Annotated in this window: 106 protein-coding genes, 1 other RNA gene, 5 pseudogenes and 1 other annotated feature (2 of these 113 cut by a window edge); of the genes and pseudogenes, 59 read left to right on the top strand and 53 right to left on the bottom strand. The window is 53.1% G+C overall.

Annotated elements, in window-relative coordinates; translation table 11 throughout:
- The 4 genes from phoR to malZ all read left to right on the top strand — a co-directional run.
- On the top strand, positions 1 to 860 hold the 3' portion of the coding sequence (gene phoR / locus AC3G3F_RS15585; protein WP_488395290.1) for a phosphate regulon sensor histidine kinase PhoR. Its footprint begins 424 nt before the window's first position; 860 of the gene's 1,284 nt are visible here — the last part of the coding sequence; its start codon lies off the left edge, out of view; the stop codon is at positions 858 to 860.
- Positions 861 to 1,268: 408 nt separating this feature from the next.
- Positions 1,269 to 2,588, top strand: a complete 1,320-nt coding sequence (gene brnQ / locus AC3G3F_RS15580; RefSeq protein WP_023246144.1) for a branched-chain amino acid transporter carrier protein BrnQ — start codon at positions 1,269 to 1,271, stop codon at positions 2,586 to 2,588.
- A 74-nt stretch (positions 2,589 to 2,662) separates the two neighbouring features.
- Entirely contained in the window at positions 2,663 to 4,033 is a 1,371-nt protein-coding gene (gene proY, locus AC3G3F_RS15575) for a proline-specific permease ProY (protein WP_023246145.1), read from the top strand.
- A 161-nt stretch (positions 4,034 to 4,194) separates the two neighbouring features.
- Positions 4,195 to 6,012 (top strand): maltodextrin glucosidase, encoded by a 1,818-nt coding sequence (gene malZ / locus AC3G3F_RS15570; protein ID WP_488395288.1) that lies wholly within the window; start codon positions 4,195 to 4,197, stop codon positions 6,010 to 6,012.
- Between the two features lie 71 nt (positions 6,013 to 6,083).
- On the opposite strand, the pseudogene AC3G3F_RS15565 reads toward malZ, so the two are convergent.
- Both AC3G3F_RS15565 and acpH read right to left on the bottom strand, forming a co-directional pair.
- Positions 6,084 to 6,685 (bottom strand): annotated as a pseudogene (locus AC3G3F_RS15565) (peroxiredoxin C).
- 209 nt (positions 6,686 to 6,894) lie between these two features.
- Positions 6,895 to 7,476: an ACP phosphodiesterase gene (gene acpH / locus AC3G3F_RS15560; protein ID WP_001009858.1), complete on the bottom strand. Its 582-nt coding sequence runs from the start codon at positions 7,474 to 7,476 to the stop codon at positions 6,895 to 6,897.
- 93 nt (positions 7,477 to 7,569) lie between these two features.
- On the opposite strand from acpH, the gene queA reads away from it, so the two are divergent.
- The 6 genes from queA to yajD all read left to right on the top strand — a co-directional run bounded on the left by queA (position 7,570) and on the right by yajD (position 13,685).
- A complete protein-coding gene (gene queA, locus AC3G3F_RS15555; protein WP_488395287.1) occupies positions 7,570 to 8,634 on the top strand; it encodes a tRNA preQ1(34) S-adenosylmethionine ribosyltransferase-isomerase QueA in 1,065 nt (354 codons plus the stop codon).
- A 196-nt stretch (positions 8,635 to 8,830) separates the two neighbouring features.
- A complete protein-coding gene (tgt, locus tag AC3G3F_RS15550; RefSeq protein ID WP_000667308.1) occupies positions 8,831 to 9,958 on the top strand; it encodes a tRNA guanosine(34) transglycosylase Tgt in 1,128 nt (375 codons plus the stop codon).
- Between the two features lie 22 nt (positions 9,959 to 9,980).
- Positions 9,981 to 10,313: a preprotein translocase subunit YajC gene (yajC, locus tag AC3G3F_RS15545; RefSeq protein WP_000007628.1), complete on the top strand. Its 333-nt coding sequence runs from the start codon at positions 9,981 to 9,983 to the stop codon at positions 10,311 to 10,313.
- A 27-nt stretch (positions 10,314 to 10,340) separates the two neighbouring features.
- Positions 10,341 to 12,188, top strand: coding sequence for a protein translocase subunit SecD (secD, locus tag AC3G3F_RS15540; RefSeq protein WP_000934813.1), 1,848 nt, complete (start codon positions 10,341 to 10,343; stop codon positions 12,186 to 12,188).
- A gap of 10 nt (positions 12,189 to 12,198) precedes the next feature.
- Positions 12,199 to 13,170 (top strand): protein translocase subunit SecF, encoded by a 972-nt coding sequence (gene secF, locus AC3G3F_RS15535; RefSeq protein ID WP_000046648.1) that lies wholly within the window; start codon positions 12,199 to 12,201, stop codon positions 13,168 to 13,170.
- Between the two features lie 167 nt (positions 13,171 to 13,337).
- Complete coding sequence (gene yajD / locus AC3G3F_RS15530; protein ID WP_023246149.1) at positions 13,338 to 13,685, top strand: HNH nuclease YajD; 348 nt, start codon at positions 13,338 to 13,340, stop codon at positions 13,683 to 13,685.
- Between the two features lie 76 nt (positions 13,686 to 13,761).
- Here the strand turns inward: yajD and AC3G3F_RS15525 are convergent, their stop codons facing one another.
- Positions 13,762 to 14,625, bottom strand: coding sequence for a nucleoside-specific channel-forming protein Tsx (locus AC3G3F_RS15525; RefSeq protein WP_023246150.1), 864 nt, complete (start codon positions 14,623 to 14,625; stop codon positions 13,762 to 13,764).
- A gap of 298 nt (positions 14,626 to 14,923) precedes the next feature.
- Positions 14,924 to 15,463, bottom strand: a complete 540-nt coding sequence (locus AC3G3F_RS15520; RefSeq protein WP_053529232.1) for a SadB/YajI family lipoprotein — start codon at positions 15,461 to 15,463, stop codon at positions 14,924 to 14,926.
- A gap of 151 nt (positions 15,464 to 15,614) precedes the next feature.
- On the opposite strand from AC3G3F_RS15520, the gene nrdR reads away from it, so the two are divergent.
- The 6 genes from nrdR to pgpA all read left to right on the top strand — a co-directional run bounded on the left by nrdR (position 15,615) and on the right by pgpA (position 19,719).
- Positions 15,615 to 16,064, top strand: a complete 450-nt coding sequence (gene nrdR, locus AC3G3F_RS15515) for a transcriptional regulator NrdR (RefSeq protein ID WP_000543533.1) — start codon at positions 15,615 to 15,617, stop codon at positions 16,062 to 16,064.
- A 3-nt stretch (positions 16,065 to 16,067) separates the two neighbouring features.
- Complete coding sequence (ribD, locus tag AC3G3F_RS15510) at positions 16,068 to 17,171, top strand: bifunctional diaminohydroxyphosphoribosylaminopyrimidine deaminase/5-amino-6-(5-phosphoribosylamino)uracil reductase RibD (protein WP_023246152.1); 1,104 nt, start codon at positions 16,068 to 16,070, stop codon at positions 17,169 to 17,171.
- 88 nt (positions 17,172 to 17,259) lie between these two features.
- Positions 17,260 to 17,730, top strand: a complete 471-nt coding sequence (gene ribH, locus AC3G3F_RS15505; protein ID WP_023246153.1) for a 6,7-dimethyl-8-ribityllumazine synthase — start codon at positions 17,260 to 17,262, stop codon at positions 17,728 to 17,730.
- 20 nt (positions 17,731 to 17,750) lie between these two features.
- Positions 17,751 to 18,170, top strand: coding sequence for a transcription antitermination factor NusB (gene nusB / locus AC3G3F_RS15500; RefSeq protein WP_000801129.1), 420 nt, complete (start codon positions 17,751 to 17,753; stop codon positions 18,168 to 18,170).
- 78 nt (positions 18,171 to 18,248) lie between these two features.
- Positions 18,249 to 19,226: a thiamine-phosphate kinase gene (thiL, locus tag AC3G3F_RS15495; RefSeq protein WP_023246154.1), complete on the top strand. Its 978-nt coding sequence runs from the start codon at positions 18,249 to 18,251 to the stop codon at positions 19,224 to 19,226.
- Positions 19,204 to 19,719, top strand: coding sequence for a phosphatidylglycerophosphatase A (gene pgpA, locus AC3G3F_RS15490; RefSeq protein ID WP_488395283.1), 516 nt, complete (start codon positions 19,204 to 19,206; stop codon positions 19,717 to 19,719). Before thiL ends, pgpA begins: the two co-directional genes overlap by 23 nt.
- 72 nt (positions 19,720 to 19,791) lie before the next feature.
- Here pgpA and AC3G3F_RS15485 read toward each other — a convergent pair whose 3' ends face one another.
- The 4 genes from AC3G3F_RS15485 to xseB are packed head-to-tail and all read right to left on the bottom strand — an operon-like array spanning position 19,792 to position 23,851.
- Complete coding sequence (locus tag AC3G3F_RS15485) at positions 19,792 to 20,766, bottom strand: aldo/keto reductase (RefSeq protein WP_488395281.1); 975 nt, start codon at positions 20,764 to 20,766, stop codon at positions 19,792 to 19,794.
- Between the two features lie 56 nt (positions 20,767 to 20,822).
- Positions 20,823 to 22,685, bottom strand: a complete 1,863-nt coding sequence (gene dxs, locus AC3G3F_RS15480) for a 1-deoxy-D-xylulose-5-phosphate synthase (RefSeq protein WP_023246157.1) — start codon at positions 22,683 to 22,685, stop codon at positions 20,823 to 20,825.
- A 23-nt stretch (positions 22,686 to 22,708) separates the two neighbouring features.
- On the bottom strand, positions 22,709 to 23,608 hold the full coding sequence (gene ispA, locus AC3G3F_RS15475) for a (2E,6E)-farnesyl diphosphate synthase (protein ID WP_023246158.1): 900 nt from the start codon (positions 23,606 to 23,608) through the stop codon (positions 22,709 to 22,711).
- Positions 23,609 to 23,851: an exodeoxyribonuclease VII small subunit gene (gene xseB / locus AC3G3F_RS15470; protein WP_023246159.1), complete on the bottom strand. Its 243-nt coding sequence runs from the start codon at positions 23,849 to 23,851 to the stop codon at positions 23,609 to 23,611.
- 209 nt (positions 23,852 to 24,060) lie between these two features.
- Between xseB and thiI the strand changes: the two genes are divergently transcribed.
- On the top strand, positions 24,061 to 25,509 hold the full coding sequence (gene thiI, locus AC3G3F_RS15465) for a tRNA uracil 4-sulfurtransferase ThiI (RefSeq protein WP_023246160.1): 1,449 nt from the start codon (positions 24,061 to 24,063) through the stop codon (positions 25,507 to 25,509).
- Between the two features lie 47 nt (positions 25,510 to 25,556).
- Here thiI and AC3G3F_RS15460 read toward each other — a convergent pair whose 3' ends face one another.
- From AC3G3F_RS15460 to panE, 3 genes and pseudogenes are all read right to left on the bottom strand, one after another.
- Entirely contained in the window at positions 25,557 to 26,132 is a 576-nt protein-coding gene (locus AC3G3F_RS15460) for a hypothetical protein (RefSeq protein WP_267286342.1), read from the bottom strand.
- Between the two features lie 48 nt (positions 26,133 to 26,180).
- Positions 26,181 to 26,771 carry a protein deglycase YajL gene (yajL, locus tag AC3G3F_RS15455; RefSeq protein WP_121767851.1) on the bottom strand — a complete coding sequence of 197 codons (591 nt, stop codon included), beginning with the start codon at positions 26,769 to 26,771 and terminating at the stop codon, positions 26,181 to 26,183.
- Positions 26,734 to 27,645 (bottom strand): annotated as a pseudogene (gene panE / locus AC3G3F_RS15450) (2-dehydropantoate 2-reductase). Before panE ends, yajL begins: the two are co-directional and overlap by 38 nt.
- Positions 27,646 to 27,770: 125 nt before the next feature.
- Between panE and AC3G3F_RS15445 the strand changes: the two are divergent.
- The gene (locus AC3G3F_RS15445; RefSeq protein ID WP_001138913.1) at positions 27,771 to 28,262 is read left to right on the top strand and encodes a YajQ family cyclic di-GMP-binding protein; all 492 of its coding nucleotides are present in this window, start codon (positions 27,771 to 27,773) and stop codon (positions 28,260 to 28,262) included.
- 46 nt (positions 28,263 to 28,308) lie between these two features.
- Here the strand turns inward: AC3G3F_RS15445 and AC3G3F_RS15440 are convergent, their stop codons facing one another.
- The 9 genes from AC3G3F_RS15440 to AC3G3F_RS15400 form a co-directional block, all read right to left on the bottom strand.
- Positions 28,309 to 29,673: an MFS transporter gene (locus tag AC3G3F_RS15440; protein ID WP_121767850.1), complete on the bottom strand. Its 1,365-nt coding sequence runs from the start codon at positions 29,671 to 29,673 to the stop codon at positions 28,309 to 28,311.
- Positions 29,674 to 29,993: 320 nt separating this feature from the next.
- A complete protein-coding gene (locus tag AC3G3F_RS15435) occupies positions 29,994 to 31,052 on the bottom strand; it encodes a peptidase inhibitor family I36 protein (protein ID WP_053529237.1) in 1,059 nt (352 codons plus the stop codon).
- A gap of 331 nt (positions 31,053 to 31,383) precedes the next feature.
- Entirely contained in the window at positions 31,384 to 32,274 is an 891-nt protein-coding gene (gene cyoE, locus AC3G3F_RS15430) for a heme o synthase (protein ID WP_000971352.1), read from the bottom strand.
- Positions 32,275 to 32,285: 11 nt separating this feature from the next.
- A complete protein-coding gene (locus AC3G3F_RS15425; protein WP_000019878.1) occupies positions 32,286 to 32,615 on the bottom strand; it encodes a cytochrome o ubiquinol oxidase subunit IV in 330 nt (109 codons plus the stop codon).
- The gene (locus AC3G3F_RS15420) at positions 32,615 to 33,229 is read right to left on the bottom strand and encodes a cytochrome o ubiquinol oxidase subunit III (protein ID WP_023246682.1); all 615 of its coding nucleotides are present in this window, start codon (positions 33,227 to 33,229) and stop codon (positions 32,615 to 32,617) included. The genes AC3G3F_RS15425 and AC3G3F_RS15420 overlap by 1 nt, the downstream gene beginning before the upstream one ends.
- Positions 33,219 to 35,210: a cytochrome o ubiquinol oxidase subunit I gene (cyoB, locus tag AC3G3F_RS15415; RefSeq protein WP_000467156.1), complete on the bottom strand. Its 1,992-nt coding sequence runs from the start codon at positions 35,208 to 35,210 to the stop codon at positions 33,219 to 33,221. Before cyoB ends, AC3G3F_RS15420 begins: the two co-directional genes overlap by 11 nt.
- Before the next feature lie 10 nt (positions 35,211 to 35,220).
- Entirely contained in the window at positions 35,221 to 36,177 is a 957-nt protein-coding gene (gene cyoA, locus AC3G3F_RS15410) for a cytochrome o ubiquinol oxidase subunit II (protein WP_023246683.1), read from the bottom strand.
- Positions 36,178 to 36,628: 451 nt separating this feature from the next.
- Positions 36,629 to 38,104: a muropeptide MFS transporter AmpG gene (ampG, locus tag AC3G3F_RS15405; RefSeq protein ID WP_053508554.1), complete on the bottom strand. Its 1,476-nt coding sequence runs from the start codon at positions 38,102 to 38,104 to the stop codon at positions 36,629 to 36,631.
- Positions 38,105 to 38,147: 43 nt separating this feature from the next.
- The gene (locus tag AC3G3F_RS15400; RefSeq protein ID WP_023182804.1) at positions 38,148 to 38,726 is read right to left on the bottom strand and encodes a lipoprotein; all 579 of its coding nucleotides are present in this window, start codon (positions 38,724 to 38,726) and stop codon (positions 38,148 to 38,150) included.
- A gap of 303 nt (positions 38,727 to 39,029) precedes the next feature.
- On the opposite strand from AC3G3F_RS15400, the gene bolA reads away from it, so the two are divergent.
- The 9 genes from bolA to fadM all read left to right on the top strand — a co-directional run bounded on the left by bolA (position 39,030) and on the right by fadM (position 49,469).
- A complete protein-coding gene (gene bolA, locus AC3G3F_RS15395; protein ID WP_000973433.1) occupies positions 39,030 to 39,347 on the top strand; it encodes a transcriptional regulator BolA in 318 nt (105 codons plus the stop codon).
- 346 nt (positions 39,348 to 39,693) lie between these two features.
- Positions 39,694 to 40,992 (top strand): trigger factor, encoded by a 1,299-nt coding sequence (gene tig, locus AC3G3F_RS15390; protein WP_488395278.1) that lies wholly within the window; start codon positions 39,694 to 39,696, stop codon positions 40,990 to 40,992.
- A gap of 246 nt (positions 40,993 to 41,238) precedes the next feature.
- Positions 41,239 to 41,862, top strand: a complete 624-nt coding sequence (clpP, locus tag AC3G3F_RS15385; protein ID WP_000122251.1) for an ATP-dependent Clp endopeptidase proteolytic subunit ClpP — start codon at positions 41,239 to 41,241, stop codon at positions 41,860 to 41,862.
- A gap of 126 nt (positions 41,863 to 41,988) precedes the next feature.
- On the top strand, positions 41,989 to 43,260 hold the full coding sequence (gene clpX, locus AC3G3F_RS15380) for an ATP-dependent protease ATP-binding subunit ClpX (RefSeq protein ID WP_023178539.1): 1,272 nt from the start codon (positions 41,989 to 41,991) through the stop codon (positions 43,258 to 43,260).
- Positions 43,261 to 43,445: 185 nt separating this feature from the next.
- Positions 43,446 to 45,800: an endopeptidase La gene (gene lon / locus AC3G3F_RS15375; RefSeq protein ID WP_001067727.1), complete on the top strand. Its 2,355-nt coding sequence runs from the start codon at positions 43,446 to 43,448 to the stop codon at positions 45,798 to 45,800.
- Between the two features lie 190 nt (positions 45,801 to 45,990).
- Positions 45,991 to 46,281 (top strand): nucleoid-associated protein HU-beta, encoded by a 291-nt coding sequence (gene hupB / locus AC3G3F_RS15370; RefSeq protein ID WP_254888479.1) that lies wholly within the window; start codon positions 45,991 to 45,993, stop codon positions 46,279 to 46,281.
- Between the two features lie 290 nt (positions 46,282 to 46,571).
- Positions 46,572 to 48,443, top strand: a complete 1,872-nt coding sequence (gene ppiD, locus AC3G3F_RS15365; protein WP_053529239.1) for a peptidylprolyl isomerase — start codon at positions 46,572 to 46,574, stop codon at positions 48,441 to 48,443.
- A 149-nt stretch (positions 48,444 to 48,592) separates the two neighbouring features.
- Positions 48,593 to 48,967, top strand: coding sequence for a helix-hairpin-helix domain-containing protein (locus tag AC3G3F_RS15360; RefSeq protein WP_023246687.1), 375 nt, complete (start codon positions 48,593 to 48,595; stop codon positions 48,965 to 48,967).
- A gap of 103 nt (positions 48,968 to 49,070) precedes the next feature.
- Positions 49,071 to 49,469 (top strand): long-chain acyl-CoA thioesterase FadM, encoded by a 399-nt coding sequence (gene fadM / locus AC3G3F_RS15355; RefSeq protein ID WP_001194543.1) that lies wholly within the window; start codon positions 49,071 to 49,073, stop codon positions 49,467 to 49,469.
- Positions 49,470 to 49,577: 108 nt separating this feature from the next.
- Here the strand turns inward: fadM and queC are convergent, their stop codons facing one another.
- Complete coding sequence (gene queC / locus AC3G3F_RS15350; RefSeq protein WP_488395277.1) at positions 49,578 to 50,273, bottom strand: 7-cyano-7-deazaguanine synthase QueC; 696 nt, start codon at positions 50,271 to 50,273, stop codon at positions 49,578 to 49,580.
- Positions 50,274 to 50,337: 64 nt separating this feature from the next.
- Entirely contained in the window at positions 50,338 to 52,038 is a 1,701-nt protein-coding gene (locus AC3G3F_RS15345) for an SgrR family transcriptional regulator (RefSeq protein WP_053508547.1), read from the bottom strand.
- Positions 52,039 to 52,138: 100 nt separating this feature from the next.
- Between AC3G3F_RS15345 and cof the strand changes: the two genes are divergently transcribed.
- A complete protein-coding gene (cof, locus tag AC3G3F_RS15340; protein WP_023246690.1) occupies positions 52,139 to 52,957 on the top strand; it encodes an HMP-PP phosphatase in 819 nt (272 codons plus the stop codon).
- A gap of 50 nt (positions 52,958 to 53,007) precedes the next feature.
- Here cof and cdsH read toward each other — a convergent pair whose 3' ends face one another.
- Complete coding sequence (gene cdsH, locus AC3G3F_RS15335; protein WP_079817254.1) at positions 53,008 to 54,063, bottom strand: cysteine desulfhydrase; 1,056 nt, start codon at positions 54,061 to 54,063, stop codon at positions 53,008 to 53,010.
- Positions 54,064 to 54,175: 112 nt separating this feature from the next.
- Here cdsH and decR point away from each other — a divergent pair, with 112 nt between their 5' ends.
- From decR to amtB, 5 genes are all read left to right on the top strand, one after another.
- Positions 54,176 to 54,634 (top strand): DNA-binding transcriptional regulator DecR, encoded by a 459-nt coding sequence (gene decR, locus AC3G3F_RS15330; protein WP_023246692.1) that lies wholly within the window; start codon positions 54,176 to 54,178, stop codon positions 54,632 to 54,634.
- 40 nt (positions 54,635 to 54,674) lie between these two features.
- Positions 54,675 to 56,447, top strand: coding sequence for a SmdA family multidrug ABC transporter permease/ATP-binding protein (locus AC3G3F_RS15325; RefSeq protein ID WP_088734266.1), 1,773 nt, complete (start codon positions 54,675 to 54,677; stop codon positions 56,445 to 56,447).
- Positions 56,440 to 58,221 carry a SmdB family multidrug efflux ABC transporter permease/ATP-binding protein gene (locus AC3G3F_RS15320; RefSeq protein ID WP_023246694.1) on the top strand — a complete coding sequence of 594 codons (1,782 nt, stop codon included), beginning with the start codon at positions 56,440 to 56,442 and terminating at the stop codon, positions 58,219 to 58,221. Before AC3G3F_RS15325 ends, AC3G3F_RS15320 begins: the two co-directional genes overlap by 8 nt.
- Before the next feature lie 203 nt (positions 58,222 to 58,424).
- Entirely contained in the window at positions 58,425 to 58,763 is a 339-nt protein-coding gene (gene glnK, locus AC3G3F_RS15315; protein ID WP_023246695.1) for a P-II family nitrogen regulator, read from the top strand.
- Positions 58,764 to 58,794: 31 nt separating this feature from the next.
- Complete coding sequence (gene amtB / locus AC3G3F_RS15310; RefSeq protein ID WP_488395275.1) at positions 58,795 to 60,081, top strand: ammonium transporter AmtB; 1,287 nt, start codon at positions 58,795 to 58,797, stop codon at positions 60,079 to 60,081.
- A 106-nt stretch (positions 60,082 to 60,187) separates the two neighbouring features.
- On the opposite strand, the gene tesB is transcribed toward amtB, so the two are convergent.
- Positions 60,188 to 61,048, bottom strand: coding sequence for an acyl-CoA thioesterase II (tesB, locus tag AC3G3F_RS15305; protein ID WP_023246697.1), 861 nt, complete (start codon positions 61,046 to 61,048; stop codon positions 60,188 to 60,190).
- A gap of 214 nt (positions 61,049 to 61,262) precedes the next feature.
- Here tesB and AC3G3F_RS15300 point away from each other — a divergent pair, with 214 nt between their 5' ends.
- On the top strand, positions 61,263 to 61,832 hold the full coding sequence (locus AC3G3F_RS15300) for a YbaY family lipoprotein (RefSeq protein WP_000779808.1): 570 nt from the start codon (positions 61,263 to 61,265) through the stop codon (positions 61,830 to 61,832).
- Positions 61,833 to 61,864: 32 nt separating this feature from the next.
- Here the strand turns inward: AC3G3F_RS15300 and AC3G3F_RS15295 are convergent, their stop codons facing one another.
- On the bottom strand, positions 61,865 to 62,254 hold the full coding sequence (locus AC3G3F_RS15295) for an MGMT family protein (RefSeq protein WP_023246698.1): 390 nt from the start codon (positions 62,252 to 62,254) through the stop codon (positions 61,865 to 61,867).
- A gap of 84 nt (positions 62,255 to 62,338) precedes the next feature.
- Here AC3G3F_RS15295 and ffs point away from each other — a divergent pair.
- An RNA gene (gene ffs, locus AC3G3F_RS15290) (signal recognition particle sRNA small type) lies at positions 62,339 to 62,435 on the top strand.
- A gap of 49 nt (positions 62,436 to 62,484) precedes the next feature.
- Here the strand turns inward: ffs and AC3G3F_RS15285 are convergent.
- A complete protein-coding gene (locus AC3G3F_RS15285; RefSeq protein WP_053508537.1) occupies positions 62,485 to 64,035 on the bottom strand; it encodes an EAL domain-containing protein in 1,551 nt (516 codons plus the stop codon).
- A 224-nt stretch (positions 64,036 to 64,259) separates the two neighbouring features.
- Between AC3G3F_RS15285 and AC3G3F_RS15280 the strand changes: the two genes are divergently transcribed.
- Both AC3G3F_RS15280 and ykgO read left to right on the top strand, forming a co-directional pair.
- A complete protein-coding gene (locus tag AC3G3F_RS15280; RefSeq protein ID WP_023182818.1) occupies positions 64,260 to 64,520 on the top strand; it encodes a type B 50S ribosomal protein L31 in 261 nt (86 codons plus the stop codon).
- A gap of 5 nt (positions 64,521 to 64,525) precedes the next feature.
- The gene (gene ykgO, locus AC3G3F_RS15275) at positions 64,526 to 64,666 is read left to right on the top strand and encodes a type B 50S ribosomal protein L36 (RefSeq protein ID WP_001197749.1); all 141 of its coding nucleotides are present in this window, start codon (positions 64,526 to 64,528) and stop codon (positions 64,664 to 64,666) included.
- A 54-nt stretch (positions 64,667 to 64,720) separates the two neighbouring features.
- Here the strand turns inward: ykgO and AC3G3F_RS15270 are convergent, their stop codons facing one another.
- The 6 genes from AC3G3F_RS15270 to acrA all read right to left on the bottom strand — a co-directional run bounded on the left by AC3G3F_RS15270 (position 64,721) and on the right by acrA (position 71,522).
- On the bottom strand, positions 64,721 to 65,191 hold the full coding sequence (locus AC3G3F_RS15270) for a YlaC family protein (protein WP_023246700.1): 471 nt from the start codon (positions 65,189 to 65,191) through the stop codon (positions 64,721 to 64,723).
- A gap of 116 nt (positions 65,192 to 65,307) precedes the next feature.
- Complete coding sequence (gene maa, locus AC3G3F_RS15265; protein WP_053508533.1) at positions 65,308 to 65,859, bottom strand: maltose O-acetyltransferase; 552 nt, start codon at positions 65,857 to 65,859, stop codon at positions 65,308 to 65,310.
- Positions 65,860 to 66,038: 179 nt separating this feature from the next.
- Positions 66,039 to 66,257 (bottom strand): HHA domain-containing protein, encoded by a 219-nt coding sequence (locus AC3G3F_RS15260; protein ID WP_001280991.1) that lies wholly within the window; start codon positions 66,255 to 66,257, stop codon positions 66,039 to 66,041.
- Positions 66,258 to 66,284: 27 nt separating this feature from the next.
- A complete protein-coding gene (tomB, locus tag AC3G3F_RS15255; RefSeq protein WP_000344807.1) occupies positions 66,285 to 66,659 on the bottom strand; it encodes an Hha toxicity modulator TomB in 375 nt (124 codons plus the stop codon).
- Positions 66,660 to 67,156: 497 nt separating this feature from the next.
- A complete protein-coding gene (acrB, locus tag AC3G3F_RS15250) occupies positions 67,157 to 70,306 on the bottom strand; it encodes an efflux RND transporter permease AcrB (protein ID WP_023246702.1) in 3,150 nt (1,049 codons plus the stop codon).
- Between the two features lie 22 nt (positions 70,307 to 70,328).
- Positions 70,329 to 71,522 (bottom strand): multidrug efflux RND transporter periplasmic adaptor subunit AcrA, encoded by a 1,194-nt coding sequence (acrA, locus tag AC3G3F_RS15245; RefSeq protein WP_023246703.1) that lies wholly within the window; start codon positions 71,520 to 71,522, stop codon positions 70,329 to 70,331.
- 141 nt (positions 71,523 to 71,663) lie between these two features.
- Here acrA and acrR point away from each other — a divergent pair, with 141 nt between their 5' ends.
- Both acrR and mscK read left to right on the top strand, forming a co-directional pair.
- Complete coding sequence (gene acrR / locus AC3G3F_RS15240; RefSeq protein ID WP_023246704.1) at positions 71,664 to 72,317, top strand: multidrug efflux transporter transcriptional repressor AcrR; 654 nt, start codon at positions 71,664 to 71,666, stop codon at positions 72,315 to 72,317.
- 118 nt (positions 72,318 to 72,435) lie between these two features.
- Positions 72,436 to 75,798, top strand: a complete 3,363-nt coding sequence (mscK, locus tag AC3G3F_RS15235) for a mechanosensitive channel MscK (RefSeq protein ID WP_053508530.1) — start codon at positions 72,436 to 72,438, stop codon at positions 75,796 to 75,798.
- A gap of 41 nt (positions 75,799 to 75,839) precedes the next feature.
- On the opposite strand, the pseudogene AC3G3F_RS15230 reads toward mscK, so the two are convergent.
- The 4 genes and pseudogenes from AC3G3F_RS15230 to priC all read right to left on the bottom strand — a co-directional run.
- Positions 75,840 to 76,340: pseudogene (locus tag AC3G3F_RS15230) on the bottom strand (Rpn family recombination-promoting nuclease/putative transposase); the annotation flags it as partial.
- A gap of 116 nt (positions 76,341 to 76,456) precedes the next feature.
- A pseudogene (locus tag AC3G3F_RS15225) lies at positions 76,457 to 76,900 on the bottom strand (Rpn family recombination-promoting nuclease/putative transposase); the annotation flags it as partial.
- Positions 76,901 to 76,969: 69 nt separating this feature from the next.
- Positions 76,970 to 77,137, bottom strand: coding sequence for a pleiotropic regulatory protein RsmS (gene rsmS, locus AC3G3F_RS15220; protein ID WP_023246708.1), 168 nt, complete (start codon positions 77,135 to 77,137; stop codon positions 76,970 to 76,972).
- A 13-nt stretch (positions 77,138 to 77,150) separates the two neighbouring features.
- On the bottom strand, positions 77,151 to 77,678 hold the full coding sequence (priC, locus tag AC3G3F_RS15215; RefSeq protein WP_023246709.1) for a primosomal replication protein N'': 528 nt from the start codon (positions 77,676 to 77,678) through the stop codon (positions 77,151 to 77,153).
- 68 nt (positions 77,679 to 77,746) lie between these two features.
- On the opposite strand from priC, the gene AC3G3F_RS15210 reads away from it, so the two are divergent.
- The 8 genes from AC3G3F_RS15210 to hemH all read left to right on the top strand — a co-directional run bounded on the left by AC3G3F_RS15210 (position 77,747) and on the right by hemH (position 85,862).
- Positions 77,747 to 78,124, top strand: a complete 378-nt coding sequence (locus AC3G3F_RS15210) for a DUF454 family protein (RefSeq protein WP_023178567.1) — start codon at positions 77,747 to 77,749, stop codon at positions 78,122 to 78,124.
- A gap of 152 nt (positions 78,125 to 78,276) precedes the next feature.
- A complete protein-coding gene (gene apt, locus AC3G3F_RS15205; protein ID WP_023246710.1) occupies positions 78,277 to 78,828 on the top strand; it encodes an adenine phosphoribosyltransferase in 552 nt (183 codons plus the stop codon).
- A 113-nt stretch (positions 78,829 to 78,941) separates the two neighbouring features.
- Positions 78,942 to 80,870, top strand: coding sequence for a DNA polymerase III subunit gamma/tau (gene dnaX / locus AC3G3F_RS15200; RefSeq protein ID WP_023246711.1), 1,929 nt, complete (start codon positions 78,942 to 78,944; stop codon positions 80,868 to 80,870).
- Positions 80,203 to 80,267 (top strand) — a sequence feature (DnaX frameshifting element). It overlaps the preceding gene by 65 nt.
- A gap of 45 nt (positions 80,871 to 80,915) precedes the next feature.
- Positions 80,916 to 81,245 (top strand): YbaB/EbfC family nucleoid-associated protein, encoded by a 330-nt coding sequence (locus AC3G3F_RS15195; RefSeq protein WP_000467098.1) that lies wholly within the window; start codon positions 80,916 to 80,918, stop codon positions 81,243 to 81,245.
- Positions 81,245 to 81,850 carry a recombination mediator RecR gene (gene recR, locus AC3G3F_RS15190; RefSeq protein WP_001195019.1) on the top strand — a complete coding sequence of 202 codons (606 nt, stop codon included), beginning with the start codon at positions 81,245 to 81,247 and terminating at the stop codon, positions 81,848 to 81,850. The genes AC3G3F_RS15195 and recR overlap by 1 nt, the downstream gene beginning before the upstream one ends.
- 110 nt (positions 81,851 to 81,960) lie before the next feature.
- Entirely contained in the window at positions 81,961 to 83,835 is a 1,875-nt protein-coding gene (htpG, locus tag AC3G3F_RS15185) for a molecular chaperone HtpG (protein ID WP_053508520.1), read from the top strand.
- Positions 83,836 to 84,067: 232 nt separating this feature from the next.
- A complete protein-coding gene (adk, locus tag AC3G3F_RS15180; RefSeq protein WP_023246713.1) occupies positions 84,068 to 84,712 on the top strand; it encodes an adenylate kinase in 645 nt (214 codons plus the stop codon).
- 187 nt (positions 84,713 to 84,899) lie between these two features.
- A complete protein-coding gene (gene hemH, locus AC3G3F_RS15175; RefSeq protein WP_488395271.1) occupies positions 84,900 to 85,862 on the top strand; it encodes a ferrochelatase in 963 nt (320 codons plus the stop codon).
- Here the strand turns inward: hemH and aes are convergent.
- Positions 85,859 to 86,830 (bottom strand): acetyl esterase, encoded by a 972-nt coding sequence (aes, locus tag AC3G3F_RS15170; RefSeq protein ID WP_488395270.1) that lies wholly within the window; start codon positions 86,828 to 86,830, stop codon positions 85,859 to 85,861. The genes hemH and aes overlap by 4 nt on opposite strands.
- A 152-nt stretch (positions 86,831 to 86,982) precedes the next feature.
- Here aes and gsk point away from each other — a divergent pair, with 152 nt between their 5' ends.
- Positions 86,983 to 88,287 carry an inosine/guanosine kinase gene (gene gsk / locus AC3G3F_RS15165; RefSeq protein ID WP_023246716.1) on the top strand — a complete coding sequence of 435 codons (1,305 nt, stop codon included), beginning with the start codon at positions 86,983 to 86,985 and terminating at the stop codon, positions 88,285 to 88,287.
- 122 nt (positions 88,288 to 88,409) lie between these two features.
- On the opposite strand, the gene ybaL is transcribed toward gsk, so the two are convergent.
- Both ybaL and AC3G3F_RS15155 read right to left on the bottom strand, forming a co-directional pair.
- Positions 88,410 to 90,086 (bottom strand): YbaL family putative K(+) efflux transporter, encoded by a 1,677-nt coding sequence (gene ybaL, locus AC3G3F_RS15160; protein ID WP_053508516.1) that lies wholly within the window; start codon positions 90,084 to 90,086, stop codon positions 88,410 to 88,412.
- Positions 90,087 to 90,300: 214 nt separating this feature from the next.
- Complete coding sequence (locus AC3G3F_RS15155; protein ID WP_023246718.1) at positions 90,301 to 91,521, bottom strand: MFS transporter; 1,221 nt, start codon at positions 91,519 to 91,521, stop codon at positions 90,301 to 90,303.
- 172 nt (positions 91,522 to 91,693) lie between these two features.
- Here AC3G3F_RS15155 and ushA point away from each other — a divergent pair, with 172 nt between their 5' ends.
- Positions 91,694 to 93,346, top strand: a complete 1,653-nt coding sequence (ushA, locus tag AC3G3F_RS15150; protein WP_488395267.1) for a bifunctional UDP-sugar hydrolase/5'-nucleotidase UshA — start codon at positions 91,694 to 91,696, stop codon at positions 93,344 to 93,346.
- 117 nt (positions 93,347 to 93,463) lie between these two features.
- Here ushA and ybaK read toward each other — a convergent pair whose 3' ends face one another.
- The 3 genes from ybaK to copA form a co-directional block, all read right to left on the bottom strand.
- Positions 93,464 to 93,943, bottom strand: a complete 480-nt coding sequence (gene ybaK / locus AC3G3F_RS15145; protein WP_000186618.1) for a Cys-tRNA(Pro)/Cys-tRNA(Cys) deacylase YbaK — start codon at positions 93,941 to 93,943, stop codon at positions 93,464 to 93,466.
- A 201-nt stretch (positions 93,944 to 94,144) separates the two neighbouring features.
- Positions 94,145 to 94,939 (bottom strand): TraB/GumN family protein, encoded by a 795-nt coding sequence (locus AC3G3F_RS15140; protein WP_023246720.1) that lies wholly within the window; start codon positions 94,937 to 94,939, stop codon positions 94,145 to 94,147.
- 138 nt (positions 94,940 to 95,077) lie between these two features.
- Positions 95,078 to 97,579, bottom strand: coding sequence for a copper-exporting P-type ATPase CopA (gene copA, locus AC3G3F_RS15135; RefSeq protein ID WP_488395265.1), 2,502 nt, complete (start codon positions 97,577 to 97,579; stop codon positions 95,078 to 95,080).
- 109 nt (positions 97,580 to 97,688) lie between these two features.
- On the opposite strand from copA, the gene cueR reads away from it, so the two are divergent.
- Entirely contained in the window at positions 97,689 to 98,105 is a 417-nt protein-coding gene (gene cueR / locus AC3G3F_RS15130; RefSeq protein ID WP_001026761.1) for a Cu(I)-responsive transcriptional regulator, read from the top strand.
- Here the strand turns inward: cueR and AC3G3F_RS15125 are convergent, their stop codons facing one another.
- Both AC3G3F_RS15125 and AC3G3F_RS15120 read right to left on the bottom strand, forming a co-directional pair.
- On the bottom strand, positions 98,106 to 98,558 hold the full coding sequence (locus tag AC3G3F_RS15125) for an NfeD family protein (protein ID WP_000561177.1): 453 nt from the start codon (positions 98,556 to 98,558) through the stop codon (positions 98,106 to 98,108). It abuts the gene before it with no gap.
- The gene (locus AC3G3F_RS15120) at positions 98,555 to 99,472 is read right to left on the bottom strand and encodes an SPFH domain-containing protein (RefSeq protein WP_000906147.1); all 918 of its coding nucleotides are present in this window, start codon (positions 99,470 to 99,472) and stop codon (positions 98,555 to 98,557) included. Before AC3G3F_RS15120 ends, AC3G3F_RS15125 begins: the two co-directional genes overlap by 4 nt.
- Positions 99,473 to 99,618: 146 nt before the next feature.
- On the opposite strand from AC3G3F_RS15120, the gene fetA reads away from it, so the two are divergent.
- Both fetA and fetB read left to right on the top strand, forming a co-directional pair.
- Entirely contained in the window at positions 99,619 to 100,296 is a 678-nt protein-coding gene (gene fetA, locus AC3G3F_RS15115) for an iron efflux ABC transporter ATP-binding subunit FetA (RefSeq protein ID WP_053508512.1), read from the top strand.
- Complete coding sequence (gene fetB, locus AC3G3F_RS15110) at positions 100,283 to 101,062, top strand: iron efflux ABC transporter permease subunit FetB (RefSeq protein ID WP_001002127.1); 780 nt, start codon at positions 100,283 to 100,285, stop codon at positions 101,060 to 101,062. The genes fetA and fetB overlap by 14 nt, the downstream gene beginning before the upstream one ends.
- Before the next feature lie 2 nt (positions 101,063 to 101,064).
- Here the strand turns inward: fetB and AC3G3F_RS15105 are convergent.
- The 4 genes and pseudogenes from AC3G3F_RS15105 to tesA form a co-directional block, all read right to left on the bottom strand.
- Positions 101,065 to 101,146 (bottom strand): annotated as a pseudogene (locus tag AC3G3F_RS15105) (hypothetical protein); the annotation flags it as partial.
- 4 nt (positions 101,147 to 101,150) lie between these two features.
- The gene (gene cnoX / locus AC3G3F_RS15100) at positions 101,151 to 102,005 is read right to left on the bottom strand and encodes a chaperedoxin (RefSeq protein WP_023246724.1); all 855 of its coding nucleotides are present in this window, start codon (positions 102,003 to 102,005) and stop codon (positions 101,151 to 101,153) included.
- 59 nt (positions 102,006 to 102,064) lie between these two features.
- The gene (locus AC3G3F_RS15095) at positions 102,065 to 102,835 is read right to left on the bottom strand and encodes an SDR family oxidoreductase (RefSeq protein ID WP_023246725.1); all 771 of its coding nucleotides are present in this window, start codon (positions 102,833 to 102,835) and stop codon (positions 102,065 to 102,067) included.
- Positions 102,836 to 102,989: 154 nt separating this feature from the next.
- Positions 102,990 to 103,604 (bottom strand): multifunctional acyl-CoA thioesterase I/protease I/lysophospholipase L1, encoded by a 615-nt coding sequence (gene tesA, locus AC3G3F_RS15090; RefSeq protein WP_121768012.1) that lies wholly within the window; start codon positions 103,602 to 103,604, stop codon positions 102,990 to 102,992.
- Here tesA and ybbA point away from each other — a divergent pair.
- The 6 genes from ybbA to AC3G3F_RS15060 all read left to right on the top strand — a co-directional run bounded on the left by ybbA (position 103,575) and on the right by AC3G3F_RS15060 (position 110,784).
- Positions 103,575 to 104,261, top strand: coding sequence for a putative ABC transporter ATP-binding protein YbbA (gene ybbA / locus AC3G3F_RS15085; RefSeq protein ID WP_023182848.1), 687 nt, complete (start codon positions 103,575 to 103,577; stop codon positions 104,259 to 104,261). The two genes, tesA and ybbA, sit on opposite strands and share 30 nt — an antisense overlap.
- A complete protein-coding gene (ybbP, locus tag AC3G3F_RS15080) occupies positions 104,258 to 106,672 on the top strand; it encodes a putative ABC transporter permease subunit YbbP (RefSeq protein ID WP_079813407.1) in 2,415 nt (804 codons plus the stop codon). Before ybbA ends, ybbP begins: the two co-directional genes overlap by 4 nt.
- 185 nt (positions 106,673 to 106,857) lie before the next feature.
- A complete protein-coding gene (locus AC3G3F_RS15075) occupies positions 106,858 to 107,991 on the top strand; it encodes a porin (RefSeq protein WP_063390219.1) in 1,134 nt (377 codons plus the stop codon).
- A gap of 257 nt (positions 107,992 to 108,248) precedes the next feature.
- A complete protein-coding gene (locus tag AC3G3F_RS15070; protein ID WP_023246729.1) occupies positions 108,249 to 109,079 on the top strand; it encodes a MetQ/NlpA family ABC transporter substrate-binding protein in 831 nt (276 codons plus the stop codon).
- Between the two features lie 36 nt (positions 109,080 to 109,115).
- Positions 109,116 to 110,132 carry a virulence-associated ABC transporter ATP-binding protein SfbB gene (gene sfbB, locus AC3G3F_RS15065; RefSeq protein WP_053529255.1) on the top strand — a complete coding sequence of 339 codons (1,017 nt, stop codon included), beginning with the start codon at positions 109,116 to 109,118 and terminating at the stop codon, positions 110,130 to 110,132.
- Entirely contained in the window at positions 110,125 to 110,784 is a 660-nt protein-coding gene (locus AC3G3F_RS15060) for a methionine ABC transporter permease (RefSeq protein WP_000342247.1), read from the top strand. The genes sfbB and AC3G3F_RS15060 overlap by 8 nt, the downstream gene beginning before the upstream one ends.
- Before the next feature lie 38 nt (positions 110,785 to 110,822).
- Here AC3G3F_RS15060 and mnmH read toward each other — a convergent pair whose 3' ends face one another.
- The 5 genes from mnmH to ppiB all read right to left on the bottom strand — a co-directional run bounded on the left by mnmH (position 110,823) and on the right by ppiB (position 114,914).
- A complete protein-coding gene (mnmH, locus tag AC3G3F_RS15055) occupies positions 110,823 to 111,908 on the bottom strand; it encodes a tRNA 2-selenouridine(34) synthase MnmH (protein ID WP_023246731.1) in 1,086 nt (361 codons plus the stop codon).
- A gap of 95 nt (positions 111,909 to 112,003) precedes the next feature.
- Complete coding sequence (purK, locus tag AC3G3F_RS15050) at positions 112,004 to 113,071, bottom strand: 5-(carboxyamino)imidazole ribonucleotide synthase (protein WP_053508502.1); 1,068 nt, start codon at positions 113,069 to 113,071, stop codon at positions 112,004 to 112,006.
- Positions 113,068 to 113,577 (bottom strand): 5-(carboxyamino)imidazole ribonucleotide mutase, encoded by a 510-nt coding sequence (gene purE / locus AC3G3F_RS15045; protein ID WP_488395260.1) that lies wholly within the window; start codon positions 113,575 to 113,577, stop codon positions 113,068 to 113,070. Before purE ends, purK begins: the two co-directional genes overlap by 4 nt.
- A gap of 117 nt (positions 113,578 to 113,694) precedes the next feature.
- Complete coding sequence (gene lpxH / locus AC3G3F_RS15040) at positions 113,695 to 114,417, bottom strand: UDP-2,3-diacylglucosamine diphosphatase (protein WP_023246734.1); 723 nt, start codon at positions 114,415 to 114,417, stop codon at positions 113,695 to 113,697.
- A gap of 2 nt (positions 114,418 to 114,419) precedes the next feature.
- Positions 114,420 to 114,914 carry a peptidylprolyl isomerase B gene (gene ppiB, locus AC3G3F_RS15035; protein WP_023246735.1) on the bottom strand — a complete coding sequence of 165 codons (495 nt, stop codon included), beginning with the start codon at positions 114,912 to 114,914 and terminating at the stop codon, positions 114,420 to 114,422.
- A 172-nt stretch (positions 114,915 to 115,086) separates the two neighbouring features.
- On the opposite strand from ppiB, the gene cysS reads away from it, so the two are divergent.
- A protein-coding gene (gene cysS / locus AC3G3F_RS15030) for a cysteine--tRNA ligase (protein WP_488395258.1) crosses the window boundary here: on the top strand, positions 115,087 to 115,343 show its start. Its footprint extends 1,129 nt past the window's final position; only the first 257 of its 1,386 coding nucleotides appear in the window; it begins with the start codon at positions 115,087 to 115,089; the stop codon falls past the right edge of the window.

The raw sequence follows: 115,343 nt of genomic DNA, 5'->3' as shown, positions 1-115,343 counted from the left end.
ATATTCTCAATCTGCTGCGTTACCCGGAGTTTACCCAGTATTTAAAAACGCGTGATTTCACCCGTCCGCTTCATCTGGTGCTGAATACCGGGCGGCACCTGGAGATCCGTGTCATGCCTTATACCGATAAACAACTCCTGATGGTGGCGCGCGATGTGACGCAAATGCATCAGCTTGAAGGCGCCAGGCGTAACTTTTTCGCCAACGTTAGCCATGAGTTGCGTACGCCATTGACGGTATTGCAAGGCTATCTGGAAATGATGCAGGAGGGGGCGACGCGAGAGAAAGCGCTGCATACGATGCGCGAGCAAACGTATCGTATGGAAGGGCTGGTAAAACAATTGCTTACGTTGTCTAAAATTGAGGCGGCCCCGGCGCTGTTATTAAATGAAAAAGTGGATGTACCGATGATGCTGCGGATCGTGGAGCGTGAAGCGCAGACGCTCAGCCAGCAGAAGCATACCTTTACGTTTGAGGTCGACGATAGTCTTAGCGTTCTGGGCAACGAAGAGCAGCTACGCAGCGCGATCTCAAACCTGGTGTATAACGCGGTAAACCATACGCCGGCGGGAACGCATATTACGGTGAGCTGGCGACATGTCGCGCATGGCGCTGAGTTTTGCATACAAGATAACGGTCCGGGGATTGCCGCTGAGCATATTCCTCGTCTGACCGAACGCTTCTACCGTGTCGATAAAGCGCGTTCGCGTCAAACGGGCGGCAGCGGCCTGGGGTTGGCGATTGTGAAACATGCGCTGAATCACCATGAAAGCCGCCTTGAAGTCGACAGTTTGCCTGGTAAAGGAACGCGATTTAGCTTTGTTCTGCCGGAACGTTTAATTGCCAAAAATAGCGTCTAATTACCTTTCGTAAGTATAACTTTCCATAAGCCAGCGGATGCTGGCTTATTTTCTTTGCAGTTAATGCGGGGGCGCTGAAACTTTCAACGTCTGGTGGTTTTTTGTTCGCATGATTAGCCATAACTTTTTCATGAGAATGGTGTTTTATTCTGGTTGTAAATTTCATATCGCTATATTCATCTGGTTTTTAGATCCCACCTTGCTTTAAAACGTTATAAGCGTTTAAATTGCGCTCCAGGTGCTGTCATTACGGCTGCATTTGCGCGGTAAATCGAAAAACAATTCTTCGCCGCATCGGTCCGGGAGTTTTTCCCGCTGAAATTGATAAAAAACGCCGCTTTATAATCCTCCGGGAAAGGCAAAAATTTTAATGTTTACAACATCACCATCCACAGGCAGTAAGACTTTATGACCCATCAGTTAAAATCGCGCGATATCATCGCCCTGGGCTTTATGACATTTGCGCTGTTCGTTGGCGCAGGCAATATTATTTTTCCTCCTATGGTCGGTTTGCAGGCGGGTGAACACGTCTGGACAGCCGCTATTGGCTTTCTGATTACCGCCGTGGGTCTACCGGTTCTTACCGTTGTGGCGCTGGCGAAAGTCGGCGGCGGCGTAGACAGCCTCAGTACGCCGATTGGTAAAGTGGCGGGCCTCCTGCTGGCGACCGTTTGTTATCTGGCCGTCGGGCCGTTATTTGCGACGCCGCGTACCGCGACGGTGTCGTTTGAGGTCGGTATCGCTCCGTTGACCGGCGATTCTGCAATGCCGTTGCTGATTTACAGCGTGGTCTATTTCGCTATCGTTATTCTGGTTTCCCTCTATCCGGGTAAGCTGCTGGATACGGTAGGGAATTTCCTGGCGCCGTTGAAAATTATTGCGCTGGTCATCCTTTCCGTTGCGGCTATCGTTTGGCCTGCCGGTCCAATCAGCAACGCCCTGGACGCTTATCAGAATGCGGCCTTTTCTAACGGATTTGTGAACGGCTATCTGACGATGGATACGCTGGGCGCGATGGTGTTTGGTATCGTTATTGTGAACGCGGCGCGTTCTCGCGGCGTTACCGAAGCGCGCCTGTTGACGCGTTACACGGTCTGGGCCGGCCTGATGGCGGGCGTGGGGCTGACGCTGCTTTACCTTGCCTTGTTCCGCTTAGGCTCTGACAGCGCGACGTTGGTCGATCAGTCAGCGAACGGCGCGGCGATTCTTCATGCCTACGTTCAGCATACCTTTGGCGGCGCGGGAAGCTTCCTGTTGGCGGCGCTAATCTTTATCGCCTGTCTGGTGACGGCGGTGGGGCTGACCTGCGCCTGCGCTGAGTTCTTCGCGCAGTATATTCCGCTGTCTTACCGGACGCTGGTCTTTATCCTCGGCGGCTTCTCTATGGTGGTGTCAAACCTCGGACTGAGCCATCTGATTCAAATCTCCATTCCGGTGCTGACGGCTATCTATCCGCCGTGTATCGCACTGGTTGTATTAAGTTTTACCCGCTCATGGTGGCATAATTCCACCCGCATCATCGCACCGGCAATGTTTATCAGCCTGCTTTTTGGTATCCTTGACGGCATCAAAGCATCTGCCTTTGGCGATGTGTTGCCAGCCTGGAGCCAGCGTTTGCCGCTGGCGGAACAAGGACTGGCGTGGTTGATGCCAACGGTGGTGATGGTGATCCTGGCGATTATCTGGGATCGCGCGGCGGGTCGACAGGTGGCCTCCAGCGCTCACTAAAATCGCTGACATATGTGTACACCACGGGGCTTAACGCCCCGTGGTTTTTTATTGTGTTGATAGGTCAGAAATTGATGGAAAGCAATAATAAGCTAAAGCGTGGGCTGAGTACCCGGCACATTCGCTTTATGGCATTAGGTTCGGCAATCGGCACCGGCCTGTTTTACGGCTCGGCGGACGCCATCAAAATGGCGGGGCCGAGCGTGCTGTTGGCCTATATTATTGGCGGGGTCGCGGCATATATCATTATGCGCGCATTGGGGGAAATGTCCGTTCACAACCCTGCCGCCAGCTCATTTTCGCGCTATGCGCAGGAAAACCTCGGCCCGCTGGCGGGCTATATCACCGGCTGGACCTACTGTTTTGAGATCCTGATCGTCGCCATTGCCGACGTGACCGCGTTCGGCATATACATGGGCGTCTGGTTCCCCGCCGTGCCGCACTGGATTTGGGTTCTTAGCGTGGTGCTGATCATTTGCGCCATCAACCTGATGAGCGTCAAGGTGTTTGGCGAGCTGGAGTTTTGGTTCTCCTTCTTCAAAGTCGCCACCATTATTATCATGATTGTCGCGGGTATCGGTATCATTGTGTGGGGAATTGGCAACGGCGGGCAGCCCACCGGCATTCATAACCTGTGGAGCAACGGCGGGTTCTTCAGCAATGGCTGGCTGGGAATGATCATGTCGCTGCAAATGGTGATGTTCGCTTACGGCGGGATTGAGATTATCGGTATCACCGCCGGGGAAGCGAAAGACCCGGAGAAATCCATTCCGCGGGCCATTAACTCGGTACCGATGCGTATCCTGGTATTTTATGTCGGCACGTTGTTCGTCATTATGTCTATCTATCCGTGGAATCAGGTCGGCACGGACGGTAGCCCATTTGTGCTGACGTTTCAGCATATGGGGATTACCTTTGCCGCCAGCATTCTGAACTTTGTGGTATTGACTGCCTCGCTTTCCGCTATCAACTCCGATGTGTTTGGCGTAGGCCGTATGCTGCATGGTATGGCGGAGCAGGGGAGCGCGCCGAAAATCTTTGCCAAAACGTCACGCCGTGGTATTCCGTGGGTCACTGTGCTGGTGATGACGATTGCGCTGCTGTTTGCGGTTTATCTGAACTACATCATGCCGGAAAACGTTTTCCTGGTGATTGCCTCCCTGGCGACGTTTGCGACAGTATGGGTGTGGATTATGATCCTGCTGTCGCAAATCGCCTTCCGTCGTCGTTTACCGCCGGAAGAGGTAAAAGCGCTGAAGTTTAAGGTGCCGGGCGGTGTCGTAACGACGATAGTGGGTCTGATTTTCCTGGTCTTCATTATTGCGCTTATCGGCTATCATCCGGATACCCGCATCTCACTATATGTGGGCTTCGCCTGGATAGTTCTGCTGTTGATTGGCTGGATGTTTAAACGCCGTCGCGACCGTCAGTTGGCGCAGGCGTAGTCGTTTTTCTCTGCCTTATCCGGTCTGCAGGCAACTGTAGGCCGGATAAGCGGAGCCGCTTCTCCTCCTTGCGTCTCCTCCCCTAATAAACCCTCGGATGATGAGTTATCCTTTAAATCCCTGTGGCAAGGTGACCCCATTTTCAGTAGAGGGGATACGAGATGTTGAATGCCTGGCACCTACCGGTTGCCCCATTTGTGAAGCAACATAACGATAAATTAATCATTACGTTGTGGCTGAGCGGAGAAAATCCGCCTTCTCGCGTGACGTTGCGCTCAGAATTCGATAATGAAGAAATCTCGCTGGCGATGCGCAAACAGCGCCGCCAGCCGCAGCCGGGCGTGACGGCGTGGCGAGCGACGCTCGATATCGCGTTAGGGCAGCCCCGTCGCCGTTACAGCTTTAAATTGCTTTGGCATGACCGTCAGCGATGGTTTACGCCGCAGGGATTTAGCCGTTTTCCGCCTGCGCGTCTGGAACAATTTGCGGTTGATGCGCCGGATAGCGGCCCACAGTGGGTCGCCGATCAAATTTTTTATCAGATCTTCCCGGATCGTTTTGCCCGCAGCGAGACGCGTGAAGCAGATCAGGACCGAGTGTATTACCATCATGCCGCGGGGCAGGAGATTGTGCTGCGTGACTGGGACGATCCTTTAACCATCCAGGCGGGCGGTTCCACCTTTTACGGCGGCTGTCTGAATGGCATTTGCGAGAAGCTACCGTATCTGAAAAAACTGGGCGTCACAGCGCTATATCTGAACCCGGTATTTACCGCGCCGAGCGTCCATAAGTATGACACGGAAGATTATCGCCATGTCGATCCGCAATTTGGCGGCGATCGGGCGCTGCTACGCCTGCGGCGTGAAACGCATTCGCAGGGTATGCGACTGGTGCTGGATGGCGTGTTTAACCATAGCGGCGACTCGCACGCGTGGTTTGACAGGCATAACCGCAGCACTGGCGGCGCGTGCCATCATCCGCACTCGCCGTGGCGCGACTGGTACTCCTTTTCACCACAAGGCGTGGCGCTGGACTGGCTGGGTTATCCGAGCCTGCCGAAATTCGATTATCAATCAGAAACGCTGGTGGATGAGATCTATCATGGTGAGGACAGTATTGTTCGTCACTGGCTAAAGGCACCGTGGAATATGGACGGCTGGCGGCTGGATGTCGTACATATGCTGGGCGAGGCGGGTGGGGCGCGCAACAATTTGCAGCATGTCGCCGGCATTACCCGGGCGGCAAAAGAGGTGCAGCCCGAAGCCTATATTGTGGGAGAACATTTCGGCGATGCGCGGCAGTGGCTACAGGCCGACGTGGAAGATGCCGCCATGAATTATCGCGGTTTTACCTTCCCGCTGTGGGGATTTCTCGCCAAAACTGATATCGCTTACGAGCCGCAGCATATCGATGCCCGGACCTGTATCGCGTGGATGGATAACTACCGCGCCGGATTATCGCACCAGCAACAACTGCGCATGTTTAATCAACTCGACAGCCATGATACCGCGCGCTTTAAGACCCTGCTGGGTAAAGACAAGGCGCGCCTGCCGCTGGCAGTGGTCTGGCTGTTTACCTGGCCCGGCGTGCCATGTATCTATTATGGCGATGAAGTCGGCGTAGACGGCGCGAATGATCCGCTGTGCCGCAAACCGTTCCCGTGGGACGAACGCAAGCAGGACGGTAACTTGCTGGCGCTGTACCAGCGTATGGCGAAACTGCGCCAGCGCAGTCTGGCGCTGCGTCGTGGCGGATGCCAGGCGCTGTATGCCGAAGGTGATGTAGTGGTGTTCGTGCGGGTTTATCAGCAGCAGCGGGCGCTGGTGGCGATTAACCGGGGCGAGGCCTGTGAAGTGGCGCTGGAAGCGTCGCCGTTGCTGAACGTGGCCGGATGGCAATGTAAAACGGGAAGCGGTGACATCCGCGAGGGGAGGCTTACTTTACCCGCGATTTCCGCGACGGTATGGATGAATCGTTGAGGCGAAGTGGTTCGTAAAACCTCACGCATAAAAAAGGCTCGCGATAGCGAGCCTTTTGTCAATGCACTGACTTACAGGCTGGCAATATTCTCAGCCAGGTATTTAGCCACGCCGTCCGGAGAGGCGTTCATGCCTTCTTTTCCTTTTTCCCACTGCGCCGGGCAGACATCGCCGTGCTCTTCGTGGAATTGCAGCGCGTCGACCATACGCAGCATTTCGTCAATATTACGACCCAGCGGCAGATCGTTTACAACCTGGTGGCGAACAATACCGTTAGCGTCAATCAGGAAAGAGCCGCGCAGCGCAACGCCTTCGTCCGGATGTTCGATACCGTAAGCTTTCTGAATTTCACGCTTCACGTCGGCGACCATTGCGTATTTCACTGGGCCAATGCCGCCTTTATCGACAGGGGTGTTACGCCATGCGTTGTGGACAAACTCAGAGTCGAAAGAAACGCCGACCACTTCAACGCCGCGCTTCTGGAATTCTTCATAACGTTTATCGAAGGCGATCAGCTCAGACGGGCAAACAAAAGTGAAGTCCATCGGCCAGAAGACAGAACGGTCGTTTTACCATTGGTGTGCTGTTTGAAGTTGAATTTATCAACAATCTCACCGCTACCCAGTACCGCCGCAGCGGTGAAATCCGGGGCCTGACGAGTAACCAGTACCATAATAATTCTCCTGCAATATTAAGGGTTTTAGAACGCAACGCGGGCAGTATAGGGAGGGCGAAGCGACAAAACAATGCGGTCTTGACAATCAATGAGACAGCTTTTGCCTATCGATCGGATCATTATAAATCGTAATGATGACCCCTTTATGACAACGGACGATCTTTTTGCCAACGGCGCATCTGACGCGCGCCCTCGCTATCAGGCGGTCAAAGCGCTTTGCGGGCGGCCTGTGCCATCATACGCGGATAAAAATGCCAGAAGCGTTCTTCTAACGCGTCGTAGTGCGCGTCCAGATCGTACCAGGAATCACGCAAAGCATCCAGCCGGGGACGGCGATTCGCCATGCCATTCAGCACGTTTTGAATGAAATCCATATCGCGATAACGCTCTAACCATTTTTCTGACCAAAGATAATCATTCAGGTTGACAAAGCGCGGCGGGGAGTCGGGCAAAATAGTCGCGACCTGCGCATGGGCATAGCCGACAAACGCCTGAAGTGGAAAATCGGGAGAGATTTGCGTCCAGTGGCGCGATAAAAAATGATCCCACATGACGTCCAGCGTAATGGGCGCCACACGCCTCGTTTCATGGCGGAACCACTCTCGCGCCTCACGAACTTCCGGCAGGTTGTCGGTCATGACGTCAATACGCCGATGCATATAAATACCCTCTACGACGTCAGGAGGATAATGCGTTGCCGGGTTTCCCCGGACAAAATCGGCCAGAAGATTACCGGAAAGCGAGCTGTCGGCAAGGTGCGCCAGATGCAGGTGAGCAAGAAAATTCATTATTGATTCTCTGTCCAAAACGCGGGTAACGGTTGCAGCGGGAACGCCCCGGCACTAGACTACCCGCCTCTTATTTTAGTCTGAGTCAGAGTCATGCGCGTTACCGATTTTTCCTTTGAACTACCCGAATCCCTGATTGCCCACTACCCACAGCCGGAGCGCAGTCGCTGCCGTTTGCTGTCATTAGAGGGGCCGACGGGCGCGCTGACGCACGGTACTTTCACCGATCTGCTCGATAAGCTCAACCCTGGCGATTTGCTGGTCTTTAACAATACCCGCGTGATCCCGGCGCGGCTCTTTGGCCGTAAAGCCAGCGGCGGCAAGATTGAGGTGCTGGTCGAGCGTATGCTTGATGATAAACGCATCCTGGCGCATATTCGCGCCTCTAAAGCGCCAAAACCGGGTACGGAACTGCTACTGGGCGATGACGAAAGCATTCACGCGACCATGACCGCGCGTCACGGCGCTCTGTTTGAAGTTGAGTTTAATGACCAGCGTCCGGTGCTGGATATTCTCAACGCCATCGGCCATATGCCGCTGCCGCCGTATATCGACCGTCCGGACGAAGACGCCGACCGCGAACTGTACCAGACGGTCTACAGTGAAAAACCGGGCGCTGTTGCTGCGCCGACTGCCGGGCTGCACTTTGATGAGCCACTGCTGGCGGCGCTTCGGGAAAAAGGTATCGAAATGGCGTTTGTCACGCTACACGTAGGCGCGGGCACTTTCCAGCCGGTGCGTGTCGATACAATCGAAGATCACATCATGCATTCCGAATATGCGGAAGTGCCGCAGGAGGTGGTCGACGCGGTGCTGGCGGCAAAAGCGCGCGGCAACCGGGTTATCGCCGTGGGCACGACCTCGGTACGCTCACTGGAGAGCGCGGCGCAGGCGGCAAAAAGCGATTTGATAGAGCCGTTCTTTGGCGATACGCAAATCTTTATTTATCCAGGTTATCAATACAAAGTGATTGATGCGCTGGTCACCAACTTCCACCTGCCGGAATCTACGTTGATTATGCTGGTTTCCGCGTTTGCCGGTTATGAGCACACCATGAATGCTTATAAGGCTGCGGTGGAACAAAAATATCGCTTTTTTAGCTACGGGGACGCGATGTTTATCACGTACAATCCGCAGGCTATTTTTGAGCGTCCGTAAGAAGGCTATCTCACTTGCCATTTTGACGCCGGGCAGTGCTCGCCATCCTCACGTACTGCGTGTACGCTCCGGTGGCTGTGTGCTGGCCGACCCCAAACTGGCTGCGCCGATGACGCCTTCGGGAATTTATTAGCTATGGAATAATTCCGTAGCGAGTCGTTAAACGTCAGACTGTTTTTCTGACGCAGGAGTGATAATGAAATTTGAGTTAGATACCACCGATGGTCGCGCGCGTCGCGGTCGTCTGGTGTTTGATCGTGGCGTAGTGGAAACGCCTGCTTTTATGCCCGTTGGGACTTACGGTACGGTAAAAGGCATGACGCCGGAAGAAGTGGAAGCGACCGGCGCGCAAATCATTCTCGGTAATACTTTCCACCTGTGGCTGCGTCCGGGTCAGGAGATCATGAAGCTGCATGGCGATCTGCACGATTTTATGCAGTGGAAAGGGCCGATCCTCACCGATTCCGGCGGCTTCCAGGTCTTCAGCCTTGGAGATATTCGTAAGATTACCGAGCAGGGCGTACATTTCCGTAACCCGATCAACGGCGATCCGATTTTCCTCGATCCGGAAAAGTCGATGGAGATCCAGTACGATCTCGGTTCCGATATCGTGATGATCTTTGATGAATGTACGCCGTACCCGGCAGACTGGGACTATGCTAAACGCTCGATGGAGATGTCGTTGCGTTGGGCGAAGCGTAGTCGCGACCGTTTTGATAGCCTTGGCAATAAAAATGCGCTTTTTGGCATCATTCAGGGCAGCGTTTACGAAGATTTACGCGATATCTCGGTGAAAGGTCTGGTAGAGATTGGCTTTGATGGCTACGCTGTCGGCGGTTTGGCTGTCGGTGAGCCGAAAGAAGATATGCACCGCATTCTGGAGCACGTCTGTCCGCAGATCCCGGCTGACAAACCGCGTTACCTGATGGGCGTTGGTAAACCGGAAGATTTGGTGGAAGGCGTGCGTCGCGGTATTGATATGTTTGACTGTGTCATGCCAACGCGAAATGCCCGTAATGGTCATCTGTTTGTGACCGACGGCGTGGTGAAGATTCGTAATGCGAAGCATAAAAGCGACACCAGCCCGCTTGACGCCGAGTGCGATTGCTACACCTGTCGCAATTATTCACGCGCTTACTTGCATCATCTTGACCGTTGCAACGAAATATTAGGCGCGCGTCTCAATACCATTCATAACTTGCGTTACTACCAGCGTTTGATGGCGGGTTTACGCAAGGCTATTGAAGAGGGTAAATTAGAGAGCTTCGTAACCGAGTTTTACCAACGTCAGGGGCGACCCGTTCCACCTTTGAACGTTGATTAATTTTAATAATGAGGGAATTTGAATGAGCTTTTTTATTTCTGATGCGGTAGCGGCAACAGGTGCTCCGGCGCAGGGCAGCCCGATGTCTCTGATTTTAATGCTGGTGGTGTTTGGTCTGATTTTCTATTTCATGATCCTGCGCCCGCAGCAGAAGCGCACCAAAGAGCACAAAAAGCTGATGGACTCCATTGCGAAAGGTGATGAAGTTCTGACGAATGGCGGTCTGGTCGGTCGAGTGACTAAAGTAGCGGAAGCTGGCTACATTGCCATCGCGCTGAATGACACCACGGAAGTGGTTATCAAACGTGACTTCGTAGCTGCCGTTCTGCCGAAAGGCACCATGAAGGCGCTGTAATATTCCGTTTTCCCAAAGGGAACTGCCGTGTTAAACCGTTATCCTTTGTGGAAGTACATTATGCTGGTCGTCGTGATTGTCGTCGGCCTGCTTTACGCACTTCCCAACCTGTATGGTGAGGATCCGGCTGTTCAAATCACTGGCGTGCGCGGCGTCGCCGCCAGTGAGCAAACGCTGATCCAGGTCCAGAAAACGTTACAAGAAGAAAAAATTCCCGCTAAGTCTGTGGCACTGGAAGAGGGCGCTATTCTTGCGCGCTTCGACACCACCGATACCCAGCTACGCGCCCGCGAAGCGCTGATGAGCGTGCTGGGGGATAAATATGTCGTGGCGCTTAACCTTGCGCCGGCTACGCCGCGCTGGTTGGCGGCTATTCACGCCGATCCGATGAAGCTTGGTCTTGACCTGCGCGGCGGCGTTCACTTCCTGATGGAAGTGGATATGGATACCGCGTTGGGTAAACTCCAGGAACAAAATATCGATAGCCTGCGCAGCGATCTGCGTGAAAAAGGCATTCCTTATACCACTGTTCGTAAAGAAGATAATTATGGGCTGAGCATCACGTTCCGTGACAGCAAAGCGCGTGATGAGGCGATTGCCTATCTGACGCCGCGTCATCGTGACCTGGTGATTTCCAGCCAGAGCGGCAATCAGCTTCGCGCGGTAATGACCGATGCGCGTCTGAGCGAAGCGCGCGAATACGCCGTTCAGCAGAACATTAATATTCTGCGTAACCGTGTTAACCAACTGGGCGTCGCGGAGCCTGTCGTACAACGTCAGGGCGCGGACCGTATTGTGGTTGAGCTGCCGGGCATTCAGGATACCGCCCGTGCGAAAGAAATTCTGGGCGCGACAGCAACGCTGGAATTCCGTCTGGTGAATACCAACGTTGACCAGGCCGCCGCTGCCGCCGGGCGCGTACCGGGTGATTCCGAAGTGAAGCAGACCCGCGAAGGTCAGCCGGTTGTATTGTACAAACGCGTGATCCTCACCGGCGACCATATCACCGACTCTACGTCCAGCCAGGATGAGTACAACCAGCCACAGGTTAACATCTCGCTGGATAGCGCAGGCGGCAATATCATGTCTAACTTCACTAAGGACAACATCGGCAAACCGATGGCGACTCTGTTTGTGGAGTATAAAGACAGCGGTAAGAAAGATGCTAACGGTCGCGCCGTACTGGTGAAACAGGAAGAGGTGATTAACATCGCCAACATCCAGTCTCGCCTGGGTAACAGCTTCCGTATTACCGGCATTAGCAATCCAAACGAAGCGCGCCAGCTCTCGCTGTTGCTGCGCGCGGGCGCCCTGATTGCGCCGATTCAGATCGTTGAAGAGCGCACCATTGGCCCGACCCTGGGTATGCAGAACATTAAGCAAGGTCTGGAAGCGTGTCTGGCCGGTCTGGTGGTCTCCATTCTGTTCATGATCTTCTTCTATAAGAAGTTTGGTCTGATTGCGACCAGCGCGTTAGTGGCTAACCTGGTGTTGATTGTCGGTATCATGTCGCTGTTGCCGGGAGCAACGCTCAGTATGCCGGGGATTGCGGGTATCGTGTTAACCCTTGCGGTCGCGGTTGACGCCAACGTTCTGATTAATGAACGTATCAAAGAAGAGTTGAGTAATGGCCGCACGGTACAGCAGGCGATCAACGAAGGCTATGCCGGCGCGTTCAGTTCCATCTTCGATGCGAACATCACGACGCTGATTAAAGTCATCATTCTGTATGCCGTCGGTACCGGGGCAATTAAAGGGTTCGCGATTACGACTGGTATCGGTGTGGCGACGTCGATGTTCACCGCGATTATCGGTACGCGTGCTATCGTAAACCTGCTATATGGCGGCAAGCGCGTCACTAAGCTGTCAATCTGAGGAGTGCGATGTGGCACAGGAATACACTGTTGAACAACTAAACCACGGCCGTAAAGTCTATGACTTTATGCGCTGGGACTACTGGGCATTCGGCATCTCCGGACTGTTGCTGATCGCGGCTATTGTCATTATGGGCGTGCGCGGGTTTAACTGGGGGCTGGATTTCACCGGTGGCACGGTGATTGAAATCACGCTGGAAAAACCGGCTGAAATGGACGTGATGCGTGAAGCGCTGCAAAAAGCAGGCTTCGAAGAGCCGCAGTTGCAGAACTTTGGCAGCAGCCACGACATTATGGTGCGTATGCCGCCAACCGAAGGCGAAACCGGCGGTCAGGTACTGGGCAGCAAAGTAGTGACGATCATTAATGAAGCCACCAACCAGAATGCGGCCGTGAAGCGTATTGAATTCGTGGGGCCAAGCGTGGGCGCCGATCTGGCGCAAACCGGCGCCATGGCACTGCTGGTGGCGTTGATCTCTATCCTCGTTTATGTCGGTTTCCGCTTTGAGTGGCGACTGGCGGCAGGGGTGGTTATCGCGCTGGCGCATGACGTGATCATTACGCTGGGAATACTGTCGCTTTTCCATATCGAGATTGACTTGACCATTGTGGCATCGTTGATGTCGGTGATCGGTTACTCGCTGAACGATAGTATCGTGGTCTCTGACCGTATTCGTGAAAACTTCCGCAAAATCCGTCGCGGAACGCCTTACGAAATCTTTAACGTGTCGCTAACCCAGACGTTACACCGTACGTTGATTACCTCCGGTACGACGTTAGTGGTGATTCTGATGCTGTACCTCTTCGGTGGTCCGGTACTGGAAGGCTTCTCGTTGACAATGCTGATCGGCGTTTCTATCGGTACGGCATCTTCTATCTATGTCGCATCGGCGCTGGCGCTGAAACTCGGTATGAAGCGCGAGCATATGCTGCAGCAGAAAGTCGAAAAAGAAGGGGCGGATCAGCCGTCTATTCTGCCGTAAACAGGCTTTGATGCCACACTCTACATCCCGGTCAGAATGGCCGGGATTTTTTCTATATGCCTCCAGCACGAAAAGATGACGTAACTGTCTCTTCTTTTCGGGGATTGCCAAAAACCCGGCTTCGCGGGAAACTGCGTATAACCCTTTCTATTATCCAGGTATCTGACATGGCGATTATCCCTAGAAATTATGCGCGGCTGGAAAGCGGCTATCGTGAAAAGGCGTTGAAACTGTTCCCGTGGGTGTGTGGACGTTGTTCCCGTGAGTTTGTGTATTCAAATCTGCGTGAATTAACGGTGCATCATATCGATCACGACCATACCAATAATCCGGAAGACGGCAGTAACTGGGAACTGCTGTGCCTCTACTGCCACGATCATGAACATTCCAAATATACCGAAGCCGATCAGTACGGTTCGACGGTCATTGCCGGGGAAGATGCGCAAAAAGATGTCGGTGAGGCGACCTGGAACCCGTTTGCCGATCTGAAGGCGATGATGAATAAGAAGAAGTGAGAACAAAGATGCCGGAGCGCAGTCTGTCCGGCATGTTATGGTTAATACGCCGGAGATTTCCGGCGTATTACGCGAATCAGAAGTTGTAACCCACGACCAGGTAGCCGCCCCAGCCGGTAGATTTCGCGCTGAAATCGCCGTCGCCCCAGTTCAGTTTTGCGCCATTCTGCCACTGTCCGCCGTTATGGAAGTAACGCGCGACGACCGAGTAATGCCAGTGATCGTAGTTCAGCGCCAGGATATGGCTGGAAGCGATCGAGTTGCTGGTACGGTTCGGATCGTCGCCTAAATCAGATCCCCAGTCAAAGTTGGTAAAGCCGATATAGCTCAGTTTACCGCCCCACAGATCGGTGATGGGGACGAAGTATTTCACTTTGAAACGGTAGCCGTCCCATTCGTTTTCATTGGAAGCGCCGTAGTTTTGCCACTGATATTTTGCATACACGTTCAGCGACAGGCCCATCGGCAGACCGGTGTCGATATCGGTCCCCAGCCCCATATACCACGTGCTCTGACGACCGGCTTTGTTATCGCCCATATCGTAGATGTAGTTGTTGGCGAAATACCACTCTTTAAACGGGCCGAAACCCAGGTTGACGCCGGTCAGTTTATCAATCGAGAAACGCGGTTCGATCTCCATGAACATCGGGGAGCCGTCATCCCATGCGCCTTTATCGTTGCCGTTGCCCCAATCGAAGGTTTTGGGAATATCGATATAGCCGTAGAAATCAAACCAGTCTTTTTTGGCAAAAGCTTCATATTCCAGATAGACGTCGTTGTTCAGCTTCGGCGAGAAGCGGGTATGGTAGCTGCCTACTACGTTTACGCTCTGATGCCACCAGTCGGAAAGATACTGCGGCTGATCGTTTTCTGCTGCGTTAACAGTAAAAGATGAGGTGAGCGCCAGCGCTGCGCTGGCTGCGAGTAAAGTTTTTTTCATATGTATGCCACTGTTTGAAATCCCTTACGGGAGTGAAAAAAGCGCAATTTGCGTTTCTAAATATTTCGTGTTTCTGCGGACCCTATTATAAAAATCATTGCTCACAAAAATATGTCTTGTTTCACATATCTATCATTTACGTAATCGATTGCGTTCACGTTTGCGCATTTTAGGCGCGATAAGGGTAGTGGCTTTCATAAATATTTACAATACGTGCTATAAATGCCGAAAATGTCAGAAGGACAACAAAAGAGCGTGAAGCGTGTTGCGGAACGCACAAAACGCTCCGCCAGAACGTTTATTGATTAACAGGCTGAATGTCATGGATGCGAATAAAACCTAACCGCGCCGGTGTGATTCCCTTCAACTGTAACGGAATATTGACATCACTGGGCGCCAGCAAGCTGGCAGGCGCATTTACCAGAAGGCTCTGCGCATTCACCTCTTGATAGTTCTCCGTAGTGCCCTGAATCTGCCCATACTCTACGGTAGCGCTGAATGCCGGAAGCGGATCGTGGGACTCGCCCTGAATGCGTAACGTTGCCAGGGCACCGTCAGTGACAGGCGTAACTTCCAGCAATGTCATACGTAGCGTACCGATCTGACTCTCCAGCCGGGCAGGCGTATTGGCGCCAGGCAACAGATAGACGCCGCGGGTTGAATCTGCATTCAGCTTATTTTGTTGGGTAATTTTTACCGTTTCCTGATTCAGTTGGTTCATCTCTTTATTCAGAGTGCTAATGCTATGATGCATCTGGCGAACCTCGCTCTGCGGCGCGCAGGCGGTCAGGCTCAAGAGACTTCCCACCAGGAGAACTCTTAGGTAACGTCTTGTCATGTCGATCATTTCCTTCATGGTCCGATAGCGTAATGGTAGTGTGCTATACGAACAAAGGCACCGATCCTTTATCTCAAAAGCGCTCTGCCTTTGTTGTCGCGCCAGTTCAGGGTAAAATAGCGTTTTCTAAGTCACCTGGTCAGGACGCCGTATGCATTGCCCATTTTGTTTCGCCGTAGATACCAAAGTCATTGACTCTCGTCTTGTAGGCGAGGGCTCGTCCGTACGCCGCCGTCGGCAGTGCCTGGTTTGTAATGAACGCTTTACGACCTTTGAAGTGGCTGAACTGGTCATGCCGCGCGTGATAAAAAGTAACGATGTGCGCGAACCCTTTAATGAGGATAAGCTGCGCAGCGGCATGTTGAGAGCGCTGGAAAAAAGGCCCGTCAGCGCGGATGATGTTGAAATGGCGTTGAACCATATTAAGTCACAATTACGCGCCACTGGGGAGCGTGAAGTTCCCAGCAAGATGATTGGCAATCTGGTCATGGAGCAGCTGAAAAAACTCGATAAAGTCGCGTATATTCGCTTTGCCTCCGTCTATCGCAGTTTCGAAGATATCAAAGACTTTGGCGAAGAAATCGCTCGCCTACAGGACTAAGCCATGCAGGATGAGTTTTACATGGCGCGAGCGCTAAAACTGGCGCAGCGTGGACGTTTCACCACTCACCCGAACCCTAATGTCGGCTGCGTCATTGTTAACAATGGCGACATCGTCGGCGAAGGTTATCACCAGCGCGCCGGAGAGCCGCACGCCGAGGTACATGCGCTGCGGATGGCGGGCGCAAAAGCCAAAGGCGCAACCGCCTATGTCACGCTTGAACCCTGTAGCCATCACGGACGAACGCCGCCATGCTGCGATGCGCTGATTGCGGCCGGCGTCGCGCGCGTTGTCGCCGCGATGCAGGACCCGAACCCACAGGTCGCCGGACGCGGGCTGTATCGCCTGCAACAGGCGGGTATTGCGGTCAGCCACGGTTTAATGATGAGTGAAGCGGAGGCGCTCAATAAAGGCTTCCTCAAGCGGATGCGTACCGGATTCCCTTATCTTCAGCTTAAACTGGGCGCCTCCGTGGACGGACGGACGGCGATGGCCAGCGGCGAGAGCCAGTGGATCACCTCGCCGCAGGCCCGGCGTGATGTTCAGCGCTTGCGTGCGCAAAGCCACGCTATCTTAACCAGTAGCGCGACGGTATTGGCTGACGATCCGGCCTTGACGGTGCGTTGGGCGGAGTTAGACGCATCTACGCAGGCTTCTTACCCACAGGAAAATCTGCGCCAGCCGGTGCGAATTGTTATCGACAGCCAAAACCGGGTAACGCCTGCGCATCGTATTGTGCAACAACCTGGCGAAACGTGGATTGCGCGTACCCAGGAAGATAGCCGCGCGTGGCCCGATTCGGTTCGTACTATCAGCGTGCCGGTGCACAACGGACATTTGGATCTGGTTGTGTTGATGATGCAGTTAGGCAGGCAGCAGATTAATAGTATTTGGGTTGAAGCCGGACCGGGGCTGGCGGGCGCGTTGTTGCAAGCCGGGCTGGTGGATGAACTGATTGTCTATGTCGCGCCTAAATTGTTGGGAACCCAGGCGCGGGGATTATGTGAATTACCGGGGCTTGAGAAGCTCGCCGACGCGCCGCAATTTACCTTCAGCGAAATACGTCATGTCGGCCCGGATGTTTGCCTGCATATGGTGAGCGCATGAGTTCTCCCGTCGAAAGGGGAGCAGCGCTCAAATTATTATGATAAAATCCGCCCCCCTGCGGGGCCAAATGAACCCTGGAAGAGAGAATATGAACATTATTAAAGCTAACGTTGCAGCCCCTGACGCTCGCGTCGCCATCACTATTGCGCGTTTCAATCAGTTTATCAACGACAGCCTGCTGGATGGCGCGGTTGATGCCCTGACGCGTATTGGTCAGGTAAAAGATGATAATATTACCGTAGTGTGGGTGCCAGGCGCTTATGAACTGCCGCTGGCGACCGAAGCGCTGGCGAAAAGCGGTAAATACGACGCCGTGGTTGCGCTGGGAACCGTGATTCGCGGGGGGACTGCGCACTTTGAATATGTGGCAGGCGGCGCCAGTAATGGCCTGGCAAGCGTTGCCCAGGAGAGCGGCGTGCCGGTAGCCTTTGGTGTTCTGACCACCGAGAGTATTGAACAAGCCATCGAACGTGCTGGTACAAAAGCCGGTAATAAAGGCGCAGAAGCTGCGCTGACCGCGCTTGAAATGATTAATGTATTGAAAGCCATTAAGGCCTGATTTTTTGTAAGGGGAATTCCGTGAAACCTGCTGCTCGTCGCCGCGCCCGTGAGTGTGCCGTCCAGGCGCTTTACTCCTGGCAGTTGTCCCAGAACGACATCGCTGATGTTGAATACCAGTTCCTGGCGGAACAGGACGTAAAAGACGTCGACGTTCTCTATTTCCGTGAACTGCTATCCGGGGTGGCGACTAACAGCGCGTACCTGGATGGTTTAATGAAACCGTATCTGTCCCGCCTGCTTGAAGAGCTGGGACAGGTTGAAAAAGCCGTGTTGCGTATTGCGCTGTTTGAGCTGTCAAAACGCAGCGATGTGCCTTATAAAGTGGCCATCAACGAAGCGATTGAACTGGCGAAAACCTTTGGCGCTGAAGACAGCCACAAATTTGTCAACGGCGTGCTGGATAAAGCAGCTCCTGTGATTCGTCCCAACAAAAAGTGATTCACAGGCCGGAAAGATAGCGGGCGATCGATACCCGTCGTCTCCGGCCTTTTCTTTTTTTCTGCTGAGGCATAACGTATGGCATGTGGCGAGTTTTCCCTGATTGCCCGTTATTTTGACCGTGTAAGAAGCTCTCGTCTTGATGTTGAAACCGGTATTGGCGACGATTGCGCGCTCCTGAATATTCCTGAAAAGCAGACCCTGGCGATCAGTACCGATACGCTGGTGGCGGGCAACCACTTCCTCCCTGATATCGATCCTGCCGATCTGGCTTATAAAGCGTTGGCGGTGAATTTAAGCGATCTGGCCGCGATGGGGGCCGACCCGGCCTGGTTAACTCTGGCGTTAACATTGCCGGAAGTGGATGAGCCGTGGCTGGAGGCTTTTAGCGACAGTCTGTTTGAGCTATTGAATTACTACGATATGCAGCTCATTGGCGGTGACACCACGCGTGGACCGCTGTCGATGACGCTGGGTATCCATGGTTATATCCCGGCAGGGCGCGCGCTCAAGCGATCTGGCGCGAAGCCAGGTGACTGGATTTATATCACCGGTACGCCGGGCGACAGCGCTGCCGGGCTGGCGGTTTTGCAAAACCGGCTCCAGGTATCGGAGGAGACAGACGCTCACTATTTTATTAAACGTCATTTACGCCCGACGCCGCGTATTTTACACGGCCAGGCGCTGCGTGATATCGCCAGCGCGGCTATCGATCTTTCCGACGGCCTGATTTCCGATCTGGGGCATATCGTCAAGGCCAGCGGTTGTGGGGCAAGAGTAGATGTTGATGCGCTCCCCAAATCCGACGCGATGATGCGCCATGTTGATGCCGGGCAGGCGCTACGCTGGGCGCTTTCTGGCGGCGAAGACTATGAGCTGTGTTTTACTGTGCCGGAACTGAACCGCGGCGCGCTGGATGTCGCCATCGGTCAACTGGGTGTTCCCTTTACCTGCATAGGTCAAATGAGCGCAGATATTGAAGGGATGAATTTTGTACGTGACGGAATGCCTGTCACCTTCGACTGGAAAGGATATGACCATTTTGCCACGCCATAAAGATGTTGCGAAAAGCCGCCTGAATTTGCGCAATCCGTGGCATCTGCTCGCTACCGGCTTTGGCAGCGGGCTGAGCCCCGTGGTGCCGGGCACGATGGGCTCGCTGGCGGCGATCCCCTTCTGGTATCTGATGACGTTTCTGCCGTGGCAGCTTTATTCGCTGGTCGTGATGTTTGGGATCTGTATTGGCGTTTATCTTTGCCATCAGACGGCGAAAGATATGGGGGTACATGACCACGGCAGTATTGTCTGGGATGAATTTATCGGTATGTGGATAACGCTGATGGCGTTGCCGACGACTGCCTGGCAGTGGGTAGCTGCCGGGTTCGTTATCTTTCGCATTCTGGATATGTGGAAACCCTGGCCGATCCGTTGGTTTGATCGCAACGTGCACGGCGGCATGGGGATCATGATCGATGATATCGTCGCCGGCGTGATATCCGCCGGAATACTGTATTTTGTCGGTCATCACTGGCCGCTCGGTATCATTTAAAGGGGTTGTCGGATGGCGGCGTAAACGCCTTATCCGGCCTATAACAGAGCGTAGTGCCATCGGATACCACTTTTATTTAAATCCGACCACCGGATGCTGCTTATACGGTGTTTCGAGTTCGGCAATCTGCTCCGGTTTGAGCGTTAAATCAACGGCATTCAGCAATTCATCTAACTGCTCTTCACGCGAAGCGCCGATAATCGGCGCGGCGACGCCTCGTTTGCTGAGCAGCCAGGCCAGCGCAACCTGCGCTCGCGTCGCGCCAAGCGCCTCGCTGACGCCAGCCAGCCGTTCCGCTATTTGCGCATCATTTTTATCGCTTTCGTCGTATAAATCTTTGCCCACGTCATCAGAGACCAGCCGGGCCGTGGTTTCTCCCCAGGGGCGAGTTAAGCGCCCGCGCGCCAGTGGACTCCACGGAATCACGGCGACGCCTTCCTGCCAGCATAGCGGCAGCATCTCACGCTCTTCCTCGCGGTAGATCAGGTTATAGTGATCCTGCATGGTGACAAACGGCGCCCAGCCGTGTTGTTTTTGTAGCGCCAGCGCCTGGGCAAATTGTGAGGCGTGCATTGAGGAGGCGCCGATATAGCGGGCTTTACCCGCCTTCACCACTTCATTTAGCGCGTCCAGCGTTTCTTCTATCGGCGTGGTGTAATCCCAGCGGTGGATTTGCAGGATATCGACATATTCCATTCCCAGACGGGCGAGGCTATCGTCAATGGAGCGCAGGATTTGCGTGCGGGACAAACCTTCCGGCAGATCGCCAACGCGATGAAAGACTTTCGTCGCCACCACCACCTCGTCGCGCCGGGCAAAATCACGCAACGCGCGACCGACAATCTCTTCGCTGCTGCCGTCGGAATAGCTGTTAGCGGTATCAAAAAAGTTAATGCCGCCCTCAAGGGCGCGCTTGATGATGGGACGGCTGCTCTCTTCGGGAAGCGTCCAGGCGTGATTGCCGCGACTCGGCTCGCCGAATGTCATACAGCCCAGACAAAGGCGGGAAACCTGAAGATCCGTATTTCCTAAGGTGTTGTATTGCATTACTCCGCTCCTGTTATACCCGTCACTCTTTAAGCATAGCAGGAGCGAAGAGGGGATTATGCCAGCCAGGCCTTGATTTTGGCTTCAATGCCTGCGGCGTCGAGCCCCAGTTCCGCGCGGGCTTCTTCCTGCGTTCCTTGCGGGATAAAGAAATCCGGAAGGCCGATATTCAGCACAGGTACAGGTTTACGATGGGCCATTAGCACTTCGTTTACGCCGCTGCCAGCGCCGCCCATAATAGCGTTTTCTTCCAGCGTCACCAGCGCTTCATGCTGCGCGGCCATCTCCAGAATTAACGTGTCGTCCAGCGGTTTAACAAAGCGCATGTCGACCAGCGTGGCGTTCAGCGCTTCGGCGACTTTCGCCGCCTCAGGCATTAAGGTGCCAAAGTTCAGAATCGCCAGTTTTTCGCCAAGACGCTTCACAAGGCCTTTACCAATAGGCAGTTTTTCCAGCGGGGTTAGCGCCACGCCCTGTGCATTACCGCGTGGATAACGTACTGCCGTCGGGCCGTCGTTATAGTGATACCCGGTAAATAACATCTGGCGACATTCGTTCTCGTCGCTTGGCGTCATGATCACCATATCCGGGATGCAGCGCAGATAGGAGAGATCGAACGCGCCCTGGTGCGTTTGTCCATCCGCGCCAACGATACCGGCGCGATCGATGGCGAACATAACCGGCAGTTTCTGGATAGCGACGTCATGGATGACCTGGTCGTAGGCGCGTTGCAGGAAAGTAGAGTAGATCGCCACGACGGGCTTATAGCCGCCAATCGCCAGACCTGCGGCGAAGGTGACGGCATGCTGCTCGGCGATGGCGACGTCAAAATAGCGATCCGGGAATTTACGTGAAAATTCCACCATGCCGGAGCCTTCGCGCATTGCCGGGGTGATCGCCATCAGCTTGCTGTCTTTGGCGGCAGTTTCACACAGCCAGTCACCGAAGATTTTTGAATAACCTGGCAGACCGCCGCTACTTTTCGGCAAACATCCGCTGGAAGGATCAAATTTAGGCACCGCATGGAAAGTGATCGGATCTTTTTCCGCGGGCTCATAGCCGCGGCCTTTTTTGGTCATGATATGCAGGAATTGCGGGCCTTTCAGGTCGCGCATATTCTTCAGCGTGCTGATAAGCCCCATTACATCGTGACCATCGACCGGCCCGATGTAGTTAAAGCCGAGTTCTTCGAACAATGTTCCCGGCACAACCATACCTTTAATATGTTCTTCGGTACGCTTGAGCAGTTCTTTGATCGGCGGTACGCCCGAGAAGACCTTTTTTCCGCCTTCGCGCAGGGAAGAGTAAAGCTTACCGGAAAGTAGCTGCGCCAGATGGTTGTTGAGCGCGCCGACGTTTTCCGAAATCGACATTTCATTGTCGTTCAGAATGACCAGCATGTCGGGCCGGATATCGCCTGCATGATTCATCGCTTCAAACGCCATACCGGCAGTGATTGCGCCGTCGCCAATCACGCAGACGGTGCGGCGATCTTTGCCTTCTTTCTCCGCCGCCACGGCAATACCGATACCGGCGCTGATGGAGGTGGAGGAATGCCCAACGCTCAGTACGTCGTATTCGCTTTCGGCGCGCCACGGGAACGGGTGCAGACCGCCTTTCTGGCGAATGGTGCCGATTTTGTCGCGACGGCCGGTAAGGATTTTATGCGGATAAGCCTGGTGACCGACATCCCAGATCAACTGGTCAAACGGGGTGTTGTAGACATAATGCAGCGCCACGGTAAGTTCTACCGTGCCCAGCCCGGAAGCGAAGTGCCCGCTGGAACGGCTTACGCTGTCGAGTAAGTAGCGGCGTAGCTCGTCGCAGAGTTTCGGCAGACTCTCTTTCGGTAACAGTCGTAACTCCTGAGTGGAGTCGACCAATGCCAGGGTAGGGTATTTGGCTATATCAAAACTCATCGCAAGCTCATTGGATATGGGGTTTATTTATCACGCTGGATTATGTAATTCGCTAGCGCTTCCAGTGCCGAGGTGTCCAGTGATTGTGCGGCCAGTTGATTTAACGACTGACGGGCGTCCTCTATCAGGTCCCGGGCTTTATTCCGGGCTTGCTCAAGACCCAGAAGTGCAGGATAGGTACTTTTGCCAAGCTGCTGGTCTGCGCCCTGACGTTTACCTAACGTTGCAGTATCGCCCACCACATCCAGAATGTCATCCTGAACCTGGAAGGCAAGGCCGATACTCTCTGCGTAGCGGTCAAGTATCGGCAGAGTATTCCGTCCTTTATCGCCCGCACTCAACGCGCCAAGTCTAACGGCGGCGCGAATGAGCGCGCCAGTCTTATGGCGATGAATGCGTTCCAGCGCGTCCAGAGTTATCTGTTGGCCTTCTGCCGCCAGATCCAATGCCTGACCGCCGCACATTCCGGCGATACCGCTGGCGTTAGCCAGTTCGGCGATCATCGCGATACGATCGCGATCGGCGACTTCCGGCATCGGCGCGTCACTGATAATGGCAAAGGCCAGAGTTTGCAGCGCATCTCCCGCCAGGATGGCGTTGGCTTCGCCAAATTTAATATGGCAAGTCGGCAGGCCGCGGCGCAAATCGTCATCGTCCATTGCCGGCAAGTCATCATGGATCAACGAATATGCATGGATGCATTCGACCGCTGCGGCTGGCGCATCCAGCGTTGCCGTACTGACGCCAAACATTTGACCGGTGGCGTAAACCAGAAACGGCCGCAGGCGCTTACCGCCTAATAATGCGCCATACTGCATAGCTTCGACCACGGGAGTGTTCTGAAAGGGCAGTGGCGCGATAAAACGGCTCAGCGCCTGATTCGCTTGCGCTACGCAAGCCTGTAGCTGCTGCGTAAAGTCCATTTACTCATTATCCGCGATAAAAGGCTCAGGTGAAGCCCCTTCATTATCAGACAGCAAAATTTGCACGCGCTGTTCCGCTTGCTGCAGTTTTGCCTGCCCCTGACGCGCCAGTTGTACGCCGCGCTCAAATTCATTCAGCGCGTCTTCCAGCGGCAAATCGCCGCTTTCCAGGCGGGTAACGATATGTTCCAGCTCGCTCAGCGCAGTTTCAAAGCTGGCGGGCGCCTCATTTTTCTTCGGCATAATGACTGTTTGACTCTCTGTAATGGCAGCACAAGTCTATGGTAACGGACTCACACTGATAAGCAAATAACGCGCAATGGTAAGGGGAAATGCGCAAGATGTCCGTGATAGTGATATACTTCCGCGCCTGGATGCAGCCGTAGGTATGGGCTGCTGTACTATTTCTCCACGACAAGCCTTAGATAGCTTGCTAAAGAACCATTGCCGCCATGAAGTTTATCATTAAATTGTTCCCGGAAATCACTATCAAAAGCCAATCTGTGCGTTTGCGCTTTATAAAAATTTTAACCGGGAACATCCGTAACGTTTTAAAGCACTATGATGAGACCCTCGCAGTTGTCCGTCACTGGGATAACATTGAAGTTCGTGCCAAAGATGAAAACCAGCGTCTGGCGATTCGTGACGCGCTGACCCGCATTCCGGGGATTCACCATATTCTTGAAGTCGAAGATGTGCCGTTCACTGATATGCACGATATTTTCGAGAAAGCGTTGGCGCAGTATCGCGAGCAGCTTGAAGGCAAAACCTTCTGCGTGCGCGTAAAACGTCGCGGCAAACATGAGTTTAGTTCCATTGAGGTGGAGCGCTATGTGGGCGGCGGATTAAATCAGCATATTGAATCGGCGCGCGTGAAGCTCACTAACCCGGATGTGACAGTACATCTGGAAGTGGAAGATGACCGCCTGCTACTGATCAAAGGGCGTTATGAAGGTATTGGCGGTTTCCCGATTGGCACCCAGGAAGATGTGTTGTCGCTGATCTCTGGCGGTTTCGACTCCGGGGTCTCCAGCTATATGCTGATGCGTCGCGGCTGTCGCGTACACTACTGCTTCTTTAACCTTGGCGGCGCGGCGCATGAAATCGGCGTTCGTCAGGTGGCGCATTACCTGTGGAACCGCTTTGGCAGCTCCCATCGCGTGCGTTTTGTGGCGATTAACTTCGAGCCGGTAGTCGGCGAGATTCTGGAGAAAGTCGATGACGGTCAGATGGGCGTCGTACTCAAGCGCATGATGGTGCGCGCGGCGTCGAAAGTGGCGGAACGTTACGGCGTACAGGCGCTGGTGACCGGCGAAGCGCTGGGCCAGGTGTCCAGCCAGACGCTAACCAACTTGCGCTTGATCGATAACGTGTCTGACACGCTGATCCTGCGTCCACTGATCTCTTACGATAAAGAGCATATTATTAATCTCGCCCGTCAGATCGGCACCGAAGATTTTGCCCGCACCATGCCGGAATACTGTGGCGTGATTTCAAAAAGTCCGACGGTGAAAGCCATTAAAGCGAAAATTGAAGCCGAAGAAGAAAATTTCGACTTCAGTATTCTCGATAAGGTGGTAGAAGAAGCGAACAACGTCGATATCCGTGACATCGCCCAGCAGACCCAGCAGGAGGTGGTGGAAGTAGAAACCGTTAGCGGTTTTGGCGCCAACGATGTGATTCTGGATATCCGTTCTGTCGATGAGCAGGATGATAAGCCGCTGAAAGTGGAAGGCGTAGACGTCGTTTCTCTGCCGTTCTACAAGCTGAGCACTAAATTCGGCGACCTCGACCAGAGCAAAACCTGGCTGCTGTGGTGCGAACGCGGCGTAATGAGCCGGCTACAGGCGCTCTATCTGCGCGAGCAGGGGTTTGCGAATGTGAAGGTGTATCGCCCGTAACGGCCGTTTGTCCCGGACCAGTGCGTGCCGGGGCAAAGCGCATTCCGTTAATGTAGCGGGGCGAGCGCGTGTAGTAACTGGCTGGCGATGTGTGGAATGGCTTCTGCGCTAAAAAATCCCATTGTCACCGCAATCGCAATTAACTTCTCTTTATTATCCAGAAGCGGGCAGGCAATAAACTGCGCGCCAGAGATCCCTTGCGTTGGAGGGTAGCGAACCGCATAACCCTCCATTCTCGCCTGGTTAATCGGCTCTGCTCGTGCTTCGTCTTGCGCCTCAACATCGGTAAAACTCATCAACACTTGTCCTGCACCGCTGGCATGGATCGGAACCGGCGTATTGGGAAGAAAATCGATATCATGTTCCGGGTGCCGACGCGACAATCCCGTTACTCTGGTGGCAATTATGCGCCAGCCTCTGTGTGGCGGTATAGGATGATTCGCGTTTGCGCTACGGTACGCATAGTTGAGTGTGAGGCGCTTTCGTTGTGACCAGTGAGCTGGCGGGAAGAATGCTGTTTTATAGCAATGTGATGAGCGGAGCGCCGTGGTTCTAATTAGCACGGAGACCGGATAGAGCTCGCCCGGTGGCGCTACGCTTACCGGGCCTACAGAACCAAGCATGTTGCAGGCCGGATAAGGCGCGTCAGCGCCGCCATCCGGCAATCATTCTTATTCGTAGTAGTTATAAATCCCCGCCGCCATCACCAGTTGCGAAGCCACTTCATGCGCTTTTTCACGACCAGCCAACAGGTCGATGATTTTCAAACCAAAATCGATAGCGGTACCCGGTCCCTGGCTGGTTAATAATTTTACCCGCGCATCCCACACCACACGCTTATCCAGCCACTGTTCGGCGGGGATCTTATCTTTCAGCGCCGGAAAACCGGTCATATTGCCGATAGGGAAGATATCGTGCGGCACAAGCACTGTGGCGGCTGCGGCGCAAATGGCTGCGACAATGCGCCCGGAGCGGTGAAACTGTTTTACGGTTTCGACCAGCAGCGGGCTGTCGCGAAAGCACTCGGCGCCCTTAAGACCGCCGGGCAACACGATGATGTCATAATCGCCGTCGGCAACTTCAACCAGCGGCGCATCCGCCAGTAGCTTTACACCGCGCGAGCAGACAATCGTCAGGTTGCCATCGCTGGCGACGCTGGCGGTAGTGACGTGGATTCCGCCGCGAACCAGCAGATCGATAGTGGTGACCGCTTCGGTCTCTTCACTACCAGGGGCGAGGCATACCAGTGCCTGAGCGCTCATACTCACTCTCCTTTCGCTTTACCATTTCAAACAGGCGGCTATTTTCCGGAACGGCGAGACCATGCACACGGGCGCGCTTGAGTAAATAACCGGTGATGTAGTCAATTTCGGTATGGCGCATGGCACGCACGTCCTGCAACATGGATGAGATGTTTTCTGCCGTACTGTCAATCACTTGCTCAACATAATAGCGTAAATCGTCTGCCGATGTGTGGTAGCCTTCACGTTCAATCACGGCGGCGACCTCTTCTCAAATTGCGTTAATTTCATCAGTATGATGGCGCAGCTCGCCGTTCGGGCAGTTCCAAAGCGCGGTGAGCGGGTTGATAACACAGTTGACCGCCAGTTTGCGCCACATCTCTGCGCGGATATTGTTATGCCAGGCGACATCGGGCAGTACCCCCTGCAGGATATCGGCGAGATAACTGTAATCGCCGTCTTGCTCGCGCGCCGGGCCAATATGCGTAGTACCGTTAGCGACATGAATAATGATATTACCGTCGCGGCGCGCAGCATGGGTGATAGTCCCCATCAACATCGGCTGTTGGATATTTTGCAGTTCTTCTATGGTTCCCATTCCATTATGAATGAGCAGAATAGGCGACGTCACCGGTAGGGTTGACGCCAGGGTTCGTACTGCGTCGGAAACCTGCCACGCTTTCAGCGTGACTAACAACAGTTCGCTCTTCGCCAAAAAATCCGGATCGTTTGCCGTCAGTGATTCGTTGAAAAAGGAACCATCGGTATCGATCAGATTTACGCTGCAATAAGGTTGTGGCACCCGTAGCCAGCCCTGTACGTCATGTCCATGTTTGCACAGTGCCGAAAGCCAAAGTTGTCCTAAGGCTCCGCATCCCAGTACAGTAATTTTCATTGTTCCTCCTCACCTGCAACAGCGCCAGGTGTTATGGCGCTAATTATAGCGTCATCAGCTAAGCTTCTCGTTAAGCCTCGTTGCAGGTATTATGCAACGCAACGAAAATGAAGGGAGAAGAAAAGATGCCATCTTTCGATATTGTTTCTGAAGTTGATCTGCAGGAAGCGCGTAACGGCGTGGATAACGCGGTTCGCGAGGTTGAGTCTCGTTTTGACTTTCGTGGCGTAGAGGCGACTATTGAACTGAACGATGCCAATAAAACCATCAAGGTGCTGAGCGAGTCCGATTTCCAGGTCAATCAGTTGCTCGATATTCTGCGCGCCAAGCTGCTTAAACGCGGTATTGAAGGCGCTTCGCTGGATGTACCGGACGAGTTCGTGCATAGCGGTAAAACCTGGTATGTGGAAGCGAAGCTGAAGCAGGGCATTGAAAGCGCCGTGCAGAAGAAAATCGTCAAGCTGATTAAAGACAGCAAACTGAAGGTGCAGGCGCAAATTCAGGGGGAAGAGATTCGCGTGACGGGCAAATCACGTGACGATCTGCAATCGGTAATGGCGCTGGTTCGCGGCGGCGATTTGGGCCAGCCGTTCCAGTTCAAAAACTTCCGCGATTAAGTTGTTATGCCGGATAGAGCCTCGCCGCCATCCGGCAATGCAGCATTCATCCTTTGCTGATAAGCTGTTCAACTTCAAAGCGATTGGTCACTTTGCTGTCGATTTTGACGTAAGCGGAATGCTCTTCCGCCACGATCAGCGCTTCGCTTACGCCTTTCATTGCCAACAGTCGCTGTTTTAGCCTGTCGTCAGCAACGATATCCGCTGGAATTTCCACGCGCAGGCTGCTGACATAGGGCGGCTCTTTCATGGTACTTGCCACCGCCAGCCATACCATCGCCAGTACGGCCCCGGCAAGGAAAACGGTTTGCCCATCAAACGTGCCGTCTATCCAGCCGCCCAGCGAGCCGCCAAGCGCCACGCCAAGAAACTGACTGGTAGAATAGACGCCCATCGCCGTTCCTTTATACCCCGCGGGCGACTCTTTGCTAATAAGCGAAGGCAGCAGCGCCTCCATCAGATTAAAGGCGAGGAAAAAGAGTTGTACGCCAATCACCAGCTCCCACAAATGCTGGCCCGCTCCCCACAACACGATTTCTGCGACGATAATGAGCCCCACGCAGAACAGGAATACCTGCTTCATCCGCCGTTTGACTTCAGCATAGATGATAAAAGGCACGACGGCGGCAAAGGCGATCACCATGGTTGCCAGATACACCTTCCAGTGTTCGGCGGCAGGGAAACCGGCATCGGCAAGCTGGCCGGGCAGGGCGACAAAGGTGGACATCAATAAAATATGCAGACACATAATGCCGAAATTGAGCTTGAGCAGCCTCGGCTCCGCCAGCACTTTACTGAAGCTGCCTTTGACCATCCCGGATTCGCGATTCAGCACATGGTTGGTACTGTTGGGAACCACCCAGATTGTCAGAAGAATGCCCAGAGTGGCGAGGGCGGCGATCATCCAGAACAACGCGTTCAATCCCAGACTATGGGTAACGATCGGCCCTAATACCATCGCAATCGCGAAAGTGATACCAAAGCTGACGCCGATAAACGCCATCGCTTTGGTGCGGTTTTGCTCGCGGGTGAGGTCAGACAGTAGTGCCATGACGGCGGCGGCAATAGCGCCGGACCCCTGTAGTGCGCGCCCCAGAATAATGCCCCAGATTGAGTGGGAGAGAGCGGCAATGACGCTACCCGCGACAAATACAGCCAGTCCGCCGACAATTAGCGGCTTACGGCCAATGCGGTCGGAAAGCAGTCCAAAGGGAATTTGAAAGATAGCCTGCGCCAGACCGTAAATGCCGATCGCAATACCGATTAATGCTTCGCTGGCGCCCTGTAGCGCCATGCCGTATGTGGTCAGAACCGGCAGGACCATAAACATGCCCAGCATACGCAACGAAAAGACGGTCCCTAAACCCCAGGTGGCGCGCAACTCCCCAGGCGTCATTTTGTAATCGTTCATTCCCACCTCTGTATAAAATTCGCACCTAGTGTAAAGCGCTACGTTGGTTGGGTAAATATGCGCTTTATTAACAAATGTTGTGGTGGTGAGGGGAGGCGAAGGAAGACGAAAATGCCGGATGGCGATACTCACGTATCTTATCCGGCCTACAAAAGCACGTTACCTGTAGGCCGGATAAGCGTAAGCCGCCATCCGGCATAAAAGGTGGGACGATTTACTGCGAATATAAGCAAATATTCACTTCAACATATATCTTAACTTTGTTTAGGCACTTTCACCCGAAAAGGTGAAAGTGCCTGTATTGACGAGTAAGCAGATGATTAACCTTTCTGCATCAGTCGCAGATTTTTCAGCGTCTGATAATCAGTAGATTGGTTTGGATAGATAATTTGAATATCCAGTTCAATATCTTTCTCTGGAGCGATAACGTGGCCTGGTTCACTATCCAGATAGACGTTGCCATTGACTGATTTTTCGGTATTTAACTGAACCCAACTGCTTTCAGTTTCTAACCATTCAGGGGATACTTCAGCCCCCTCAGGCAATAAGAAAGACAGCTCCCATTTATCAACTTCAGTATCAGCAGAGCTGAGAATAAGTTTATAACTATAAATATAATTTGTGCTGGGCCAGGTATCGGCCCAATCCCCGGCGAAGGATTGAGTCACTTGTAATGCGCGAGTTTCGCTTACGGTAACAGTGGTTTGTGTCATATTGTTGCCACTGTTAATAATACCCAAAGGCATTGTAAGCTGGCAGGTTAGCGTTGCTTTTCCCTGACCTTTACCCTCTACAGGAATACGTACATTGACCGTTTCATTGCCCGGAATATTCAGAGTTTGTGAATAAAATTCGGCAGAAAAAACGGCGGAGTTACTGGAAGATGCTGAGACAGTCACCCCTTCCACAGCTTCACTGGTATTGTTATGGATTTGCAGTAGTGCAGAATATTCTTCTCCCTCCTCCAGAACAATTTCACTTTCGATACTCATGCTTAAATCAACGTTGCGGGTGCCTGCGGAAACAACGGAGTTCACCTCATCGTTCCAGTTTCCTGTCGCCAAAGGAAAATCAATAAGAGAGGATATGCGGAGCCCCGGCGAAACGGTCAAAGTAGCTCCGTCAAGGTACAAACCGGAAACCAGCGTGGCGTCTTGATCCATATTATTAACAACGGAAGAAACACCATCATGTTCACCCACGATAAAACCATAACCTTCCAGGTCTTGTTTAGTAAGAGCAACATTCGGTGAGATAATTAAGATGTCACCCATTTCCCCCCCGTTAAAATCGACATTGGTATAAAGTGCCAGTTTGCCTGATGGGCATTTATCGGCACCGGATTCGTTTTTAATTAAATAGACATCTTGCTCGCTCATAAGAGACTCCTGTTTATCAAATTGAAATTGTATGGGTTGTTAATTAACGGAGAGAGTAACTCTGCCGTGGAATTACTTTATCTTCATTTCATCGATATACAGGAATCATTTGAGATAAATATATATAACAGCGTATATAAGCTAATTAATTTTATTTTTATCACATCTAAAATTAACAGTGATAAGCAGATAAAATTTATAAATTGTTTTATTTTTAAACGAAAAATGCCGGATGGCGATACTCACGTCTCTTATCCGGCCTACAGTAACGTGCTTTGTAGGCCGGATAAGGCGTCAGCCGCCATCCGGCATAGAAGGTGTGACGATTAGCTTACCAAACGTAAGTCAGCAGATTCTGTGAATTCGGCACCATAAAATCAACGGACATCATGATGCTCAGCGCGGTAATGGCAATGATAGAGAAGCCGAACAGCTTGCGCGCCCAGACTTTATCATCTTCCACTTTGTAACCGCGCAGCGCCATGCCGAGCCACCAGACGCTGACCGCCGCGGCGACCACCAGGTATTTGTAACCGGCATAGCCACCCAGGGTCAGCATTAGCGTAGCAACCGCAAACGCGATGATATACAGCGTGATGTGGTTTTTAGCGACTGAGATCCCTTTTACCACCGGCAGAACCGGAATATTGGCCGCCTGATAGTCCTTAAAGCGGAAAATGGCGATGGCATAAGAGTGCGGCATCTGCCAGAGGCTGAAAATTGCCAACAGGATCGCCGCGCCGCTGTCGAAGTCGCCCGTTACGGCGCAGTAGCCAATCACCGGCGGCGCTGCGCCGGAGAGAGAACCAATCAGCGTTCCGTAGACGGAGTGCCGTTTCATGTACAAGCTGTACACGCCAACGTAGACCACGAAGCCCATTACCCCCAGCCAACAGGCCAGAGGATTGGCGCCAAACCACAGCAGCATAAAGCCAGCAATACCCAGCAGGGTGGCGTATACCAGCGAGACGCCAGGAGAAATCAGGCCTTTGACCAGCACCCGATTCTTGGTCCTTTCCATCTTCCTGTCGATATCCCTGTCGATGTAGTTGTTAAATACACAACCCGACGCCACAACCAGTGACACCCCGACCAACGTGTAGATAAACAGGGGATAGTCAATGCTGCCCTTTGAGGCCAGCAGAAATCCCCCGATCACTGAGATCAGGTTGCCAAAGATGATGCCTGGTTTCGTTACTTGCAGGTATTGCTTAAACATCATACTCGCCGCTCTTAGTGCATCATCATGTTGTAGTTGAGGTTCCACATAATCCAGATGGAGCCAACAACCAGGATGGCGATGATCAGCACGGTAAAGATAAAGGCCGTCATGTTCCAGCCTTCATCAGATTTGGTGTTCATGTGCAGGAAACACACCAGATGCACCAGAATCTGTACCACTGCCATTGCCAGGATAGATCCCAGAATAACGGCCGGAGAGGCAGCGCCAGTCATTACCATCCAGAATGGGATAACCGTCAGGATGACCGACAGAATGAAGCCGGTCATGTACGTTTTTACGCTGCCGTGGGATGCGCCGCCGCTCTCGGTAGAATGACTCATTACATCGCCCCCATCAGATAAACAACAGTGAACACGCAAATCCAAATCACATCCAGGAAGTGCCAGAACAGGCTCAGGCACATGATGCGGGTACGGTTAGTGCTGGTCAGACCGCGACGGGCGACTTGCACCATCAGCACCGCCATCCAGATAAGACCGGAAGTGACGTGCAGACCGTGAGTACCGACCAGCGCGAAGAAGGCCGACAAGAAGCCGCTGCGATCCGGGCCCATACCGTTAACAATCAGGTGATGGAATTCATAGAGTTCCATCCCGATGAATCCGGCGCCAAACAAGAAGGTCAACGCCAGCCAGGAGATAACCTGGCTCTTGTTGTTCTTGTGCATGGCGATCGCCGCCATGCCGTAGGTGATGGAGCTAAACAACAGCAGGAAGGTTTCGACCAGAACGAACGGCAGTTCGAAAATGTCCTTACCTGTCGGGCCACCAGCGGTGCCGTTCACCAGAACGGCATAGGTTGCGAACAGAATAGAGAACAGAATGCAGTCGCTCATCAGGTAGATCCAAAATCCGAAGATTTTGTTCTGGCCTGCGTCATGGTGCCCGTGTTCGTGCGCGTGGGCAGTCGCGTGCGTTAAAGTATCAGTTGCCATTTTTCAGCCCTGCCTTAGTAATCTCATCGAAATGCTGGTTTTCCAGTTTTTCGACGTCGCGAACCGGCACGTAGTAGTCCACATCTTCATCAAAGCTTTTTACAATCCAGCTGATGATCATGCCTGCGAAACCCACTATCGCCAGCCACCAGATATGCCAGATCATGGCGAAGCCAAATACCGTCGCGAAGGCGGCGATAACAATACCGGCACCGCTATTTTTCGGCATATGGATCTCTTCATACTGTCCAGGCTGTTGGTACGCTTCGCCTTTTTCTTTCATTTCCCAGAAGGCGTCACGTTCGTGAACGTGCGGCACAACGGCAAAGTTATAGAACGGCGGCGGAGAAGAGGTTGACCACTCCAGCGTACGCCCCCCCCATGGGTCGCCGGTCAGATCGCGGTTCTGATCGCGGTCGCGAATAGAAACGAAGATCTGAATCAGTTGGCACAGGATACCCAGCGCAATCAGCGCGGCGCCGGCGGCGGCAACCATCAGCATCGTATGGAACTGCGGATCAATTTGCTGGCTCAGGCGACGGGTCATGCCCATGAAGCCCAGTACGTACAGCGGCATAAAGGCCACAAAGAAACCGATAATCCAGAACCAGAAGGCGCGTTTACCCCAGGTTTCGTTCAGTTTGAAGCCAAACGCCTTCGGCCACCAGTACGTCATACCCGCGAAGCAGCCAAACACCACGCCGCCGATGATCACGTTATGGAAGTGCGCAATCAGGAACAGACTGTTGTGCAGGACGAAGTCCGCGCCCGGTACCGCCAGCAGAACGCCGGTCATACCGCCGACCGAGAAGGTCACGATAAAGCCGATGGTCCACAGCATTGCGGAATGGAAGACGATACGGCCCTGATACATGGTGAACAACCAGTTGAAGATCTTCACCCCGGTCGGGATGGCGATAATCATGGTCGTGATACCGAAGAAGGCGTTAACGTTCGCGCCCGCGCCCATCGTGAAGAAGTGGTGCAGCCAAACGATAAACGACAGTACGGTAATACAGACGGTCGCCCAAACCAGCGAGGTATAGCCGAACAGACGTTTACGCGAGAAGGTCGCTGCGATTTCGGAGAATACCCCGAAGACCGGCAGAATCAGAATGTACACTTCCGGATGGCCCCAGGCCCAAATCAGGTTGATGTACATCATCATGTTGCCGCCCATATCGTTGGTAAAGAAATGGGTGCCCAGATAGCGATCCAGGGTCAGCAAAGCGACGGTAACCGTCAGAATCGGGAAAGAGGCGATGATCAGTACGTTGGCGCACAAAGAGGCCCAGGTAAAGACCGGCATCTTGAACATTGTCATACCCGGTGCACGCATCTTCAGGATCGTCACGAAGAAGTTGATACCGGTTAACGTCGTACCAATACCCGAGAGTTGCAACGCCCATATCCAGTAATCGACCCCGACGCTGGGACTGTACTCTATTCCCGATAGCGGCGGATAAGCCAGCCACCCCGTCTGCGCGAATTCACCCACGCCCAGCGAGAGGTTAACCAGGATAACGCCGACAACGGTGAACCAGAAGCTCAGGTTGTTCAGGAAAGGGAAAGCAACGTCGCGCGCGCCGATCTGCAGCGGAACCACCAGGTTCATCAGACCGATAACGAAGGGCATTGCCACGAAGAAGATCATGATTACGCCGTGAGCGGTAAAGATCTGATCGTAGTGGTGCGGCGGTAGAAAACCCGCTTCGCCTGCGGAGGCAAGCGCCTGCTGGCTACGCATCATGATGGCATCGGCGAAACCACGTAACAGCATTACAATCGCAACGATGATATACATGATGCCGAGGCGTTTATGGTCAACCGACGTTAACCACTCTTTCCATAGGTAGGTCCACTTACCGAAGTAAGTAATCGCTGCCAGTATCGCCAGTCCCCCGACGATAATTGCAGCGATCGTTACCATGACGATGGGTTCATGGAACGGTACTGCATCCAGTGATAATTTTCCGAACATCTTATCTTCCTCAACCCTTGGAGTTGGCGGATTCCGCGTGGCTCATGTCCATGCCTTCCATCCCTTCATGCGAGCTGTGCTCACCTTCAGGTTGGGTCATGTCCATACTCTTACCGTGGTCCATGAATTTGTTAATAACATCCTTGAACAAATCCGGTTTCACGCTGGAGAAATATTCCACCTTGTTGTACTCGCTTGGCATAGCCACTTTCTCGAACGCCGCCATATCATTCATGGTGTTCGGAGACTGCTTCGCTTTTGCGACCCATTGGTCGAACTCTGCGCGGTCTCTGGTGGCGATAGCTTTAAACTTCATACCAGAGAAGCCCGGGCCGCTATAGCTGGCGGAAATGCCATCGTAGCTTCCGGGTTCGTTGGCGATCAGATGCAAACGCGTTTGCATACCGGCCATGGCATAAATCTGGCTACCCAGACGCGGGATAAAGAAGGAATTCATCACGGAGTTGGAGGTCACTTTGAAATAAACCGGCGTGTTCGCCGGGAAGGCGATCTCGTTGACGGTGGCGATACCCTGCTCCGGATAGATGAAGAACCATTTCCAGTCCATGGAAACCACTTCGATGGTGATCGGTTTTTCGTCATGCACCAGCGGCTTGCTTGGTTCAAGCGCGTGCGTGGTTTTCCAGGTCAGTACGGCAAGGAAAATGATGATTAAGATAGGCACCGTCCAGACCACAGCTTCCACTTTATTGGAGTGTGACCAGTTCGGGCTATACTTCGCATCTTTATTACTCGCACGATACTTCCAGGCGAAACCAACAGCCATCAAGATGGCGGGAATAACGACGATCAACATCAGGCCAAATGCCGTCAGTATCAGCGAACGTTGCTCCAGTCCAATCTGTCCTTTGGGATCCAGCAGCGCAGAATTACAGCCACTGAGTAATGCAGTGCCTGCAATTAATGACAACCATCCCAAACTTTTATTGTATTTCCTGAGTCTCATTTAACGACCTCAATTCCACGGGACCTGGTGGCGTTTAAAGTGTAGGGGCATTTTACGGTAAGGTTACATTACTGTAAACATGATTGGTTCTGTGTTACCAAGTTCTGCCGTGCGTGTCACATATGTTGCCAAGTGTGTCGAAATAACTTTAAGACACTGTTGAAACTTTGCGTTATAACGGATGAGGTCTGTAAGAGGGGGGTTGAGGGGTAATTGGTATAACCAATGCAAAAATAAAACAATTACTTAACAACTTATTATCAATAAAAAGACAATCAACGGTGGAAATTTAAATACAACGGGCTGAATCGTGTAAAGAAAATAGATAGCATAGAAATTACCAATAATTTCCAAAATTCTGTTGCGCACAAAAAGACAAATATATTTTTATCAATTGATGTTTATTTAGCCGTTATAATTCCGGGTCGTTATTACAACGGCTAATAATGTTTTAGATCAGGCGTGTTTTTCGTAGCGCCAGGTAGTCCAGCAACCCGCCAAAGACAATGCCGCCTACGGCAACCGCTACCGCAGTCTCAAGCAATCCGGGCAGGAATGAGAAGTTAGTGTAATCCACCGCATTCATGGTCAGCAGGAGTATCCAGACTGCCAGTAAAGCGACGCCTGCAAGCAGGATTGAAAGCGCGAGGTTGTAGGCGCTACGGTATTCCGTACGGGGAATGAAACGCTCGCTCTGCCAGCTATATTCCAGCGTTTGCCGACAGACCAACAACAGCACGAGTCCGGGAACGGCGGCGACAACCGAGAAGAGGTAGAATGTCGGCCAACCGTGCGTTTCAACGAACCAGCCCGCCACAGGACCAACGTAAACGCGGCCTACCGCGGAGAGGGCTGACAGTAGGGCAAACTGCGTTGCGGAAAACGACTTATTACATAGCGTCATTAATAAGGCGACAAAGGCGGCAGTACCCATCCCCCCGCACAGATTTTCGAAAAAGACCGCCGCGCCCATGCTGAACATGTTTTTATCGGTAATGGAGAGTAACCAGTAACCGGCGTTGGACGCGCCTTGTAAAATGCCGAAAATCAGCAGCGCGCGGAACAGCGAAAGACGCTGCATTAACATGCCGCCGTATAACGCGCCGACGATCGTCGCCAGCAGGCCCAGCGTTTTATTGACCACGCCGACTTCGCCTGCGTCAAACCCGACGCCGCGAATCAAAAAGGTGGTGGTCAGGCTCATGGCGAAGGCGTCGCCCAATTTATAAAGCACAATGAGCAGTAAAATCAGCCAGGCGTTATTGCGGCCAAAGAAATCGCGTAGCGGCGCGACGACCGCCTGTTCCAGCGATTTCGGGGCCGGGATGGTATCGGTCGGTTCCGGCGCCAGTAAGGTGGCGATAATGCAGGGGATCAGCAATGCCGCCATCAGCCAGTACATGCCCTGCCAGCCGAGCCAGCGATCGGCCAGCCACAGCGCCAGGCCGCCGGAAACCAGCATCCCCAACCGGTAGCCAAGCACGCTGATTGCCGCGCCGGCGCCGCGTTCTTCTGCGGGTAAAACATCGGTTTTCCAGGCGTCGAACACGATATCCTGCGAGGCGGAGCAAAAAGCAATCACCACCGCCAGCGCCGCCATCCAGCGTAGCTGCGTGCCGGGTTCAAGAAAGCCCATCGCCGCAATTGCCGCCAGTAATAACAGTTGTGTGGCGAGTAGCCAACCGCGACGACGGCCTAAAAAAGGCGGCGTGTAGCGGTCCATTAGTGGGGACCAGAGAAACTTAAACACATAGGCCTGACCGACCAGCGAGAAGAAGCCAATCGTTTTAAGATCGATATTCTCGACGGTCATCCACGCCTGTAGCGTACCGGAGGTGAGCGCCAGCGGGAGACCGGAGGCAAAACCTAATATCAGCAGAATGGCTGAGCGCGGTTGCTGGAAAATGCGTAAATATTGACTTGACATAGGCATCTACAGGCCCGGCTTCCGCCAGGCCTTGCTGTTGCTATTAACGGGCGTTTTGCTTGATAAAATCGTGAATGCTGGTGTCCTGAGACATATCAGCAATGGTATCAGTCAGAACGCTGTTCACCGCGTCGGCAATATTCTGGTTAGAGGCCTGGAACGCCCCTTCAATAGAGTAACTGGCGCGATAGTTTTTGGTCATCTTGTTGCCATTTGCCGCAGTCGCAATAATTGCGATATCCGCTTTGGTTGCGATGTTGTAGCGCACGCTGCCCTGAGAAACATCAGCATACAGTTGGTTAACAATAATCTGCAGATTAACCGCGCCGTTAGGCCCGATCATATAGCCCCGCGCCGTCATCTGTTTTTCCAGTACTTCTTGTAACAGGAAGCGTAAATCGCGGGAGGCAGTTAACGTTACCAGTTGGTTGTTACGCGTGACCTTCGCTAACGCCTGATCCTGGCGTTGGTCCGCGCCGTTAATGCTAACGGTAACGCCCATCAGGCTCGGGTCCTGCTGTGGTAAGGTGATCTTCGGCGCGACGTCGATGGTCGTCGGCGGCGTGGCGCATCCTGCCAGCATAAACAGAGCGACTAACGGAAAGAGAAGTTTTTTTAACATATTCAGGCTCTCAATGACGCTTAAAACGTGATAGGTAAAAATTCCCGCCATCATAACACCGCTAACGGCGAGGGGAAGTGGTCAACGCAGGTAAATTCGTCGTAATGTCCGATTTGTTATTGATAACGGCGCGAGCGGAGATTTTGACCGCTAAGCGAATGATTAAGTCAGTAAACTTCATACGTTTGGTTGAAATAATCAGACGAAAGCTAAATTTTTGTTGTCATGCTGTAATGGAAACGGTAAAAGCGGCTAGTATTTAAAGGGATGGGTGACATCACAGCGTTGTCGGAGGAGATTTTCATGATGATACGTGAGCAAATAGAAGAAAAATTAAGGACAGCGTTCGACCCCGTGTTTCTCGAAGTTGTGGATGAAAGCTATCGTCACAATGTTCCAGCAGGATCGGAAAGTCATTTTAAGGTCGTGCTGGTGAGCGATCGTTTTACAGGCGAGCGTTTTCTTAATCGTCATCGGATGATTTACGGTACGTTAACGGCGGAACTCTCCACAACCGTACATGCGCTGGCACTGCATACTTATACCCTTAAAGAGTGGGAAGGATTGCAGGATACTATCTTCGCGTCGCCTCCTTGTCGCGGCGCGGGAAGCATCGCGTAGCAAAACGGATTTGCAACTACCTCCGCTTTTCCAGTATGTTGCTACAGAATTATGTGAAAACGGCCTGCGGGCCGTTTTGTTTTGTCTGAATTTTGAGCGTGTCGTACAGTATTCAGACAAAAATTAGCCGGGAATTGTGAAAACCGCCGCAGCATCGCGCAATCACCGTTCTCGACTCACAAAAGTGATGCCGCTATAATGCGCCGTCTTATATATGAACGTCTTCGGGATGATTCTGACAACAGGGAATGTGATTGATTATGAGAACATCCCGGTTCCGCGAAGCAAATAGCACGTGCTTGCGGAGTAGAGTTGACCGAGCACTGTGATTTTTTGAGGTAACAAGATGCAAGTTTCAGTTGAAACCACTCAGGGCCTTGGCCGCCGTGTAACGATTACAATCGCTGCTGACAGCATCGAGACCGCTGTAAAAAGCGAGCTGGTCAACGTAGCGAAAAAAGTACGTATTGACGGCTTCCGTAAAGGCAAAGTACCGATGAATATCGTCGCTCAGCGTTATGGCGCTTCTGTTCGCCAGGACGTGCTGGGCGATCTGATGAGCCGCAACTTCGTTGACGCGATCATCAAAGAAAAAATTAACCCGGCAGGCGCGCCGAACTATGTTCCGGGCGAATACAAAGTGGGTGAAGACTTTACTTACTCCGTCGAGTTTGAAGTCTATCCGGAGGTTGAGCTGACCGGTCTGGAGTCCATTGAAGTTGAAAAACCGGTTGTTGAAGTCACCGATGCTGACGTTGATGTAATGCTGGACACCCTGCGTAAGCAGCAGGCGACCTGGAAAGAAAAAGACGGCGCTGCTGATGCGGAAGACCGCGTGACCATCGACTTCACCGGCTCTGTAGACGGCGAAGAGTTCGAAGGCGGTAAAGCGAACGATTTCGTTCTGGCGATGGGCCAGGGCCGTATGATTCCGGGCTTTGAAGACGGCGTCAAAGGCCACAAAGCCGGCGAAGAGTTCACCATCGACGTAACTTTCCCGGAAGAGTACCACGCTGAAAACCTGAAAGGTAAAGCCGCTAAATTTGTCATCAACCTGAAAAAAGTTGAAGAGCGCAAACTGCCGGAGCTGACCGAAGAATTCATCAAACGTTTCGGCGTTGAAGATGGTTCCGTTGCGGGTCTGCGTGCTGAAGTGCGTAAAAACATGGAGCGCGAGCTGAAAGGCGCCGTGCGTAACCGCGTTAAGTCTCAGGCGATTGACGGTCTGGTAAAAGCGAATGACATCGACGTTCCGGCTGCGCTGATCGACAGCGAAATCGACGTCCTGCGCCGTCAGGCTGCTCAACGTTTCGGTGGCAACGAGAAACAGGCTCTGGAGCTGCCGCGCGAACTGTTCGAAGAACAGGCTAAGCGTCGCGTTGTTGTTGGTCTGCTGCTGGGCGAAGTCATTCGTACCAACGAGCTGAAAGCGGACGAAGAACGCGTTAAAGGCCTGATCGAAGAGATGGCGTCTGCTTACGAAGATCCGAAAGAAGTGATCGAGTTCTACAGCAAAAATAAAGAGCTGATGGACAATATGCGTAACGTCGCTCTGGAAGAACAGGCTGTTGAAGCGGTTCTGGCGAAAGCGAAAGTGACTGAAAAAGCCACTTCCTTCAATGAGCTGATGAATCAGCAGGCGTAATTCGCCGCGTTAAAAGTACGAAATTCGCACAAAAACCCGTCACCTTCCAGTGACGGGTTTTTTTTGTCACGCATTTTGCATGGTAAGGGTGCGAAAACCGCGTTTCAGTGTTAGCGTTAGAGCAAAAGATTGTTATGCTTGAATTATGGCGATGCCGTACCCATTACAGAGGGACTGGCTGATAATCCGTCCATCAGGTTACAATCAGTACAGCAGGTTTTTTCAATTTTTATCCAGGAGACGGAAATGTCATACAGCGGAGAACGAGATAATTTTGCCCCTCATATGGCGCTGGTGCCGATGGTCATTGAACAGACCTCACGCGGTGAGCGCTCTTTTGATATCTATTCTCGTCTACTAAAGGAACGCGTCATATTTCTGACCGGCCAGGTCGAAGACCATATGGCTAATCTGATTGTGGCGCAGATGCTGTTTCTGGAAGCGGAAAACCCGGAAAAAGATATCTATCTGTACATTAATTCTCCTGGCGGCGTAATTACTGCGGGGATGTCTATCTATGACACCATGCAGTTTATTAAGCCAGACGTCAGCACCATTTGTATGGGACAGGCGGCCTCTATGGGGGCGTTTCTGCTGACTGCCGGGGCGAAAGGCAAACGTTTCTGCTTGCCGAACTCTCGCGTCATGATCCACCAGCCGCTGGGCGGTTACCAGGGCCAGGCGACGGATATTGAAATTCACGCCCGTGAAATTCTGAAAGTAAAAGGGCGCATGAATGAACTTATGGCGCACCATACGGGTCAATCTCTTGAGCAGATTGAGCGTGATACTGAGCGCGATCGCTTCCTCTCCGCGCCTGAAGCGGTAGAGTACGGTTTGGTTGACTCAATTTTGACCCATCGTAATTGATGCCCTGGACGCAAGTGTGCCGCTATAATAGGTAAAGGCGGCACAACGCTGATTAGCGGCTTGCGCCTGAGAATGGCATTTGCGTCGTCGTGTGCGGCACAAAGAACAAAGAAGAGGTTTTGACTCATGACAGATAAACGCAAAGATGGCTCGGGCAAATTGTTGTACTGCTCTTTTTGCGGCAAAAGCCAGCATGAAGTGCGCAAGCTGATTGCCGGTCCATCCGTGTATATCTGCGACGAATGCGTCGATTTATGTAACGACATTATTCGCGAAGAAATTAAAGAAGTTGCTCCGCACCGTGAACGCAGTGCGCTGCCGACGCCGCATGAAATTCGCACCCACCTGGACGATTACGTTATCGGTCAGGAGCAGGCGAAAAAAGTGCTGGCGGTGGCGGTCTATAACCACTACAAGCGTCTGCGTAATGGCGATACCAGCAATGGCGTCGAGTTAGGCAAAAGCAACATTCTGCTGATTGGACCGACCGGTTCCGGTAAAACGCTGCTGGCGGAAACGCTAGCGCGTTTGCTGGATGTGCCGTTCACTATGGCGGATGCTACCACGCTGACCGAAGCGGGTTACGTGGGTGAAGACGTCGAGAATATCATTCAGAAACTGTTGCAGAAATGCGACTACGACGTGCAAAAAGCGCAGCGCGGGATTGTCTACATTGATGAAATCGACAAGATTTCGCGTAAGTCAGACAATCCGTCCATTACCCGCGATGTTTCCGGCGAAGGCGTACAGCAGGCGTTGCTGAAACTGATCGAAGGCACCGTCGCCGCGGTTCCACCGCAGGGCGGTCGCAAACATCCGCAGCAGGAGTTCTTACAGGTAGATACCTCTAAGATTCTGTTTATCTGCGGCGGCGCGTTTGCCGGTCTGGATAAAGTGATCGCTAACCGTGTTGAAACCGGCTCCGGCATTGGTTTTGGCGCGACGGTGAAAGCGAAGTCCGACAAAGCCAGCGAAGGCGAGCTGTTGTCGCAGGTTGAACCGGAAGATTTGATCAAATTTGGTCTGATTCCTGAGTTTATCGGTCGTCTACCGGTGGTGGCGACGCTGAACGAACTGAGCGAAGAAGCGCTGATTCAAATCCTGAAGGAGCCGAAAAATGCGCTGACCAAGCAGTATCAGGCGTTGTTTAACCTGGAAGGCGTCGATCTGGAATTCCGTGACGAAGCGTTGGACGCTATCGCCAGGAAAGCGATGGCGCGTAAAACCGGCGCCCGAGGTCTGCGTTCTATCGTCGAAGCGGCGCTGCTGGATACCATGTACGATCTGCCATCTATGGAAGACGTCGAAAAAGTGGTGATCGACGAGTCTGTTATTGACGGTCAGAGTAAGCCGTTGCTGATTTACGGCAAACCGGAAGCGCAGGCTTCTGGCGAATAATTAAACATTCATACAATCAGTTAGCCAAAAAAGGGGGGATTTTATCTCCCCTTTCGTTTTTCCTGTAAACACGCCGTTGAATGTGTGGGAAACATCCCCATATACTGACGTACATGTTAAAGGTGGTATGGAGCACAGCTATACTATCTGATTACCTGGCGGACACTAAACTAAGAGAGAGCTCTATGAATCCTGAGCGTTCTGAACGCATTGAAATCCCCGTATTGCCATTGCGCGATGTGGTGGTTTATCCGCACATGGTCATACCCTTATTTGTAGGGCGGGAAAAATCTATCCGTTGTCTGGAAGCGGCTATGGACCATGATAAAAAAATCATGCTGGTCGCCCAGAAGGAAGCATCAACGGATGAGCCGGGTGTAAACGATCTTTTCACCGTCGGGACCGTGGCCTCTATTTTGCAGATGCTGAAACTGCCTGACGGCACCGTAAAAGTGCTGGTCGAGGGGTTACAGCGCGCGCGCATTTCCGCGCTGTCTGACAATGGCGAACATTTCTCCGCGAAGGCGGAGTACCTTGATTCTCCAGCCATTGATGAGCGTGAACAAGAAGTGCTGGTGCGTACCGCTATCAGCCAGTTCGAAGGCTACATCAAGCTGAACAAAAAAATCCCGCCGGAAGTGCTGACGTCGCTCAATAGCATTGACGACCCTGCACGTCTGGCTGACACCATCGCCGCGCATATGCCGCTGAAGCTGGCGGATAAACAGTCCGTACTGGAGATGTCCGACGTTAACGAACGTCTGGAATATCTGATGGCGATGATGGAATCTGAAATCGATCTGCTGCAAGTTGAGAAACGCATTCGCAACCGCGTGAAAAAGCAGATGGAGAAATCCCAGCGCGAGTACTATCTGAACGAGCAAATGAAAGCGATTCAGAAAGAACTCGGCGAGATGGATGACGCGCCGGACGAAAACGAAGCGCTGAAGCGTAAGATCGACGCGGCGAAAATGCCGAAAGAGGCGAAAGAGAAAGCAGAAGCGGAACTGCAGAAGCTGAAAATGATGTCTCCGATGTCGGCGGAAGCGACCGTGGTGCGCGGCTACATCGACTGGATGGTGCAGGTGCCGTGGAATGCGCGTAGCAAGGTCAAAAAAGACCTGCGTCAGGCGCAGGAAATCCTTGATACCGACCATTATGGTCTGGAGCGCGTTAAAGACCGTATCCTTGAGTATCTCGCGGTACAAAGCCGTGTAAATAAAATCAAGGGGCCGATCCTGTGCCTGGTGGGGCCGCCAGGGGTAGGTAAAACCTCGTTGGGTCAGTCCATCGCCAAAGCGACAGGGCGTAAATATATCCGTATGGCGCTGGGCGGCGTGCGTGATGAAGCGGAAATCCGCGGTCACCGCCGGACTTACATTGGCTCTATGCCGGGTAAACTGATCCAAAAAATGGCCAAAGTGGGGGTTAAAAACCCGCTATTCCTGCTCGATGAGATCGACAAAATGTCCTCGGATATGCGTGGCGATCCGGCGTCAGCGCTGCTTGAAGTACTGGACCCGGAGCAGAACGTGGCTTTCAGCGATCATTACCTGGAAGTGGATTACGATCTCAGCGATGTGATGTTCGTCGCCACCTCCAACTCCATGAACATTCCGGCGCCGTTGCTGGATCGTATGGAAGTGATCCGCCTGTCCGGTTATACCGAAGACGAGAAGCTGAATATTGCTAAACGCCACCTGCTGCCGAAGCAGATCGAGCGTAACGCGCTGAAGAAAGGCGAACTGACGGTCGACGATAGCGCGATTATTGGCATTATCCGCTATTACACGCGTGAAGCGGGCGTACGTAGTCTGGAGCGCGAAATCTCCAAACTGTGCCGCAAGGCCGTTAAGCAACTGCTGTTGGATAAGTCATTAAAAAACATTGTGATCAATGGCGATAACCTGCACGACTACCTCGGTGTGCAGCGCTTTGATTATGGCCGGGCGGATAGCGAAAATCGCGTAGGTCAGGTGACGGGGCTGGCGTGGACGGAAGTGGGCGGCGATTTGCTGACCATCGAAACCGCCTGCGTACCGGGCAAGGGCAAGTTGACTTATACCGGCTCGCTCGGTGAAGTGATGCAGGAATCCATTCAGGCGGCGCTGACCGTGGTGCGCGCGCGCGCAGAAAAACTGGGTATTAATCCGGACTTTTACGAAAAACGCGACATCCACGTTCACGTGCCGGAAGGCGCAACGCCGAAAGACGGTCCAAGCGCCGGTATCGCTATGTGTACCGCGCTGGTTTCCTGCCTGACCGGTAATCCGGTGCGCGCAGATGTGGCAATGACCGGTGAGATCACGCTGCGTGGTCAGGTATTGCCGATCGGCGGCCTGAAAGAAAAACTGTTGGCGGCGCATCGCGGCGGGATTAAAACGGTCTTAATTCCATTCGAAAATAAACGTGATCTGGAGGAAATTCCGGACAACGTAATTGCCGATCTGGATATTCATCCGGTGAAGCGTATTGAGGAAGTTCTGACGCTTGCTCTGCAAAACGAACCGTCTGGAATGCAGGTTGTAACCGCAAAATAGTGACCTCGCGCAAATAGCGCTAATAAAAACAGGGCTGGCAGGCTATTTCGGACTTGCCAGCCTTTTTTTGTATAGCTAATTTAGATGGTTGATTGGGTCTGCCACCATTAACGGGTGTTGTAAGGGCGTGGCAGGCCTGATATAACTGCTGCGCGGTCGTACTTCGAAGGATTCAAGTGCGATATAAATTATAAAGAGGAAGAGAAGAGTGAATAAATCTCAACTGATCGAAAAAATTGCTGCAGGGGCTGATATCTCTAAGGCTGCGGCTGGACGTGCGTTAGATGCGATTATTGCTTCTGTTACCGAATCTCTGAAAGAAGGGGATGACGTTGCACTGGTAGGTTTTGGTACTTTTGCTGTTAAAGAGCGTGCTGCCCGTACTGGTCGCAACCCGCAAACAGGTAAAGAGATCACCATCGCCGCTGCAAAAGTGCCGAGTTTCCGTGCAGGTAAAGCGCTGAAAGACGCGGTAAACTAAGCGTGATCCCCTCGGGGGATGTGACAAAGTACAAGGGCGCATCAACTGATGTGCCTTTTTTATTGGTTATTCGGGACTTTCTGCGCGTTGCGGGCTGACAATTGCCCTCGTTTCTTGTCACAATAGGCTTTTGCGCGCTGCGTTCAGAAAATGCGATGCGCGTGAAATATATATACGCAAATCATTCAAGTTGCGTCGACGCGGCAACTGAGCGAATCACTCGGTAGTCTGCAGAGAAGCCGCCTGAAAGATAAAGTGTAAAGTCACCTACAGCGGAGTGTGGTTACACCATGATGGACAGCTTACGCACGGCTGCAAACAGTCTCGTGCTCAAGATTATTTTCGTTATCATTATCGTGTCGTTCATTTTGACCGGCGTTAGTGGTTACCTGATTGGCGGAAGCAATAACTACGCCGCAAAAGTGAATGGCCAGGAAATCAGCCGGGCACAGTTTGAGAATGCGTTTAACAACGAACGTAACCGTATGCAGCAGCAGTTGGGCGACCGGTATTCTGAACTGGCGGCCAACGAAGGTTATATGAAAAGTCTGCGCCAGCAGGTGCTGAATCGTCTGATAGATGAAGCGCTGTTGGATCAATATTCCCGTGAACTGAAACTGGGCATCAGCGATGAGCAGGTAAAGCAGGCGATTTTCGCCACTCCCGCTTTTCAGGTGGACGGTCGGTTTGACAACAACCGCTATAACGCGATTGTGAATCAGATGGGAATGACGGCCGATCAGTATGCTCAGGCGCTGCGTAACCAGCTTACCACTCAGCAACTGATCAACGGCGTGGCCGGTACTGATTTTATGCTGAAAGGGGAAACCGACGAGCTGGCGGCATTAGTCTCTCAACAGCGCGTGGTGCGTGAAGCCGCTATTGATGTCAACGCGCTGGCGGCGAAGCAGCAGGTGACCGATCAGGAAGTGTCCAGCTACTACGATCAGAATAAAGCCCGCTTTATGACGCCGGAACAGTTCCGTGTAAGCTACATCAAGCTGGATGCTGCGACGATGCAGGCGCCGGTCAGCGATGCGGATATTCAGGCCTATTATGATCAGCATTTGGATCAGTTTACCCAGCCGGAGCGTAATCGTTACAGCATTATTCAGACCAAAACGGAAGATGATGCGAAAGCGGTACTGGATGCGCTGAACAAGGGCGAAGATTTCGCCACGCTGGCGAAAGAGAAATCTACCGACATCATCTCTGCGCGTAATGGCGGCGATATGGGCTGGCTGGAAGAGTCTGCCACGGTGCCGGAACTGAAAAATGCCGGTTTGAAAGAGAAAGGCCAGATATCTGGCGTGATTAAGTCGTCTGTCGGTTTTCTGGTGGCGCGTCTGGATGATATTCAGCCTGCCAAAGTGAAACCGTTAAGCGAGGTTCGCGACGACATTGCCGCGAAAGTGAAACAAGAGAAAGCGCTGGATGCTTACTATGCGTTACAGCAGAAGGTGAGCGATGCGGCAAGCAATGACAATGAGTCGTTAGCAAGCGCTGAACAGGCCGCTGGCGTAAAAGCGGTTGAAACCGGTTGGTTTAGCCATGACAACTTGCCGGAAGAGCTGAACTTCAAACCGGTAGCCGATGCTATCTTTAATGGCGGTCTGGTGGGCGAAAACGGTACGCCGGGGCCGAATTCAGACATTATCACCGTGGATGGTGACCGGGCTTTTGTCGTGCGCGTGAGCGAGCATAAACCTGAAGCCGTGAAGCCGTTGGCAGAGGTGAAAGAACAGGTCACTGCCCTGGTGAAGCATAATAAAGCTGAACAACAGGCGAAGCTGGATGCAGAAAAACTGCTGGTCGAGCTGAAAGCGGGCAAAGGCGCGGAAGCGATGAAAGCGGCGGGGCTGAGCTTTGGCGAGCCTAAAACGTTAAGCCGTACCAGTCAGGATCCGGTGAGTCAGGCGGCCTTTGCGTTAAGCCTCCCGACGAAAGATAAGCCAGTCTATGGCGTGGCGAACGATATGCAGGGTAACGTTGTTCTGCTGGCGTTTGACGAGGTGAAAGCGGGCTCCATGCCGGAAGCGCAGAAAAAAGCGATGGTGCAGGGCATCACGCAGAACAATGCGCAAATTGTCTTTGAGGCGCTGATGAGCAATCTGCGTAAAGAGGCGAAAATCAAAATCGGCGACGCTCTGGAACAGCAGTAATCGTCGAGGCGCTTCGCAAAAAATTGCAAAACGTTGTATCCCACAAAGGCCGCTTTCGCGGCCTTTTCCATTTTTGAGAATTGCCGTTTGTTCGTTTTTCTCCGTCCCGCTATCGTGGCTTCACTGTTAACAAACAAGGAGAAAACAGCATGAAACACGGAATTAAGGCACTGCTTATTACGCTTTCTTTAACCTGCGCGGGCATGACCCATAGCGCGCTGGCGGCGACGCCTGTTGCAAAAAACGCAGCGGTGGAAACAAAAGCGGATACGCCTTCTTCATCCTCCACCAAAGCGGCATTACCTGCTAAAGCCAGCGATGATGAAGGTACCAGGGTGAGCATTAATACCGCGTCAGCGGAGGATCTGGCGCGGGTGATGAACGGTGTTGGGCTGAAAAAAGCGCAGGCCATTGTAAGCTATCGAGAGGAGTATGGTCCTTTTAAAACGGTGGATGATTTAAAGCAGGTGCCGGGAATGGGAAGCGCGCTAGTAGAGCGTAATCTGGCAGTTTTAACATTGTAATAACTTGCACAGTGGCAAAAATTTGCCAGACTGTAGAGGTCATACCAGTTATGGCCTCTGTACTTGTCGTTTACTTATAACAACAACGTAAGGTTATTGCGCTATGCAAACACAAATCAAAGTTCGTGGTTATCATCTTGATGTTTATCAGCATGTTAATAATGCCCGCTATCTGGAGTTTCTGGAAGAAGCCCGCTGGGATGGGCTGGAAAACAGCGACAGCTTTCAGTGGATGACGGCCCGCAATATTGCGTTCGTGGTGGTAAACATCAATATAAATTACCGTCGCCCGGCGGTATTGAGCGATCTACTGACCGTTACCAGTCAGGTACAACAGCTTAACGGTAAAAGTGGCGTATTAAGCCAGACGATCACGCTGGAGCCAGAAGGGCAGGTGGTGGCGGATGCGCTCATCACATTTGTCTGCATTGATTTAAAAACGCAAAAAGCGCTGCCGCTGGAAGGCGAATTGCGTGAAAAGCTGGAACAGATGGTGCAATAACGCCTCGCAGCCTGATGGCGCTGCGCTTATCAGGCCTACGGGCGATATTGACCACGGTGAATGTCGCCAGGCCGGATAAGGTGCGTGCACCGCCATCCGGCAAAACAATCACCTTAACCCGGTTTTCTGCTTCATTGCCGCCATTACCGTCGCTTTATTCGCCAGATAATGATTCATGCCGTTGGCGCGCAGATTACAGGCAGCACAATGACCACAGCCGTCGCCTTTGATGCCGTTATAACAGGTCAGCGTCTCTTCGCGAACTAAATCCAGTTTGCCCCAATAATCGGCCAGCGCCCAGGTTTCAGCTTTATCAATCCACATTAAGGGCGTTTCGAAACGGATATCTTTCGCCATGCCCAGATTCACAGCGTGATTCAGCGCCTTGACGAACTCATCGCGACAGTCTGGATAGCCGGAAAAATCGGTTTCGCAAACGCCGGTGATCACTGCCTCGGCTTTGACCTGATAAGCGTAAATCGCCGCCAGCGTCAGAAAGAGAATATTGCGTCCCGGTACGAAAGTATTGGGGATGCCGTCAGCGTTCGGTTCATAATCCGGCACCGGAATGCTATCCCGCGTCAGGCTGCTGACCGCCAGTTCGTTCAGCAAAGTGACATCCAGCACTTTATGCGCGCGCGCGCCAAGTTTTAACGCCAGAGAGCGTGCGACATCAATCTCTGCGCGGTGGCGCTGACCATAATCAAACGTGACACAATGCACTTCATCATACTGATGTCGCGCTTGCGCCAGACAAGTGGTGGAGTCCTGACCTCCACTAAATACAACAACGGCGCGTTTCATAGTTATCCTGATAAATGACGAAAACCAATATGGTAACGCGTGCGGATAATACCGACCAGCTTCTTCACGGCGAAGGCGGCGGAAGCCAGGCTTCGCTAAATTCAAACCAGCCGCGAGGGGTGAGCCGAACGCCGTTAACGCCAGGTGGAGCGCTGATGCGATAGTGATAATTAAACAGCGGCGTAAGTGTGGCGTCATCCATCAGGTTGGCAAAAACTTGTTGCAGGGCAGTGCGGCGATCCTTTTCATTGGGCTGAATTTGCAGGGCGTCAAGCGTAGCCTGCAGATGGGAAAACGCAGGCGCGTCCAGGACATGCGGCCAGATCTGATCGCAACGTAGCCACTGCTCCAGCGTATATTCCGGCGCTTCGCCGATCAGCCTGTCGCCCATCATCAGATCCGCTTGCGCCAGCGCAGGGCAGTCATCCCAGTTTTTGGCGTTATGAAAAATCAACGTTAACTCACAGCCGAGCGTCGCAAGGTAATGTCGAAGCTGCTCCGCCATCGTATGAAGCTCTACGGGAAGGTGGTACGCCAGGGTGAGTTTTTTAGGCAATGGCGTTTCATCAACAACCTGCCATTGCGGGATTGTCCAGCCGGGTAGCAGCCCCTGACTTGGCGTAATCAAATTCTCATCTACCGGCAATGTTTTCAGCAGAGAAGTATGATGGATAATATGTACCAGACGTCGTGCCTGTTGTACGTTGAGCCGTGAGCCCTTTTTGATAGTTAAATAGCAAAAGCCCAGACTGATACCACTACTTACCTGACTCAGCGTCGCCAGCTCTTCCGGTTTGCCGATGGCGATCTGCACCGGATGGCGGCAACTGGTGCCCAGATCCTGGGCAAACAGTTGCGGGGTGATCCAGAATTCAATCGCTTTCAGCAGCGGATGGTTAAGGTGATAATGGTCATGACTTTCCAGACGTACCAGTTCCGGCGTGAACAACGTCAGGCGAAAAGGGCCGGTGCCGATAAGCGGCAGGTCAGGATGTGCCAGACCGCTACAATAGCTGGCCAGACGATGCGCCAGCCAGTAATCAGGCCGGTGAAGGAGAAAGGTAAGGCACTGAGGATGCGTTATTTCGATACGGGCGACGCTAATAAACAATTTGCTTAGCGCGGGTAGGGTAAGCAGCCTTTCCAGGCGTTCGTGTAGCTGCGCGGTGTCCACCGTATCGCCATTATGCCAGTGCAGCGTGGAGCGAATATAAAAATCCCAGCGTAAACCGTCGGCGGAAACCTCCCAGTGATGCGCCAAATCCCCGCAAGGATATTGGCTGTCGCGGTCGAAGCGCGTTAACCCGGAAAAAATTTGCCCTGCGAGATGTTGTTCCGCGCGTCCTGGCAGGAAACCCGAATGCAGCGGTTCAAGCGGACGATAGTAGGGAATACGCAATGTCGGCGTATCGTTTTGCCATTGGCCGCCCATAAAAGGCTGGAGCATCGCCCGTAATTCGCCAGGCGCCAGTTGCGCCAGTTCCAGTACGTTGAGCTGCTGCCCTTTTTCCAGCGCCTGTTCCATCATGGCGGTACGGAGCGATTCCGGCGTGACCAGAAACTGTAGCCGTCCACGTTTCCCGCGCCCGGACTGTGCTTCCCATTTTAGCCAACCCGCCTGCTGGGCCTGGCGCAGCAGCGTTCGCAGGTGGCGCTCGCTACAAAAACAGCGTTCAGCCAGTTCGCTAACGGTGACATGTTGTGTTTCTCCGGCGGAAGGCTGCCAGAGGCGTTGATATTGATTAAGCCGATTCAGTAGCCTCATAGAAACCCGGAACACTTCATTTTATCTGTTCACTATTACTTCCGTATATCTCAGGTAATACTGAATGACAAGTTAACCGCGTCACAGTGTGGAGAAAGAGATGGCCCGTCTGGCAGCATTTGATATGGATGGCACGTTATTAATGCCTGATCACCATTTGGGTAGAGAGACGATCGCCACGCTGTCGCGTCTGCGCGAACGCGATATCACCCTGACATTTGCCACGGGTCGTCATGTTCTGGAAATGCGGCATATTCTGGGGACGCTTTCACTGGATGCTTATCTTATTACCGGTAACGGGACGCGAGTTCATTCGCTGGAAGGCGACGTGCTGCATCGTCAGGATCTCGATCCTCAGGTTGCCGATACGGTGATGCACCATGCCTGGGATACCCGGGCCAGTATGCATGTTTTTAATGACAACGGCTGGTTTACAGGCCAGGAGATCCCCGCGCTACTCCAGGCGCATGTCTACAGCGGCTTTCGTTATCAGGTTATCGATGTAAAAAGCATCCCGGCCCATCAGGTGACGAAGATCTGTTTTTGCGGCGATCATGAAGATCTGATTCGCTTGCGCATTCAGCTCAATGAGGCGCTGGAAGAACGCGCGCACCTCTGTTTTTCTGCCGTCGACTGCCTGGAAGTGTTACCACTGGGGTGTAATAAAGGCTCTGCACTGGCGGTATTGAGCGGCCATTTGGGGCTTTCACTGGCAGATTGCATGGCGTTTGGCGATGCGATGAACGATCGGGAAATGCTGGGCAGCGTCGGGCGGGGGCTCATTATGGGCAACGCTATGCCGCAACTTATCGCCGCGCTGCCGCATTTGTCGGTCATCGGACATTGTGGTAATCAAGCGGTAGCACACTTTTTGACACATTGGCTGGACAAACCGCATCTACCTTATTCCCCCGAATGAGAGATCTCTTCCAGCAAGCCAGACGTTCAGTCTGGCTTTTTTTTTGGTTTTTAGTCGACGGTAAGTAATTTTACGATGGCTGCTGACCACGGCGTCAAGTCGCCGATATGTTCGCTAACCCATGCCGGATGGTAATAGGTATCCAGATAACGATCGCCGCTATCGCACAATAACGTCACGATAGCGCCGGTTTCTCCGGCCTCGCGCATCCGGGCCGCAAGCTGCAGCGCTCCCCACATATTCGTGCCGGTAGAGGCGCCGACTTTACGGCCTAGCTGCGTTTCCAGCCAGTGTGCGGTGGCAATGCTGGCGGCGTCCGGCACACGCAGCATCTCATCAACGACATCCGGAATAAAAGAAGGCTCTACCCGCGGGCGACCAATCCCTTCAATTTTGCTGCCCACCGGGCTGCGTAATGAAGCGTCGCGATCTTGCCAGTAAGGTAAAAAGACGGAATTTTCCGGATCCACCACCATTAGCTGAGTATCATAGCCCTGACAGCGAATATAGCGCCCAATCGTCGCAGAGGTTCCACCCGTTCCGGCGCTCATAACGATAAATCGCGGTACCGGATGGGGTTCGTTGCGCATCTGTCTGAAAATACTGTCGGCAATATTATTGTTGCCCCGCCAGTCGGTAGCCCGTTCTGCGTAGGTAAACTGGTCCATATAGTGACCGTTCAGTTCATGCGCCAGCCGCTCGGAGGCGGCATAAATTTCGCAGGCGCTCTCCACAAAATGACAGTGGCCGCCGTAAAATTGAATCTGTTCGATTTTACGTTTTGCGGTACAGGCGGGCATGACGGCGATGAACGGCAGTCCCAGTAAACGCGCGAACCAGGCTTCGGAAATCGCCGTTGAGCCTGATGACGCTTCAATAATTGGAGTGCCTTCTTTAATCCAGCCATTGCACAGCCCATAAAGGAACAGCGAGCGCGCCAGGCGGTGCTTGAGGCTACCGGTGGGATGCGTGCTTTCATCTTTCAGGTAAAACTGAATACCTGGAAATGCCGGCAGGGGCAGACGAATAAGATGCGTATCGGCCGAGCGCTGGTGGTCAGCGTTAATTTCATTAATGGCATTTTTAACCCAATTGCTACCCATCATTAATATCCGTTTATCATTTTGTGCCCAGATTAGCGAAAAGCACGGAAAAAATTGTTGCTATTTGACCTTTAAATTACAATGTAAGGAGAAAAATATTCTCTACGGGATGGGTATGTTAGATAAAATTGACCGTAAACTGCTTTCCTTATTGCAGCAGGACTGTACCCTCTCTTTGCAGGCGCTGGCGGATGCCGTTAATCTGACGACAACGCCTTGCTGGAAGCGGCTTAAACGCCTGGAAGACGACGGTATTCTTCTTGGCAGGGTCGCGCTGCTGGACCCGGAAAAACTGGGTCTGGGATTAACCGCTTTTGTATTGATAAAAACGCAGCACCACAGCAGTGAATGGTACTGTCGGTTCGTGACTGTCGTCACTGAGATGCCGGAAGTGCTTGGTTTCTGGCGGATGGCGGGGGAATACGATTATCTGATGCGGGTTCAGGTTGCCGACATGAAGCGGTATGACGATTTCTATAAACGTCTGGTCAATAGCGTTCCAGGACTGTCAGACGTCACCTCCAGTTTTTCGATGGAACAGATTAAGTACACCACTTCTCTGCCCATTGAATAATTCTCCCGGTATTGCCGGAAATCATATCAGGAAATAACGCGTGCGATTATTTGCTCAATTAAGCTGGTACTTTCGCCGGGAATGGCGTCGCTATCTTGGCGCGGTGGCCCTGCTTATGCTTATTTCGATTCTTCAGCTGATCCCACCCAAAGTGGTGGGGATCGTCGTGGATGGCGTAACCGCACAGCATTTTACTTCTGGCCGGATAGCGATGTGGATTGGCACCATTGCCCTGATCGCCGTGGTGGTCTATTTGTTGCGCTATGTCTGGCGCGTGCTGCTATTTGGTGCCTCTTATCAATTAGCCGTTGAACTGCGTGAAGATTATTATCGCCAGCTTAGTTGCCAGCATCCTGAATTTTATCAGCGCCATCGGACGGGCGATCTTATCGCGCGCGCGACGAATGATGTGGATCGCGTGGTATTTGCGGCAGGCGAGGGCGTTCTGACGCTGGTTGACTCGTTGGTAATGGGCTGCGCGGTACTGATTGTCATGTCGACGCAAATTAGCTGGCAGCTAACGCTATTAGCGTTGTTGCCGATGCCGATTATGGCGCTGATGATCAAACGTTACGGCGATCGGCTGCATGATTACTTCAAACTGGCGCAGGCCGCCTTCTCCAGCCTGAACGACCGCACGCAGGAGAGTCTGACCAGCATTCGCATGATAAAAGCGTTTGGCCTGGAGGACCGCCAGTCCTCGCTGTTTGCGGCGGATGCCGAAGATACTGGCAAGAAAAATATGCGAGTGGCGCGTATTGATGCGCGTTTTGATCCAACTATTTACATCGCCATTGGCATGGCGAACCTGCTCGCGATTAGCGGCGGAAGCTGGATGGTGGTTAACGGCAGCCTGACGCTGGGCGAACTCACCAGCTTTATGATGTATCTGGGGTTGATGATTTGGCCCATGCTGGCGCTGGCCTGGATGTTTAATATCGTGGAGCGAGGTAGCGCCGCTTACAGCCGCATCCGCGCCATGCTGGCGGAAGCGCCGGTAGTTAAGGATGGTAAAGAGCCGGTCCCGGCGGGGCGGGGCGAATTGACGGCGGCGATTCGTGAGTTTCGCTATCCGCAAACGACGCATCCGGCGCTGGAGAATGTGAACTTTCGTCTTAAACCGGGTCAGATGCTGGGGATATGCGGTCCGACCGGCGCGGGGAAAAGCACAATATTGTCGCTTATCCAGCGCCATTTTGATGTGACGCAGGGAGAAATCCGTTTCCATGACATGCCGTTGACGCATCTGCAGCTTGATAGCTGGCGTAGCCGACTGGCGGTGGTCAGTCAGACGCCGTTTTTGTTCTCGGACTCTATTGCCAATAATATTGCGCTCGGACGCCCGGAGGCGACCCAGGAAGAGATTGAACAGGTGGCGCGTTTAGCCAGCGTACATGAGGATATTCTCCGTCTTCCTCAGGGCTACGACACGCAGGTAGGCGAACGCGGCGTAATGCTATCGGGAGGGCAAAAACAGCGTATCTCGATTGCCAGAGCGCTACTGTTGAATGCGGAAATTCTGCTTCTCGATGATGCGCTCTCGGCAGTAGATGGTCGCACGGAGCATCAGATTTTGCATAATTTGCGCCAGTGGGGCGAAGGGCGCACGGTCATCATAAGCGCGCATCGTTTATCTGCGTTGACCGATGCCAATGAAATTATGGTGATGCAACATGGTCATGTTGTTCAGCGCGGCGATCACGATCAACTGGCGCAGCAGCTTGGCTGGTATCGCGATATGTATCGCTATCAGCAACTGGAGGCCGCGCTGGATGACGCGCCGGAAAGCGGCGAGGAGGCGGCGAATGCGTAGTTTTGGACAGCTATGGCCGACGCTGAAACGGTTGCTGGCGTATGGCTCGCCCTGGCGAAAACCGCTCTCTGTCGCGGTGATTATGCTGTGGATTGCGGCGGCGGCGGAGGTTAGCGGTCCGCTGCTGATCAGCTATTTCATTGACAACATGGTGGCCCAACACCATTTACCTCTGGGTAAAGTCGCGGGGCTGGCGGCCGCCTATGTGGGACTACAGTTTCTGGCGGCGGGCCTGCATTACGCCCAGTCTTTATTATTTAACCGGGCGGCCGTTGGCGTGGTTCAGACCTTGCGCACTGACGTAATGGATGCCGCCTTGCGCCAGCCGTTAAGCGCCTTCGACACCCAGCCTGTCGGACAATTAATTTCACGCGTGACTAACGACACGGAAGTTATCCGCGATCTGTATGTCACGGTCGTCGCGACGGTATTACGTAGCGCGGCGCTGATCGGCGCCATGCTGGTCGCCATGTTCAGCCTTGACTGGCGGATGGCGCTGGTGGCGATTTTGATTTTTCCGGCGGTATTGACCGTGATGATCATCTATCAGCGCTACAGCACGCCGATGGTACGCCGCGTGCGGGCATACCTGGCGGATATTAACGATGGATTTAACGAAATCATCAACGGGATGAGCGTTATTCAGCAGTTTCGCCAGCAGGCGCGCTTTGGCGAACGAATGGGCGAGGCCAGCCGTTCGCACTACATGGCGCGGATGCAGACGCTGCGCTTAGACGGATTTTTATTGCGTCCGCTGCTTAGCCTCTTTTCCGCGCTCATTTTGTGCGGTCTGTTGATGCTCTTCAGTTTTACGTCTGCCGGCACGATTGAGGTCGGGGTACTGTATGCGTTCATTAGCTATTTGTCGCGTCTGAACGAGCCGCTCATTGAACTGACCACCCAGCAATCCATGCTACAGCAGGCGGTTGTGGCGGGAGAGCGTGTTTTTGAACTGATGGATCGCCCACGACAGCGCTATGGCAGCGACGACAGGCCGTTGCAAAGCGGCGCGATTGATATTGATCATCTGTCGTTTGCTTACCGCGATGATAGCCTTGTTTTACAGGACATTACGCTATCAGTACCGTCCCGTAGTTTTGTGGCGCTGGTGGGACACACAGGCAGCGGGAAGAGCACGCTCGCCAGCTTGTTGATGGGGTACTACCCGCTGACGCAAGGCGAAATTCGGCTGGATGGGCGAGAAATCTCTTCTTTTAATCATCGCGTTTTACGCCAGGGCGTGGCGATGGTTCAACAGGACCCGGTAGTGATGGCGGATACCTTTCTGGCCAATGTGACGCTGGGGCGCGATGTTTCAGAGGCGCAGGTCTGGCAGGCGCTGGAAACGGTACAGTTGGCAGACCTGGCGCGCGGCCTGAGCCACGGGCTGCATACGCGTCTTGGTGAGCAGGGGAATACGCTGTCCGTCGGGCAAAAACAACTCTTGGCGCTGGCGCGCGTGCTGGTTGACGCCCCGCAAATATTAATTCTTGATGAAGCGACGGCCAGCATCGATTCCGGCACTGAGCAGGCGATACAGCAGGCGCTGGCGGCGATTCGCGAGCGCACCACGCTGGTGGTTATCGCCCATCGGCTATCGACTATCGTGGAGGCGGATACCATTCTGGTACTCCACCGCGGCCAGGCGGTGGAGCGCGGGACGCATCAACAATTGCTGACGGCGCAAGGACGCTACTGGCAAATGTATCAATTACAGTTGGTTGGTGAGGAGTTAGCCGCCAGCGTACATGAGGAGTCCGGCCCCGCGACGTAAGGTTTTGCCCCGTGGCGCAAAACCTCGCCCATCATGCACCGTCATGGTGCGTTTTTCTTTTCCTGCTTCGATTTTGGGGCGCGTCAATATAAAGACGCCCCGCTAACCGCGCCTTTCACCACTCACTCATTTCTGGCACACCCTTTGCAACGCTCATTTTGAATAGTCTATATGCCTTACCTAATTCTGACTGGAGGGGGTCTATGAAGCTGGTTACCGTGGTTATCAAACCGTTTAAGCTGGAGGACGTGCGGGAAGCGCTTTCTTCTATTGGCATTCAGGGATTGACCGTCACCGAAGTGAAAGGGTTTGGTCGTCAAAAAGGACACGCCGAACTGTATCGCGGCGCGGAGTACAGCGTGAATTTCCTGCCGAAAGTCAAAATTGATGTGGCTATCGCCGACGACCAACTGGAAGAGGTGATCGATATCATCACTAAAGCGGCTTATACCGGAAAAATTGGCGATGGCAAAATTTTCGTCGCGGAGCTCACGCGTGTTATTCGGATTCGTACCGGCGAAGCTGACGAAGCGGCGCTTTAAGACCCGCCACACAGCAACAGGAAATGAAAAAATGAAGATAGCGATGATAAAAACCACACTGGCTTCACTGGTGCTGCTGCCTGGGCTAACGATGGCCGCGCCAGCGGTTGCCGATAAAGCGGATAATGCTTTTATGATGATCAGCACCGCGCTGGTGCTGTTTATGACGATACCGGGTATCGCGCTGTTTTATGGCGGATTAATCCGCGCTAAAAACGTGCTGTCGATGTTAACGCAAGTGACCGTCACCTTTGCGCTGGTCTGTATTTTATGGGTGGTATACGGCTATTCGCTGGCTTTTGGCGAAGGGAATCATTTCTTCGGTAATGTCGAGGGGGCGATGTTGAAGAACATCGCGTTGACGGCGGTAACGGGCACGATTTATCAGTATATCCATGTCGCGTTTCAGGGATCTTTCGCCTGTATTACCGTCGGGCTGATTGTCGGCGCGCTGGCGGAACGTATTCGTTTTTCGGCGGTACTGATTTTTGTCGTGGTGTGGTTCACGCTCTCGTATATTCCGATTGCGCACATGGTGTGGGGCGGCGGCCTGCTGGCTGCTCACGGCGCGCTGGATTTTGCCGGCGGTACGGTGGTGCACATTAACGCCGCTATCGCCGGTCTGGTGGGGGCTTATTTAATTGGTAAGCGCGTCGGCTTTGGGAAAGAAGCATTTAAACCCCATAATCTGCCGATGGTCTTTACCGGTACTGCGATCCTGTATATCGGCTGGTTTGGATTTAACGCGGGTTCTGCCAGTAGCGCAAACGAGATAGCCGCGCTGGCTTTTGTGAACACCGTGGTGGTGACCGCCGCCGCGATTCTGGGGTGGATTATCGGCGAGTGGACGCTACGCGGTAAACCTTCCCTGCTGGGAGCCTGTTCCGGCGCGATTGCCGGTCTGGTCGGCGTGACGCCAGCCTGTGGCTATGTTGGCGTTGGCGGCGCGCTGGTTATCGGCGTTATTGCGGGTCTGGCGGGATTGTGGGGAGTCACCATGCTTAAACGTCTGTTACGGGTAGATGATCCGTGCGACGTATTTGGCGTTCACGGCGTTTGCGGGATAGTCGGCTGTCTCCTGACCGGCGTTTTTGCCGCCAGTTCGCTGGGCGGCGTTGGCTTTGTCGACGGCGTTACGATGGGCCATCAGGTTATGGTACAACTGGAAAGTATTGCTATTACGGTCGTCTGGTCCGGCGTTGTCGCGTTTGTTGGTTACAAACTGGCGGATATCCTTGTTGGACTGCGCGTACCGGAAGAGCAGGAGCGCGAGGGGCTGGATGTGAACAGCCACGGCGAGAATGCATATAACGCGTGATTGCGCAACATGCCGGATGGCGACGCGAAAGCGTCTTATCCGGCCTACGGTAGGCCTGATAAGCGCATCGCCATCAGGCCATTAACGCCGGATAGCGGCATGTTTTTTAATTGTGATTACGCATCACCCCTTCCTGCACGGTCGAGGCGACCAGCGCGCCATCCTGAGTATAAAACTCGCCGCGAACAAAGCCCCGGGCGCTGGAGGCGGAAGTGCTCTCCACGCTATAAAGTAGCCATTCATTAAGATTGAACGGGCGATGGAACCACATAGAGTGATCGATAGTGGCGATCTGAATGCCCTTTTCCAGAAAACCGATGCCGTGAGGCTGAAGCGCGACGGGGAGGAAATTCAGGTCAGAGGCATATCCCAGTAAATATTGATGGACGCGAATGTCATCCGGAACGGTGCCGTTGGCGCGAATCCATACCTGACGGGTTGGCGCGGCGACGTGACCTTTTAACGGATTGTGAAATTCGACAGGACGAATCTCCAGGGGGCGATCGCAGAGAAACTTTTCTTTCAGAATCGGCGGCAGTAAATGCGCCAGCGACTGCGCGATTTCCGTTTCTGACGGTAGTCCTTCCGGCCCGGTTGCCGTCGGCATGGTTTTTTGATGTTCAAAACCCGGTTCCGGCGCCTGGAATGAGGCGGTCATGTAAAAGATGGGTTTCCCGTTCTGAATAGCGGCAACGCGGCGGGCGCTAAAACTATTTCCATCGCGCAGCACTTCAACGTCATAGATAATGGGTTTTTGACTATCGCCTGGTCGCAGAAAATAACTGTGGAATGAATGCACCAGTCGCTCTTCCGGCACCGTCTCTTTGGCGGCATATAACGCCTGGCCCACCACCTGACCGCCAAATACCTGACGCAGCCCTAAGTCTTCACTTTGGCCCCGAAAGAGTCCTTCTTCAATTTTTTCCAGATTCAACAATGTCAGCAAATTATTTAGCGTCTGACTCATACATGCTCTCCAGGTGACAACGATGCCGAAGCGAGGTAGGCCTGAGTATAACGCAATTTCGCAAGTGGTCCGATGGGTACAAAAGTCTGAATAACAGAGCAATTCCAGGCAAAAATGAGTGACCTGTGCCACACTTAATCACGTTATGTTTCTGTTAACCACTCTTCCGGCGGGGGGAAAGGCCTGCTGGTGCATTGATGATAAGGAGAATTGAATGAAACTCGTGCACATCGTAAGTGGTTTAGCGGTTGCGATATCTCTGGCGGCCTGCGCTGATAAAAGCGCTGATATCCAGACGCCTGCGCCAAACCCTAACATGTCGATTACAGCTAACCAGTCTACTATTCAGCAACCCAATGTTTCCGGTACCGTCTGGATCCGCCAGAAGGTCGCTCTGCCGCCAGATGCGGTGCTGACCGTAACGCTTTCTGATGCTTCTTTGGCTGATACACCGTCTAAGGTGCTGTCGCAAAAAGCGGTACGGACCGAAGGTAAACAGGCGCCTTTCAGTTTTGTGCTGCCGTTTAACCCATCAGATATTCAACCTAACGCACGTATTCTCCTGAGCGCGGCAATCACCGTTGACAATAAGCTGGTATTTATTACCGATAGCGTGAAACCGGTGATTAATAATGGCGGCACCAAAGCGGACCTGACGCTGGTACCGGTACAGCAAACGGCGGTGCCTGTTCAGGCCAGTGGTGGTGCGACGACGACGGTTCCATCGACTTCGCCGACCCAAGTCAATCCGTCTTCTGCCGTTCCTGCGCCTACCCAGTATTAATCCTGCGCCAACCCTCTCCGTAACGGAGAGGGTTAATACACCCAGCGATAGCGTTGTAAATCGATTTGCCCGCTCCCCGACACCACCACGCCTTCTGCCAGTAATGCCTGGCGTTGCCGTTGTAGATCCGGCCCGGTAAGTGATATCGCACCGCGGCGGTTCACTACCCGATGCCATGGCAAAGTGCTGCCTTCCGGCAGACGTTTTAAAACTCCGCCGACCTGACGCGCCGCCCGAGGCGAACCGGCAAGCCGGGCGACATCGCCGTAGGTCGTGACAAAACCTTCCGGGATCGAGGCGACGATTTGCCAGACGCGCTGCGGAAATGTGTCCTGAATATCCATAATAGAATCCTGCATTAATGCTTCAGGATAATCTGGAATAAGGGGAGAGGAAAGTCCAGGTGCGCAAGAAACCAGCATCCAGCGCCTGATGGGTTGCAATTACACGGTATAGCAGTGATAATGCGCCTGCGCGTTGGTTCACAACGCTCTCAATGGGGGCTCTGTTGGTTCTCCCGCAACGCTACTCTGTTTACTAGGTCAGGTCCGGAAGGAAGCAGCCAAGGCAGATGACGCGTGTGCCGGGATGTAGCTGGCAGGGCCCCCACCCAATTCTGCCTCTCCACACTGTTCTTTTCTTCTGTGCGACGTTATAGCCGCTGTTCCGCCCAAAGAATAAATGCCGAGCCGGATAGCGGTTTACTGTATAACCAGCCCTGACCATAATGCACGCCATGCTGGCGTAGCCACTGTTCTTGTCTGGTCGTTTCGATACCTTCTGCGACCATTTTGAGTTTGAGCGTTTTTGCCATTTCAATAATATGCGGCGTGACGTTTTTATATTCCAGCGCATCGACAAAAGATTTATCAATTTTAAGGACATCCACATCCAGATTTTGTAAGTAGCTGAGGCTGGAATAGCCGGTGCCAAAGTCATCAATATAAATTGAATGCCCTGCGTTACGGTATCTGGCGACAATTGGCGCGCTGGTTTTCGGATCGGCGAACTCGCGTTCCGTTAACTCAAGCGCGATTTGCGACGGAGAAATTTGGCTACGGTTCAGCAGCGTGCTTAACAGCGCCGGGAGCGTTTCCGACGCCAGATCGGATGCCTCAAGATTGATCGAAATATGTTGCTCGGGATGGGACTTTAACCAACTCCCCATGTCTTCAAAAACGGTTTCGATGATTAGCCGGGTTAGCGGCTCCGTAAGTCCGGTTTGCTCAGCCAGCGCGATAAAAATTTCCGGTGAAAGGAAGGTGCCGTCCGCCTGTTGCCAACGAGCTAACGCTTCGGCGCCGACAATTTTCCCGCTGCTCAGGGAGACAATAGGCTGATAGTGTACGTTAATTTCGCGATTGTCTATCGCATCCTGGAGACGGTGGCGGGGCGACTGTAGCCGACGTAAAATACGCAGAATAAAGGCCGCGGCCAGCAGACCCGTTACGATGCCCGCCGGTAGCCAGATAAACGCCTGGCGATACCAGTTCTTTTCCTGCGGAGCGGTGGATGCCCAGCTTACGATAGTGATGCCCATTTCCGGAAGGGGGTGGATAGCGTACAGAATGCCTCGGTTTTCCAGCCGCAGGGGCGTCTCATGCTGAATCAGCGGAAGGATTGCGGGGTTAAGCTTACCGCTGCTGGCAACCACGGTATTACGCTCCCGACCAATAATGGCGACGTCAATCGGCCATGCTCCAAATGGAATCACATCGATAAAGGACGCCGGGTCGATCATCACGATATAGTTATCGCTACCGAGTGCCGCCATATAGCGTTTTATACCCAGATCGTTTTGCGCCGTAAACCAGGCGCGATAACCGTCCCGAGTGATTTTCATGGGCGGAGGGAAGGCGGGAATATGGCTCTCTTTTTCAAGTGAGGAGCAAACGGGAATCGTATTTTTAAGGTACAGAACTTCCTGAACATACCGAAAGCTATAAGACACGCGACGCATGGCGAGTAAATGAGCGCTGCTGCAGGGCTCGCCTTTAAAGGCGGCGATATGCGTTAACGCGGCTTTTGCCTGGTCACTGACCCTTTCTGTACGTAGCGCCACCCGGGACGAGAAGATATCCAGCTCTTCATTAAACCTTTTTTCAACTTGACGGTGCGCCAGCCACAGACTCAATCCTATCGGGAAAAGGACAGACAGGATAAGCACTCCCGTTACCAGGCTGACCAGATGTCGTGTTGTCACAGTGATGTCCTTATAAACACAGCGTAGATAAAGTATATCCGATCGCAAATCGCGCCCTCGAATGATAAAGCTATTCTATCGATTTTATAGATTCAGGAGCCAGACTAGCGCGTTACGCCACGTTGTTTTTGCCGCCAGGAAGAGATCGTGAATGTTTGCGGGTTGAAAAAAGATCGTTAATGGCGTACTGTATTGTTATGTTATAACATAATCATGAGAGTGCAATGAAACCTGATATCCATCCTGTGTACCGCACCGTCGTATTTCACGACACTAGCGCAAATGAATATGTGAAGGTGGGGTCAACTATCAAAACCGAACGTGAAATCGAACTGGACGGCGTAACGTATCCATATGTCACCATTGATGTGTCATCAAAATCACATCCTTTTTATACCGGTAAACAAAAAACGTTTGATAACGAAGGTAGCGCCGCGCGTTTCCAGAAACGTTTTGGTCATTTTATCGGCGCTAAACGGGGGTAAATGAAATGCAGGTGCTAAACTCACTTCGCAATGCAAAACAGCGGCATCCGGATTGCCAGATAGTGAAACGAAAAGGACGTTTATACGTGATTTGTAAAACAAATCCACGGTTTAAGGCGGTTCAGGGACGTAAAAAAAGACGTTAAAAGCCAACAGTTCGGGGAAAGCAGTGCGTACCAGGGAGGGTGCGCACTTTTTTATTATCGGCTTGCTTCTGCACGAGCCAGCGTAAAAATATCGTAGAAGGAAAGCTCGCCTTTACGGGCAACCATTTTTTGTAGCTGGACTTTATGCTCATTATCCACCTGTGGAGATTGAAGAATTGTCTCAATGAGCGTGGGGGGAACAAAGCGGGTGTTGTACCATTCGCCGTTGTAACAGACCCGGAGATCCAGCACGTCGATGTCGTCATAGTGATAACGCGGGGCGATGTCGAAAAAGAAAAAACCATTAAATACGATAAATAACACCACTAACAGCCACACTGACCCCACCAGCGTTTCTGATTGCAGCATGACTGCCAGCGTCGCAAACCAGGCGGCATACATCGCGATAAATAGCCCGGGATGCTTGCGGATAAAACTGATACTAAAACGCGGTCTGTTATCGCGTTTTTCACGGACGTTTAAGTCATCAATAGTTTCGCTAAGCAGGCGCTGTATCTCTGTCATCTTTTGCCTTCATGATTTCTGCGACATACGGGTAATAACAGCCCATTTTAAAGGGAGGCGTAACGTGAAAAAAGTAACAGATTAACCACGAATTAGCATAACAGTTGTCATTTTAACTACAATTTTTTAATAATCCGCGCCGGGTTTCCGCCTACCACGACATCTGGCGGTACGTTTTTTATCACCACAGCGCCTGAAGCGACGACGACGTTATCGCCGATGGTTACGCCCGGATTAATGACGGCTCGTCCACCTATCCAGACGTTATTTCCGATAGTAACAGGTTTGCCTAACTCTCTGCCGCTGTTGCGTTCGATGGCGTCCAGCGGATGCGTGGCAGTATAGATATGTACTCCTGGCGCGAGCATACAATTGTCGCCGATATGAATTGGGCAAACATCAAGCATGACGCAGTCGAAGTTAGCGTAAAAGGAGTGACCAAGAAAAATATTATAGCCATAGTCGCAGCGAAAAGAAGGCTCAATATAAGCGTCTTCGCTTCGGGCTAACAGATTGTCTAAAATGGCCTGACGCTTATTTATTTCATCAGGCGTAGTATGGTTGTATTGATGGATGAGTTGGCGCGCCCGCAGACGATCCTGGCATAAAGTTTCATCGGTCGGGCAATACAGCGCCCCAGCGATCATTTTTTGTTTTTCATCACTCACTGCGCGTTCCCCTTAGTGGATATTATCGTAATATAAGCGATAGTATATTATTAGAGGGAACGTTCCCTGATATTTGTATGTGATCTATGTCACTGTTATATAATAGTCCATTGTGTTATTAGCCAAAAACGAAGGGTCGGATAACACCTGAGTATTCCCTGAAAAGCAATGCCGAGTGATTAACGAATGAATTTCCATACTGAAGAGGGGATCTTGTCGTAAAGTTTGTTCATCGTCAATTCTGCAAGCCGGTGATCCGCTGCTGAGTAAAATACAGCCAACTCATTATCGGACAGTTCATATTTATTTTTTTCAATGACGCGCTCCAGAGTGTCAATTGTCTGACAGCGCCGTAAACGCATCAAATAATCAGTTTTAGTTAATGGTTTATCAGACATAAATTCTACCTATGATTGTAATAATTTTTAACAAGACAAACTAACAGGATTGGCCCTGGTGGCGTTGACGAAACAGCGAAACAGGCGGTTGCCCGATTTACGCCATTTTTGCAAATCCTGCGTATTAATACCATAGCTGCTGAACAACATAAAGGTGTCGTCCAGGTATTCATCTATCTGCGCAATCAATTTATTGTCTTCATTGTACTTAATCTTATAATTAAGTGCGAAGGTTGCAATATGCTCTATCAGCTCATTGAGCTGGAGATTGACTGCTGAAGTCGGGTCATTAACCCAACCATGATTGCTTTCTTCAAGGTTTGCAAGACAGTCATGATACAGGGTTTCGCAAAGGAATTTAAGCTGTGCTATATCATGTCTTTTGGGTGAGTATTCGTCCATAATGCATCCCCTTTTTAGTGGCTTGAACTAACCGAACACCTTCGGGATGGATACAACTAACTAACCTGGTACTTCCCCACGTCACCTTATGATTTAACTATAATCTACTCTAAAAAACTTTTCATCGTCATATTACGAAAAATTACAATTGCGTGAAATCCGCTTACTGGCATACTTTTTCGAATGTTAACAGTCGGCGCCATATGCCTAAAAAGGGACCATTTTTAATGTTTGTGTAATCATTGGGTTAACGTTTTTTAGCTTTTCAGGCTAAAACAATAGTCACTGACAGGAGAAAATAGCCAGGAATATTCTTAATATTCCTTAATTAATGGCTGAATTAAGGAATTGCCGGGCTTCCTAAGAAAAGCCTTTAAAGCGGTAGGGACTATACGTTTTATTAATATGGCAAAAAATAAACAATCTAACAATAAGCGTATTTTATGATTTTTACGCAAAAAAAGGCCGCTTGCACGGCCTTATCAACAATCAGTAGATCAGCGATGTTCTGTAGAATGGCTGTGCTCTATATCTTCGCTTTTACGGCTAAAGCGGCGGCGGACCACCACGAAGAAGACCGGTACGAAGAAAATAGCCAGTACGGTTGCCGTTACCATCCCGCCCAGTACGCCAGTACCTACCGCATTCTGAGCGCCGGAACCCGCGCCGGAACTGATAACCAGCGGCATAACCCCCAGCATGAATGCTAACGAGGTCATCAGAATCGGGCGCAAACGCATACGGACGGCCTCCAGCGTCGCTTCTACCAGACCTTTTCCTTCTTTATCCATTAAGTCTTTGGCGAATTCGACGATAAGTATCGCGTTCTTCGCCGACAACCCAATGGTTGTGAGCAGGCCCACCTGGAAGTAAACGTCGTTAGTCAGCCCGCGGAAGGTGGCGGCAAGCAGAGCGCCGATAACCCCAAGCGGCACGACCAGCATTACGGAGAACGGTATAGACCAGCTCTCATACAATGCCGCCAGACACAGGAAGACGACGATCAGCGAGATAGCATACAGGGCAGGGGCCTGGTTGCCGGACAATCGTTCCTGGTAGGACATCCCGGTCCAGTCATACCCGATGCCGGATGGCAGCTTGCTGGCCAGTTCTTCCATCATCGCCATCGCTTCACCGGTACTCTTACCTGGCGCCGCCTGACCCAGAATTTCCATCGAAGGCAGACCGTTATAGCGTTCCAGACGCGGCGAACCATATTCCCAGCGGGAAGAGGAGAATGCGGAGAACGGCACCATCTGACCATCGCTACCACGGACGTACCAGTCATTAATATCATCAGGCAACATGCGGTATTTCGCTTCGGACATCACGTAAACTTTTTTCACACGACCGCGATCGATAAAGTCGTTTACATAGCTGCCACCCCATGCTGCGCCCAACGTGGTATTAATGTCGCTAATGGACACGCCCAGCGCCTGAGCTTTTTCCTGGTCGATATCGATTTTGAACTGCGGCGTATCTTCCAGGCCGTTAGGTCGAACACCTACCAGCAGATCAGGATATTTCGCCACTTCGCCGAACAACTGATTACGCGCCTGGGTGAGTTTTTCATGGCCAAGGCCTGCCTGGTCAATCAACTCGAAGTCAAACCCGGTTGCGGTGCCCAGTTCAACAATCGCTGGCAGGTTAAAGGCGAAAACCATCGCATCTTTAATTTGTGAAAACGCTGCGGTTGCCCGTTGGGTAATCGCTTCAACCTTGTTTTCATCACCTGGACGATCGGCCCAGTCTTTTAACGATACGAACGCAATACCGGTATTTTGACCGCGTCCTGCAAAACCGAAGCCGTTGACGGCGAATACTGACTCAACGTTGGCTTTCTCTTTGTTCAGGTAGTAATCCGTGACCTCATCCAGCACTTTTTGCGTGCGTCCTTGCGTCGCGCCAGCAGGGAGCTGAACCATTGTCAGAAATACGCCCTGGTCTTCATCCGGCAAGAAAGAACTTGGCAGACGAACGAACAGATAAGCCATACCGACGACGATAATGAGATAGAGAAGCAGATAACGACCGGTGCTGCGCAGAATATTGCCTACGCTATCGGTGTAGTGATGCGTGCTCTTATCGAACAGGCGGTTAAACCAGCCGAAAAAGCCTTTTTTCTCTTCGCCGTGATCGCCTTTGGCGACGGGTTTGAGCATCGTGGCGCACAGCGCAGGCGTCAGGATCAGCGCAACCAGCACTGACAGCGCCATCGCCGATACGATGGTGATAGAGAACTGCCGATAAATCGCCCCGGTTGAGCCGCCAAAGAAGGCCATCGGAATAAATACCGCCGACAGTACCATCGCGATACCCACCAATGCGCCCTGAATCTGCCCCATTGATTTGCGCGTTGCTTCCTTCGGCGGAAGGCCTTCTTCCGTCATAACACGTTCAACGTTCTCGACCACCACGATGGCGTCATCCACCAGCAAGCCGATGGCGAGCACCATCCCGAACATCGTCAGAGTGTTTATCGAGAAACCGAAGGCCGCAAGCACGGCAAAGGTTCCCAACAACACTACCGGAACCGCAATGGTCGGAATCAACGTCGCACGGAAGTTCTGCAGGAACAGGTACATGACCAGGAACACGAGGATAATCGCTTCGACCAGCGTTTTTACCACTTCATGAATAGAGATTTTCACGAATGGCGTGGTGTCATACGGATAGACGATTTTCATCCCAGGCGGGAAGAACGGTTCCATTTTTTTCAGTTCGGCGCGAATAGCGGTAGCGGTATCCAGCGCGTTGGCGCCGGTAGCCAGTTTGATGCCAAGACCTGAAGCCGGCTGACCGTTAAATTTCGCGATGATGTCGTAGTTTTCGCCGCCAAGCTCAATTTTCGCTACATCCCGCAGACGAACCTGGGAGCCATCCTGATTCACCTTCAGCAGGATTTTGCCAAACTCATCCGTCGAGGTCAGACGCGTTTGGGCAATAATCGATGCGTTAAGCTGCTGGCCTTTTACTGGCGGCGTACCACCGAGCTGACCTGCTGCGACCTGGGCGTTCTGCGCTTTGATAGCGTTAATCACGTCGACTGGCGTTAGTTGGTATTTGGTCAGCTCTGTCGGATTCATCCAGATACGCATCGCGTACTGCGAACCAAATAGCTGAACGTCGCCCACCCCAGAAGTACGGCTGATCGGATCTTTCATATTGGCGGCAACATAATCCGAAATATCCTCCTGGGTCATGGTGCCGTCAGTGTTAATGACGCCCACTACCATCAGGAAGCTACTTGAGGATTTCTCAACGCTCACGCCCTGTTGCTGTACTTCCTGCGGAAGTAACGGCATTGCCAGTTGCAGTTTGTTCTGAACCTGAACCTGCGCGATGTCCGCATCGGTGCCGGATTCAAAGGTCAGCGTGATCTGCACGGTCCCCGTGGAGTCACTGTTTGAGGACATATACATCAGGTTATCGATACCGTTCATATTCTGTTCGATAACCTGCGTGACGGTATCCTGTACCGTTTTCGCATCAGCGCCAGGATAGGTCGCGGAGATCGTCACTGCTGGCGGCGCAATCGTTGGATATTGCGCTACCGGCAATTTGAGGATCGCGAGCCCCCCTGCCAACATGATGATGATGGCGATCACCCACGCAAATATAGGGCGATCGATAAAGAAATTAGGCATGTCTTAACGGCTCCTGTTTAAGTTAAGACCTGGGCTGAGCAGGTTGATCACCGCTTGCGGCTTGCTGTTTGTTATCCGCGGTAATTTCCTGCACTTTAACCTGTGCGCCAGGACGTACTTTTTGCAGCCCGCTGACGACTACGCGGTCGCCCGCTTTCAACCCGTCAGTCACCAGCCACTTATCGCCGATCGCCTGGTTTGCGACGATTTGGCGGGTTTCGACTTTGTTATCGGCGCCAACCACCAGCACCGTGGCATCGCCGCGTGGAGTACGGGTAACGCCCTGTTGTGGAACCAGTAATGCCGTCGGTTTTGTCCCTTCCTGCAGACGTGCGCGAACGAACATTCCTGGCAATAAGGTGTGATCCGGGTTAGGGAAGATGGCGCGCAAAGTAATAGATCCGGTGGTTTGGTCAACGGTAACGTCGGAGAATTCAAGTGTACCGGACTGTGGGAATTTGATACCGTCGCTGGTCACCAGGTCCACCTTCGCTTTGCCGTTTTCCTGTTTCAGCGAACCATTTGCCAGCTCCTGTTTCAGGCGCAGGAAGTCATTGCTGGACTGGGTCACATCCACATAGATAGGGTCTAGCTGCTGCACTGTCGCCAGCGCCGACGCCTGACCGTTCTGTACCAGCGCCCCTTCCGTTACGGACGACTTACCAATACGGCCGCTAATCGGTGAGGTAACTTTGGTATATGCCAGGTTGATACGTGCGGTTTCAACGGCGGCTTTTGCTGCGACAACGGCGGCAGTCGCTTGTTGCGCGTCGGCCAGCGCCTGATCGTATTCCTGCTTACTGATGTACTGCGTACCCAGCAGTTTTTGATAACGCTTCACCGTCAGTTCAGCGATATTCGCGGCGGCCTGTGCTTTTGCCAAATCGCCCTTGGCGCTGTCGTAAGTCGCCTGATAGGTCGCAGGATCAATCTGATAGAGAGAGACTCCCGCTTCGATATCACTTCCTTCAACGAAATTACGCTTCAGGATAATGCCGCTTACCTGTGGACGAACTTCGGCGATACGGTAAGCAACGGTACGACCCGGAAGTTCAGTTGTGATCTGCAGTGGTTCCGTTTTTAGCGTGACAACCCCAACTTCTGGCATCTGCTGGCCGCCTTGCTGGTCCTGTTTGTCGTCACATCCTGTTAGCGCTAAGCTGCCTGAGAGCATCAGAACGACCGCCAGAGGCGTTAACCCTCTGTTTTTGTTCATATGTAAACCTCGAGTGTCCGATTTCAAATTGGTCAATGGTCAAAGGTCCTTAAACCCATTGCTGCGTTTATATTATCGTCGTGCTATGGTACATACATCCATAAATGTATGTAAATCTAACGCCTGTAAATTCACCGACATATGGCACGAAAAACCAAACAACAAGCGCTGGAAACACGACAACACATCCTGGATGTGGCCCTGCGCTTGTTCTCGCAGCAAGGCGTATCGGCGACCTCGCTGGCGGAGATTGCGAACGCTGCTGGTGTGACGCGCGGCGCAATCTATTGGCATTTCAAAAATAAGTCGGATTTATTCAGTGAGATCTGGGAGCTATCAGAATCCAATATTGGTGAGCTTGAGATTGAGTATCAGGCAAAATTCCCCGACGATCCACTATCTGTATTAAGAGAAATTTTAGTTCATGTTCTTGAAGCTACTGTAACAGAAGAACGACGCCGCTTATTGATGGAGATTATATTCCATAAATGTGAGTTTGTCGGAGAAATGGTTGTGGTTCAACAGGCGCAACGTAGCCTTTGTCTGGAAAGTTACGATCGGATAGAACAAACGTTAACACATTGTATTAATGCTAAAATGCTGCCTGAAAATCTGTTGACCCGTCGTGCGGCGATACTGATGCGCAGCTTTATTTCAGGGATTATGGAAAACTGGTTATTTGCCCCGCAATCATTTGATTTAAAAAAAGAAGCTCGCGCCTACGTCACCATCCTGCTGGAGATGTATCAACTGTGTCCGACCCTGCGAGCGTCGACGGTCAACGACACCCCCTGATACTATTCCAGGAAAACTCCTGGACGTTTTCTGTCTCGCTATTCTGTTTGTTACAGGCGTGATACTCTTGCGGCTTAATTATTTCCGCTCTGCTTGCCGGTTCAGACACTTCATTCTCATGACTATGTTGAAGCTTTATAAACGTTCACAGCATTTTGTTTTTATTACAATTAGCTTCCTTATTATCCTGCTGTCCTGTCAGTCTCTGGCGTTTGCACGGGGGCAAACGAATGGCGACCTGCCGTCAAAGGCGGATGTGCAAAACCAGTTGGATACGCTGAATAAGCAAAAAGATCTCTCCGCCCAGGATAAGCTCGTCCAGCAAGATCTTATTGATACGCTAGCCACGCTGGAGAAAATCGAGCGGATAAAAGATGAGACCGTACAACTGCGGCAGAAGGTGGCGCGGGCGCCTGAAAAAATGCGTCAGGCGACGGACGCGTTGAATGCGCTGAGCGATGTCGATAATGATGATGAAACGCGAAAAATGCTGAGTACGCTTTCGCTACGCCAGCTTGAACTGCGCGTGGCGCAGGTACTGGATGATTTGCAAAATTCGCAAAACGATCTTGCCGCTTATAACAGCCAGTTGGTTTCGTTACAGACCCAGCCGGAGCGCGTACAAAACGCCATGTATACCGCCTCACAGCAAATGCAGCAAATCCGTAACCGTCTGGACGGCAATAACGTCGGCGAGGCTGCGCTGCGCCCCAGCCAACAGGTGTTATTACAGGCGCAGCAGGCGCTGCTTAACGCGCAGATCGACCAGCAACGTAAGAGTCTCGAAGGGAATACTGTTTTGCAGGATACCTTGCAAAAACAGCGGGATTACGTGACGGCCAACAGTAATCGCCTTGAGCATCAGCTTCAACTTTTACAGGAGGCGGTCAACAGTAAACGACTTACGCTAACGGAAAAAACGGCCCAGGAGGCCATTTCGCCGGACGAAACGGCGCGTATCCAGGAAAACCCGCTGGTAAAGCAGGCGCTGGATATTAACCATCAACTAAGCCAGCGTCTGATTGTCGCGACCGAAAATGGCAATATGTTGATGCAGCAAAATATTAAAGTGAAAAACTGGCTCGATCGCGCGCTGCAGTCGGAAAGAAATATCAAAGAACAGATTGCCGTCTTAAAAGGCAGCCTGTTGCTGTCGCGTATTCTTTACCAGCAGCAGCAAACCCTGCCCTCTGCCGATGAACTCGAAGACATGACCAACCGCATTGCGGATTTGCGCCTGGAACAGTTTGAAGTCAACCAGCAGCGTGATGCCTTATTCCAAAGCGATGCCTTTGTCGACAAGCTGGAAGAGGGGCATACCAGTGAGGTGAATGATGAAGTTCACGATGCGTTGCTTCAGGTAGTGGAGATGCGCCGTGAGCTGTTGGATCAGCTAAATAAACAGTTGGGTAACCAGCTGATGATGGCAATTAACCTGCAGATTAATCAGCAGCAGTTAATGAGCGTCTCGAAAAATCTGAAAGCCATTCTGACGCAGCAGATTTTTTGGGTGAACAGTAACCGCCCCATGGACTGGGACTGGCTTAAAGCATTCCCCCAAACGTTAAAAGATCAGTTCAGCGCCATGAAAGTCACGGTGAACTGGCAAAAAGCCTGGCCCGCGGTATTTATTGCTTTTTTGGCCGGATTGCCGCTCTTGCTTATCGCCGGTTTAATTCGCTGGCGCCTGAAATGGTTAAAAGCGTATCAACAGAAGCTGGCCGCCGCCGTGGGGTCGTTGCGTAACGATAGTCAACTCAACACGCCGAAAGCTATTTTGATCGATCTGATCCGCGCGCTGCCGGTGTGCCTGATTATCCTCGCGCTTGGACTGATCCTGTTGACCATGCAGTTAAATATCAGCGATCTGCTCTGGGCCTTTAGCAAGAAGCTCGCGCTGTTCTGGCTGGTATTTGGGCTGTGCTGGAAGGTTCTGGAAAAAGAGGGCGTGGCGATACGCCATTTTGGTATGCCGACGCAGTTGACCAGCCACTGGCGTCGCCAGATTGTACGCATTAGCCTCGCATTGCTGCCGCTGCATTTTTGGTCTGTGGTGGCGGAACTGTCGCCGCTGAACCTGATGGATGACGTGCTGGGGCAGGCAGTTATTTTTCTCAACCTGTTGTTGATAACGTTGCTGGTGTGGCCGCTGTGTCGGGAAAGCTGGCGCGATAAAGAATCTCACGGCATTCGACTGGTGACCGTGACGATTCTTTCCATCATTCCGGTAGCGTTAATGGTATTAACGGCGACTGGCTATTTCTATACCACGCTGCGCCTGGCGGGGCGCTGGATTGAAACCGTCTATCTGGTCATTATCTGGAACCTGCTTTATCAAACGGTGCTGCGTGGATTAAGCGTAGCGGCGCGCCGGATTGCCTGGCGCCGCGCACTGGCTCGCCGTCAAAACCTGGTTAAAGAGGGAGCGGAAGGTGCGGAGCCACAGGAAGAACCCACCATCGCGCTGGAGCAAATTAACCAGCAAACGTTACGTATCACGATGCTGCTGATGATTGCCCTGTTCGGCGTTATGTTCTGGGCGATTTGGTCCGATCTGATCACTGTATTCAGCTATCTTGATAGCATCACGCTGTGGCACTACAACGGCTCCGAAGCTGGCGCTGCGGTGGTGAAAAGCGTAACGATGGGCAGCTTGTTATTCGCCATTATCGCTGCGATGGTGGCCTGGGCGCTCATCCGCAACTTACCCGGTCTGCTGGAAGTGCTGGTGCTTTCACGCCTGAATATGCGCCAGGGCGCCTCGTATGCGATCACCACGATCCTTAACTACATCATTATCGCTGTTGGCGCGATGACGGTATTCGGATCGCTTGGCGTCTCATGGGATAAACTCCAGTGGCTGGCGGCGGCGTTGTCGGTGGGTCTCGGCTTTGGGCTACAGGAGATCTTCGGTAACTTTGTCTCGGGTTTAATCATCCTCTTCGAACGTCCGGTACGCATTGGCGATACGGTAACGATCGGCACCTACTCCGGCACGGTCAGTAAGATTCGTATTCGTGCCACCACTATTACCGATTTTGATCGTAAAGAGGTGATCATTCCGAACAAAGCGTTCGTGACGGAGCGGCTGATTAACTGGTCCCTGTCCGATACCACGACCCGTTTGGTGATCCGGCTTGGCGTGGCCTATGGTTCGGATCTGGAGAAAGTGAAAAAAGTCCTGCTACAGGCGGCGATGGAACATCCGAAGGTGATGCACGATCCGGAACCTGCCGTATTCTTCACCACCTTTGGCGCCAGTACGCTAGATCATGAACTGCGTCTGTATGTGCGTGAATTGCGCGATCGTAGCCATACGGTGGATGAACTGAACCGCGCGATCGATCGACTGTGCCGCGAAAATGATATCAATATCGCCTTTAACCAGCTTGAGGTGCATCTGCACAACGCGAAGGGCGATGAAGTCACGGAAGTGAAGCGCGATCTCAACGGCGGCGATCTGGCGTCGGCGGCAAGCTAAAAGGCGGTGGGCCGCGCGCTTTATTAGTGCGCGCGGCACCGCTAATGCGAAAGCGTAGAAAGCTCTTCCGGCGTAATGCCGGTGACGCTGGCGATGAGTCCGGGTTCCAGCCCGTTGGCAAGCATTTTGCGGGCAATAGCGCGCGCTTCGGCCTCACGGCCTTGTGCTAACCCTTGCTCAAGCCCTTTTTGCAGGCCCTTTTGCAACCCTTCCGTGCGGCCTTTTTCTTCCAGCCATTCCGCTATTGTCATCAGTTGCTCCTTATACTGCGGCGCGCCCTGCGCCAGTTGACGAATCAGCGCCCCGGGTTCTGCGGCGTTTCCTGCTTTCAACATATAGTTGACCAGCACACTGAGCTGCGTGTCCGTTAAATGGTCCTGCGTTAAAAGTGTGATAAGGGGGTCGAGCAGTTCGCTTAAATCGCGTTGACGAATATGTTTTTGCAGGAGCGCTAACATCGCTATCCGCCGATGCTGCAAAAGCTGATTATCCGGCATTATCGTCAGGTCGACCAGCGCAAATTCATGACTGTATATACCCTTCATACTTCAAGTTGCTTATGTGTTGGCTACGCTCGCTCACCCCAGTCACATAGTTATCTATGCTCCTGGGGACTCACTCCCTTGCCGCCTTTAAGCAACTCGAATTATTTTGGGTATAAGGCCTTCGCCATATCCGGTTTCACAAACATATTATGCCAGTTAAGGCTATAGGGCCACGGGCTTTCCGGACCGTGATAAAAGAGGATTGGCACCACCAGCGGCAAGGTATCATGACCGGCATCCAGATGACGCTGCATTGCGGCAATGGCGTAACGCATCAGGCGAAAAGCCATCAGCCGGTCTGATTTGCTCTGATGTTCAATGAGCGCGTAAACATACCAGGGGCCGTGTTGGGTATGCAGAGAGTAGAGAATATCTGAATAGCGGCTGCGTAAATTGCCTTCAACAAAACTCCCCGACTCCAGCTTCAGTGAATCCAGATCGCAGATTTCAAGAAAGGCTTCTGGCAAGTGGATAGCCAGAAAGTCGCGGGCGACCTCTTTTTGCATCAGCATCTGTCGAAATACCGCATCGTGCGGCGTGGTGGGTAGACGTTCCATGACCCGTCCCTTGTTGCCTGACTGTGGCGACCACTCTGTCAGCGACAACGAGGACAAACCAGGGGGCAATTACTCTGTTTGCGAGTCGTCTTCCGTACTTTTTAACTTGTTTTCATAATCACGCCTAACAATTTCCAGCGCGCGTAGCACCGTTCGTGCCGGTAAGCGATTCTCTTCAAGTAGAACAATTAAATCCACGGCCAGTTTGACTTCATCAGGGGCATTTTCAAGCGACATACTTTCTCCTGGATTAACGGGTTAAACGCGCCAGTACGTTTTCTATTTTTTCCAGCGCATGTCGACAGCGCGCCAGTCGTTCTTCATAGATCTCGACTTCCTTTTGCAGCGTTTGTTGTTCGACAAGGCGGGTCGCCTGCGCCAGACGAATTTTGCGCTCCTGTGTCATCGCCAGGAGTCGACGTTCAAACTCCTGATGCTGTATTCGTCTGCGCTGCCAACGGCCAAGTCCTGGCGCGGCGGTGTCCCACTGGCGCAGCGACCAGGCGGCGGTTTCACGCGATATCGCCTCTAGTTGCGAAGCCAGATGTTCCGCCAGCCAGGCGACTTGCGGCAGTTGCTCATGTTTTACCGCCTGACGCAGCGCGGCGAGATTGGCGTCTGCCTCTTCCAGATATCCCTGCAACAGAGTACTGCGGGTACGGAAAAGATGCCGGTCAAAGCGCGCGCTTAACGTCGCATGTTGCGCCAGCGGCGCGCAGCGTTGGCGTAGCGTCGCCAGCCTCTCTTCCAGCGTCTGTAACAGCATAGCGGTTTTCAATTCAACACCCCGATGAAAATAAGACAGGCTGTGCTACAGTAGCCTTCTGTTTGATAACGATTCGCATTATGCAACGTACTATTTTAATCATCATTGGCTGGCTGGCGGTAGTATTAGGGACATTGGGCGTGGTTTTGCCCCTGTTGCCGACTACGCCGTTCATTTTACTGGCGGCCTGGTGTTTCGCCCGCTCGTCGCCGCGTTTCCATGCCTGGCTGTTATACCGCTCATGGTTTGGCGGTTATCTGCGCCACTGGCAACGCTATCGAGCCATGCCGCCGGGAGCAAAACCGCGAGCGATCGCGCTGATATTGCTGACCTTTGGTATTTCGCTGTGGCTGGTGAATATGATGTGGGTGCGGGTGCTGCTGTTGGTTATTTTGACCTGCCTGCTGATTTTTATGTGGCGGATACCGGTGATTGATGAAAAGCAACAAAAGCGCTGAAGCACACGAATCGCTGTTGCAATTGTCGTTCACAGCCAGTAAATTCGACCGTTTTCGAGCACAGGCGCAGGCGGTCAAAGAGTAACCGAGCGTTACTCCTGACCGAAAAGTATTGCGCCGTGAGTAACACCGTACTTAGCAGGCATATATCCATGACCGCGACTGCACAGCAGCTTGAGTTTCTCAAAAACAGCATCAAAAGCATTCAGGATTACCCGAAACCGGGCATTCTTTTCCGTGATGTCACCAGCTTACTGGAAGACCCGAAAGCCTACGCGCTCAGTATTGACCTGTTGGTTGAGCGTTATAAAAATGCGGGTATTACCAAAGTGGTCGGCACCGAAGCGCGTGGCTTCCTGTTTGGCGCGCCGGTTGCGCTTGGGCTGGGCGTTGGTTTTGTTCCGGTACGTAAACCGCGCAAATTACCGCGTGAAACTATTGCCGAGACCTATGAACTGGAGTATGGCACCGATCAGCTGGAAATCCATGTCGACGCGATTAAACCTGGCGACAACGTGCTGGTCGTGGACGATCTGTTGGCGACAGGTGGCACCATTGAGGCGACCGTGAAGCTGATCCGTCGTCTGGGCGGGAAAGTCACCGATGCGGCGTTCATCATCAATTTGTTCGATCTGGGCGGTGAGCAGCGTCTGGAAAAGCAGGGGATTACCTGTTATAGCCTGGTGCCGTTTCCAGGGCATTAATTCAGACTATCCGCACTGCTATTTTAGCCAGAGAGACAACCTCGCTGTATCGGCGAGGTTGTGTTAGCATTACCCTCCTATGAATCCACCTTCCAGCGTTTCAGAGCCTGCCAATGAGTTATCAGGTCTTAGCCCGAAAATGGCGCCCACAAACCTTTGCTGACGTCGTCGGCCAGGAACATGTGCTGACCGCACTGGCGAACGGCTTGTCGTTAGGGCGCATTCATCACGCATATCTTTTTTCCGGCACGCGCGGCGTCGGTAAAACCTCTATCGCCCGACTGCTGGCGAAGGGGCTGAACTGTGAAACCGGCATCACCGCGACGCCGTGCGGCGTTTGCGATAACTGCCGGGAAATTGAGCAGGGGCGTTTTGTCGATCTCATTGAGATTGACGCCGCATCGCGTACCAAAGTCGAAGACACCCGCGACCTGCTGGATAACGTCCAGTACGCGCCTGCGCGCGGTCGCTTTAAGGTCTATCTGATAGACGAAGTCCACATGCTGTCGCGCCACAGCTTTAATGCGCTCCTTAAAACGCTTGAAGAGCCGCCAGCGCATGTGAAATTTTTACTGGCGACCACCGATCCGCAGAAGCTACCGGTGACCATTTTGTCGCGCTGCCTACAGTTTCATCTCAAAGCGCTGGATGTTGAACAGATTCGTCATCAGCTTGAGCATATTCTCAATGAGGAACATATCGCTCACGAACCCCGCGCGTTGCAGTTATTATCACGCGCGGCTGACGGCAGCCTGCGCGATGCATTAAGTCTGACTGACCAGGCGATCGCCAGCGGCGATGGACAGGTCTCGACGCAGGCGGTAAGCGCCATGCTCGGTACGCTGGACGACGACCAGGCATTGTCATTAGTCGAGGCGGTGGTTGACGCTAACGGCGAACGCGTCATGTCGCTTATCAACGAGGCGGCGGCACGCGGTATTGAATGGGAAGCGCTGCTGGTCGAAATGCTTAGCCTGCTGCACCGTATTGCGATGGTGCAACTTTCGCCTGCCGCGTTAGGCAGCGATATGGCGGCTATTGAGCAACGGATGCGCGAACTTGCCCGGACGGTGCCTCCCGGCGATCTCCAGCTCTATTATCAGACGTTGTTGATTGGCCGCAAAGAATTGCCCTGGGCGCCGGACCGGCGAATGGGCGTTGAAATGACGTTACTGCGTGCGCTGGCGTTTCACCCGCGTATGCCCTTGCCGGAGCCTGAAACGCCGCGGCAGTCTTTTGCGCCCGTCGCCCCAACGGCGGTAATGACGCCGACGCAGGTGCCGCAGCAGTCGGCGCCCGCGTCGCAGACATCGCCAGCGCCGCTGCCAGCTTCCACCAGTCAGGTGCTGGCGGCGCGTAATCAGCTACAACGCGCGCAGGGAGTAACCAAAACAAAAAAGAGTGAACCGGCAGCCGCATCCCGCGCGCGGCCGGTGAATAACTCTGCGCTGGAGCGGCTGGCCTCGGTTTCAGAGCGCGTACAGGCGCGCCCGGCGGTGTCTGCGCTGGAAACGGCGTCAGTAAAGAAAGAGGCTTATCGCTGGAAGGCCACCACGCCGGTAGTGCAAACCAAAGAAGTGGTGGCTACGCCAAAAGCGCTTAAGAAAGCTCTGGAGCATGAAAAAACGCCGGAGCTGGCGGCTAAACTGGCGGCGGAAGCTATTGAGCGCGATCCGTGGGCAGCGCAGGTTAGCCAGCTTTCTCTGCCTAAGCTGGTGGAGCAGGTGGCGCTCAATGCCTGGAAGGAGCAAAACGGCAACGCGGTTTGTCTGCATCTGCGTTCGACGCAGCGGCATCTCAACTCCAGCGGCGCGCAGCAAAAGCTGGCGCAAGCGCTAAGCGATCTGACAGGAACGACGGTTGAACTGACCATCGTTGAAGATGATAATCCCGCAGTGCGTACGCCGCTGGAATGGCGTCAGGCCATTTATGAAGAGAAACTCGCGCAGGCGCGTGAGTCAATTATCGCGGATAATAACATTCAGACGCTACGCCGATTCTTCGACGCAGAGCTGGATGAAGAGAGTATCCGCCCCATTTGATCGTAAGCCTGGCTTGCGATTGTGAACCATCAAGAGAGAGAGCTTATGTTTGGAAAAGGCGGTCTGGGCAATCTGATGAAACAGGCCCAGCAGATGCAGGAAAAAATGCAGAAAATGCAGGAAGAGATTGCGCAGCTAGAAGTAACCGGCGAATCCGGCGCGGGTCTGGTGAAGGTTACCATCAACGGCGCGCATAACTGCCGCCGCGTGGAAATTGACCCAAGCCTGCTGGAAGATGACAAAGAGATGCTGGAAGATCTGGTCGCTGCGGCCTTCAACGATGCGGCGCGCCGCATTGAAGAGACGCAGAAAGAGAAGATGGCTTCCGTCTCTTCCGGTATGCAACTGCCGCCAGGCTTTAAGATGCCATTCTGATGCAAACCAGTCCGCTGTTAACTCAGCTTATGGAAGCGTTGCGCTGCCTGCCGGGCGTCGGCCCTAAGTCGGCGCAGCGGATGGCGTTTACCCTGTTGCAGCGCGATCGCAGTGGCGGAATGCGCCTGGCGCAGGCGCTGACCCGGGCGATGTCGGAAATCGGCCACTGCGCCGATTGCCGCACCTTTACCGAGCAGGATATCTGTAATATCTGTTCGAACCCGCGGCGTCAGGAAAACGGCCAGATTTGCGTGGTGGAGAGTCCTGCGGATATCTACGCCATTGAGCAGACCGGGCAATTTTCCGGGCGGTATTTTGTACTGATGGGCCACCTGTCGCCGCTGGACGGCATCGGGCCGGATGATATCGGTCTCGATCGTCTGGAACAGCGACTGGCGTCAGAAAAAATCAGCGAGCTGATCCTCGCGACCAACCCGACGGTTGAAGGGGAGGCTACCGCGAACTATATTGCCGAGCTGTGCGCGGAGTATGGCGTCGAGGCTAGCCGTATCGCCCACGGCGTGCCGGTTGGTGGCGAACTGGAGATGGTCGACGGTACGACGCTGTCCCACTCTTTGGCGGGACGCCATAAGATTATTTTCTGAACAAACGGAGGCGGCATTCGCGGCCTCCGCTTGAAATCACACCCGCTTGTCCCCATCTCACCCTCAACGTATTTTTACCATTAAAAATGGCATTGTTGAGGTCTATCCACATGAAAGGACAAGAAACGCGTGGTTTTCAGTCAGAAGTTAAACAGCTTCTGCACCTGATGATCCATTCTCTTTATTCCAATAAAGAAATCTTCCTGCGTGAACTCATCTCTAACGCCTCAGATGCGGCGGACAAGCTGCGTTTCCGCGCCCTGTCAAACCCGGACCTGTATGAAGGCGATGGCGAGCTGCGTGTGCGCGTCTCTTTCGATAAAGATAAGCGTACGTTGACCATTGCTGATAACGGCGTGGGGATGAATCGCGATGAGGTGATTGACCACTTAGGCACCATTGCCAAGTCCGGCACCAAATCTTTCCTCGAATCAATGGGGTCCGATCAGGCGAAAGATAGCCAGCTCATCGGTCAGTTTGGCGTAGGCTTCTACTCCGCGTTTATCGTTGCCGATAAAGTGACCGTACGTACCCGTGCGGCAGGCGACAAGCCGGAAAATGGCGTGTTCTGGGAATCGGCAGGCGAAGGCGAATACACCGTTGCCGATATCACCAAAGATGACCGCGGTACGGAAATCACCTTACACCTGCGTGAAGGCGAAGATGAATTCCTCGATGACTGGCGCGTACGCTCGATTATCAGCAAATATTCCGATCACATCGCATTGCCGGTAGAGATTGAAAAACGGGAAGAAAAAGACGGCGAAACCGTGATTTCCTGGGAGAAAATCAACAAGGCCCAGGCGCTGTGGACCCGCAACAAGTCGGAAATTAAAGACGACGAGTACAACGAGTTTTACAAGCATATCGCGCATGATTTTACCGATCCGCTGACCTGGAGCCACAACCGCGTGGAAGGCAAGCAGGAATACACCAGCCTGCTGTATATCCCGTCGCAGGCGCCGTGGGATCTGTGGAACCGCGATCACAAACATGGCCTGAAGCTATACGTACAGCGTGTGTTCATTATGGACGATGCCGAGCAGTTCATGCCGAACTATCTGCGTTTCGTGCGCGGCCTGATTGATTCTAACGACCTGCCGTTGAACGTCTCCCGTGAAATCCTGCAGGACAGCACGGTGACGCGTAATCTGCGCAGCGCCCTGACCAAACGCGTTCTGCAAATGCTGGAAAAACTGGCGAAAGACGACGCGGAAAAATACCAAACCTTCTGGAAACAGTTCGGTCTGGTGCTGAAAGAAGGCCCGGCGGAAGATCACGCCAACCAGGAAGCGATCGCCAAACTGTTGCGCTTTGCCTCCACCTATACCGACTCTTCCGCACAGACCGTGTCGCTGGAAGATTACGTCTCCCGGATGAAAGAAGGGCAGGAAAAAATCTACTACATCACCGCAGACAGCTATGCGGCGGCGAAAAATAGCCCGCATCTGGAACTGCTGCGTAAGAAAGGCATCGAAGTGCTGCTGCTCTCCGATCGCATCGACGAGTGGATGATGAACTACCTGACCGAGTTTGACGGTAAAGCGTTCCAGTCTGTCGCCAAAGCCGATGAGTCCATCGAAAAACTGGCGGATGAAGTAGACGAAAACGCGAAAGAAGCGGAAAAGGCGCTTGAGCCGTTTGTGGAGCGTGTCAAAACCCTGCTGGGCGATCGCGTGAAAGACGTGCGTCTGACGCACCGTTTAACCGATACGCCGGCGATTGTCACCACCGATGCGGATGAAATGAGCACCCAGATGGCGAAACTGTTCGCCGCGGCCGGTCAGTCCGTACCGGAAGTGAAATATATCTTTGAGCTCAACCCGGATCATGTGCTGGTCAAACGCACTGCCGATACCCAGGATGAAGCGCAGTTTAAAGAGTGGGTCGAGCTGCTGCTGGATCAGGCGCTGTTTGCCGAACGCGGCACGCTGGAAGATCCGAACCAGTTTATCCGCCGTATGAACCAACTGCTGGTATCCTGATAGCGGTTATGTGATGCCGGATGGCGCTAACGCTTATCCGGCCTACAACATCTCGTCGATCTCAGGCCGGATAAGGTGTTTACACTGCCATCCGGCATTTTCCCGCCTTATTTTCAATTTTCCCATCGTTAACCGTTTCAGCCCGGGGCTGCTTCCTTGAGCGAAATGCGTGATGGTGGTATCGTTTAGCGCTTTTTTAAAAATATCGACAACCTTTGAGGGGATTTTCGTAATGCGTATTATTCTGCTTGGCGCTCCGGGCGCGGGTAAAGGAACTCAGGCTCAGTTCATCATGGAGAAATATGGTATTCCGCAAATCTCCACCGGCGATATGCTGCGCGCCGCAGTGAAATCAGGCTCCGAGCTGGGCAAACAGGCGAAAGATATCATGGACGCCGGTAAACTGGTGACCGATGAACTGGTGATCGCGCTGGTTAAAGAGCGCATCGCCCAGGAAGACTGCCGTAACGGCTTTCTGCTGGACGGTTTTCCGCGCACGATCCCGCAGGCTGACGCGATGAAAGAAGCGGGTATTGTGGTGGATTACGTGCTGGAATTTGACGTACCGGACGAACTGATCGTTGACCGTATTGTTGGTCGTCGCGTACACGCCGCATCTGGCCGCGTTTACCACGTTAAGTTTAATCCGCCGAAAGTAGAAGGCAAAGATGACGTCACCGGTGAAGATCTGACGACTCGTAAAGACGATCAGGAAGAGACCGTTCGCAAACGTCTGGTGGAATATCATCAGATGACCGCGCCGCTGATTGGCTACTACCAGAAAGAAGCGGAAGCGGGCAACACTAAATACGCCAAAGTTGACGGTACGCAGGCCGTTGCCGACGTGCGTGCCGACCTGGAAAAAATCCTCGGTTAATGTATGACGCTATCCGGCGCATTGAGTGCCGGATAGCGGCGTAAACGCCTTATCCTGCCTACAAGACCCCAGGTCTTAACGCTGCGCGCCATCAGGCAACATCCCTTTGTGCCTTTCACAGCAATTAGTTTTTCTTCTTCGCTTTTCCGCTACAATTATCAACAATTTGAATAGATAAGAGGCGGCAATGCGTCAGACGAAAACCGGTATCCTGCTGGCTAACCTTGGCACGCCAGATGCCCCAACTCCCGAAGCGGTAAAGCGCTACCTTAAACAATTTTTAAGCGACAGACGCGTGGTAGATACTCCTCGTCTGCTATGGTGGCCGCTACTGCGCGGCATTATTTTACCGTTGCGTTCTCCGCGCGTCGCGAAACTCTATCAATCTATCTGGATGGATGGCGGTTCGCCGCTCATGGTATATAGCCGCGAACAGCAACAGGCGCTGGCCGCGCGGCTGCCAGACACGCCCGTCGCGCTGGGGATGAGCTACGGCTCGCCCTCGCTGGAAAGCGCTGTCGATGAACTGTTAGCAAGCGACGTCGACCATATCGTCGTGCTGCCGTTGTACCCGCAGTACTCTTGCTCAACGGTGGGCGCAGTCTGGGACGAACTGGGGCGGATACTGGCGCGTAAACGTCGTATTCCCGGTATCTCATTTATTCGCGATTACGCGGATGACGGCGCTTATATCGATGCGCTGGCGAAAAGCGCGTGTGAGTCGTTCGCCAGACACGGCGAGCCGGATTTACTTCTGCTCTCCTATCACGGCATTCCACAACGTTATGCGGATGAAGGCGATGACTACCCGCAGCGCTGTCGCGATACCACGCGCGAGCTGGTTTCCGCATTGGAGCTGCCGCCGGAAAAGGTAATGATGACATTCCAGTCGCGCTTTGGCCGTGAACCGTGGCTGACGCCGTACACCGATGAAACGCTAAAAATGTTGGGTGAAAAGGGAACGGGCCATATTCAGGTTATGTGTCCGGGATTTGCCGCGGATTGTCTGGAGACACTGGAAGAGATAGCGGAACAGAACCGCGAGATTTTCCTTGAAGCGGGCGGTAAAAAATACGCGTACATTCCGGCGCTGAACGCGACGCCGGAACATATTGATATGATGCTGAAACTCACGGCGCCGTACCGTTAACGCGGCGTCTTAATTCTCGCCATAAAGAAGCGCGCGCCGTCCTGCAAGGCATCGTCGGCGCTTGTCATCATCCGTGAATAGTGCAGGAAGGCGTGCAACGTGCCGGGATACATTTTGTATTCGCAGGGCTGCCGGTGCGCCTGTAATGTCTGGTGCAGCAAACGGCTGTCATCAATGAGCGGATCAAACTCCGCGCTGGCAATAAAGCAGGGCGGCACGTTACGCGTCAGATCGTTATTAAACAGACAATACCAGGGCGATTCCCGATCTTCTTCGTTACGCAGATAGGCCTTTTCGTACATGTCCAGATCCTCACGCGTCAGGCCGTCCCACTCGCCGCCGAACAGACGCCGGCTTACCGAATCCTGCAACCCATACAGCCCATACCACAACAGAATAGCGATAACGTTACCGCAGCGAATTTGCTTATCACGTAACCAGAGCGCGCTGGCAAGCGCCAGCATGGCGCCTGCGGAATCTCCGGCGAAACCGATTTTCTCCACGTTGAGCGAGTATTTATCGGCATGTTGAGAGAAGTAGCGACATACCGCGACGGTTTCTTCAATGGCCTGCGGATAACGCGCTTGCGGCGACAGCGAATAATCAATACCGATCACGGTGCAGCAGGTATAACGCGCCAGCAGACGCATTATCCGGTCATGCGTATCCAGATTACCGAGGATAAATCCGCCGCCGTGCAAATAGTATAAGGTGGCCTCACTGGTCGGCTGCGGCGAGTAGAGCCGGGTTGTTACATCGCCATAAGGCGTAGGGACGGCGCAGGTGCGGGTGGCCATGGGCGGCGCGTCGGCATTCCAGAAACGGCGCTCAAGAAGATAATACTGACGTTGGGTCTCAATATCGCCATCGGCAGGCCAGGGGGGAAGGCCAGGTTGCTGGAAGTTCACGACGGCTTTCATTTCGTCTGAAAGTCGGGTGAGTACGGGAATTTTATTTTCCGGCTTCATAAAACGCTCCTTGTGAAAGTGAACCATTGTAAAAAATGCGGCTGGAGAAACTGCGATCTCGCCGTCTGATATTGAAACGCCGTCACCCGTCGCGCGTATTAGGAGGAATGTGCTACCATGCAGCGCTCCGTTATTCATCCGTAAGCACAATCATGAAATTTCCCGGTAAACGTAAATCCAAACACTATTTTCCCGTCAATGCGCGTGACCCGTTGTTGCAACAAATTCAGCCAGAACAGGAAACCAACGCCTCCTGGGTCGTCGGTATCGACCAAACGTTGGTGGATATTGAGGCGAAAGTGGATGACGATTTTATTACACGCTATGGATTAAGCGCCGGGCATTCTCTGGTGATAGAAGACGAGGTGGCGGAGAAGCTGTATCAGGAACTGACGCGGGAAAATCTGATCACTCATCAGTTTGCTGGCGGTACTATAGGCAATACGATGCATAACTACTCGGTACTGGCGGATGACCGTTCGGTGTTACTGGGCGTGATGTGCAGCAACATTGAGATTGGCAGCTACGCTTATCGCTACCTGTGTAATACTTCCAGCCGTACCGACCTGAATTATCTGCAAGCTGTAGATGGCCCGATTGGCCGCTGTTTCACGCTGATTGGCGAATCCGGCGAGCGCACTTTCGCTATCAGTCCCGGGCATATGAATCAGCTACGGGCGGAAAGTATTCCGGAAGCGGTGATCGCTGGCGCCTCCGCGCTGGTGTTGACCTCATATCTGGTGCGCTGTAAGCCTGGCGAACCGATGCCTGACGCGACGATGAAAGCGATCGAATACGCGAAAAAGCATAACGTGCCGGTTGTCATGACGCTGGGCACCAAATTTGTGATTGCCGATAACCCGCAGTGGTGGCAGGCGTTTCTCAAAGAGAATGTCTCGATTCTGGCAATGAATGAAGAAGAAGCGGAAGCGCTGACCGGCGAAAACGATCCGCTGCTGGCGGCGGATAAGGCGCTGGACTGGGTCGACCTGGTGTTATGCACTGCCGGGCCGATAGGGTTATATATGGCAGGCTTCACCGAAGAGGAAGCAAAACGTAAAACCCAGCATCCGCTGCTGCCGGGGGCTATCGCTGAATTTAACCAGTATGAATTTAGCCGGGCGATGCGCCATAAAGATTGTATTAATCCGCTACGCGTCTATTCGCACATTGCGCCGTATATGGGCGGGCCGGAAAAAATCATGAACACCAACGGCGCAGGCGATGGCGCGCTGGCGGCGCTGTTGCATGATATTACGGCGAACAATTACCATCGTAGCAACGTACCGAATTCCAGTAAGCACAAATTCACCTGGCTGACCTATTCGTCGCTGGCGCAGGTGTGTAAATATGCTAACCGTGTCAGCTATCAGGTACTGAACCAACACTCTCCGCGTCTGACGCGTGGGCTACCGGAGCGTGAGGATAGTCTGGAAGAGTCGTACTGGGATCGCTAGTCTGTCTTGCCCGATGGCGCTGGGCGCATCGGGCCGTCCGGCGTTGACTGCCTGGTGGCGCGGTCTACGTAAACCGGGACGTTCCATGCCGGATAAGGCGCCTGGTGTCATCCGGCAACCCCTCAACTGGCGACGACTTCACCCACGGGCGGCGTTTCAAGGAGTTCCAGCATCGCCCGGGCAATCTCTCGCTCGCCCATCACGACCTGGTTCGCCCCGCGTTCAGTAATGTAATCGACTTCATCGTCGTAATGCGCTCTGGCGATAATTTCAATACCCGGGCTTTTTTCCCGCGCTGAGGCGACGATCTCACCGGCTTCGTAACCGTTGGGGATGGTCAATAGCAGCCAGCGGGCGCAGTCCAGATGCGCCAGATTCATGATTTCTTCGTTGGCGGCATTGCCCAGCACGGCGCGAATCCCGCGTTCGCGCAGTTCATCCACGCGGGTACGGGACGTTTCGATAACCACCAGCGGAATACCCGCCGCCAGTAATTTTTCCCCCAGCAGACTGCCGACGCGGCCAAAACCCACCAGTAGGGCATGATTACAAATATCCACCGGAATTTGCTTCTCTTCTTCGATAGCCTCTTCCAGCGTCTGCTCTTCCAGCGTTTCAGTTTTCGCCAGATACTTCTCCAGCAGGGCAAACAGCACAGGATTAAGCATAATCGACAAAATAGCGCCTGCCAGCACCAGGTTCTGACCCGCTTGCGGTAGCAGGTTGAGCGCCATGCCGAGTCCGGCGAGAATAAAGGCGAACTCGCCGATTTGCGCCAGGCTGGCGGCAATGGTCAGCGCGGTTCGCGGCGAGTGACCGAACAAACGCACCAGGAAAAACGCGGCGATCGATTTACCAAAGACGATAATGGCAAGCGTCGCCAGCACCGCCAGCGGTTGTTGGATCAATATTAACGGATCGAACAGCATGCCGACGGAAACAAAAAACAGGACGGCAAATGCGTCGCGTAGCGGCAACGTATCGTGCGCCGCCCGGTGACTCAGTTCCGACTCATTAAGCACCATTCCGGCAAAGAACGCGCCCAGCGCAAAAGAGACGTCAAACAATTCTACCGCGCCAAACGCAATGCCTAACGCCAGCGCCAGTACGGAAAGAGTGAATAATTCGCGCGAACCGGTGGCGGCGCTGCGGGCCATAATCCACGGTACCAGGCGGCGTCCAACCAGCATCATGATGGCGATAAACGCCACCACTTTACCAATGGTCATCCCCATATCGACCGCCAGCGAGGCTATGCCGACATCGCCTTTTTCCACCATGCCGGCGACGGCGGGCAGCAAGACCAGCGTTAGCACCATCACCAGATCTTCGACAATCAGCCAGCCGATGGCGATTTGTCCGCGCTGGCTATCAAGGAGTTGTCGCTCCTCAAGCGCGCGCAGCAGGACGACGGTACTGGCGGTAGACAGACAGAGCCCAAAGACGATGCCGGTCATTAATGACCATCCCAACACGGCGGAAAGCGCCATACCCAGCAGCGTCGCCACCGCTATCTGGGCGACGGCGCCGGGAATGGCGATAGACTTTACCGCCATCAAATCCTTCAGTGAAAAATGCAGCCCGACGCCGAACATCAATAGAATCACGCCGAGCTCCGCCAGCTCAGGAGCCAGTTTGGTATCCGCAACAAAACCCGGTGTAAAGGGTCCCGCCAGAACGCCCGCTAACAGATATCCCACCAGTGGAGAAATACGCAATTTGTTGGCAATCATGCCGAGAATAAAAGCGAGCACAAGGCCGCCGACAATGGTGGTGATAAGCGGGGTGGCGTGATGCATTCCGTCTCCTTTGGTTGTTGGACTCCAAAACTCCGGGTAATAGTTTATGACAATTTCAATCAGGATGTTTATAAATAATGGTTGTGTTTTGGAAAAAGATAGAATCTGACGGTAAAAAGAGCACGGGACGGAAAAGTGGTAAGTATGGGATGGGCAAAGCGTGATGGCATCGGGATGTGCGGGCGGTCAAAGCGTACCTTTAACCGCCATAAAATCATGCTTTATGTCGATTATCAGGTAAGAATATGGTTAGTATCCCCAGAAGCGGCAGGAAAGCACAGATTTTATAAACTAAATAGATACTGGTATGGTCGGCAATCAGCCCCAGTACCGCTGCGCCCAAGCCTCCCATCCCGAAGGCAAACCCGAAAAACAGGCCGGAAACCATACCGATACGTCCTGGCAGCAGTTCCTGGGCATAAACCAGAATGGCGGAAAACGCCGAAGCGAGAATAAAGCCGATAATAACGGTTAAAATCCCCGTCCAGTACAGCGTGGCGTAGGGTAAAACGAGGGTAAACGGCGCGACGCCGAGAATAGACCCCCAAATCACATATTTTCTGCCGATTTTATCGCCCACCGGCCCGCCGATTACCGTCCCGGCAGCCACCGCAAACAGGAAGGCAAACAGATGGAGCTGCGCGTTTTGTATTGATAATCCGAATTTTTGCATCAGATAAAAGGTGTAGTAGCTACTGATGCTCGCCATATAAAAATATTTAGAGAAAATGAGTAGCAGTAACACGCTTACGGCCAGCACGACTTTATTGCGCGGCAGCGGGTTAGCTATTATCGCTTTTGGCTTTCCTTTCGCTATCCGGTGCTGGGCTGCGTACCAGCGGCTGATCTGCGCCAGCACCACGATCGCCAGCAGCGCGGCCAGCACAAACCAGGCGACATTCCCTTTGCCATAGGGCGCGATAATCACGGCGGCCAGCAGCGGACCCAACGAACTGCCGAAGTTACCGCCGACCTGGAAGATAGACTGCGCCAGGCCATGACGTCCGCCGGAGGCCATACGCGCCACGCGGGACGATTCCGGGTGAAAAACGGACGAGCCGGTACCCACCAGCGCCGCTGCGAGCAATACGGCGCCAAAACTTCCCGCCATCGCCAACAGCACCAGCCCGCTCAGGGTAAAACACATGCCGACAGGCAGCGACCACGGCATGGGATACTTATCCGTCCAGTAGCCGACGACCGGTTGCAGCAGCGATGAGGCGAGCTGGAACGTCAGGGTGATCAAGCCTATCTGGACGAAGGTCAGCGAGAACTCCGCCTGCAACAGGGGATAAATGGCTAAGATTAGCGACTGGATCATATCGTTCAGCAGATGGGAAAGACTGATCGCGCCCAAAATACCAAACGAAGTACGTGCTTTAGCGGCCGCTGCGGGCGCGCCGGCTAACGGCTGGGTTGGTTCACTCATGGCCATAGAAAGTCACTTAAATTTTATGCAATATTGGAGATAATCGGATGTGTAATTATTACTCGCCTAACATACCTGTGAAATGTGTTTGAAGGAAGTCTCAATTCTGAAAACATATTTGTCTATTATTGCGAGGAAAGGTAATTTCTGCGGTTGATATTGAGTCAGGGAGAGAAACATGAAATTTTTGAAACGGGGTGTGGCGCTGGCGTTACTGACGGCGTTCGCGCTGGCGAGTCAGCCTGCACAGGCTTACGAAAAAGATAAAGCCTATAAAATTACTATCCTGCACACCAACGATCACCACGGTCACTTCTGGCGCAGCGAATATGGTGAATATGGTCTGGCGGCGCAAAAAACGCTGGTGGACAGTATCCGTAAAGAGGTGGCGCAAGAGGGGGGAAGCGTCCTGTTGTTATCCGGCGGCGACATTAATACCGGGGTGCCGGAATCCGATCTCCAGGATGCGGAGCCCGATTTCCGCGGGATGAATCTTATTGGCTACGACGCTATGGCCGTCGGTAATCATGAATTTGATAATCCGCTCACCGTATTGCGCCAGCAGGAAAAGTGGGCGAAGTTTCCTTTTCTTTCCGCCAATATTTATCAAAAAAGTACCGGCGAGCGTCTGTTTAAGCCGTGGGCTATTTTTACACGCCAGGATATAAAAATCGCGGTAATCGGCTTAACCACCGATGACACAGCGAAAATAGGCAACCCGGAATATTTCACCGATATTGAGTTTCGTAAACCTGCTGAAGAAGCAAAGGTGGTGATTCAGGAACTCAATATGAATGAAAAACCGGACGTGATTATCGCGGCCACGCATATGGGACATTATGACAACGGCGATCACGGTTCGAATGCGCCGGGCGATGTAGAGATGGCGCGTAGCCTGCCTGCCGGTTCGCTGGCGATGATTGTGGGTGGCCACTCACAAGACCCGGTATGCATGGCGTCGGAAAATAAAAAACAGGTGAATTACGTACCGGGAACGCCCTGCGCGCCGGATAAGCAAAACGGCATCTGGATCGTGCAGGCGCATGAGTGGGGTAAATATGTGGGCCGCGCGGATTTCGAATTCCGTAACGGCGAAATGAAAATGGTTAACTATCAGCTCATTCCGGTAAATCTCAAGAAAAAAGTGACCTGGGATAACGGGAAAAGCGAGCGTGTACTTTACACGCCGGAAATCGCAGAAAATCCGCAAATGCTCTCGTTATTAACGCCGTTCCAGAATAAAGGTAAAGCGCAACTGGAGGTGAAAATTGGTAGCGTGAATGGGTTTCTTGAAGGCGATCGTAGTAAGGTCAGATTTGTCCAGACCAATATGGGGCGGGTGATTCTGGCCGCGCAGATCGCGCGCACTGGCGCCGATTTTGGCGTGATGAGCGGCGGCGGCATTCGCGACTCGATTGAGGCGGGAGACATTACCTATAAAAGCGTGCTCAAGGTGCAACCGTTCGGCAACATTGTGGTGTATGCCGATATGAGCGGCAAAGAGGTGGTTGATTATCTCACTGCCGTAGCGCAGATGAAACCGGACTCCGGCGCCTATCCACAGTTCGCCAATGTGAGCTTTGTCGCCAAAGAGGGCAAGCTCACCGATCTGAAAATCAAAGGCGAGCCTGTTGATCCGGCCAAAACCTACCGCATGGCGACGCTGAGTTTCAACGCCACGGGCGGCGATGGTTATCCGCGCATTGATAACAAACCGGGATACGTGAATACCGGGTTTATTGACGCGGAAGTGCTGAAAGAGTTTATTCAGCAGAATTCGCCGCTGGATGCGGCGGCTTTTGCGCCAAAGGGTGAGGTGAGCTGGCTGTAGCGGTACTGATAGCCATCACTGCCTGATGGCGCGCAGCTTTAAGGCCTACGGATTATATATGCTGTAGGCCGGATAAGGCGTTTGCGGCGCCATCCGGCAAAACTATTTCGCGCAGGCTTAATCCCGACGCGCGATATCAGCGAATTTGGCACCCAGTATGGCAGCCAAATCGTCAGCCGCCAGTTCAATATCCAGTCCGCGTTTACCGCCGGAAACATAAATAGTGGCAAACGTGCGGGCGGGCGCGTCAATCAACGTGGGCAGCCGTTTTTTCTGCCCCAGCGGACTGATCCCGCCGACCAGATATCCCGTGGTACGTTGTGCTACCATCGGGTCGGCCATATCGACCTTTTTCGCGCCCAGTGCTTTGGCGACTTTTTTCAAATCCAGTTGCCCGGCTACAGGCGTCACGGCGACTGCCAGTTGCTTCATATCGCCATTCACGGCAACCAAAAGCGTTTTATACACCTGATCGGCGTTTAGCCCGAGCTTACGCACCACTTCATCGCCAAAGTTAGTTTCATTCGGATCGTGATCGTAGGTGTGAATGTTAAACGGAATCTTGTTCTTTTCGAGTAACTTAACTGCGGGTGTCATAACGTTCCTTCTTACTACAGACGTGATTTGCCATCAGCATACGCCCGAAGGCGGACTAAAAAATAGTATAATCTTGTGCATTAGGTCTTGGCAGTTGCGGCAACTTTGAGCGACAATCTGAAGATCCGAAGCGAAAGCGTCGGGATAATAATAATGATGAAATTCCTCTTTGACGGGCCAATAGCGATATTGGCCATTTTTTTAACGCATCAATTCCGGCAGATTTCCTTCCCCATAAAGATGGAGCGCGCCAACGGCGACCACGTATTGTCCTGGCGGCATGGCATTCAGGCGATCCCGCCAGGCAAGATTACGTTGATGCATCAGCACATCATACAGTGACTGGCTAAAGGTTTTGGGTAAGGTGATATGGCCATTCTGCTGCGGCATTTTTAACCACCAACTCATCATTTGTTGTAGCAGACGGGCGTTGGTATGCCAGTGCGTCAGCGTATCATCCAGCAGCGCCAGCCCGTTATCCGGTAACTGACACAGTAGCGCAATCTGACTGGCTGCGCCTTCCAGTTCGATCACCGGTTTTTGCGTCTGTTTCGCGGCCTGCAACAGTTGATAATCGATTCCGTATTCGGGGCGTAAGCCTAACTGTTGCGCTTGCGTCGCCTGTAAAATCATGGCGATTTGCCATAGCGGCTGAGTGGAAAACAGCGACAGGGAAATGCCTAACTCTTCGACGACTTTTCGCAGGTTGCGCAACTGCTCTTCGCTGATGCGATCTTCCAGCGCAGCAAACGTCGGCAGACTGGCAAACGGGGAATCATGACCGGAGACATCGGCTTCGACAATCAGCGCATCGGCGCGTTTAAGCTTTTTAAGCAGTCTGGAGGGAAGGGGCGCCATATCGCGCGTACCCATATGGATACTGCCGACGAGGTGAAAATGACGGTTGCCAGGCAAAAAGATATCGATGGCAGGCCAGGTATAATGATTGCCGCGCAATGCGGCCCACAGCGTTTTTACCCGGTACAACAGATCCATACGACCTCCTTGAGTAGACAGCCATGCTAGCGCGTGGCCCAGGAAGATACAATGAATTCGCGACGAGAGAAAAGGCCGGATAGCAACGCGAACGCGTCTTATCCGGCCTGGAGAAATCCCGTCAGACCGGATAAGCGTTTACGCTTTTGGTTTAAAGCGCAATAATCGGTTGGCATTGCTCACGACGGTAATGGAAGACAGCGCCATTGCCGCGCCCGCCACTACCGGGTTTAACAAGGTACCGGTAAACGGCCACAGAATACCGGCGGCCACCGGGATACCAATGCTGTTGTAGATAAATGCGCCAAGCAGGTTTTGCTTCATATTGCGCAACGTCGCGCGCGAAATGGCCAGCGCATCCGCCACGCCCATCAGACTATGGCGCATCAGCGTAATCGCCGCGGTTTCAATCGCCACATCACTGCCGCCGCCCATCGCGATACCGACGTCCGCCTGCGCCAGCGCGGGTGCATCGTTGATACCATCGCCGACCATCGCGACCTGACGACCCTGGCTTTGTAGACGTTTAATCGCATCGGCTTTGCCATCTGGCAGAACGCCCGCAATCACTTCATCAATGCCCGCTTCTTTGGCAATTGCATTAGCCGTCGTTGGGTTATCTCCGGTGAGCATCACCAGACGGTATCCGGCGCTGTGCAGGCGTTCAAGCGCGGCAATACTATCGCTACGCAATGGATCGCGTACTGCCAGTAACGCCGCCGCTTTACCGTCAATCGCCAGCAGGACCGGGGTAGAGCCTTGCGAGGCCTGCGCGGTGATTTCCGCCGTCATGTCATCCGTGGCGACGTGTTGTTCGTTCAGTAACGCCTGGTTCCCAAGAAGCAGTTGATGACCTTCCGCTTCACCGCTGATGCCCAGTCCGCGCAGCGTTCTGAAACCGTTCACCTGCGGCAGTTTATCGTCGCCGGCTTTTTCCAGAATTGCATGGGCCAGCGGGTGGCTGGACCCTTGTTCGAGCGCGGCTGCCAGACGTAACGCCTGAGCTTCATCAACGCCATTAAAGGTTTTTACCGCCACTACTTGCGGCTTGCCTTCCGTCAGAGTCCCGGTTTTATCAAAAACGAGGGTATCCAACGTACTGGCGCGTTGCAGGGCATCGGCGTCGCGTACCAGCACGCCGAACTCGGCAGCGCGGCCTACGCCGGAAATAATCGACATTGGCGTCGCCAGGCCTAATGCGCAGGGGCAGGCGATAATCAGTACGGTTGTGGCGATGACCAGCGTATAAACAATTTGCGGCGCCGGACCGAAGAAATACCAGATAGCGGCGCTGATCAGCGCAATGGCCACCACCACAGGAACGAATACTGCGGAGATTTTATCGGCCAGTTGGCCTATTTCCGGTTTACTACTTTGCGCCTGGCGTACCATGCGAATAATGCGTGACAGCGTGGTATGACTGCCCACCGCGCTGGCGCGGAACAGGACGCTGCCGTCCTGTACAACGGTACCGGCATGAACGCTGTCGCCTTCGCCTTTTTGCTGCGGAATAGGCTCGCCGGTCAGCATGGCTTCATCAAGCCACGCTTCGCCCTGGGTAATTTCGCCATCCACCGGCACGCGATCGCCGGTAGTTAGCCGCAATAGCATCCCCGGCTGAACGTCCGCCAGCGGGACGCTTTTTTCGCCGTCTTCTGTCACTACGCGTGCGGTTGGCGGGGTGAGGTCGAGTAATTTTTCCAGCGCTTTTGAGGAACGCTGACGGGAGCGCGCTTCCAGCATGTGTCCGAGATTAATCAGACCGATAATCATCGCGCTGGCTTCGTAATAGAGGTGCCGCGCTTCCATCGGGAACCACTGCGGCCACAGGTTGACGCTCATGGAGTAGAGCCAGGCGACCCCAGTGCCGAGCGCCACCAGCGTATCCATCGTCGCCGTGCCGTTCAGCAGGCTTTTCCACGCGTTACGGTAAAAGTGACCGCCCGCAAAGACCATCACCGCAAGCGTGATGAGGCCAATAGCCAGCCACAGGCTGCGGTTGTCGCCGGTCACCATCATGTTATCGCCGATCATCCCCCAGACCATGACCGGTATACCGACCGCCAGAGCGACGATTGCCTGCCAGCGAAAACGTTTCATGGTGGCGATGGCGGTTTCCTGCTGGCGCTCGCGGCGTTTGATGTCATCTTCAATCGCCTCTGCGCCATAGCCGACTTTTTCCACCGCCTGCACTAAATCAGCGGCGGACGCGCTGCCCATCACCAGCGCAGTGCGTTCCGCCAGGTTTACCCGTGCCTGCGTGACGCCCGGTACGCTTTGTAGCGCATGTTGTACGCGGGTGACACAACTGGCGCAGCTCATGCCGCTTAACAGCAACTGTTGGCTTTCTTCATCGGCCGTCGCTACCGGAAGCTCATGAGGAACCGCTGCCAGTGCTTCCGACGGGATTGATGACTCCGTCAGCGGTTTAGCCTTTGGGTGGCTTAACGTCGCACCATACCCGGCTTGTTTGATGGTTTCAATTAACGCGTCCGCACTGGCGGTACCGGTAACGTGCGCTTCGGTTACGGTGACGTCCGCCAGCTCAACATCCGGACGTTGTTCAAGACTTTCTTTCACGCGTTTAACGCAATGACCGCAGGACAAACCGTCCAGGGTCAGGTCGATAGTTTGAGACATAGTAAAAACTCCTTTATGATTGGTCATCAATTCATTGACCTTAGTAATCGTAGTGACTCACTGTGATAAAGGTTAAACCTTCCAGCAAGGTTAAGGTCAAGGGGGAAATATGAATATTAGCGATGTGGCGAAAAAAACCGGTTTAACCAGCAAAGCCATTCGGTTTTATGAAGAGAAAGGGTTGGTGACGCCGCCATTACGTAGCGAAAATGGTTATCGCACCTACACGCAGAAGCATTTAAACGAGCTGACGTTGCTGCGACAGGCGAGGCAGGTGGGGTTTAATCTGGAAGAGTGCGGCGAGCTGGTCAATCTGTTTAACGATCCGCGACGTCATAGCGCAGATGTGAAAAAGCGGACGCTGGAAAAGGTCGCGGAGATTGAGCGCCATATCAGCGAGCTGCAATCAATGCGCGATCAACTGCTGGCACTGGCGGAGAGTTGTCCCGGCGATGACAGCGCCGACTGCCCGATTATTGATAATCTTTCCGGCTGCTGCCATCACAAGGCACAAAAGTCACGTTGATTAAACAGCACGAATGCGTAGGGTGATGCCTTCCACGGCGATCACTTCGACATGCGTACCTGCGCGCAGGTCTTCGTCAGCGCATACCGGCCACGAGCTGTCGCCGACACGCATATGCCCCCGTCCGTTAACTAACGCGGCATCAAGCATAAACCGGCGGCCTACCAGTTGTTGTCCGCGTTGGTTAAGGCGGCTGTCGGTCGGCTTCTGTTCCCGCACGCGACGCGCCAGCCAGCGCCACCAAAGCCAGGCTGCCAGTAACGTTAAGGCCGCAAACAGCACGCCCTGCCATTCCCAGCCGAGCGGTAAGAGCCAAACGGTTAAGCCGGTAATCACTGCCGCCACGCCGCTCCACAGCAAATAGCCGTTACCGCCGAGCATTTCCGCGGCCAACAACAGGCCGCCGAGGCTAAGCCAGAAGATATGCGGATGTACCAGAATCATCGCTATCATGGTTTTTTCCGTTCGCTGGCGCTGTCCTTAACCAGCTCGCTGATCCCGGCGATAGCGCCCATCAGACTGCTGGCATCCAGCGGCATCATGACCACTTTGCTGTTATTCGCCGAGCCGATTTGCTGTAACGCTTCGGTGTATTTCTGCGCCACAAAGTAGTTTATCGCCTGAATATCCCCGGCGGCGATGGCTTCAGACACCATCTGCGTAGCGCGGGCTTCTGCTTCGGCGGAACGTTCGCGCGCTTCCGCCTGCAGGAAAGCGGACTGGCGTTCGCCTTCGGCTTTCAGAATCTGCGACTGTTTTTCCCCTTCGGCTTTCAGGATTTCCGCCTGACGTACCCCTTCGGCCTCAAGGATATAGGCGCGTTTGGTACGTTCCGCTTTCATCTGGGCGTTCATCGAGGAGATCAATTCCGCGGGCGGGCGGACATCGCGAATTTCGATACGGGTAACTTTAATTCCCCACGGATTGGTGGCTTCATCGACAATATGCAGCAGCCGCGTGTTGATGCTGTCGCGCTGGGAAAGCATTTCATCCAGCTCCATCGAACCGAGCACCGTACGGATATTGGTCATGGTAAGGTTAATGATCGCCAGTTCCAGGTTACTGACTTCATACGCGGCGCGCGGTGCATCGATAACCTGAATAAAACAGACCGCATCGATAGTGACGTTGGCGTTATCTTTTGAGATCACCTCCTGAGACGGAATATCCAGCACTTGCTCCATCATATTGATCTTGCGGCCAATTCTGTCCATAAACGGTACAACAAGGCTTAATCCCGGCTGCAGAGTTTTGGTGTAACGTCCAAAGCGCTCCACCGTCCACTGGTATCCCTGCGGAACGATTTTGACGCCCGCGCCGACGATCACCAGCGCGACGAAAATGAGAATAGGGATAAGAATGAGCATAGCTAAACCTCCTGTTGCGTTGTCCATAAACCAATTTTGCTGACGAATTAAGCGAATTATACCTGATTCAGTAAAGCATGTTCCCCCCTTATTAATTACAGGGATACACTATCGCTATAAAAATATGAACAACGGATGCGCAATAAATGACAGAACGTAGCATGTTGCTTGAGTTAAAGCAGGTCGGTTACCAGACCGCGACAGCAAAGATATTGAATAACATCAGTTTTACGCTGCAACACGGCGAATTTAAGCTCATTACCGGCCCTTCAGGCTGCGGAAAAAGTACGCTGCTGAAAATGGTGGCCTCGTTAATAAGTCCTGATATCGGCGTGATTCTTTTTGAGGGACAGGATATTACTACTCTGAGCCCGGAAGCCTATCGCCAGCAGGTTTCTTATTGCGCTCAGACGCCAGCGCTATTTGGCGATACGGTTTACGATAATCTGATTTTTCCCTGGCAAATTCGTCATCAGCGCCCGCAGCCGAAAGCCTTCGCAGGCGATCTGGCGCTTTTTGAACTGCCGGAGACGATTCTGCAAAAACCGATTTCCGCACTTTCCGGCGGGGAAAAACAGCGTATTGCTTTAATTCGTAATCTTCAGTTTTTGCCGAAAATACTGTTACTCGACGAAATAACCAGCGCGCTGGATGAACATAACAAACGGAATGTGAATGATATTATTCATCGCTATGTTCGCGATAAGCAGGTAGCTGTTTTATGGGTAACGCATGATAAAGATGAAATTCAACACGCGGATAAGGTGATAACGCTAACACCATCTGCCGGAGAGATGCAGGAGACGCGTTATGAACGAGCATAATATTACCAATACGTCGCTGGCGTTATCGATGCTGCTGGTGGTGGTCGCGATGCTCATCAGTCACAAAGAAAAACTGGCGCTGGAAAAAGATATTCTGTGGAGCGTATGCCGGGCGGTGATACAGCTCATTATTGTCGGCTATGTACTGAAATACATCTTTGGCGTTAACCATGCCGCTCTGACGCTACTGATGGTGCTGTTCATCTGTTTTAACGCCGCCTGGAACGCGCAAAAGCGCAGTAAATATATCGATAAGGCATTTCTCTCCTCGTTTATCGCCATCACCGTCGGCGCCGGGCTAACGCTGACGGTACTGGTGCTTACCGGTTCGATTGAATTTGCGCCGATGCAAGTTATTCCCATCGCTGGCATGGTCGCCGGCAATGCGATGGTGGCGGTAGGGCTGTGCTACAACCAACTGGGGCTGCGTTTTCACAGCGAGCAGCAGCAAATCCAGGAAAAGTTAAGTTTGGGCGCCACGCCGAAAATGGCCTCCGCCGGGCTTATCCGCGACAGTATCCGCGCATCGCTTATCCCGACGATCGATTCGGCAAAGACCGTTGGGCTGGTGAGCCTGCCAGGGATGATGTCCGGGCTGATTTTTGCCGGGATCGATCCGGTAAAAGCGATTAAATATCAAATTATGGTAACGTTTATGCTGTTGTCGACAGCCAGCCTGTCTACCATCATTGCCTGCTATTTAACCTACCGGAAATTCTATAATTCGCGTCATCAGTTGGTAGCGACGCAGCTCAAGAAATCATGATATTTGCCGGATGGCGGCGTGAACGCCTTATCCGGCCTGAGGACGATGGGTAGGCCTGATAAGCGCAGCGTCATCAGGCAAGAGATGATTAGTACAGCAGCGCGTACAACTGGCGGCGGTATTTTGAGGCCAGCGCGTCGCCGGTGCCGAGCGCGGCAAGAATCTCCTGGAAGGTTTTGCGCGTCTGTCCCTCGGCGGCGGCAAGATCTTTTCTCAGATGGCTGAACAGCAATTCCAGCGCTTCTTCATTACGTCCGACCTGGTGCAACTGTAACGCCAGTTGCGTTGCCAAAGCCGCATCCTGCGGATTCTCCTCTACCTGCTGCTGAAGCTGTTGAATTTCCGGCGTATCCGCTGCCTGTTTAAGCAGCTCGATCTGCGCAACCAGCCCCTGATAACGGGTATCCTGATCCTGTAGCGGGATGGTTTTTAATACCGCCTCGGCCTCTTCAGAGCGGTTCAGAGCAATTTGCGCTTCCGCCAGTAACAGGCCAATCTCACTGTTCTGCGAAGAGAGCTGCCAGGCGTCTTTTAGCAACGGCAGCGCGTCAACGTAGTTGCCCTCCTGCATTAACTGCATCGCCTGCTGCGCTTTTAGTTCTTCTTCGCGCGGCAGTACTTTATCCAGCAGAGCGCGGATCGCCTCTTCCGGCTGCGGCCCCTGGAAACCATCGACCGGTTGGCCATTCTGGAACAGATAGACTGTCGGGATAGCGCGCAGACCAAACTGAGCGGCGATCATTTGTTCAGCGTCACAGTCCAGTTTTGCCAGAATAAACTGACCGTTGTACTGGGTAGCCAGACTTTCCAGCACTGGCGTTAATTGCAGACAGTGTTGGCTGCGTTCAGACCAGAAATAGAACAGTACCGGCGTGGTCATGGACTGTTCTAAGGTTTGCTGCAGGTTGGATTCATTAATATTGACAATGTTCTGTACGGACATGGCGTCGCTCTCTTTTGTCTGTGTCACGTTTACATGGGGGCTGACGGGCGCGCTTCAACTCAGCTTTGTAAAATTTTATCCAGTATACGGCCCGGTAATATGCGTTTCAGCGCCATCACCACCCAGGTGACCAGCGTAACGGGGTAGCGCAGCTTGGGTTTATCGCTTTCAAAAGCATGGCGGACTTTCGCCACCACTGCGTCAGGATCGCGGGTGAAACGTGCGGCAATGCCGGGATTTTCTACCGGTTTATCGCGTTGCGTTTGGTTAACGTTATCCGTAAAACGGGTACGAATCGGTCCGGGCTCTATCAGGCTCACTTTAATACCTGTGTGCCGTAGCTCCATACGCAGCGCGTCAGACCAGGCTTCAAGCGCATATTTGCTGGCGGCGTAAGCGCCGCGCCCTGGGGTGGAAATCAGCCCCATCACCGATGAGGTCATCACAATGCGCCCTTCGCCATGCGGCAACATGGCGGGAAGTAAGCGCATGGTAAGCTGATGCGCGCCGAAAAAATTACTGGAAAACTGTTGTTCCATCTGCTCGCGGCTGATGGTGGAAAGGGGGCCATACACACCGTAGCCGGCATTGTTAAAGATCCCGTACAGACGATTATCGCTCAGGGCGATCACATCGTCGGCGGCACGATCCACGCTTTCAGGGGAGTCGAGATCGATCAACACGCCGGTAAATCCCATACTGTTCATCCGGGCAACATCATCGGGTTTGCGGCAGCCCGCCAGGATTTGAAAGCCCTGGCGTTTAAGTTCAAGCGCACTGTCCAGACCGATTCCGCTGGAACATCCTGTTATTAAGACCGATTTTTGCATAACTTTACCTGTCAGGATCTCCGTTGATTTAAGAGTCGTGGTTAACTATATCCGTCATACTTCAAGTTGCCTGTGCGTTCGTTCACCCCAGTCACATAGGTATCTATGCTCCTGGAGATTCTCTTACGTGCTGCCTTCATGCAACTCGAATTATTCAGGAGAGAAAAGGGGTCAACTGCTTCGCCATCCAGTCGGCAATAAACGGCTGCGCATCGCGGTTGGGATGAATACCATCATCCTGCATCCACTGCGGTTTCAGATATACCTCTTCCATAAAAAACGGTAACAGAGGAATATCGAACTCTTTGGCGAGCTTAGGATAAATGGCGCTAAAGGATTCATTATAACGGCGACCGTAGTTCGCGGGCAGATGAATTTGCATCAGTAACGGTTGGGCATCGGCGGCTTTCACCGCCTGAATGATTTTACGTAGCGTCTGTTCGGTTTGCGCAGGCGCAAAACCGCGCAAGCCATCGTTGCCGCCAAGCTCCACCAGTACCCAGCGCGGTTGATGCTGTTGCAACAGCGCCGGCAAACGCGCCAGTCCCTGCTGCGAGGTATCACCGCTTATACTGGCATTAACGACCGGCGTTTTGTTTTGCCATTTATCATTAAGGAGCGACGGCCATGCCGCGCTGGCGGCCATACGGTAACCGGCGCTGAGGCTATCGCCCAGGATTAATAAGGTGTCTGTGGCGGCGGCGCGGAAAGTTAACAGGATCAAAAACAGGAAGGGCAAATGCCAGCGGAAAACAGTGTTGAAGTTCATCGTCTCAGGAAGTCCGTCGGTCAGGGTGAGCATGAGCTTTCCATCCTTACCGGTGTTGAACTGGTTGTCAAACGCGGCGAAACCATTGCGCTGATTGGCGAATCAGGATCGGGAAAATCTACGTTGCTGGCGATTCTCGCCGGACTGGATGACGGCAGTAGCGGGGAGGTCAGTCTGGTGGGGAAACCGCTTCACCAGATGGACGAAGAGGCGCGGGCACAGCTTCGCGCTCAGCATGTCGGTTTTGTTTTTCAATCCTTCATGCTCATTCCTACGCTTAACGCGCTGGAAAACGTTGAACTGCCGGCCCTGCTGCGCGGTGAAAACAGCGGTCAGAGCAAGGCGGGGGCGAAAGCGCTGCTTGAACAACTAGGGCTGGGAAAACGGCTTGACCACCTTCCGGCGCAGCTTTCCGGCGGCGAACAGCAGCGCGTAGCGTTGGCGCGTGCGTTTAACGGGCGTCCTGATGTGCTGTTTGCCGATGAGCCGACGGGCAACCTTGACCGTCAGACCGGAGATAAAATCGCCGACCTGCTATTTTCGCTTAACCGCGAGCACGGCACCACGCTGATTCTGGTGACGCACGACCTGGCGCTGGCGGCGCGCTGTGACCGGCGGCTGCGGTTGGTCAACGGTCAGTTACAGGAGGAGGCATGATAGCCCGCTGGTTTTGGCGCGAATGGCGCTCGCCCTCGCTGATTATTGTCTGGCTGGCATTGAGTCTGGCGGTGGCCTGCGTACTGGCGCTCGGCAGTATCAGCGACCGGATGGAAAAAGGGTTAAGTCAGCAAAGTCGCGAGTTTATGGCGGGCGATCGGACGCTACAAAGTTCGCGAGAGGTGCCGAAAGCCTGGATTGAGGAGGCGCATAAACGCGGCCTTAACGTGGGCGAGCAGTTAATCTTTGCGACCATGACGTTTTCCGGCGATACGCCGCAACTGGCTAGCGTGAAGGCGGTAGATAGCGTTTATCCGATGTACGGCGAATTGCAAACCCGTCCTGGCGGAGTGAAACCGCAGCCGGGTAGCGTACTGCTGGCGCCGCGTCTGATGGCGCTGCTTAATTTGAAAACGGGCGATACCATTGATGTCGGCGACGTGACCTTGCGTATTGCCGGTGAAGTGGTGCAGGAGCCGGATTCCGGGTTTAACCCTTTTCAGATGGCGCCGCGTCTGATGATGAATATGGCCGATGTGGCAAAAACCGGTGCGATACAGCCGGGGAGTCGCGTGATGTGGCGGTATAAATTCGGCGGAACGCCGCAACAGCTTGCTGGCTATGAAAGCTGGCTGTTACCGCAGCTTAAACCGGAACATCGCTGGTACGGACTGGAGCAGGATGACGGGGCGTTGGGGAAATCGCTCGAACGTTCGCAGCAGTTTTTGCTGCTTTCGGCGCTACTAACGCTACTGCTGGCGGTAGCTGCCGTCGCGGTGGCGATGAGCCATTACTGCCGTAGCCGCTACGATCTGGTGGCGATTTTAAAAACGCTGGGCGCGGGCCGGGCCCAGTTGCGTAAGATTATCATCGGACAGTGGTTGATGGTGCTGGGGCTTTCCGCCGTCACGGGAGGCGCGATTGGGTTACTGTTTGAAAACATATTACTGGTGCTGCTAAAACCGGTGCTGCCCGCCGATTTGCCGTCCGCCAGCCTGTGGCCCTGGCTGTGGGCGCTGGGCGCGATGACGGTCATCTCTCTGCTGGTCGGTTTACGGCCCTATCGATTGTTGCTGGCGACCCAGCCGCTACGGGTACTGCGCCGCGATGTCGTCGCTCGTGTCTGGCCGTTAAAAATTTATTTGCCTGTCGCCTGCGCCGTCGTGGTGGCGCTGCTCGCCGGATTGATGGGCGGAAGTATGCTGTTGTGGGCGGTTCTGGCGGGCGCCGTGGTACTGGCGCTGTTGTGCGGCCTGGTGGGCTGGATACTGCTTAACGTGTTGCGCGGCATGACGTTGACGTCGCTACCGTTGCGTCTGGCCGTCAGTCGCCTGCTGCGTCAGCCGTGGTCAACGTTGAGTCAGCTTTCGGCGTTTTCGCTTTCGTTTATGCTGCTGGCTCTCTTGCTGGTGCTGCGCGGCGATCTCCTTGAACGCTGGCAACAGCAACTCCCGCCGGAAAGTCCGAACTATTTCCTTATCAATATTGCTTCAGAGCAGGTTGCGCCGCTGAAAGCCTTTTTGTCGGAACATCAGGTGATCCCGCAGACGTTTTATCCGATTGTACGGGCGCGGTTAACCAGGATAAACGATAATCCGACGGAAGGTCAGCAGGATGAGTCGCTCAACCGTGAACTGAATTTGACCTGGCAGGATACGCGCCCGGAGCATAATCCGCTGGTCGCCGGTCACTGGCCGCCAAAACCGGGCGAAGTCTCCATGGAGGAGGGGCTGGCGAAGCGGCTGAACGTCAGGCTCGGCGATAGCGTAACCTTTATGGGCGATACGCAGGCGTTTAGCGCCAAAGTCACCAGCCTGCGCAAAGTAGACTGGGAAAGTCTGCGGCCTAACTTTTTCTTCATTTTTCCTTCCGGGGCGCTCGACGGGCAACCGCAAAGTTGGTTGACCAGTTTTCGCTGGGAGAATGGCAACGGCATGTTAACGCAGCTCAACCGCGAGTTTCCTACCGTCAGCCTGTTAGATATCGGGGCGATCCTGAAACAGGTGGGACAGGTGCTGGAGCAGGTCAGCCGGGCGCTGGAGGTGATGGTTGTGTTAGTCACCCTCTGCGGCATGTTGCTATTACTGGCCCAGGTGCAGGTGGGAATGCGTCAGCGCCATCAGGAGCTGGTGGTGTGGCGCACGTTGGGGGCTGGAAAGAAACTGCTGCGTACCACACTCTGGTGCGAATTCGCCATGCTGGGGTTAGTTTCCGGGCTGGTCGCCGCGATTGGCGCGGAAACGGCGCTGGCGGTCTTACAAATCAACGTTTTTGATTTCCCCTGGGAACCGGACTGGCGTTTATGGATAGCGCTGCCGTTTTGCGGCGCGCTACTGCTTTCCGTATGCGGCGGCTGGCTTGGCGTCCGTTTGCTGAAAGGTAAAGCGCTATTTCGCCAGTTTAGCGGATGATTCATAATGTGAATAATTTCGCGCCGGTTTTTAAAACGGCGCATACTTGTTTAGTTGCATAAATTGATAACTCCTTGATTTTTAGTAGCACAAATCATTAAAAAATACACAACACGTAAGGTTTTATAACAGTTATTATTAGTCTGCTAAATGATTTGGATTGGCTATCTATCAAGGAAAATATAATGACAATTAAAATAACAGCGTTGGCGGCATCGATCGGCGCGGCAGTGGCTGTCATGCCTTTCGCCACTCAGGCGGAAATCACCGTTTTAAAACAAGATCCCCAGGCGGGTAATCCACTCAGCCGACTCAATTTCACCGTCGGCGGGAGTATTCGTCCACAGTTCCAGAATATGACCGGCAATGATGGCGCTAACGGCTATAAACGTAATGGTTTTGATGGCGGGACGCGTTTCCGCTTCGCTGCGGATTACTATCTGTTTGATGATATCAATTGGATTAGCTATTACGAGCTGGGCGTCAATATCCCTGCGGTATTTGACTGGGATAACCATTATGCGAAGGGCGCGACTGATACCACTCGCCGTATGCTGTATACCGGCTTCAAGAGCGCGACGTGGGGGACGCTGACCTTCGGTCAACAGAACAGCATTTATTACGATGTGGTGGGCGTAAAAACCGATATCTGGGATTACGACATGATAGGTCAGGCGCCGGGCAACGGGATTAACGGCGATTACGATGGTTCTTACCGTACACGTAAATCATTGAAGTATAAGAAAACCGTTGGCGACGTTGATCTCTACGCGTCTTATCTGTTCAGCGACGATTATAATGCCAATAACGGCCTGAATTACAAACGTAAAGGCGGCGGTTCTTTAGGCGCGGATTACCATCTTACCGACGATCTAACCTGGGGAACGGCATGGAACTATACCCGTGCGGAGATGCGCGGCGACGGCAATAAAACTTACGATCAAAATATTGTCGGTACCGCGTTAAGCTGGACGCCGGAAAACTGGACTATCGCCGCAGGCGGCGGCTGGTATCAGAACTTTATGACCACCAAAAAAGTGTCTGTGAATGATTACTTTGCCGGCGATGCGTGGGGTCTGGAATATTTTGTCGGTTACGCTTTCCCGATTGGTCAGTATGCTGTGAAAGCTATTCAACCGTACTTTATGGGCGACCGCATTGAATATGTGAATGGCCGCGACTATCTGCGTATCGATAACGGCGTGGGGATCACCTTCCAACTGGATTATGGTTTCCGCGTTGATTATGAACATGTTTTCACCTCCAGTACTGACAACCTGGGCGATATGAACCTGGTGCGTCTGCGTTACGATTTCTAAAGCGTTTTCCTGTGCCGGATGTTGGCATTAAGACGTCTTATCCGGCATTTTTCCTTTACGCTATTCCATCCTGACAAACGCCTGAGCGCCTGCCTCGCACATTCAACGACACACCTGGAAACATCATGAAATAATTTCAAGGACAGCAGGCTGTGATCTGTGTCATGTTAAGAAATAGCCTTTCGTTTGGGCCAAAACAGACGATGCCGCATGAACGGCGTCCAGCACAGCATCACACTATTTAAAATGGAGAAATTATGGGATTGCGTCAGAGTTTACGCATTGCGGCCAGCACACTATTACTGGCCTGCGGATTACAGTTTGCCCATGCTGATGGTTCCCCGCAAACGATCGTATTTGGCGTCGCGCCAGGTCCGTATGGCGACATGGTTAAGCAGGCGATTGCGCCGACATTAAAAGAAAAAGGGTATAAGGTCGTGGTGCGCGAGTTTAGCGACTATGTCCAGCCCAATATGGCGCTAGCTAACGGCAGCATCGACGCCAACCTCTTTCAACATACCCTCTATTTTGACAAATTTACCGCTGACAAAGGGCTGAAGCTCAGCAAACTTATTGTTGTACCGACAGCCGGGATGGGCTTCTATTCACGTAAAATCAAAAGCCTGAATGCGCTTAAAAAAGGGGACATTATTACCCTCTCCAACGATCCGACCAACCTGGCGCGCGGCCTTCGCTTCCTGCAATCGTTGGGGCTTATCACGATTAAGGACAGTATCGATCCGACTAAAGCCTCTGAACGAGATATCGCCAGCAATCCAAAAGGACTGGTTTTCAAACCGCTGGAAGCCGCACAGCTACCACGCACGCTGGATGGCGTGACCGGCGCGTTGGTTAACGGGAACTTTGCGGTGGCGGCAGGACTGGATCTCTCTGGCGCGATTAAGCAGGAACAACTGGATGAGAATCTGAAAAATATCATTGCGGTACGCAGTGAAGATGCCGATAAGCCGTTTGCCAAAGATATTGTCGAGGCGGTGAAATCGCCGGCTTATCGCGCGGTCATCGACGATCCAAAGAATATTTATAGCGCCTTCCAGAAACCGGAATGGATGACCGCGACACCCTGATCACAGCGGCGACCATCCCCAATCTCTGAGGTGAATATGATTGAAATAGAAAAAGTCTGCGTCGATTTTACCGCAGGCCGCGGCACCCCGACGCGCGCGGTGGATAATGTGAGCCTGCATATCGCCGCAGGCGAGATTTTTGGTATTGTCGGTACCAGCGGCGCAGGAAAAAGCACTCTGCTGCGTACCCTGAACGCCTTAACGCGTCCCAGTCAGGGGCGCGTCAACGTCAACGGCGTGGAGATTTCGGCGCTGGACGGAAAAGCGTTACGCCAGGCGCGGCAGCGTATTGGTATGATTTTCCAGCATTTTAACTTAATGCATACCCGGACAGTGGCGCAAAACGTTGCGTTTAGCCTGAAAGCGGCTGGCTGGGAGCGCAGCAAAATCGCGCCGCGGGTGGCGGAAATTTTAACGCTGGTGGGCCTGGCCGATAAAGCGGACCGTTTTCCGGTACAGCTCAGCGGCGGGCAAAAACAGCGGGTGGGGATAGCCCGCGCCATCGCTAACCACCCGGATGTTTTGCTGTGTGACGAACCGACTTCCGCTCTGGATCTGGAAACCTCCGCCACTATTCTGGCGCTGCTCAGACAGATCAATGCACAGCTCGGGATCACTATTGTGCTGATCACCCATGAAATGAACGTGATCAAATCTATTTGCGATCGCGTGGCGGTGATGTCGGGCGGTAAGGTTGTGGAGTCTGGCGAGGTGTTTGATGTGTTTGCCCACCCGCAACATGCTTTCACACAGCAGTTGGTGTCCCATACCCTTAATTTGACCCTGCCGGAACGTTTACGGGAACACCTGCCCGGGCAGTTGCTGAAAATTTTGTTTATCGGCGATTCGGCGGAGCAGCCGGTGCTGTCGGAGGTGGCGATCAAGTTTGGTGTCGCGGTCAATATCCTGCATGGCAAGATTGAGTATATCGGCGAACGCGCGTTGGGCATTCTGATGGTGCAATTAACCGCGCCGCATAATCCAACGGCGGTGGCGGCCGCCGTGGAGCATATCCGTCAACGTACCGCACAGGTGGAGGTGATCCGTGGATGATTTACTGCCGGATTTAACGCTGGCGTTCAATGAAACTTTCCAGATGTTGAGTATTTCAACGGTACTGGCGATTCTTGGCGGCCTACCACTCGGTTTTCTGATTTTTGTCACCGATCGTCATTTGTTCTGGCAGAACCGTTTTATTTATCTCGTTGCCTCGGTTCTGGTGAATATTATCCGCTCGGTGCCATTTGTTATTTTACTGGTGCTGTTACTGCCGCTAACGCAGCTTTTGCTGGGCAATACGATAGGCCCGATTGCGGCCTCCGTCCCGCTGTCGGTGGCCGCAATAGCGTTTTATGCGCGCCTGGTAGATAGCGCGCTCCGTGAAGTCGATAAAGGGATTATTGAGGCGGCACTGGCATTCGGTGCCAGTCCGATGCGTATTATCTGTACCGTGCTGTTACCGGAAGCCAGCGCAGGGTTACTGCGCGGCCTGACGATTACACTGGTGAGCTTAATCGGCTACTCGGCGATGGCCGGGATTGTCGGCGGCGGCGGGGTAGGCGACCTGGCGATTCGCTATGGCTACTACCGTTACGAAACCGAAGTGATGGTCGTTACCGTAGTGGCGTTGATTGTGCTGGTTCAGGTCGTTCAGATGCTGGGCGACTGGCTGGCGAAACGTGCCGACAAGCGCGACAGACACTAAGCCGGATCAATGTAGCGTCATCCGGCAATAAAAATAAGCTATTGCGCTTTTAGCCAGTCGGCAGCCTCTTGCCATGTGCCGCGAAAAACGATATTCGCGGCTTTTTTCTCCAGTTGATAGCGATACATTGGGTCGTAATATTCATTCAGTAGCGGAACCAACCATGCCATATGTCCGTCTGTGCTGCCGCTGGATAATTGATCCGCCAGCGCCATATCCAGCGTGTTCGTCAGTTCAACAAAGCGTTGCAGCCCCAGACGGCGGCGAATAGCGAAAAGTCCGTGGCGCAGGTACTCGCTGTACGCCTGCCAGCCACGTTCATCGCCGTAGGCGCGGGTGAAATCGTGATGCATACGGATGAAATATTCTTCACGCAGTCGTTCCAGACGAAGCGCAAATGGATCTTCCACTACCGCAATGGGTGCCTGCGCCATTCTTTCGCGTAAACACTCAGGCAGATGGTTGGCGCCGATCGTTCGCCCTTCATCTTCCAGTACCCACCTTTTTAGCGCCTGACGCGCGTTAATTTTCAGCAATTCAACGGCAAGTTTGTTTTCAAAGCTGGCCTGGCTGAGTTGTGGTTTCAGCGTGCGGCCAAAAGAGGAGCCGCGATGATGCGCGAGGCCTTCCAGATCGACACCGTTGGGCTGTTGTCGCACCAGTTGCGTTTTGCCGCTGCCAGTACAGCCGCCAATTAAGAGAATAGGTTTTTGCACCAGTTGCCAGGTCGTCTGAATTGCCGTCTGGCGCAGCGCCTTATAGCCGCCTTCAATAAGCGGGCAGTCAATCCCTGTTTCTTGTAGCCAACGTTGTACGATATGCGACCGCTGACCGCCGCGCGCGCAACACAGATATCCGTTGGGGAAACGTCGATATGCGGCTTTCCAGGTTTCAAGCCGCTGCTGGCGAATGTCGCCGCAAACCAGCCGATGCCCCAGCGCTAACGCTGCATCCGCGCCCTGACGTTTGTAGCAGGTGCCGACGGCGGCTCGCTCATCATCCATCATCAATGGCAGGTTGATAGCGCCTGGCATGGCGCCCTGTTGAAACTCAACCGGCGCACGTACATCAATTAAAGGCGTATCGGCAAGAAGGAGCGCGCGATAATCCGTTCCATCGTTCATGTGTAATCCCGAAAAACAAAACAGCAATAGCGAGATTTTACGCGCTGAGGGAGGAGCCGGGAAAGGGGAAGATCATTCTCCCGGCATTTTATGTGTTATTTAAGCTTACTTTGCGCCCAGATAATGCCGCTGGCGTATTCTGGCGGCAGGAGCGGAGAGAGCGCTTCCAGGGTGGCGCTAAGACGTGACGTATCGCTGTCGGTCAGATTCAGATGGCCGACTTTTCGCCCCGGACGTACCGCTTTATCATACCAGTGCAGATGTATCAGCGGCAGCTTCAGCCAGTCGTAATTCAGCTCGCTGCCGATCAGATTGATCATCACCGACGGGGCGTTAATCACCGGCGCGGGCAACGGCAGGCCGGTAATCGCGCGCAGATGCAATTCAAACTGACTGATGCTGGCGCCATTTTGCGTCCAGTGTCCGCTGTTATGCACGCGCGGCGCCAGTTCATTAATTAACAGGCCTTCCGGCGTGATGAAACACTCCATCGCCATTACGCCGACGTAGTTCAGCGCCTGCATAATTGCTGACAACATCGATTCCGCCTGCTCCTGCTGTTCGGCGTTCGCCTGTGGGAACGCGACGCTGGTCCGCAAGATACCGTCCTGATGCAAATTGTGCGTCAGCGGGTAAAACACGGTGCTGCCGTCGTGAGCACGCGCGCCAACTAACGACACTTCGCCGGAAAAACGGATGCCGCGCTCAACAATACATTCGCCATAGCAGTCATCCGGTAGTTGCCCGGTTTCGTCCGCGTGTAGACGCCACTGCCCGCGGCCGTCGTAGCCGCCAACGCGACGCTTAACAATCGCCAGTTCGCCCAGTTTATTGAACAGACCAGACCATTGGCCTTTATCCGTCAACCGTTCCCAGGGGGCGGTCGCCAGTCCCAGTTTATCGAAAAGCTGTTTTTGTGTCAGACGGTCGGCGATGATCGGAAATACATCGCGATTGACAAATGCCGGGTGGCGCGCCAGCTCACGGGTAAGCGCGGTTTCCGGCCAGCGCTCAATCTCTGCGGTAATGACGCTCTGCTGTACCGGAACGGCGGTAGGCTCTGCATCCAGGCCAACCGGCCAGACGGCGATACCCAGCGGTTCGCCCGCCTGGCGCAGCATTCGGCCCAGTTGTCCGTTGCCGAGAACGCAAACTTGCTTCATAGCGTCCCCCGCGGATCGGGATTTTTCAGAACTTCATCGGTTTGCGCTTTGCGCCAGTCGCTCAGGCGCTGATGCAGCTCACTATCATGCGTAGCCAAAATTTGCGCTGCCAGCAGCGCGGCGTTCGCCGCCCCGGCTTTGCCGATCGCCAGTGTACCCACCGGAATGCCGCGCGGCATCTGCACAATGGAGTAAAGGCTATCCACGCCGCTTAGCGCAGCGCTTTGTACCGGCACGCCGAGTACCGGTATCAGCGTTTTTGCCGCAATCATTCCCGGCAGGTGCGCCGCGCCGCCCGCGCCGGCAATAATCACTTGATACCCGTTGTCTTCCGCCGTTTCGGCGAAGCTGAACAGTTTATCGGGGGTTCGATGGGCGGAAACCACTTCTACATGGTGCGGAACATCCAGAATTTCAAAAATTTCGGCGGCGAATTGCATGGTAGCCCAGTCGCTTTTGGACCCCATCACGATGGCGACACGCGCCGGATTATTGCGGGAAGACATGCGTCTTAAAACTCCTGTGGTGCGGGACACGCTGCTTTTGAGGTGTCAGAGAATAGCATGATAATCGGGCAAGGAAAACGGTTGCGTGCGCGCCGTAACGGACGATTCGACGAATATTTACAAGGGGAAGGCGATTAACTCAACATTGTCCGGCGTGACTTTTACCATTGAACCTTCATGGTGCCATGCACCTAACACCACGCGGAACGCGGGCTGGCCGTTGGCGGAAAGTTCATGCACTGCCGGGCGGTGGGTGTGACCGTGAATCAGCCACTGTACGCGGTGTTTCTCCATTTCGGCGACGACGGCCTGCGAATTGACGTCCATAATATCCAGCGATTTGCTGCTGTTGGCGGCTTTACTGCCGGCGCGCATTCTGGCGGCGATACGGCGGCGGATAAACAGCGGCAGGGTAAGGAACAGTCGTTGAACCCACGGATTATGGACTTTGGCGCGAAACGCCTGATAACTGGCATCATCGGTACAGAGCGTATCGCCGTGCATGATCAACACGTTGCGGCCATACAGGTCGAGGACCTTTTCCTGCGGCAGTAGCGTCATGCCGCTTTCGCGGGCAAACCGCTTGCCAATCAGGAAGTCGCGATTACCATGAATAAAGAAGCAGGGAACGCCAAAATCCACCACCGCTTTGATGGCGGCGGCTATCTCTCGATGTAACGGATTAGGGGAGTCATCGCCAATCCAGGCCTCGAAGAGATCGCCAAGAATATACAGCGCGTCGGCCTGACGGGCTTCCGCGGCTAAAAAACGCAGAAAACCGGCGACGATCGCCGGTTCTTCCGTTTGCAGATGTAGATCGGCAATAAACAGTGTCGCCACGATTACTCGCTGACGGTCACGTTTTCAATGATGACGTCTTCTTTTGGTACGTCCTGGTGCATACCGCTACGGCCAGTGGCGATGCCTTTGATTTTATCTACCACGTCCATACCCTCTACGACTTCCGCAAAGACGCAGTAGCCCCAGCCTTGCAGACTTTCGCCGGAGAAGTTCAGGAAGTCGTTGTCTGCCACGTTGATGAAGAACTGCGCGGTAGCGGAGTGTGGCGCCTGAGTACGCGCCATTGCCAGCGTACCACGGGTATTTTTCAGACCGTTGTTGGCTTCGTTTTTGATCGCTTCTTTGGTGGCTTTCTGTTTCATGCCCGGCTCAAAGCCGCCGCCCTGAATCATAAAACCGTTAATCACACGGTGGAAAATGGTGTTGTTGTAAAAACCTTCGCGGCAATAGTCCAGGAAGTTTTTAACTGTTTCAGGCGCTTTATCGTCAAAGGTTTTGATTACGATATCGCCGTGATTAGTGTGGAAAGTAACCATTTTTGCATCCTGTTCCAATAGAGTGGTGCTTTAGCCCGCAATGGGGCCCATATAGGGGCTTGTTATAGCATAACCGTAAGCTGCGATCACCTTGCAAAGTGTGCTGCTTCGATTACGAATAATATGTATGATACGGAGATTATTACCCACACACGTCTATACGGAATCTTCGATGTTAAAAATTTTTAATACACTGACGCGCCAAAAAGAGGAATTCAAACCCATTCATGCCGGGGAAGTCGGCATGTACGTGTGTGGTATCACCGTTTACGATCTCTGCCACATTGGCCACGGGCGCACGTTTGTCGCTTTTGACATTGTCGCGCGTTATTTGCGTTTTCTCGGCTATAAGCTGAAGTATGTGCGTAACATTACCGATATCGACGATAAAATCATTAAGCGCGCCAATGAAAATGGCGAAAGTTTTGT

The sequence above is a fragment of the Salmonella sp. FC25216 genome (assembly GCF_057751355.1).
The sequence above is the reverse complement of the archived record's forward strand: the minus strand, read 5'-3'. Positions and strand labels throughout refer to the sequence as shown.

Bases quoted from the DNA above. Each gene is read 5' to 3' on its own strand.
- brnQ (WP_023246144.1), top strand. From the start codon at position 1,269: ATGACCCATCAGTTAAAATCGCGCGATATCATCGCCCTGGGCTTTATG.
- proY (WP_023246145.1), top strand. From the start codon at position 2,663: ATGGAAAGCAATAATAAGCTAAAGCGTGGGCTGAGTACCCGGCACATT.
- malZ (WP_488395288.1), top strand. From the start codon at position 4,195: ATGTTGAATGCCTGGCACCTACCGGTTGCCCCATTTGTGAAGCAACAT.
- acpH (WP_001009858.1), bottom strand. From the start codon at position 7,476: ATGAATTTTCTTGCTCACCTGCATCTGGCGCACCTTGCCGACAGCTCG.
- queA (WP_488395287.1), top strand. From the start codon at position 7,570: ATGCGCGTTACCGATTTTTCCTTTGAACTACCCGAATCCCTGATTGCC.
- tgt (WP_000667308.1), top strand. From the start codon at position 8,831: ATGAAATTTGAGTTAGATACCACCGATGGTCGCGCGCGTCGCGGTCGT.
- yajC (WP_000007628.1), top strand. From the start codon at position 9,981: ATGAGCTTTTTTATTTCTGATGCGGTAGCGGCAACAGGTGCTCCGGCG.
- yajD (WP_023246149.1), top strand. From the start codon at position 13,338: ATGGCGATTATCCCTAGAAATTATGCGCGGCTGGAAAGCGGCTATCGT.
- AC3G3F_RS15525 (WP_023246150.1), bottom strand. From the start codon at position 14,625: ATGAAAAAAACTTTACTCGCAGCCAGCGCAGCGCTGGCGCTCACCTCA.
- AC3G3F_RS15520 (WP_053529232.1), bottom strand. From the start codon at position 15,463: ATGACAAGACGTTACCTAAGAGTTCTCCTGGTGGGAAGTCTCTTGAGC.
- nrdR (WP_000543533.1), top strand. From the start codon at position 15,615: ATGCATTGCCCATTTTGTTTCGCCGTAGATACCAAAGTCATTGACTCT.
- ribD (WP_023246152.1), top strand. From the start codon at position 16,068: ATGCAGGATGAGTTTTACATGGCGCGAGCGCTAAAACTGGCGCAGCGT.
- ribH (WP_023246153.1), top strand. From the start codon at position 17,260: ATGAACATTATTAAAGCTAACGTTGCAGCCCCTGACGCTCGCGTCGCC.
- thiL (WP_023246154.1), top strand. From the start codon at position 18,249: ATGGCATGTGGCGAGTTTTCCCTGATTGCCCGTTATTTTGACCGTGTA.
- pgpA (WP_488395283.1), top strand. From the start codon at position 19,204: ATGACCATTTTGCCACGCCATAAAGATGTTGCGAAAAGCCGCCTGAAT.
- AC3G3F_RS15485 (WP_488395281.1), bottom strand. From the start codon at position 20,766: ATGCAATACAACACCTTAGGAAATACGGATCTTCAGGTTTCCCGCCTT.
- dxs (WP_023246157.1), bottom strand. From the start codon at position 22,685: ATGAGTTTTGATATAGCCAAATACCCTACCCTGGCATTGGTCGACTCC.
- ispA (WP_023246158.1), bottom strand. From the start codon at position 23,608: ATGGACTTTACGCAGCAGCTACAGGCTTGCGTAGCGCAAGCGAATCAG.
- xseB (WP_023246159.1), bottom strand. From the start codon at position 23,851: ATGCCGAAGAAAAATGAGGCGCCCGCCAGCTTTGAAACTGCGCTGAGC.
- thiI (WP_023246160.1), top strand. From the start codon at position 24,061: ATGAAGTTTATCATTAAATTGTTCCCGGAAATCACTATCAAAAGCCAA.
- AC3G3F_RS15460 (WP_267286342.1), bottom strand. From the start codon at position 26,132: ATGCTTGGTTCTGTAGGCCCGGTAAGCGTAGCGCCACCGGGCGAGCTC.
- yajL (WP_121767851.1), bottom strand. From the start codon at position 26,771: ATGAGCGCTCAGGCACTGGTATGCCTCGCCCCTGGTAGTGAAGAGACC.
- AC3G3F_RS15445 (WP_001138913.1), top strand. From the start codon at position 27,771: ATGCCATCTTTCGATATTGTTTCTGAAGTTGATCTGCAGGAAGCGCGT.
- AC3G3F_RS15440 (WP_121767850.1), bottom strand. From the start codon at position 29,673: ATGAACGATTACAAAATGACGCCTGGGGAGTTGCGCGCCACCTGGGGT.
- AC3G3F_RS15435 (WP_053529237.1), bottom strand. From the start codon at position 31,052: ATGAGCGAGCAAGATGTCTATTTAATTAAAAACGAATCCGGTGCCGAT.
- cyoE (WP_000971352.1), bottom strand. From the start codon at position 32,274: ATGATGTTTAAGCAATACCTGCAAGTAACGAAACCAGGCATCATCTTT.
- AC3G3F_RS15425 (WP_000019878.1), bottom strand. From the start codon at position 32,615: ATGAGTCATTCTACCGAGAGCGGCGGCGCATCCCACGGCAGCGTAAAA.
- AC3G3F_RS15420 (WP_023246682.1), bottom strand. From the start codon at position 33,229: ATGGCAACTGATACTTTAACGCACGCGACTGCCCACGCGCACGAACAC.
- cyoB (WP_000467156.1), bottom strand. From the start codon at position 35,210: ATGTTCGGAAAATTATCACTGGATGCAGTACCGTTCCATGAACCCATC.
- cyoA (WP_023246683.1), bottom strand. From the start codon at position 36,177: ATGAGACTCAGGAAATACAATAAAAGTTTGGGATGGTTGTCATTAATT.
- ampG (WP_053508554.1), bottom strand. From the start codon at position 38,104: ATGTCAAGTCAATATTTACGCATTTTCCAGCAACCGCGCTCAGCCATT.
- AC3G3F_RS15400 (WP_023182804.1), bottom strand. From the start codon at position 38,726: ATGTTAAAAAAACTTCTCTTTCCGTTAGTCGCTCTGTTTATGCTGGCA.
- bolA (WP_000973433.1), top strand. From the start codon at position 39,030: ATGATGATACGTGAGCAAATAGAAGAAAAATTAAGGACAGCGTTCGAC.
- tig (WP_488395278.1), top strand. From the start codon at position 39,694: ATGCAAGTTTCAGTTGAAACCACTCAGGGCCTTGGCCGCCGTGTAACG.
- clpP (WP_000122251.1), top strand. From the start codon at position 41,239: ATGTCATACAGCGGAGAACGAGATAATTTTGCCCCTCATATGGCGCTG.
- clpX (WP_023178539.1), top strand. From the start codon at position 41,989: ATGACAGATAAACGCAAAGATGGCTCGGGCAAATTGTTGTACTGCTCT.
- lon (WP_001067727.1), top strand. From the start codon at position 43,446: ATGAATCCTGAGCGTTCTGAACGCATTGAAATCCCCGTATTGCCATTG.
- ppiD (WP_053529239.1), top strand. From the start codon at position 46,572: ATGATGGACAGCTTACGCACGGCTGCAAACAGTCTCGTGCTCAAGATT.
- AC3G3F_RS15360 (WP_023246687.1), top strand. From the start codon at position 48,593: ATGAAACACGGAATTAAGGCACTGCTTATTACGCTTTCTTTAACCTGC.
- fadM (WP_001194543.1), top strand. From the start codon at position 49,071: ATGCAAACACAAATCAAAGTTCGTGGTTATCATCTTGATGTTTATCAG.
- queC (WP_488395277.1), bottom strand. From the start codon at position 50,273: ATGAAACGCGCCGTTGTTGTATTTAGTGGAGGTCAGGACTCCACCACT.
- AC3G3F_RS15345 (WP_053508547.1), bottom strand. From the start codon at position 52,038: ATGAGGCTACTGAATCGGCTTAATCAATATCAACGCCTCTGGCAGCCT.
- cof (WP_023246690.1), top strand. From the start codon at position 52,139: ATGGCCCGTCTGGCAGCATTTGATATGGATGGCACGTTATTAATGCCT.
- cdsH (WP_079817254.1), bottom strand. From the start codon at position 54,063: ATGATGGGTAGCAATTGGGTTAAAAATGCCATTAATGAAATTAACGCT.
- decR (WP_023246692.1), top strand. From the start codon at position 54,176: ATGTTAGATAAAATTGACCGTAAACTGCTTTCCTTATTGCAGCAGGAC.
- AC3G3F_RS15320 (WP_023246694.1), top strand. From the start codon at position 56,440: ATGCGTAGTTTTGGACAGCTATGGCCGACGCTGAAACGGTTGCTGGCG.
- glnK (WP_023246695.1), top strand. From the start codon at position 58,425: ATGAAGCTGGTTACCGTGGTTATCAAACCGTTTAAGCTGGAGGACGTG.
- amtB (WP_488395275.1), top strand. From the start codon at position 58,795: ATGAAGATAGCGATGATAAAAACCACACTGGCTTCACTGGTGCTGCTG.
- tesB (WP_023246697.1), bottom strand. From the start codon at position 61,048: ATGAGTCAGACGCTAAATAATTTGCTGACATTGTTGAATCTGGAAAAA.
- AC3G3F_RS15300 (WP_000779808.1), top strand. From the start codon at position 61,263: ATGAAACTCGTGCACATCGTAAGTGGTTTAGCGGTTGCGATATCTCTG.
- AC3G3F_RS15295 (WP_023246698.1), bottom strand. From the start codon at position 62,254: ATGCTGGTTTCTTGCGCACCTGGACTTTCCTCTCCCCTTATTCCAGAT.
- AC3G3F_RS15280 (WP_023182818.1), top strand. From the start codon at position 64,260: ATGAAACCTGATATCCATCCTGTGTACCGCACCGTCGTATTTCACGAC.
- ykgO (WP_001197749.1), top strand. From the start codon at position 64,526: ATGCAGGTGCTAAACTCACTTCGCAATGCAAAACAGCGGCATCCGGAT.
- AC3G3F_RS15270 (WP_023246700.1), bottom strand. From the start codon at position 65,191: ATGACAGAGATACAGCGCCTGCTTAGCGAAACTATTGATGACTTAAAC.
- AC3G3F_RS15260 (WP_001280991.1), bottom strand. From the start codon at position 66,257: ATGTCTGATAAACCATTAACTAAAACTGATTATTTGATGCGTTTACGG.
- tomB (WP_000344807.1), bottom strand. From the start codon at position 66,659: ATGGACGAATACTCACCCAAAAGACATGATATAGCACAGCTTAAATTC.
- acrB (WP_023246702.1), bottom strand. From the start codon at position 70,306: ATGCCTAATTTCTTTATCGATCGCCCTATATTTGCGTGGGTGATCGCC.
- acrA (WP_023246703.1), bottom strand. From the start codon at position 71,522: ATGAACAAAAACAGAGGGTTAACGCCTCTGGCGGTCGTTCTGATGCTC.
- acrR (WP_023246704.1), top strand. From the start codon at position 71,664: ATGGCACGAAAAACCAAACAACAAGCGCTGGAAACACGACAACACATC.
- mscK (WP_053508530.1), top strand. From the start codon at position 72,436: ATGACTATGTTGAAGCTTTATAAACGTTCACAGCATTTTGTTTTTATT.
- rsmS (WP_023246708.1), bottom strand. From the start codon at position 77,137: ATGTCGCTTGAAAATGCCCCTGATGAAGTCAAACTGGCCGTGGATTTA.
- AC3G3F_RS15210 (WP_023178567.1), top strand. From the start codon at position 77,747: ATGCAACGTACTATTTTAATCATCATTGGCTGGCTGGCGGTAGTATTA.
- apt (WP_023246710.1), top strand. From the start codon at position 78,277: ATGACCGCGACTGCACAGCAGCTTGAGTTTCTCAAAAACAGCATCAAA.
- dnaX (WP_023246711.1), top strand. From the start codon at position 78,942: ATGAGTTATCAGGTCTTAGCCCGAAAATGGCGCCCACAAACCTTTGCT.
- AC3G3F_RS15195 (WP_000467098.1), top strand. From the start codon at position 80,916: ATGTTTGGAAAAGGCGGTCTGGGCAATCTGATGAAACAGGCCCAGCAG.
- recR (WP_001195019.1), top strand. From the start codon at position 81,245: ATGCAAACCAGTCCGCTGTTAACTCAGCTTATGGAAGCGTTGCGCTGC.
- htpG (WP_053508520.1), top strand. From the start codon at position 81,961: ATGAAAGGACAAGAAACGCGTGGTTTTCAGTCAGAAGTTAAACAGCTT.
- adk (WP_023246713.1), top strand. From the start codon at position 84,068: ATGCGTATTATTCTGCTTGGCGCTCCGGGCGCGGGTAAAGGAACTCAG.
- hemH (WP_488395271.1), top strand. From the start codon at position 84,900: ATGCGTCAGACGAAAACCGGTATCCTGCTGGCTAACCTTGGCACGCCA.
- aes (WP_488395270.1), bottom strand. From the start codon at position 86,830: ATGAAGCCGGAAAATAAAATTCCCGTACTCACCCGACTTTCAGACGAA.
- gsk (WP_023246716.1), top strand. From the start codon at position 86,983: ATGAAATTTCCCGGTAAACGTAAATCCAAACACTATTTTCCCGTCAAT.
- ybaL (WP_053508516.1), bottom strand. From the start codon at position 90,086: ATGCATCACGCCACCCCGCTTATCACCACCATTGTCGGCGGCCTTGTG.
- AC3G3F_RS15155 (WP_023246718.1), bottom strand. From the start codon at position 91,521: ATGGCCATGAGTGAACCAACCCAGCCGTTAGCCGGCGCGCCCGCAGCG.
- ushA (WP_488395267.1), top strand. From the start codon at position 91,694: ATGAAATTTTTGAAACGGGGTGTGGCGCTGGCGTTACTGACGGCGTTC.
- ybaK (WP_000186618.1), bottom strand. From the start codon at position 93,943: ATGACACCCGCAGTTAAGTTACTCGAAAAGAACAAGATTCCGTTTAAC.
- AC3G3F_RS15140 (WP_023246720.1), bottom strand. From the start codon at position 94,939: ATGGATCTGTTGTACCGGGTAAAAACGCTGTGGGCCGCATTGCGCGGC.
- copA (WP_488395265.1), bottom strand. From the start codon at position 97,579: ATGTCTCAAACTATCGACCTGACCCTGGACGGTTTGTCCTGCGGTCAT.
- cueR (WP_001026761.1), top strand. From the start codon at position 97,689: ATGAATATTAGCGATGTGGCGAAAAAAACCGGTTTAACCAGCAAAGCC.
- AC3G3F_RS15125 (WP_000561177.1), bottom strand. From the start codon at position 98,558: ATGATAGCGATGATTCTGGTACATCCGCATATCTTCTGGCTTAGCCTC.
- AC3G3F_RS15120 (WP_000906147.1), bottom strand. From the start codon at position 99,472: ATGCTCATTCTTATCCCTATTCTCATTTTCGTCGCGCTGGTGATCGTC.
- fetA (WP_053508512.1), top strand. From the start codon at position 99,619: ATGACAGAACGTAGCATGTTGCTTGAGTTAAAGCAGGTCGGTTACCAG.
- fetB (WP_001002127.1), top strand. From the start codon at position 100,283: ATGAACGAGCATAATATTACCAATACGTCGCTGGCGTTATCGATGCTG.
- cnoX (WP_023246724.1), bottom strand. From the start codon at position 102,005: ATGTCCGTACAGAACATTGTCAATATTAATGAATCCAACCTGCAGCAA.
- AC3G3F_RS15095 (WP_023246725.1), bottom strand. From the start codon at position 102,835: ATGCAAAAATCGGTCTTAATAACAGGATGTTCCAGCGGAATCGGTCTG.
- ybbA (WP_023182848.1), top strand. From the start codon at position 103,575: ATGCCAGCGGAAAACAGTGTTGAAGTTCATCGTCTCAGGAAGTCCGTC.
- tesA (WP_121768012.1), bottom strand. From the start codon at position 103,604: ATGAACTTCAACACTGTTTTCCGCTGGCATTTGCCCTTCCTGTTTTTG.
- ybbP (WP_079813407.1), top strand. From the start codon at position 104,258: ATGATAGCCCGCTGGTTTTGGCGCGAATGGCGCTCGCCCTCGCTGATT.
- AC3G3F_RS15075 (WP_063390219.1), top strand. From the start codon at position 106,858: ATGACAATTAAAATAACAGCGTTGGCGGCATCGATCGGCGCGGCAGTG.
- AC3G3F_RS15070 (WP_023246729.1), top strand. From the start codon at position 108,249: ATGGGATTGCGTCAGAGTTTACGCATTGCGGCCAGCACACTATTACTG.
- sfbB (WP_053529255.1), top strand. From the start codon at position 109,116: ATGATTGAAATAGAAAAAGTCTGCGTCGATTTTACCGCAGGCCGCGGC.
- mnmH (WP_023246731.1), bottom strand. From the start codon at position 111,908: ATGAACGATGGAACGGATTATCGCGCGCTCCTTCTTGCCGATACGCCT.
- purK (WP_053508502.1), bottom strand. From the start codon at position 113,071: ATGAAGCAAGTTTGCGTTCTCGGCAACGGACAACTGGGCCGAATGCTG.
- purE (WP_488395260.1), bottom strand. From the start codon at position 113,577: ATGTCTTCCCGCAATAATCCGGCGCGTGTCGCCATCGTGATGGGGTCC.
- ppiB (WP_023246735.1), bottom strand. From the start codon at position 114,914: ATGGTTACTTTCCACACTAATCACGGCGATATCGTAATCAAAACCTTT.